Source organism: Marinobacter salicampi (assembly GCF_011074795.1).
In the GTDB taxonomy this organism is placed as follows: Bacteria; Pseudomonadota; Gammaproteobacteria; order Pseudomonadales; family Oleiphilaceae; genus Marinobacter; species Marinobacter salicampi.
On sequence record NZ_JAAMPF010000036.1, the window covers coordinates 284,288 to 399,362 of the forward strand.

Here is a 115,075-nt window from a genome sequence, read left to right on the forward strand (position 1 = left end):
AACCTGGTCTCAATATTGGTATGGCGCTGACTCTGCTGATTCAAGGATATCTATGTGGGTACTTGGCCATCGAAATGCTGGATCGCCAGACCAATCTTCAACGCGGTATTGCGGTCATCGTCGGGTCGGTGCTTGCCTCCCAGGGCGCTGCCTGGGGCCTGGGTGTAGGCCTTGTGCTCTGGTTCTTCCTGGAGAAAAACTGGTTTGCAGACGCTTACGAGGCAACACATCATCAAGATGATGAGCCTATGGACGACACAGTGACTAATCGAAGTTAGGGACGGTAGAACTTGGCGAAAAGAACAACAAGAGGTTAAACACAATGGAAAACATGTTTGAGCTTGGGCTCGACAAGGCAGCTGCAAACTACACGCCGCTGACTCCAATCAGTTTTATTCAGAGAACCGCGCTGGCGCATCCTTCGCGTACCGCCGTTATCCACGGTGATATCCGCAGATCCTGGGCGGAAACCTACCAGCGGTGCCTTAAAATGGCATCGGCTCTGCGCAAACTGGGTGTACGCAAAGGGGATACGGTAGCCGCGTTGCTACCCAATATTCCCGAAATGCTGGAGCTGCATTTTGCGGTGCCGATGATCGGTGCTGTACTGAATGCCCAGAATACCCGGCTTGATTCAAAGACAATGACGTTCATGCTCAACCATGGCCGTGCGAAGGTATTCTTTACCGATAAGGAGTACAGCGATCGCTCTCATGACGCCCTTGCCGGTTGTGACACCAAGCCGATCGTTATCGACGTCGATGATCCCAATTTTGACGGCGGCGAACTGATTGGGAGGATGACCTACGATGATTTGCTGACCACCGGCGATGATAATTTTGTTTGGGACATGCCTGACGATGAATGGCAAGCAATTGCCCTCAATTATACTTCCGGTACCACCGGCAACCCAAAAGGTGTCGTGTATCATCATCGGGGAGCACACCTGAACGCCCTGAGCAACGTCATTGGCTTCGGGCTGCCCTCAGGTGCGGTCTATCTCTGGACATTGCCGATGTTCCACTGCAATGGCTGGTGCTATCCATGGGCGGTCACGGCTGTGGCCGGCACTCATGTCTGTCTGCGCGCTCCTCAACCACAACCGATCTTTGATGCCCTTGCCCAACATGGGGTGACTCACTTCTGTGCGGCACCAGTGGTGCTGAATATGCTCATCAACGCCCCCGAGGAATGTAAGAAGCCGTTCAGTCAGCAGGTAACGGCGGCAACTGGCGGAGCGGCGCCCCCTGCGGCAACAATTGAAGCCATGGAAGACATGGGGGTGAAGGTAGTTCACCTGTATGGGTTGACCGAAACCTATGGCCCCAGCCTGATCTGTGAGTTCCAGGATGACTGGCATTCACTTGATGGCAAGAAAAGAGCGGCGAAAATGGCACGCCAGGGCATCCTGTCGTTGTCCATGGCCGACATGATGGTGGCGGATCCAGTAACTCTTGAACCGGTGCCTAAAAACGGTGCAACGATCGGAGAGCTGTTTGTACGGGGTAACGCGGTGATGAAGGGTTACCTGAACAATTCAGAGGAAACGTCTAAATCCTTAATTGGTGGCTGGTTCCATACCGGCGACCTGGGGGTATGGCACACCGATGGTTATGTGGAAATAAAAGACCGTTCCAAAGACATCATTATTTCCGGTGGAGAGAATATTTCGACCCTTGAAGTAGAAAGCACACTCTATGATCATCCAGCGATAATGGAAGCGGCGGTTGTCGCTGCACCCGATGACTATTGGGGTGAAATACCCTGTGCCTTCATTACTTTGAAGCCCGGCTTTGACGACCTGACAGAAGCCGATATCGTGGCGCATTGTCGGGCCAATCTCGCCGGTTTCAAGGTGCCTAGAAAGATTGTCTTCGCGGATGATTTGCCGAAAACATCCACTGGTAAATTGCAAAAGCATGTCCTAAGAAATCAGCTGACAGCGTAGAGCTAGACTGGTTTTAACGTTGTAGCCATGCCCCCCGGCTAATGCCGGGGTTTTCTTTATGGACGTAAAAAAAGCCCAGTGATAAGCCGGGCTGACGGAAGGACGGGTTAATCAGATGGTGAAGCCACCCAATTTAGTATTGAGATATTCCTCAATGCCCTCCTGAGCACCTTCCCGGCCGATACCGCTATTTTTCATGCCGCCAAAAGGCGCAGCAGCACTGGTGGGGTTGATGTCGTTAATGCCTACGATGCCGAAATCCAGCGCTTCAAAGGCGCGCATGGTGGTGGCCATGTTGTTACTGTAAACGTAAGCGGCCAATCCGTATTCGGTGTCGTTGGCCATGGCAATAACATCGTCTTCAGAGCGATAGGTGATCACCGGGGCCACCGGGCCAAAGGTCTCTTCCCGATAGATCTTCATCGCCGGTGTCACACCGACCAGAACAGTCGGCGCATAGAAATGACCCTCGTTCAAGCCGTTGTCTGTTAACCGGTGGCCACCGGTTTCAACCTTTGCGCCAAGGGCGACGGCATCTTTGACCTGGCTGTCGACTTTCTGGATGGCCAGTTCATTAATCAGCGGGCCGATGCCAGTGCCTTCACTCATGCCGTTACCGGCCACCATGCGACTAGCACGAATGCTGAGTTCTTTGATAAAAGGCTCGGCGTGGTCTTCGTGCACGAAAATCCGGTTAGGGCTGATACAGGCCTGTCCGGTGTTCAGAAATTTGACCAGAGACAGCCCTTTGGCGGCATGAACCGGGTCCGCATCCGGGAAAACAATGGCTGGCGCATGGCCGCCCAATTCCATGGACACCCGTTTCATGTTGGCTGCGGCCAGGCCGTTCAATTCTTTGCCGACAGCTGTGGAGCCGGTGAACGTAAGTTTACGGATTCGCGGGTCGGTGCAGAAGGCCGTGCCCACCGGGGCCGGGTTTTGTACAGTGATCAGGTTAACAACCCCCGGTGGAAAGCCGGCTTCTGCAAAGATTTCCATCATGGCTTTGGCGCACAGAGGTGTGCTTTCGGCCGGCTTGAGAATCACTGTGCAGCCGGCGGCCAGAGCAGGGGCCAGTTTGCGGGTAATCATGGAAATCGGGTAGTTCCAGGGGGTGATGGCGCCCACCACGCCGATTGGAGACTTCTGAACCAGAAAGCGCTGATTTTCCCGAGCGGAGGGGATGATTTGCCCATACATGCGCTTGGCTTCTTCGGCAAACCAAAGCAGAAAGTCCGCACCGTACTGCACTTCGTTGAGGGAGGCTTTCAGCGGTTTGCCTTGTTCGCGGGTCATCAACTCGGCCAGCGTGCGTTTCTGGCGCATCATCAGTTCCCACGCGCGGTATAACAGCTGGGAGCGCTGGTAGGCTGTGGTTTTTTTCCACTCTTTAAAAGCACGATCAGCGGCCGCAATGGCCGCCTCGATATCCTGATCGCTACAGTCGGTCACCCGCCCGATGATTTCGCCCGTGGCGGGGTTGTTAACCGGGAACTCGGGGCGCCCGGTCAACCATTCTCCGTTTATATACATGAGGGTTTATCTCCTGATTGATCTCAGAATTCCGTTTCTGGTAGCGCCATGATGGCTTCGTCACCGGATGTTAGTGCAGTCATGTAGGCTGAACAGCGCGGCAGAATGTGGTCGAAATAGAAGTTAGTGGTCACTAGCTTACTGGATGCAAACGAGCTCTGCTCAGGTTGCAGCTGTGCAGCCGCAGTGGCGGCTTTCAGCATCAGCCAGCCGGCAGTTACCGTGGCGCTCAGCATCAGGTAATTATAGGCAACGGCGCCAGCAAACTGGTCATTATCCCCTTGCTCCAGGACAATCCGGGTGGCGTCTTCAAGAAGGGCCACCGCCTGGTCAAATCGGACCTTCCGCTCGGCGGTGAACAATAAGTTGCTTTGGGCCGGGCTGGTTAACCGACGCATATCTTCGATCAGCTCGGCCATGGCCCTGCCTTGGTTTCGAATAGTTTTCCGACCGATCAGATCCAGTGCCTGAATACCATTGGTGCCCTCGTAAATTGGCAGGATCCTAGCGTCCCGGTAGTGCTGTGCCGCTCCGGTTTCCTCGATAAAGCCCATGCCGCCATAACATTGAATCCCCAGGGAGGTCACTTCCTGGGCGATCTCGGTGCACCAGGCTTTGACCAAGGGGGTCAGCAGATCAGCCCGTCGTTGGTAGCGGACCTGAATGTCATCCGGTAGATCCTGGCTGTTGGCATAATCGACCGCGACACACCCAGTATAGGCAAGTCCTCGGGCGGCTTCAGTCAGGGACTTCATGGTCATTAACATGCGCCGTACATCCGGATGCCGGATGATGGAGGAGGCACTTTCCTCGCCAGGGGCTGTGCCCTGTATTCGCTCGAAGGTATAGCCCCGTGCCTGCTGGTAGGCTCGCTCGGAAATGGACACGCCCTGCAAGCCAACGGTCAGCCGCGCGTTGTTCATCATGGTGAACATGCAGGCTAGGCCGCGGTTTTTTTCGCCCACCAGATAGCCGATCGCACCTTCATTATCGCCATAGCTCATCACGCAGGTGGGGCTGGCGTGAATGCCGAGCTTGTGCTCCAGTGATACTGCGTGGCAGTCGTTGCGTTCCCCAGGTTCACCAGTGGCATTCGGCAGATATTTGGGCACCGCAAACAGCGAGATGCCTTTCACTCCTTCAGGGCCATCAGGCAGACGGGCCAGCACCAGGTGGACGATGTTCTCCGCCATGTCGTGCTCGCCCCAGGTGATGTAGATCTTTGTACCTTTGATCCGGTAGGCGTCACCATCTGGCCAGGCCTGGGTGCGGATGCCAGACAGATCAGAACCGGATTGGGGTTCCGTCAGGTTCATGGTACCGGTCCATTCTCCAGAAATCATTTTCGGCAACAGCATTTGCTTTAACGCGCCACTGGCATTCAGCGAAATCGCTTCAACCGCACCCTGGGACAACAAAGGACAGAGCCCCCATGCCATGTTCGCGGCATGCCACATTTCCTGGACAGGGATAGCCAGGGAAAAAGGAAGACCTTGACCACCAAATTCCGGGTCGAACTGGAGGCCTGCCCAGCCACCCTCAGCGTATTGTTGGTAGACCTCACGAAACCCGCTGGGAGTAGTAACCTTGTGATCACCGTCTAGGCGAACGCCGGTTCTGTCCCCAATAGCATTCGTGGGAGCAATGGCTGAACTGGAGAACTTGGCTGCTTCCTCGAGAATTGCAGCTACAAGATCATCTGACGCATCTTCGTACCCACAAGCCTTTGCCATCTCGGAGAATCCGGCGACGTGTTTGAGGGTGAAGGCCATTTCACGGGTAGGTACTCTATACTCTGCCATGATTTGCTCCCTTAGCTCATGTACTGTCCGCCGTTTATCGACAGGTTAGTGCCAGTCACGAAACCTGCCTCATCGGCAGTCAAGAATGCGACCGCTCTGGCGATATCTTCTGGTTCTCCGAGGCGGCCGACAGGAATACCTTCGACGATGCTGTTGAGCACGTTTTCGGGAACCTTACGTACCATGGGGGTGTCGATATATCCTGGAGATACGGCATTGGCAGTCACGCCCTTACGTGCACCTTCAAGGGCTATTGATTTGGTAAAGCCGTAAATGCCTGCTTTTGTCGCGGCATAATTTGATTGCCCAAACTGTCCTTTCTCACCATTCAGGGAGGATATGTTCACGATCCGCCCAAATCCCCTCTGGCACATGCCTTCGAACACCTGATGACACATATTGAACATTGAAGTCAGGTTGACGTTTACCACCTGGTTCCATTGTTCGGGTTGCATCTTTTTGAGGGGAGCATCGTTAGTGATGCCGGCGTTATTGACGAGAATGTCAACAGGGCCGTGGTTCTCCCTGACTCCTGTTATAAAGGATTCGCAGCTTTCGAAACTCGTTACGTCTAAAGGATAAATCGCTGTTTCATAGCCATCTTCCTGCATGGCCGCCTGCCACTTCTGTGCCTCTTCAGCGGATAATTCATCAGGCAGGTGAGATGCGATAACAGTACGGCCCTGTCTTATCAGGGCTTTACACATACTGCTTCCTAGGCCGCCAATAGCACCAGTCACTACAGCCACTCGAGTAGTCATAGATTTCTCCTTATCTCTTGTCTTTCAGTTATTTAAGTAATTTTTTCAAAGCTGGCGATTTAGAAACCACGCCCTCTGAAGTGTATTGCTGACTGCGATATTCGATCTTTGGGAGCTCGTAGAGGTAGTTCACCATCAATCCCCCCGATTGCTCGAGGCCTTTTTGAGACGTGTCTGCCATCCAGTTCAGTCGAGCAACCTGAGCGCCGTTGCTCAGGTGAAAATGCGCGACAGGGTCCATCGCGCGCTCGTTCCCTTTGCGACAAAGACACAAATAGGATGCAGCAAGCTTTTGCAGAGCCTCCTGTTTCGTTTGAAGCGATTCATTTGCTTCAATGATCGATGGGACACGAGGAGGAGCTAGGCTCAGCCACTGTTCTCCCCCAGGGAGATCACACAACTGGGCGGGAGTGCAGTTCTCCAACCACCTGACGAATCCGGGGAGAGGGGAGAGTGTTGCGAACTGCTTTAGCTGAGGAAACTCCTCACTGAGTTTTTTAACAACTTCCTTAATAAGAAAGTTTCCGAAACTGATGCCGGATAGACCTTTTTGTGCGTTAGATATTGAGTAAAAAATGGCCGTGTCAGCGGTTTCAATATCCTGAGTAGGAGCATCTTCATCCAGCAACTTCTGAACATTGCCGGCCAGACCGTTTACCAGAGCAACTTCAACGAAGATCAGAGGCTCATCTGGCATATTAGGATGGATGAAAGCAAAGCATCGCCTGTCGGAATCCAATCGGTTTTTCAGATCGCTCCAGCTCTGAATCGCGTGAACTGCCTCGTAGGCGATCAGTTTTTCCAATATGGCTGCACTGGAGTGCCAGTTGATTTCCTCCAACTGCAGTAAGCCCACATCAAACCAGGCTCCGAGGAGTTCTTTTAAATCCGTTTCGAGGGGTTTGAGCGTGGGGTACTCTTTGCAGAACGTGAGTAATTCGCTTCGCATGTCGACGAGAAACTTTACGCCTGAGGGTACGCCATTGAATTGTTTTAAAAGCGTTGTGCGGCTGGGCTCAAGAGCTTTTCTCAGTACCCTGGCTGCTGGAGTCTTTTTGCTCGGTCCGGCCGCATGCCATTGTTGGATAGCCTGTTCAACCTCATTCCCGTTTACACCATATTGGTCGGCCAGTAATCCGAGAAACCTGATTTTTCCGGTTCGGGAAAGCTTCAAGTAGGCGCGGCCAAGAAGAGCAGCTCGATGTCGAGCTTCTACTTGGCCACCGTTCTCAGCCAGGCAATTATCGATCCACTCTTTCGCTGTGGCCAGGTCGGCATCGGGCATTTCTTCAGCAATGTTCATTATGTCTGCCCCGCGCCGGCCCACTGTGTCCAATCCGCCCGGTACGAGTTTCTTGAAGGCCCTCTCAAAGATATTGCTTGGTTGAGTCTGCATGCCGCGTTTCCCCTTGATCTAGGCGGTGTCATCGTTGTTATTTGAGGAAAGGCTATCAGAGCAACCCAAAAAAACCAAGTAAAAATACTTGGTTTAGTAAACGTAAACCATTAGTGTATGTGACTCATGTATCAAGTTAAGGAGCATAGATATGCAAGAATTACATGGGTACTATCTGGAGGATCTGGAAGTCGGGATGGAGGCGTCTTACGCTAAAACGATCACCGAAGCAGATGTGATTCTGTTCGCCGGCATCAGTGGCGATGATAACCCGGTCCATATCAACGCCGAATACGCCAAAACGACGGTGTTCAAGGAAAGGATCGTCCATGGCATGTACAGTGCGGCGCTCATTTCTGCCGTTTTGGGTACTCGCCTACCCGGGCCCGGCGCGATCTACATAGACCAACAAATTAGCTTTAAAGCACCTGTACACATTGGTGACACGGTCGTTGCAACGGCTAAGATTAGTGAAATCAACCATGAGCGTCGAAGGGTGAAGCTGGAGACTACCTGTAAGGTTGGAGATACGGTTGTAGCTGAGGGTTTCGCTACGAATAGGGTCGATCGACGTCCAGCCTAACGCGGGGAGCTAGTTATGCTACTGAAAAGAGAACATTCCATTCTGACGCTGATTGATGTTCAGGCTCGGCTTTTATCAGGAGTTCATGAACACGATCAGCTAGTCAAAAACTGTAGTTGGCTGATACGTTTGGCGCATCTTATGGATGTGCCTACAATTGGTTCTGAACAGTATCCAGAAGGCCTGGGGCACACAGAAGATAGCCTGCGTGAGCTGGTTGGCCAAGCCAATATCCATGGCAAGGCCTTCTTTTCCTGTATCGACGACTCTGAATTTTACCAATCGTTCCAGGCTCACGATCGCAAGCAGGTCGTTGTCTGCGGCATGGAGTCCCAGGCCTGTGTAATGCAATCAGGTATGCGAATGCTCGAAGAAGGGTTGGAAGTGTTTGTCGTTGCGGATGCTATTTCTGCTCGAAATCCTTTCGATACCGAGATGTCTTTGCGTCGAATGGAGCAGGCGGGTGTCAGACTGGTAACGCGAGAAATGGTTGGCTTCGAATGGTTGCGTCGTTCCGATGCATCTCAGTTCAAGGTCTTCAGCAAGGAATTTCTGCAGTAATAGGAATTGGCCCTTAGCCGACTTTGGTCGAGGGTCGCGTTCTATAGTTGGATTGATATAGACAAACCATGGGTACAACTGAATATATGAAGAGCCGCACTCTAGAAGAAGGATTTTCCGCATTGACGGACGACGCAGAGCGGAATCGTCTTTTGGCAGAAATGGCAGAACAGTCCACGGATATGATTTCAAGGCACACTCCTGAGGATTGGCTGTTTATCTATGCTTCCCCTGCTGTGACTCATCTGCTGGGCTACAGTGTAGAAGAGATTGTCGGATTGTCGGCTTATGATCTCTACCATCCAGATGATGTAGAAGATTTCAGGTTACGTGCTCCCACCGTTAACTACGATCGTGGGCTGTACACCCACACCTATAGGTTTCGTTGTAAGGATGGTCATTATACCTGGCTTGAAAGCACCAGCCGGACGATCCGAGATCCGACCACGAACGAGATCCGGGAAATTTTGGTGGTTTCGCGGGATGCGACTCACAGAATAAAGGCAGACAAAGCAAATCGGCGGCTCGCAAGAGTTTTGGAGAGTACGCAGGATCTCGTGATTTTTGTCAACCTGGACCTGACAGTTTCCCATCTAAATGATGCCGCCAGAAAAGCGTTGAAACTTGAGAAAACTGACTATACGGCTTTGGCTTTATCGCAAATTGTAGACGACACAGGTATGCGGCAGCTCGTTGACGACGGGATTCCTCTGGCAAAAGTGGCCGGGCACTGGCTCGGAGAGCTTATGATGTTGGGGGGCAAAGGGAATCGTATTCCGGTCATGTTGGAGTTGTTGGTACACCGTTCTCTTCATGGCGATATCGAGTATTTTTCGTTGGTCGCCCACGACCTAACCGAAAAAAAAGCCGCTGAGCAGCAATTAAAAGAGTATCAGGCAGATATCGACCACGCGAGTAGGCTGGTCACGATGGGTGAGTTAGCATCCAGTCTTGCGCACGAGCTGAATCAACCGCTCTCAGCAATAGTTAACTACCTCAGAGGTATCGAGCGACGCTTCTCAGGGTCGGCAAGTGTTTCATGGGCTAATGTAGAGATTCCTATCAGCAGAAGTATAAAGACTGCGTTGAAAGCTGGCGAAATTGTTCACAGGATGATGGACTTTACGCGGAAACAGGAGCCAGTGATCGCCGCGCTTAATTTACCGGAGTTAATTCGCGATGTGATGGATTTGTGTGACGTCATGGGCGTCAGACATGGCGTCCAATTAACATTCGAAGCCGATCCTGACTTGCCCTGCGTGACGGGTGATCGTATCCAGCTGGAACAGGTGCTGATGAACCTCCTTGTGAATGCTATTGAGGCAAGCAAAACAACTGCTGAGGCTTCGGCCACGGTGCATATTGGTGTCACTCAGTATGAGCGCCGACATTTGCTCGTAACGATCAATGATGATGGGCCGGGTATTAACGAAAGTGATATGCCTCGCCTTTTTGACCGTTTCTTTTCTACCAAACAGAGTGGTCTGGGAATGGGGCTGGCGATCAGCCGCTCATTGGTGGAGAATCTCGGTGGCGAGCTTTGGGCTGAGAACCGCCCGGAAGGCGGCGCCCGTTTTTCATTTACGCTGAATATTGCTGATTAATCACCTATGAACTCCACCCACGATAAGCAAACCGTCTTCGTCATCGATGATGATGCAGACGTCCGAGATTCTTTGGAGTGGCTGCTTGAGTCTGTTGGGCTCAGGGTGAAGGCGTTCGAGAACGCTTTGGATTTTTTTGAGGCTTTCGATGAAAACGAAAGTGGTTGCATCGTTATGGATGTTCGAATGCCAGGCCTCAGTGGAATCAATGCGCAGAAAAAGCTCCCTGAGTACAATGTTGAACTTCCAGTGATCATGATCTCTGCTCACGGTAATGTGGATATGGCAGTGAGGGCGCTGACCCAAGGCGCGATGACTTTTATCGAGAAGCCCTTTGACGACCAGGTTCTGATCGACCATGTCCACAATGCGCTTGAAAAGGACCGGGTGAGATTCTCTAAACGTAATTCTCAGGTTCGTGTTCGAGAGCACTATGACACCCTTACGCGAAGAGAGCGTCAAGTTTTGGAGCTTATCGTGAAAGGTTTTTCCAACCAGGAAGCCGCTGATGAGCTGGGAATTAACCGAAAGACGGTGGAAGGTCACCGTGCTCATATGATGGCCAAGATGAAAGTCGACTCGTTCGCGGAGCTGGTACAGGTGGCTATTGGCTTGGGACTTGTTCGCGGTATTGATCAGTAAATCTAGGGCATGTTGTTCGAGACTATCAGCTATGGTGGCAATCCAGGATTTGTATGACGAAAAGTTCAGCCACTGCTATGGCTGCGGGAAGCGCAATCCGCAAGGCAATCAATTAAAGAGCTATATTGTTGATGGACACACTGTCGCCAGGTTTCGTCCCAAACCGGAACAAACTGGGGGCGTGCCTGAACACGCCTATGGAGGGCTGATTGCTTCTCTTTTTGATTGTCACGGTGCAGCATCCGCCGCCGCGTTTGAGTATGAAGCTACAACAGGACATCTCGAAAACAACAGTCGATTAAAACGATACGTTACAGCATCATTGAAAGTGGAGTTTCTACGCCCGACACCGATGGGGCAGGAAATTACGATCAAGGGAAAATGTCGACGTATTGATGGAAGGAAGGTTTGGGTCGATATGGAAATCTCTGTGAAGGACGAGGTCTGCGCGGTGGCGGAAATGTTGGCGATTCAGCTTAAGTAATAAGGAAAAGACGCGGAGAAGTCTGGACTTCTCCCGGTACGCATGACACAACCCCAACCTCAAGCGGAGGCCCTTTCATGCCTAGGGGCTGACCTGGTCCATATGGGTATGACGTCGGACTCGGTTATAAAAATACCTGTAGTAGAACTCGTCCGCTTTGGCTAGGCCACGGTTTGTAAAATCCTTTTCCGATCCGTTCCTTTTTTCAGGCTGTTGAAGAAGGATTCAGCAACAGTATTATCCCAGCAATCGCGACGACTCATACTTGGATCCGGATTGTGGGCCTTACTGATAACCAGGGCATGAAAACAATTATAGCGCCGGAAAACGCTATGATAGCCGTTTAAATTTACTGGTTAGATAACATCATTGAGAATGCTCTTTATAGCCTGTCTGTTGTGTATGAACATGACTGGTCATCCAAAGATTGGAGCGAGCTATATGGCCATTCCAGGACTTTTTTGGGGCGTTAAAAACGTCAGTGGGAGCTGGAAAAACTCCATAAATCGCTTGCCGCATTCGTTTTGATTGCATGCGGGGTTACATGCATAACGGGGCCGACGAAACGCCACTTTCACCGACGAGGCCAGGATGCGATTGCTCAGGTCGAGGCCGAGATTGAAAACTTTGTTTTGAATTTAGTGAGCCTAGCTCTTCCTTGGCGTGTTCGAGAGTCACGCCCCCAGCTGATGTCGGGATCCATCCAGAAACCAGCGATGCGCAGCTACAAGAATTAGCACAAGCAGCTTCAGTTGACTCCATCCCGCACATGCACCCTGGGAGGCGTATCATTTTATGCGCAGTATCCCGGATGCGATTGAGGAGGGCTGGCGTGATCCGCTATAGACGCGCTGGTCGCCGACCAGCGCGTCTATACTCAGTCTCTCGGTTCATCTAATCGAGGTGTTTTCGCTCGATTCAGCGAACGCGGCCTTGCTCAAATTTTAGAACGTTCTTAAACCTTGGAGTAAGTGGTATGACCCATATGCCTGCAATTGTTATAGCGGTGGAAGACTACGACCGTCTGAGTGCCCTACTCGATTCGGCCGATAGCGAGGACGAAACTGTTGAAAGCCTTGAAGAAGAACTAAGCCGTGCCAACCTTGTCAAGCGTGCGGAACTCCCACCGGACGTCGTCACCATGAATTCCCGGGTGCGGTTCAGGAACGAGACAACTGGCGATGAGCACGAGATGGTCTTGGTCTACCCAAATGAATTACAGGGTGGAGCGGGGCGCATTTCAGTACTTGCGCCCGCGGGCGCGGCGCTGCTGGGACTCACGGTCGGCGATGTGATCGACTGGCCTATGCAGGGGCGCAAACCTCTGCAGATCAAAATACTCGGTGTCACTCATTCGCATAGCCTGGCTCCGGGACCCTGAGAGGAATGCTGGCGTAGGGAGTCTAATCCCGTTGATTTGTCTGTGCCGACTGAGCATACGTAAAACCTTGGTGTATCGAAGGGGTAGAGTCGAATTCGATCAATCCCTTTAGCCAAAATGTTTAGGTGAAATACACGTGCCCCGGTTGTGCCTTCGATCACTTTCCTTACATATAGCCCACGGATAGCAAGCGAACTGGCGGGTATTGGTTTTTTATTGCCTGAAGCTAAATGTGCGTAAACCGCTGAAGGTTGCCACCCATTCCATGTGAAGCCTGCCGCCCGGACCGGGGCAAGGCTGCCACCCATCGGAGCGTAGCAACGCGGGTTTTCTCTTCTTACTCCGAAGTCTCAGTGTCCGTCAACTTTGACTGCCGCTTTCGCATGGATTCGCCCCTGAGATTGATCTTGTAGGCGTTGTGAACGAGGCGGTCCAGGATGGCATCGGCCAGAGTGGCGTCACCGATGACGCCATGCCATTCCTCAATGGGCAACTGGCTAGTGGCGATGGTGGAGCGCCTGCCGTGGCGGTCTTCCAGCACCTCCAGCAAGTCTCTTCGGTTCTCCGCACTCAGTTTCATGAGGCCCCAGTCATCGAGGATCAGCACATCCACTTTGGCGAGGTTGGTCAGGAGTTTGGCGTACTGGCCGTCTCCCTTGGCGATGGTCAGTTCCCGCATCAGTCGGGTCAGGCGCACGTACTGTGCGGTGTAGCCTTCGCGGCAGGCCTTGTGCGCCAGGGCGCAGGCCAGCCAGGTCTTGCCAACCCCGGTGGGGCCGGTGATGAGTATGTTCAGATGCTCCTTCACCCATTGGCAGCCAGCCAGGGACTGGATCAGTCCTTTATCCAGGCCGCGTGAGTTCCGGTAGTCAATGTCTTCGAGGATGGCCGTGTGTCGCAGTTTGGCCCGGCGCAACCGGCTGCTCATTCGCCGATTGTCCCGTTCGGTCATTTCCCTATCAACCAGCAGCCCAAGGCGCTCCTCGAAGCTCAGTTCATGGATGTCCGGGGTGGCTGACTGGTCCGCCAGGGCGGCGGCCATGCCAGTCAGCTTGAGGGCGTGGAGCTTGTCCAGGGTAGGATGTTTCAGCATGTCAGGTTCCTTCAGTGGTAGTAGGCGGGGCCGCGGATGTTGTCGTGGGTGTCGGGTAAGGCCAGCTCCTGTTGCTCTTCCAGGGGCTGCTGATCCAGGCGGTGTTTGAGGATGGATTCAATGCTCTTGTAGCGGCAGCTGCCCAGCATCAGGGCACGCTGGCAGGCAGCTTCCAGGCGTGCCTCGCTGTAGCTCTGACCCAGCCTGAGGATGCCCAGGCAAGACCGGTAGGCCTGCTGTGGATGTTGCGGGCCCCGAGAACGGTGCGTATGAGCTTCTCCGTCGCCGGCCCGGTCTTGGCCGCCCAGGTAATCAGCCGTTCCGGCGACCACTCGCCGGCCTGGCGGTGGGATTCGGGCATGTGAGCGGCGACAGTGGTATGTCGGCCTTTCTGATCGGAGCGCCGGTGGCTGGCGATCCGATTGCCCCGGTAAAAGCACTCGATGGTGTTGTGGGTGATCCGGACCTCCACCTCCTTCTTGATCAAGGTGTAGGGGACCGAGTAATAGTGCCCGTCGATGGCCACGTGGTAGTCGATATGAACGCGGGCCTTCTTCCACTCCGCGTAGACCTACGGCTCCGCCGGCAACGGTTGCAGGACCGGCTTGTCCAACTGCTCGAACTGGTCGCGCCGGCACCCGGGCAACTTGCGGAAGGGGCGGTTGTTGAGCTTCTCCAGCAGCTCGCGGATGGTAGCGTTGAGCTGCCCCAGGGAGAAGTGCTGACGGTGGCGCAACGCTGCCAGGATCCAGCGTTCGACGATCAACACGCCGCCTTCCACCTTGGCTTTGTCGCGGGGTTTACGAGCCCGTGTGGGGACAACGCCTACACCGTAATGGGCGGCCATGTCCTGATAGGTCGGGTTGAGATCCGGCTCGTAGCGGTGGGCCTTGGTGACACCGGAGCGGAGGTTGTCGGGCACCACTAATTCCGGAACCCCATTCAGGTACTGGAAGGCACGGATGTGAGAGCCAATCCAGTCTGGCAGTTTCTGGCTCCAGGTGGCTTCGGCGTAGGTGTAGTTTGATGCACCCATCACCGCCACAAAGACCTGCGCCTCGTGGATTTCTCCGGTGGTGCGGTCAATGACAGGAACGGTCTGGCCGGCGTAGTTCACGAACAGCTTTTCTCCGGCCCGGTGGTCCTGGCGCATCACCAGGTCCAGCTTGCCCTGCCAGGCCCGGTAGTGCTCGCAGAACCAGCTGTACTGATACCCCTCCGGATTGGCCTGCCGGTACTCCTGCCAGAGCAGGAACAGGGTGACGTTCTTGCCCCTGAGTTCCTCGTGGATCTGCTGCCAGTCCGGTAGGCCCCGGATCTGGGCCGGCAGGTCCGGTGGCGGCGGGAACAGCAACTGTTCCAGATGGGCCTCATCCAGATCCACTGGCAGTGGCCAGTTCAGGCCAGCCTCAGCGGTACGGCGCAGGTATTCGCTCACGGTGGGACGGCTAACGCCGCAGGCCGCCGCAATCTGGCGATTGCTCAGGCCCCGCTCCCACTTCAGGCGAAGAACTTCTTTGATCTTTCGCATGGATAACCTCTTCGCTGGCATCTGGCCTTCTCCGGATGAAAAGGGTCAGAGTACCGTTAAGTTATCCCGCGTCGGACGATTTCGATGGGGTGGTTCAGGCAGTCTGCCAGGGTGGCAGCTTTGCCGTGGAATCAGTGGCAGCTTTTGCGTGGAATGGGTGGCAGGCTTCGTCTGGAATCAGTGGCAACCTTGGTCTGGAATACGCAAAAGAGCAGGAGCCTGAATCCATTACGGTCTATGCGCCCTATGCTGCAGGCAAAGACACGGTCCTCTACACCGATCCGGACTATAAAAATGCCTCGGGCTACTGTGCCAAGGCGCTAAACACATAACCAGCCGCAGCAGTACGCGGCCGATGGCCGCCGGACGCCCTTGTCAGAGCGCCGCTGTGCTCAGCGTTAAAATTCAATAAGCTCAAGAGTTGAAGTTGGCGCGAGCTTGAGGATTCGAACAAAAAAGGAATAGATTTTTATGAAAAAAATACTGATAGCTCTATCCCTGGTTGCGATTGCAGGGTGTCAGACTTCTGGGAAAGTGCCCCAAACTGCAGCTCCTTCGGTAAGTTCAGGCAACTCACAAGCAGTGAACTCTTCGAGCTACCAACCTGGTGATCGAAAGGAGTACTTGTTCAAAGAAAAATCACTGACTCTCCAAAAGTACCCCATCAGGATGTTCTGTAGTACTCCAGATCAAGATGCCTGTTTTAAAGGGATAGATTACCAAAAGTACGTGGGTAAAAAGTTTTATTACACCTCAGAACAACCTGTGCAATCAGGAGGGTTTGATGGGCGTGGATTTTATAAGCTCAGAATAGAAACGGGCGAAGTGCTTTATCATTACCGCAAGAAAGAGCTGGGCGCCGTCCACGACATGGATATCGTCGCTTTGAAGGAAAAGGAAGCGGCCGACGAATTCAAGCAAGAGCCAGTTGTGGAAGGGGCATCCACAATGCTAACAGGAATCAGAAGATCGTCCGAAAAATACGGGCGTACTTATGACTTGAGCAATGGAGGAACAATATCCGAAACCCAACTAGATGCCCTTCGCAAGTTGAGTAACAAATTTGGGGATAATAAGGCATCGATAGCCGACCAGCTCGTTAATTTCAGAGTCACGTATGACAAGATGGAGGATCGCTTTTTTGTTCAGCCATTCCCTTATGAAATCGAGGATACCTACGTCATAGGATATATCGGCTTTAAAGAAGACCGTGGGCCGTGGCTCAGGGCAAAGTTTCACTATGAAGCGGAAGATTGGCTGTTTGTTGATCAGATATTGCTGGTTGCAGATGACTACAGATTGGAGTCAGAGAATGTTGGATTTCAGCGCGACCACTCCAGCGGAACTATCTGGGAGTGGATGGATGTCTCTGCTACCGATGGCAAATACTACGAAGCTCTTTCGGCAATAGCGAATGCTGATGAGGCGACTATACGTTTTAACGGGCGTCAATATTACAATGACTTCGATATCCCAGAGAAGCAGCAGCAGCTTACAAAAGATATGCTGATTTTGTTTCAGGATATGAAGGGTGGATAAGCGGACAAACTGAGTAGCGTGACCGAGATTTTAACAATCGACTGCACAGCGACCGGCTTTCCGCCGCTTCGCGGCTCCAAACCGGCGCGTGAGCTGGGCGTTTGCACAAAAATAGGACTATCTACTTTGCCGATTGAAATGCCAGTCGAGCTGCGGTTTCCCATGGGGGGCACGGTCCCCTTGACGATGGATGCTGTTCAGGATTTCATCAACCTAGCCCGTCGGACTTCGTCCAGCGCTGTTGGTCGGCAAGACATAATTGAGCGCTTTAAGGAGTACTTTGCGGCAGCGAGTGGCGATCAGTACGCTAGAAGCTCAAGTCTGTCTTGGTCTGAATCAGACCTCGAATATCATGCTGAACTAGCTGCATCGGACGCTCCAGGGTTTATTGCTGCGTTCTGTGATGCGTGCGAGATGCTAGAGTCCGTGGGAGTCGCCGTTCCAGGCCATCAATACGTCAATAATATTCTCGAAAAGCACGGCGTCCCATTTCGAGTAAAAAATAATCAGTTGGCAGAGGCTGAGGATCATTTGTCTCCACCGGTTCCCAGTGATGACTCGGCAGAATCCACAGTTTCAAGAGCTCTAGCTGATGCCAAGGCACTTGTAGGTCACTCTAATGCAGCAAGTGCCATAGATCGTGCACATACCGCATTACATGCCTATTTGATCAAATTATGCGAGGACGCTTCTATACATACTGATAGTGATATTTCGCTATCAAAGGCGTTCAAGTTACTGCGTAGGGAGCATCCCGCCCTGGCTCCTGACGGGCCAAGAGCAGAAGATATCACGAAGATCCTTCAGTCGTTCGCATCAGCTATCGACGCTTTCTCCACCATAAGAAACAAGGCTAGTCTCGCTCATGCAAATGATCTGTTGGAGGAGCCGGAGGCAACGGCCGCGTTAAATTCCATATATACAGTTTTTCGTTATCTGCAAGACTGTATCAAACGGTCGGGCAATGCATAACAATGCCAGGCACGGCGACGCCTTTTTCGTTGCGGCTTCTCCTCCACTGCAAAGCCACGCATGCTTTCGGCGTTAAGGAGTAATCAGTTGCCTTCAGCAACTCTGAAAATGTTTTTGGTTTATGGTGATCCAAAGCGGTTACGCACTGTTGAGCTTTCAAATTGGACCGGGAAAGCTGTTGCTGGGCCGCGTAGTGAATTTGACCGGGTTATAGAACGCGAAGAGTCCCTAAAGACATGGAAGTTTTTCTAGATAAAGTGCATCAGATCCTTCCAGTCTTAGGTATTGAAAGCTTTGTCAAAACTGGCGGCAACGAAGAGCCAGGAGTAGACACTGAAATCCTTACCTGCTCTATCAAGAATGTCACCGCGACAGGCTACCTCACTCCAAATGGAATGGTCGTTGTTGCTGGATCTGAAGCAGTACTAAAAGAGCGAGCGTCTGCCAATAAATGGCCAGCGGTTCTTGTTCAGCGAAACAAACTCATCGACGAGGGCGTCCTGACCGAAAAAGATGGCAAGTGGGTTTTCGCCAAAGATACTGAGTTCTCAAGTCCAAGCGCCGCGGCTGCGGTGATTCACGGAGGGAGTGCAAACGGTCTTACCGCTTGGAAAGACAAAAAAGGCAAGCTGCTCAAAGAGATTGAGAGCCACTAACCCCAGTCAGTTCACTATCTCTATCTATGAAAGTTGTAACCTGGAACTGTAATGGAGCACTCAGACGAAAGCTTGCAGAAGCAGATAGCTTGCAAGCTGATGTCTTAGTGGTTCAGGAGTGTGAAGACCCTGCGCTATCGACCCCCGCGTATAGAGAGTGGGCAGGTTCTTACCTGTGGGTGGGTGAGTCAAAAGATCGTGGCATCGGCATTTTTCCCCGAAACGGTCATCGAGTTGCAAAATTAAATTGGAGTGGCAGCTTTTCCGTTCCTGGGCTGTTCAGCAAAAGTGAAACGCTGAATTGGAGCACGGAACATCTCAGGCTTTTTCTGCCTTTCACTATCAACAGAGATTTCACGGTGCTGGCCGTCTGGACGAAGGGGCGCAATGAAGAAGCCTTTGGCTACATGGGACAATTCTGGAAGTATCTTCAGATCCATCGTGACGATCTTAGAGGGCCAAAGACTGTCATTCTCGGTGATTTTAATAGCAACGTGCGCTGGGATAAGCCGGATCGCTGGTGGAATCACTCAGACGTAGTCGCTGAGCTCGAAGATATGGGTTTCAAGAGCCAGTATCATCTCGTATTTGAGGAAGAACAGGGAAAGGAAACCAGCCCGACATTTTTCTTGCAGCGGAACCGACAAAAGGCCTACCACATTGATTACGTTTTTACCTCGTTAGATCTCACGCAAGACTGTGCCTTGCAGATCGGTCAGCACGACGACTGGATTTCAATTAGTGACCATGTGCCATTGACGTTGAGCATCAACAGTTAACAACCGGCTGCACAGCGACCGATTTTCGGCCGCTTCGCGTCTACGGACCGGTGAGTGAGCGGAGCGTTACGTACAAATTTGAATGTTCGCTTTGCGACCGTCCCGCATCCCACGCGACACCTAAACAGAAGCGGACATTGCGCCGGAGGGTTCTTCGATGGCTTTGGGTGAGTTTGCCTGTCTGACCTGCCCCCAACCACCTAACCACTTACTGCTTAGTAACGTTGGTTAAAATTGAGCGTCTGCCTCCACGGTGGTGAAACCATTAACGCCGACTCCTCCACAGGCACAGATGACCAGTGAACCAGTGAGGTTGCGTCGCCGTTCCGTTACTTCTAATTTGCTGTATCGATGCTCCATCAAACAACTCTATATCGATCAGTGAGTCCTTTTTACAAGGTTTTCTTTGTCTACCAGCGCGGAACCCCAGTAAGCTTTTTGAGCCATGCTGAAGGGCGAGAGGCCCTAGCCAACCACTGAGGAGATAATCGGCTATGAACGTTGCTCGATTTATCCGGACGGAGATAGAGAATCTACTTGAGACCTGGGAAGACGCAGCGCTGCAAATTGCCCCTGAGCTGAAAGGGGCAGACTCTAATGCCCACCGCTAGAGCGATTCAATTAGGCATGCCTCGGAGCAGATTGCGAATTTTCTGGGCTGTATCCTGAACGTCCGACGCTCGATCCGTGTACCAGGCAACGCTATTGTCGTGGCCACGCCGGACAGCCCCCTCAATCATTCTTGACAGCAGATCGGCGCGCTCTTCCAAGGATCGCAGGGTAAGCCAGAGCGATTTTTCTATCTCTTCGTTCTGGGCGGCGAGGAGCGACAGCGCCGTGAACGAGTGCCCCACATGGCAGCGAAAACGCTGCAGTTTCCCATCATCGTGTTGCCAGAGCGCGCCACCGCAATCAGGACAGACAATCGGCACCAGGCTGCCCGTCATCTCCTCGTCTTTCATGGTTGCTGTCCTCTCCGTCATCTTGACCTCCAGCTGAATATCTTCCGGCACAGGCACACGCTCACCGGCAGGCTGGGAGACCAGTTTCTGAAGAATAGGGCCCATCTCGGCGATGGCCAATTGATAGTCCACCGGTTCTGCAGTAGTGAGCGCATGGCTGGGCATCTCCGGACAGAACGCATCCCCGGGTTCCTGGACCAGCGTAAGACCGTTGCAGCGGCGAATAGCCAAGAGGCCTGAACTGCCGTCATCAAGAGCGCCCGTGAGAATAATGCCGATGACCCGCGGGCCATAGCGGGCTGCGGCCGACCGGAAAAGCGGATCGATGGCCGGCCTCGAACAGTTTTCCTTGGGCCCATGGACAACCCGGACGCCGCTCTCACCCAACATCATATGGTGATCCTGGGGCGCTACATAGACTCGACCTTTCTCAATAGCCTGGCCGTCCTGCGCAAGCTCGACTGGCAACGCACAGGCCCGGTTGAGTATTTTCGCCAGCAGGCCCGGCCCCTGGGGCGCCACGTGCTGGACGATAAAAACGGAAGCGGGCAGATCCGCCGGCAGCTGTTCCAGCAGCCGCGGCAAGGTTTCTATACCGCCCAGCGAGGCTCCCACTACGATGATGTCGTGTTTGGCCATAGTTTGGTCCATGCTCTCTCAACGGCTCCTAAGTTCCCCTAGGGTTAAGGATAAAGTTCACCCCAAGCTACCGGTACCGCAGGACAATTGTCGTGCCTCTCAGATGAAATTTTCGACAGAATATCCCTAGGCTAGACCATTCCTAAGCTCGACTGCCAACAGAACCTTAGCCCAAAACGCTGAAAATTCGGTTCTTCTTGACCCAGGACACCAGAAAAGTTTGTATGAATCTGGCCAGGGCGGTCTAATACTCAACCGTACATCTATGACGCCGCGATCAAGTCCTGGCATACGGTTGACCAGAGAACGGTCACCTGACGGACTATCAGCCTGCGCAACATCAGGCCCGTGTTCACCTAATGTAGCCCCGGGCAAAACGGATTAGACCGGCTGCCAGCACGATCAGACGAGTATTGTTATGGACGACCCCAAGCGCACAGATGATGACCTGTCCCAGGAAACCGAACAGTCGCCTGTCCGGATACCCATCGTCGGGATCGGTGCGTCTGCTGGTGGCCTCGAAGCGCTGCAGGAATTTTTCAGGGCCTGCCCCGGAGACAGCGGTTTGGCTTTCGTGGTAGTGATGCACCTGTCGCCCAAGGACGACAGCTCGCTCGCTGAAATCCTCATGAAATCCACTGAGATGGACATCGAGCACATAGTCGACGAGATGGTGGTCGAACCCGACCGGATTTACGTACTCCAGCCCAACCTCACCCTGACGCTCGAAAACGGCCGCTTCCGGACACATCAGTTAGAGCGCGAGCACCCGAACCTGATTATCGACACTTTTTTCCAGTCTCTCGCCAGGCACTCCCGCGACCGAAGCGTGGGAATTGTGCTCTCGGGAACGGGTACAGATGGCACCGAAGGGGCCAAGCTGATCCGCGAAATGGATGGGCTCGTCATGGTGCAGGAGCCTGAGCAGGCGACGTTTTCCGGCATGCCCTATGCGGTAATTAACCGCGGTCTTGAGGATGTGGTTGCCACTGCCGGAGACATGCCCGGACGACTGATAGACTACATTCAGCACGCCTTGCAGTTCGACTATCCCGAGGGCCATGAGACCGAGCCGGGGCCTTCGGAGACCATCCAGAAGATTATCAGCTTCCTGTCCCAAGATCGGCCGAATGATTTTACACGCTACAAAGAAAAGACTCTGATTCGTCGTATTTACCGGCGAATGGGGCTCTGTCATAAAATGAGCGAGGAAGCGTATCTGTCCTTGCTGGAGCAATCGGAAGAAGAAGCCGACCAGTTGTATCGGGACCTGCTGATCTCAGTCACGGCTTTTTTCCGGGACCCAGAAGCTATGACGACCCTTGATGAGCAGGCCCTGGCGCGCCTTGTTGAGCGCACGGATACGAGCCAGGCCATAAGAATCTGGGTACCAGGCTGTGCCACCGGCGAGGAAGCCTATACGATTGCGATGTTGCTTCATGAACGGCTCGCCCCTCATAGCTGCAAGCCCCAGATCCAGATCTTCGCCACGGATATTGACGAGCAGGCGCTTGATATCGCGCGCCAGGGTCTCTACCCGGAAACCATCAAGAAAACCGTTCCGCCAGATCTGCTGGCTCGCTATTTCATACGCGAGGGGGACTACTTTCGCGTTAAGAAAGAAATCCGGGAAGAAATTGTCTTTGCTTTCCAGAACCTCATTACCGGGGCGCCGTTTTCACAGCTGGACTTGGTCAGTTGCCGCAACCTGCTGATCTACCTGAAACTCGACGTTCAGAACCAGGTTATGGGGCTTTTCCATTTTGCATTACGAGACAATGGCATCCTGTTTCTGGGAGCGTCAGAAACGATCGGCCGGAAAGATGACCTGTTCGCGGTGATCGACCGCCGCCATCGGCTGTACCAACGGAAACAGACCCGTCGCCAGGCCCCTGATCTACCCTTTGCCGCAGGCAAGACACCTCCCGCTGCCCGCGGCTCGGTCTCGCGCCAGCTGGCTTCGCGCGGGCCACAGCATAGCCCGCGGGTCAGTCTGGGGGATCGGGTCCAGCGCCACCTCGTCAATCATTTTGCACCGCCCGCGGTACTGGTGACCCGAGATGGCGAGGCACTCTATTTTGTCGGCGAAACAGCCCCCTACCTGAAGCTCCCGACTGGCGAGCCCAGCCGTCATATGTTCGATATGGCCCGAGGCTCCGTGAAGACTAAGTTGAGGACGTACTTTCGTCAGGCCATCGAAACCGGAGCCCCGGCCCGCTCGGACCTGATTCGCGTGGGCGGCGGTGCTTCTGGGCGTACCACGCTGATCACCGTAGCACCGATAGCGTTCGGCGACCTCACTCACTATCTCGTGGTTTTTGAGGAGAGGTCGGGTCAAGCGCAAAAGCCCAGCCAGCAAGACGCGGCCGCATCAATGCCAGAGGGTGACCACGAGCCGGCACTGGTTCGCCAGCTGGAGGATGAGCTGCAGCTGACCCGGGCAGAGCTACATAGCACGATTGAAGAGTTGGAGACCTCGAATCAGGAGCTGAAGGTTTCCCACGAAGAAGCGATTTCCATGAATGAGGAGCTCCAGAGTACGAATGAGGAACTGGAGACCTCAAAGGAGGAGTTGCAGTCCCTCAACGAGGAGATGTCTACAGTCAACAGCGAGCTCCAGACCAAGGTCGTTCAGCTAGACCAGGCCTACGGCGATCTGGACAACCTGCTCAAGAGTATCAGCTCCGCAACACTGTTTATTGACACTAATTCGTGTATCCGTCTGTTCACGCCGAACTGCAAGAATCTGTTTAACCTGGTGCCGACCGATGTCGGTCGGCCCCTGGATGAGATCAAGTTCAAAGTCGACGACCAGGAGCTGCTCAGGGATGCAGCAGCCTCGCTTGAGACCCTGGAAACTCTCGAAAGCGAAGTGCTGACCGACAGCGGACAATGGCATCTGCGCCGCGTCTCACCCTACCGTACCGCGGATAACAAAATTGATGGCGTCGTCATCACCTATACCAACATTGATCGCCTGAAGGCGGCCCAGGGCGAACTCAGCGAACTGACACGGACCCTTGAAGATCGAGTGGAAGAGCGAACCCGGCAGCTTCAGGTCAACATACGAGAGCGGGAACAGGCAGCCCGGGAGCGCGACGTGTTCTTTGAGCTCTCGACACTGCCATTCTTTGTGCTAAGCGAAGATGGCTATTTCCAGCGGGTCAACCCGGCCTGGACCCGGGCGTTCGGCTGGAGCGAGGAAACCCTTCAGCAACGGCCCTACCTCGAATTTATTCACCCGGACGATGCAGCCCAGTTCAAAAGCAGCGTGGAGTATCTTCGCCAGGGAGATGAAAGCTCCAGCATCAGTGCGCGCTTTGGTGTTGCCGATGGCAGCTATAGCTGGCTCGAATGGAACATGGAACCCGCCGGGGATGGTTCCCTGTTGGGTGTGATCCGGGATGTGTCAGAGCAAATGCAGTCCGCACAGGCTGTCCAACGCGCCGAGGAAGAGCTTGAGAAGCAGGTCAATAAACGTACCGAGCAGCTCCAGGCCGAGAAAGAACTGGCCCATGTTACCCTAATGTCTATCGGGGAGGCGGTCATCACAACCGATATTCACGGTCGTGTCACAAACATTAATCCGGTCGCAGAACGCCTTACCGGCTGGGATGCTAGCCAAGCGATCAGCTTTCCGGTTGCGGAGGTGCTCGAACTTCGCAACGAAGCGACAAACGAATCACTGGGTGACCCGGTATCACTGGCGCTGCAGAAGAGTAAAACCGTCGCCGTGCCGGAACCAGCGGTTCTGGTTCGCCGGGATGGCGTAAGCGTGCACGTCGACGCGTCCGTTTCGCCGGTCTATAGCAATCAGGGAAATTTGCTGGGCGCGGTGGCGGTCTTTTTCGATGTCAGCTATGCGCGGGAGCTCACCAAGCGTGTTCGCCACCGTGCGGCCCATGATGACCTGACCGGGCTGATTAACCGCGGCGAGTTTGAAAGCCGCATGCAGACCGTCGTGGCCAGTGCCCGGGATGACGGCAAGGCCCATGCTCTGCTGTTCATGGATCTGGACCGCTTCAAGATCGTCAACGACACCTGTGGCCATGCTGCGGGGGATGAGCTGCTCCGACAAATCTCCATAGAATTGCAAAGCCAAGTTCGCCAGCGCGACACCCTTGCGCGGATCGGCGGTGATGAGTTTGCGCTAATTCTTGAGAACTGCAGAGCAGAACAGGCGCTCCGGATCGCCGACGAAACGCTGGCCTTCATGCGGAACTTCCGCTTTTCCTGGGAAGGGAAGACGTTCCGCCTCGGAATCAGTATAGGCATCGCTTTAATTGATGAGCATGTCGCCTCTGTACGCCAGGTTCTCCACAACGCTGACAGCGCTTGCTATATGGCCAAGGAAGCCGGTCGTGACCGGGTCTATATTTTCGACGAGAATGCGGACGAGGGTGAGAGCCACAGCTCGTACATGTACTGGGCCAGCAAAGTCAGCCAGGCCATGGAATTTGACGATATTGAGCTTATGGCCCAACCCATTGTCGCCCTGAAAACAGGCGAGCAGAGAGGCAGCCATTTCGAAGTGCTTGCACGCCTTCGTGATGAGAACGGCCAGATGATTCCTCCTGCCAACTTTATCAACGCCGCCGAGCGCTACAACCTGATGCCCCGGCTGGATCGTTATGTGGTAACAAAGGTATTCAAGTGGCTGGCCGACAACCCGGACGTGGTCGAGGGACTGGATCTGTGCTCGATCAACCTGTCCGCGAGCACCCTAGGGGACGACCGTTTTCCGGGGTTTCTCAAAGCTCTGCTGAAGCAATACCGGATACCGAGCGAGAAGGTATGCTTCGAGATAACCGAAACCACCGCTATCCGGAACCTGGCGAAGACCATAGAGCTGGCAGAGGAATTCAAGCGGCTGGGTTTCTTGTTCTCCCTGGACGATTTCGGTAGCGGCTTCGCCTCATACCACTACCTCAAACGTTTACCGGTGGATTTTCTGAAAATCGATGGGGAGTTCGTGCGCAATATCCTAGAAGACCCTATGGACGAAGCCATGGTCCGGTCCATGAACGAAATCGGCCATATAATGGGAAAGAAAACTATTGCCGAGTATGTTGAATCGGAGAGCCTGCTAGAGAAACTTAAGGAGATTGGGGTGGATTATGTTCAGGGCTTCACCATAGGTCACCCGAGCCACCTAGACCCTGCCAAACATCAGCCAATAGCTTCCAGTTAAATCTTGGCGGTGGTTGTGACCTGGCTCCAATCACTGAACCACTCACTACTTACTAATGTCGGTTAATTTCGACCCTTTTTCAGTAGTACGGTGCCCAACTGCAAACTCCAGTGGTGTCCGGTAGCTCAACGCTGAATGGGGCGGGTTTTCGTTATAGTCTCGCCGCCAATTACCGACGGTTTCCCTGGCATGGGCCAGGTCCCGAAACCAGTGTTCATTCAGGCACTCATCTCGAAAGCGCCCATTGAAGCTTTCAATGAACCCGTTCTGAGTCGGCTTTCCTGGCTGTATGAGCTTAAGCTCCACCCGGTTGTCATAAGCCCACTGGTCCAGAGCCTTGCTGGTGAACTCGGGGCCCTGCTGTTCTGACAGCCTGAGGATAGCCCCTGAAGGCGGCTATGGCATCCAGAGTGCGGGCAACCTGGTCACCAGAGATTCCGTTTGCCACGGGGATGTCGAGGCACTCCTTGGTGAAGTCATCAACGATAGTAAGACACTTAATCCGCCGACCGCATGCCAATGAATCCATGACAAAATCCGTGGACCACGTCTGGTTCGGAGCTTCTGGCAACACCAAAGGCTGACGCTCCATCGCGATGCCTTTGCGACGTTTGCGCTTCGGCACGGCTAGGCCGGCCTCCCGATACAGCCGGTAAACCTTTTTATTATTCACGTCGATGCCTTCCCGTCGCAACAGTTGATGAACCCTTCGATAGCCAAACCGACGGCGCTCATGTGCCAGTTCCGTAATGCGCTCGCTGAGCGCACTGTCGCCAGCCTCAACGGTGGAGCGTTAGTGAAACGAAGCCCGGGATAACCCGACGAGAAAACAGGCCCTGCGTTGTGAAATCGGCGTTTGCTCCTGCATCGCCCGCACGGCCTCGCGCTTGTTCTCGACGGTCAGTACTTTCGGTTGAGGGCCGCCTTCAGGGCTTCATTATCGAGGAGAGATTCAGCCAATAGCTTCTTGAGCTTGGCATTCTCATCTTCGACGGCCTTCAACCGGCGTGCCTCTGAAACCTCCATGCCACCAAACTTCTTGCGCCAGGTGTAGAAGGTGGCGTCAGAAATGTTGTACTTGCGGCACAACTCCTTCACCGGCAGGCCCGCCTCGGCTTCCTGACCCCGTCACAATTTGTTTCATTTTATAAATTGCAGATTGTTAATATGCTGGTAGATTCCCCCATGTAACAGCAAGTTACACCTCGAAAAGTCACGTCTTAGCAGGCCCGGTCAGGACGCAACGCTCGAAAAAATCAAAGGATGAATTATGGAATATGATGACTTGGAATACGTCGGCTTTTGGCCTCGAACTGGCGCAACGCTGATCGACTCAATCTTGATAGGTATTGTTGTGTTTCCCTTGCTCACGGCGTTCTATGGTGAGTCGTATTGGGGCAGTACAAGTTTGATCGTTGGGCCTATGGATTTTCTCTTGTCCTGGGTATTTCCTGCTATCGCTGTGATCCTATTCTGGATATCGAAGCAGGCGACGCCCGGGAAAATGGCCGTATCAGCGAAAATTGTTGACGCCAAAACTGGAAATGCTGCAAGTACCAGCCAGCTGATCGGACGCTATCTTGCATACTACCTCTCGTTGATTCCTCTTGGCTTGGGGTATTTCTGGGTGGCCTTTGATGCCCGCAAACAGGGGTGGCATGACAAGCTTGCAGGCACAGTGGTCGTGCGGAAGAAGCACCGGGCACCGAAACCTGTTTCGTTTGACACCTGATAAGCGAATAGGGGCCGGTCTGTCGCCAGTCTACTTAGATAACCAGTACTTCAAAGAGCTGTCAGGTGGAATTGCCCCGAAAGGCGTGACACACCCTAGCCTCAAACTGAGTCCTTCGGATTCGGGCCTGAATGTCCGCTTTGCGACCAGGTTGGTCGGCAGAGAACAATATTCTGAGCCATACTTAAAGGCCCTTACCCTCCGAAGAGGGCCACATCATGACATTTCCTATCAGCAAAGCTCCCTGGAACAAGGGAAAGCTCGTTGGCCAAAAACTACCGCTCAAGCTCGAACAAATATGGGCTATCCGCATTCGGTTAGAGATTGCAGAGAACATCCGCGAGCTGGCGATGTTCAACATGGCGATTGATTGCAAACTCCGATCTTGCGACATGGTAAAGCTCTTGGTTCGAGATATTTCGAGAAACGGCGAAGTTTTGGATAGGGCACAAGTCATTCAGCAGAAAACCAGCCAGCCTGTTCAGTTTGAGATAACCAAAAAGACTCGCGAATCAGTCGAAGCGTGGATCAAATTTCGCGGACTATCAGGTATGGATTATTTATGGCCGAGCCGGATGAGAAAATTTGATCACATCACTACTCATCAATATGCCCGTATCGTCAAAAAATGGATTGCCAGCATTGGACTCGATCCTTCCGTCTATGCCACTCACTCAATGAGACGGAGCAAGGCAACATTGATCTACAAAAAGACCAAGAATCTTCGAGCAGTCCAGTTGCTATTGGGGCACACAAATATGTCCAGTACCGTGCGATACCGTGGTGTCGAGGTGGAAGATGCTCTTGAGATTGCTGAGAGCATTGAGATCTGATTGCTGTCGCGAGGCCCCTCAACCCGGATCGCCGGGAATCGAAGCCGCTCTCGAAGCCAGTCGCTGATTATATATCGGGTTTTCCCAGACCTCTCCAATGTCTAAATAAAAACGGACTTTTTGCTTTACCAAAAGTGTCTATTAAAAGTGCGTGAATGTGCTTCAGATAGAGAAGTGTTCGATAAACCGTTCTATTTTTTCGAAAATTACCCTCACCACATTGCGATCACGCCCGGACTAATGGGTGTCGTTGAGGTTTTGATATTGCTCTCCCTTTTCAAATTTAGCTTTCGAAGTCTTTCTCGAGGATCATGTCAGCGGCCTTTTCGGCGATAGCAATCGTGGGTGCGTTCGTGTTGCCGCTAATCAGCCTTGGCATGATGGAAGCGTCCACGACCCGCAAGCCTTCCAGGCCGCGTACCCTTAGCTGCGGGTCGACCACTGCCATCTCGTCAATGCCCATCTTGCAGGTGCCCACTGGGTGGTACACGAGGCCGACCTTTTCCTTCACTTTTTCAATGATTTGCTCGTCGGACTGGCTATGTTGGCCCGGGTGGATTTCCACACCCCCATAGTCTTCAAACGACTTCGCCGCAAGAATGCGGCGCGCCTGCCGGATACCGTCCACCATCACTTTGCAATCGTCAGGGTCGGCAAAAAAGTTGTAGTCGATTTCTGGCGCCATAAAGGGATCGGCCGATGTGATGGTTACGGTGCCTGTGCTTTTAGGCCGCAGCACGCAGACATGCACCGAATAACCCGGGTTGGACATGAGTTTCAAATTTCGACCGCTATCATCAAACAACAACGGCAGCATGTGGAGCTGAACATCTGGGCGATCAACGCCGTCACTGGATCGGATAAAGCCACCGGCCTCGGTGATGGATTTGGCCAGCTTGCCCTCTTTTCTGACGATATACCTTATCGTGTCCGGCAGCATTTTCATCATGCCGCCAAACGAAGTGGTAAAGCCATTGTTCTTCTTGCTCGAGACCAGCACGCAGGCATCCACGTGCTCTTGAAGATTCCTGCCCACGCCCGGCAATTCGTGCAGGCAACAAAGACCCAACTTTTCCAGCGTCGCGCGGTCTCCAATGCCTGACAGTTGAAGCAGCTGTGGTGAATTGATGGCACCACCACTAAGAATGATTTCCCGATTGGCTTTTAATACCAGGTCTTTGTCCTCGTGGCGAAGCTCTACAGCCACGGCCCTGCTGCCTTCGAGGACCACTTTTTTCACCTGTGCTGCCGTGAGCACTGTCAGATTATTGCGATTCATGGCGGGCTTGAGATAGGCGTCGGCTGCACCAAAGCGACGACCATTCTTGATGTTCAGATGGAAATACCCCACACCCTCCTGGGCGGCGCCGTTGAAATCGTTGCTGTAGGGAAAACCAGCCTGCATGGCCGCTTTAACGAACGTTTCAGACATTGAATATTCCGCTGTCTCAGGCGCGCTGATATAGAGATTGCCATCTTTGCCGTGGTAAGGGTCGTCGGCTAGCTTCTCGTGGTGCTCTGATTTTTTGAAATACGGCAACAGATCCTGATAGCCCCAGCCCTCGTTGCCCAGCGCCTCCCACTCGTCGTAGTCCTGTTTCTGGCCGCGCACGTACAGCATGCCGTTGATGGAAGAGCTTCCACCCAGCCCTTTGCCCCTGGGAGTAAATACAGGCTGACCACCACGCAGTCTCTGGTCGGGCTTGGCGTTGAATGCCCAATTGTATTTCTTGAGAAACATATGGGCAGCAAAGGCGCCGGGCGTTCGGACGGTGACCGAATCTCCGCCTGGACCTGCTTCCAATACGCATACCGAATATCGGCCATTTGCCGACAGGCGATTGGCCAGTACGCTTCCGGCTGAGCCGGCGCCAACCACAATGTAGTCGTATTGTTCGTTCATAGTTGCACCTCAAACGGCTCCGCTTATAGAAGGCCTGCCTGCGCTTTAGGACGCAGATTGCGTTAAGCCACAGGCTATCTCGCAAGCCTGATCATGAAATTCAGGATCTTCGATGTTGTCGTAGTGTAGGGAGGCATCAATGGTTTCAAGCCATCAAAAAAACCCTGCTGGAACACCGGCCTGAGCTTGGAGAATGTGGTAAAGCCCTCATAGCCGTGGTAATGGCCCATGCCACTGGCACCGACACCGCCAAATGGCATATCGTGCTGCGCCACATGGAGAATGCAGTTATTCACTGAAACCCCGCCGGAAATGATCCTCTCGATGTAGTAATCCCGTGTCTGCGCACTTTTGGTGAAGGGGTAGAGTGCGAGTGGGCGGTCTCGTCCCTTAATGTACTCAACCACCTCTTCACGCTTGCGGTAGGTCTTAATCGGCAACAATGGTCCAAAGATCTCCCGCTGCATCACCAGCATGTCGTCGGTGACGTTGAGCAGAATATGGGGTGGGAACTTACGCAGTGAGCCATCACCTTCACCGCCCTCAGCCATGTTGATCACCGTTGCTCCCTTTTCTCGCGCATCGTCGACGGTGGCCCAAAGACGCTGGTAGGAACGCTCATCAATGATGGAGGTATAATCACTGCTCTGAAGATCCGGGTACCGCTGATTTACTAAATGTTTTGCCTTGTCGACGAAGGCGCTTACCCGGGCTTCCGGCAGGAATAGGTAGTCGACACTGGTACAGATCTGACCGGCATTCAGCAGCTTCCAGTACATCAGCCGCTCTGCTGCGATTTCGATCGGGTAGTCCTCTGCCACTATAGCCGGCGACTTACCGCCCAGTTCCAGGGTCACCGGCGTCAGATTGGCGGCGGCATTAGCCATAACAGCCCGACCGGTTTGCCCCGACCCGGTGAACAGCAGATGATCAAAGGGTAGTGCCGAAAAGTCCGGCCCGATTTCGTGCTCATCCTCAACGAAAACCAGTTTTTCCGGTGGGAAGTAATCGCCCGCCACCCGTTTGAGCAGTCGAACAAAGTGACCGGATCGGTCGGACAGCTTAACCACGGCCCGATTACCGGCGGCGAAAATGGAGGTTAGGGGCGCAAAGGTCAGGTTGGCCGGAAAGTTCCAGGGCACAATCACGCCAACGACGCCCAGCGGCTGTGGGATGACCTTATTCTTCGACCCGGGATACAGCATCTGTTTGACGTGGCGACGCTGGGGCTTCATCCAGCGTTTGAGATGCTTGATCGTATCCTTGATGCCATCGAGTACCAGAAAGATCTCGCAGAAAAGCGTTTCCGTGGACGACCTGTTACCGAAGTCATCGCTGATGGCCTTGATAATGGCGTCCTGATGGTCCTGCACCAGACGGGACAGAGCCCGCAGGTGCTGAATCCGGGCTGCAAGGCCCGGTACAGGGTCGTTCAGATAGGCGCGACGCTGGCTCTCAAAACTCTGCGTCAACGTATGAACAGTATGCTCGCGCGGGGTCGGTGTTTTCGCGCTCATTCAGTTCACCGGCTCGATAATAGGAAAGTCGGCAGACGGCTCTTCAAACATCTGCAATAGGCCAAAGAAGGCTTCCGTGGATCCGTCGATCTGAATCTGACCTGCCTGCACAGCCGCCGGAAAGGTGGTTGTCTCCAGCAGAATGCTGTCGAGTACTTCGCGGGTCATGCGCACACTGGCGTGGGCCTCGTCGTCCAGCTCTCCGGAGCGATAGGTCAGCGTGGCGTTCTGGAGATTCAAGCGATAGTCCTCTTCCTGGTCCGTCACCGACCAGTTAATCACCAGATGCTTTCCGGCAGCTTTGTCCGGGTTCAGTCTCACCGCCATGGCATCGAAGAACATGCTGGTTTCCAACGCCTGCATCAGATCCGGTTGTAAACCGACATGTTTGGGAGTGTCGACGCCGTTGCGCAATTCATGGGCGCCGACCAGATAGGCGCTCCGCCATGTGCCGGCCTCGGCCTGATAACCCAGCTGCTCAAGGGCGTCCGCTGCCAGTTCCCGGGCCGCCTGGTTGTCGGGACTCGCATAGATCAACTGGCGTGTCACGGAGGCGACCCAGCGATAGTCGCCGGCTTCAAAGTCCTTACGTGCCTTCCGCAGGACTTCTTCCTCTCCACCCATGTAGTCAATCGTCCGTCCGGCTTCTTCCCTTGGTGGCAGTGGATTGAGATTGGCCGGATTCCCGTCGTACCAGCCCATATAACGCTGGTAAACACCACGCGAATTATGGCGCACCGTGCCATAGTAGCCTCGAGCGGACCATTCTTGGTCCAGGCTCTCGGGAAGCCGCAGGTTTTCAGCGATATCGCCGGGCAGCATGCCCTCGTTCATCATGCGCACGGTCTGATCGTGGATGTGCTTGTAAAGGTCTCGCTGCACGGCCAGGAAGTGCTTAATCTCATCTTGTTCCCAGATCGGCCAGTGATGTTGGGCTACCAGGATGTCCGCGCGATCCGCGAAGCGCACCATCGCCTTATCGATAAATTTGGACCATGCGCTGGCATCACGAATGCCGGCACCGCGGATGGTATAGATATTGTGCAAATGCTGGCTGGTGATCTCCGCAGTATTCAGAACCCTGAACTGCGGAAAATACATCATCATCTCCGACTCGGCTTCTGAGCCGTGAGCCATCTGGAATTCGATCTCAATGCCGTCGACGGTCAGCTTAGCGTTATCCGGAACCGTATCCGTCGGCGCAATCAGACTCAGGGGACCACTGCCCAGAGCCTTGCCCAAGCCCGTGTCCACGTGTCCGCGCGCTCCCGGTGGTAGGCCGGCACCAAACTGGTAGGTGGCGCGCCGGGTCATGGCGTTGCCGGCGATGACGTTCTCTGCGATCGCGTGCTCCATAAAACCCTGCGGTGCATAGACCCGCACCTTACCGGCACGCACATCCTCCTCACTGATCACACCTTTTACGCCGCCAAAATGATCGGCGTGATTATGGGTATAGAGCACGGCCACGACCGGTTTCTCGGGCCGGTGCTGGTAGTAAAGTTCGAGACTGGCCCGGGCCGTGGCAGGAGTAAGAAGGGGATCGATGATGATCAGTCCGCTGTCACCCTCGATGATGGTCATGTTGGACAGGTCCATATTGCGGACCTGGTACATGCCTTCGACTACCTCAAACAGCCCGTGCATGTTATTGAGTTGTGCCATGCGCCAGAGGCTTGGATTGACGGAGTGGGGGGCCTCGTCCTTTGTCAGAAAAGCATAGGGCGACATGTCCCAGGCGACATGCCCGTTATGGTCCAGCACTTTGCCGTCCGGCAGGGAGCCCACAAAACCACGCCGAGCGTCGTCAAAGGCCCGGGTATCCGCAAACGGCAGTTCATCCAGCACCACCTGATTGGCTTGCGCTGTCACGTCACTTGCCGGTTTTGGAGTGTCGGCCTGGGCCAAAGCGGGGGAAAGTAGCGCTGCGCTGAAAGCGCTGAACGCAAGTTTCTGAATGGCGGATAGCATACTGGACCTCTGGCATGTCGTTATGTGTTGTTCTGGTGTTCACTACCTGTGAAGGACAGTCTGAGCCGTTGTGAGACAGCGCTCAAATGCATTCTTTATTGACATTCCATGCGTATTGCGCATGAATGGTGAGATGGATACACGACACATCCGACATTTCCTGGCCCTGGTCGACTCCGGCAGCTTTGCTCGCGCCTGCGAGCTAGTGCACCTGTCTCAACCGGCGCTGAGCCGCAGTATCAAGCAGCTTGAACACCAACTCGGCGCCACGCTGTTCGAGAGAGGGCGATTTGGCGCGATCCTGACTGCCCACGGCCGGGCAGCCTTGCCACACGTCCGTGGCCTGCTGGCGGCGGCAGAGTCATTGCGTCAGGAAGTCGAGGCCATTGATGATCTTGAGACCGGGGAACTCAGTATCGGTACCGGTCCATATCCCGCGCTGTCATTATTGGACCGGGTTTCTGCCAGATTCGTGGAACGTTATCCGGGTATTCGTCTGAACATCCGCACCGATAACTGGCAGGGGTTGCGTCTTGCATTGCTGGATCATGAACTGGAGCTGTTCGTGGCCGACACCGGAGCCCTGTCGGGCGATCCCGATCTTGAGATAACCCATCTGCCTCAACCTGAAGTGGTGGTGTTCTGTCAGTACGGTCACCCACTGACACAAAAGGGCGAATTGGAATGGGATGATTTGCTTGACTACCCAATGGCCATGACCCGATTACCTGAAGATATGGAGCGCCAGATCGAGACAATGAGCGCGCCACGAGGAGGGCTTCAAAAGAGAATTGAGTGCGACAACGTCGCCATGCTCGTCGCTATTGTCGCTGGCAGCCAAGCGGTTAGCATTGCACCCAGAGGGGTAGTGGCTGCTTCTTTAGCCAGCAAACAGGTGGCCACGCTTAACGTTAAGGGGGTCGAGGCGTTACGTACCCGTTATGGTGTGGTGCAACGAAATGGACGTCCTCTTTCCCCAGCCGCAACGGCCTTTCGTTCTCTCATTCTCGATGGGGCTTGAACGCTACACGTGGCTGTCGTTGAGCAGACACATCGTCTGCGTAAAGCCAACGTATATGAGCTTCAAAAGTCCTCTGGGTGGTCGATCTGAATGTTCGCTTCGCGACCAGGGCGGCGGAGGTCAGATTGGCAGAGCAAATTCCAACCTCGAAATGATTACATGGCAGAGATGGCCATGCTCGGCTAAGCTATTGTTTTATCGATTTATGTGCAGAGCGATCGGTGGTTCAAAGCCAGTAATAATGACGCAGTCAAATTTCTGCAATGGTAAAGCGCGCTGCCCAACTGCTTTTAAGATAAAAGGAAAGCGACATGTGGGACTGGGTTCAGTCGAATTCGGTTGATCTTTTTGGTCATTTGCTTACGCTGATAGGCATCATTGTAGGTGCGGTTGTTTTGGTAAGGCAGATTGGTCGACAACACAGGAGTTCGCTTGAGCTACAGAAGAGAAATGCGCAAGAAGCGTTGAAGGTCGAAATCTACGAAACGCTTACTTTGCGATTAAGGGATGTTACTCGTACCAATGTCACCGCCATGATTTACGCAGTTAATGTTCCATCGAGAATTGAGGTTTTCCAAAATTCGATCAAAAAGAACATACCACTCCCATTCCCAAGGGAGAGAGCGATTGAGTTTTCACATCTGCACAGTGCCGCTAATGATGCATTAATTGCGTTGATTCAAGAATTTGAAGCTTGGTCGATAGTGTTTCCGGAAATTGAGCTGTTCCAAACGGCCTTGAACTCCGCTAATCATGATGCCCGAAACGCTTCGAATGAACTTTTTAATCGCTTCATCATCCTCCTTCCAACTGATCCTCCACACGATGCACCACCGGAAACTCCTAGACCGATTCCCGCATCCCCTGTCAGTGCTGACCAGTTTTCAGAATTGGAAAGACTTGTAGAAGAATATCGGCGAGCCATGGACGACATCGGATGCTATGTGATCGATTTACAGATTGAAGCCCAGAACAAGCTACTTTCGGGGCTCTTCGAGCACTGGGTTCCGCGAAGAAAACCACTGGACTCCAGGTTTAAAGTGCTATCAACGGAGCCTGTCGAAATGGAGCGTTTGATGTCCTACTTCTTGAATGAAACTAGCTGGGGAAAAGAATACAAGAAGTATGAGGCTATGCATTCAAAGTCTGCATTTTCGGAATAATATCCTAACAAGGCCAGGCACAGCGATGCCTCCATTTTGTAGGCGCGCATGCTGGCAGCGATAGAGAAAATTATGATTTGGGAAAGTTGCTACTGGAAAGAGCCACTCCTCGAAGCGGCTGAACGCTTTAGAAGCCTGAAGGTTGTCGAAGAGCCTTCCGAGGATCAGCTCGTGCAGCTCGAAAAGGATGTGCTCGTCGGCTTCTACTCCGTCAGGAAACTATTTGAAACGCCGACCAAAATTACCGATGAGATCAAGAATAGTAAGCTCGACGTTGCGTGGTATCCCAATGTTGGCAAGCATGTGAATTGGCGCAACAACCACAGACTTGATGAGCTTTATGATTTTTCCAGTGGTGGACGTGAACAACGTGATGCATGGTTCATCTGTAGCAGGATAATGCACAGCTTCATTTTCGCTCCTGTGGTGGGCGATGCGGGCGGCCTAGAAGCTATTTTGTTCACTTCGGACAATGACAAAGATAAGCGCCTGTATGCCCTCCACATCGACCATTTAATAGAGTTCTTCAAGTCTGTGGGTAATGACAATCCGACAGAGATTAGGTGGGAACGAAATCAGGTCACTGGCGAGGAAAGTACAGTTGTCAAATAGCTCTAACAAGGCCAGCAGTCCGTTCCGGGCCTTCAGCCCTCCATCGGGCGCCCTTGTCAGGCCGCCGTTTATGCAGGCGTTGGGCGCTATCGCTAAATGTCAGGCAAAGAGGCAAACATGCTTGAGAGAATAAAAAATGAGCTGATGGGCCAAAAGCTTTCCCGGCTTGAGGAGCTCCCTGAAAAACAAGGTCTTTATCTTTTGTTTAGCCATAAGAAGGATCCGTTGTATTTGAGGATTACTGCGGAATCGGGGTTTCGAAACCGCATCTACAATCGGCATGTGACTGGCACAGGCATAGATGGGAATAGTCATAAGCTAGGGTGGGGGTATAACGTCGGTCCTTTCTATTTAGCTGAATTTGGTGGAAATGCTCCATTCACGGCTCGAGGTGTATCGGTCAGCACCAAGGACAAAAAGTTGATTAGGAAACTGCGCGCCAGATTCGTAAGGGAACATTGCAGGGCGAGTTATGTTGCAATTTCGAAGCCCGCGGAAATCTCAACAGCAGCGGAGTTCACATCTCATCTCGAGAGATTTTATGAAACTCCTTTAAAGCATCAGCTTTCCTTGCCTTGGCAGGATAATAAGATTTCCTCAGTTATTTCCTTTGATCCTGAACTTAAAGAATTGATCTGGAATTTTCTCGGGCAGCAGAATCTAACGGACGAGGAGTTAAAACTCTTTTCTTCGATGGAAAACTCTTCGATACGTCGACACATTTGTAATTCCAGGCAGGCGCCCAACAAGTTGTTGTAGTTCGTTCCGGCCTTCGGCCTACACCGGACGCCCTTGTCAGGGCGAAACTAAACACAAGCGTTGATCATCCAATCTGAATGTTCGCTTCGCGACCAAAGTTAAGATTACTAAGTGAACTTGTTTGCTCTAAATCGTAGAACGGCTGTGCCACAGAGATGGTGGGCTGGAAACCGTGCAAAGGTCACGTTAAGGGGGTAGTGATTCATCGACCGAAATTGACCGGGCACTGTCAGGGCACCATTTGGGCACAGCCATAAAAAAAGGACCTGCGTTTTCACGCAAGTCCTTGATATATATGGCGCGCCCGAGAGGATTCGAACCTCTGACCTCTGCCTCCGGAGGGCAGCGCTCTATCCAGCTGAGCTACGGGCGCTGAAAGTGACGGATGTGCGTCAATTTCGAGTGCGCAATCTTACGTGGGACGTTCAGGTCTGTCCAGTCCCGGGCGCGGATTGGTGCTTGGTCTAAATGTGAATAGAGCTTATTTACCGGTTTGCGCTACTGTAGTCCTCTCTGTTGGCAGTCGGGCTTTGGGAATGGTGGTTCTGCGTGGTTTTCTGATTCTTATCCTGTTCTTCCTGCTCGGGGAGGCGGTTCGGGTGCTGCTGGGGTTGCCGGTGAGTGGCGGTGTGATCGGGATGCTGATGATCACTGCCTGGCTAATGCTTCGGGGCACGATTTCCACACACATTGCCCAGGCCAGTCAGGCGCTGATTTCCGTTCTGGTGCTGCTGATCATGCCCGGGCTTGCCGGGGTGTTCTTTCTGGCGGACCAGTTTAGCGGTCAGTGGCTGGCGTTTGGCGTCGCCCTGGTGCTGGGTACGTTTCTGAGTGTGCTCACCAGTCTGCTGTTGATGCGCCACGCGGCTGACCAGGATAGCGGTCATGAGTGAAATCGCCGGTCCCCTGGGCGAGGCGCTCGCGGCCGTCACGTCTTCACCATTCGCGGCCATAGCGCTCACCCTCTGGGCCTTTCTGGCCGGGGCCTGGTTGTTTGTGCGTATGGGGCGACCGGTCTGGTGTCCTCCGGTCTTGCTGTCAGCGGTGATCCTGGCGGTGGGGCTTGTGCTGTTGCGGTATCCCATTGAGCAATACCGGCTCCAGGCGCACTGGCTCACGGTTCTGCTGGGCCCGGCCACGGTTGCCCTGGGCATTCCTTTATACCAGCAGATGCATCATATCCGGGCTCTCTGGAAGCCGGTGCTGTTGCTGTTGCCTCTGGCGGCGACTCTGGCTGCCTTCTATGCCCTGGCGCTGGCGGCTGTGCTGGGGGCGTCACCGGAAGCCTTGGCATCGCTAGCGCCCAAGTCAGTCACCGCACCCATTGCCATCGGTATCACCGAGCAGTTGGGCGGGTCGGTGCCCCTGATGATGGCGGGCCTGCTTGTCACGGGGGTAGTCGCCACCTGGTGCGTGGATGTTTTCGGTCGCAGGCTCAGGGTCACTGACGAACGTATTATCGGGCTTGTGCTGGGCCTGAATGGCCACGCTATCGGTACGGTTCGGGCCTTCGAGATCAGTCCCCTGGCGGGGGCGTTTGCGTCGCTGGGCATGGGGCTGACCGGCATCTTTACCGCGTTCATGTTGCCGTTCGCTTTCAGGCTGTGGCAGGTATGAGTAGTCTGTCTTGACCCCCTGCTTGCTATTATCTTCCTTTTGACCCAATGGAGACCGGTCGTGCCCCAGAATGAACAGTTCGCAAGCGATAACTATTCCGGTATCTGCCCCGAGGCCTGGGATCACATGGCCCAGGCCAACGCCCGGGACGACAGCGCCTATGGCGATGACGCCTGGACCCAGAAGGCGGCGGACCAGCTCCGGGAGCGCTTCGAATGTGATTGCGAGGTCTTCTTCGTCTTCAACGGCACCGCCGCCAATTCGCTGTCGCTGGCGGCCATGACCCAGTCGTTCCATAGCGTTATCTGCCATGAAATGGCACATGTGGAAACCGATGAGTGTGGCGGTCCCGAATATGCCTCCAACGGGTCAAAACTGCTTACGGGCACTGGGCCCAACGGCAAGCTCACCGCTGAGAGCGTGGAGGAGCTGGTCACCCGGCGTACCGACATCCATTACCCAAAGCCACGGGCGGTTACCCTGACCCAGGCTACGGAAGTGGGCACTCTCTATACAGTGGAGGAATTGCGGAGCATCCGTGAAGTGGCAGACCACCATGGTCTTCGGGTCCACATGGACGGCGCCCGGTTTGCCAATGCGGTGGCGGCCCTAGACCTTCAGCCCGCGGACATCACCTGGCGCGCCGGAGTGGATGTGCTGTGCCTTTCCGGTACCAAGAACGGTATGGCTTCAGGGGAGGCGATCCTGTTCTTCAACCGCGCGCTGGCGGAAGATTTTGAGTGGCGGTGCAAGCAGGCCGGACAGTTGGCCTCCAAGATGCGTTTCATATCCGCGCCCTGGTGTGGCTTGCTGGAAAATGATGTGTGGCTGAAAAATGCCGCTCACGCCAACGCCTGCGCGGCACGGCTTGAGGCCGGGCTTGCAGGGCTCAAGGGCGTCCGTCTGAGCTTTCCGCGTCAGGCCAATGCGGTGTTCGTGGCCTTGCCTGAGCAAGCCCAGGCGAGGCTGCGCGCCATGGGCTGGCACTTCTATACGTTTATTGGCGGCACGGCGCGCTTCGTATGCTCATGGTCGACCACGCCTGCTCGCGTTGACGCCCTGGTGGCGGATATATCCAAAGCCATGGCTGACTGAAGCTAAAACTCATTTATTAAACATTGCACAAAATTACGGCAAAACACTTGCAATAACGCATGCGAATAACAATAATTATCACTAAGTTTAATCGACTAGTGAGAGCTTCTGCATGTACGTATGCCTCTGCACCGGTGTCACCGACCATCAGATCCGCGCTGCTGCTGAAAATGGCTGCAGCTCCATGCGCCAGCTGGGCAAAGAGCTGGGCGTAGGGCGCCAGTGCGGCCGCTGTGCTTGCACAGCCCGGGAGATCCTGCGGGAGTCCCAGTCTGAAAGTTATCTATCCCTCGCCAATATGCTGGCCCAGCCCGCGTAACGCCTTGACTTTGGCCTGAAGCTCCGCTGCCATCCCAATTGGGAATCATTTTCTGGTGCGGTTTTTTATCACACTGTTTAGGTCTATCCTTGCCTGATCAGTCTGATGAATGAGGAGGCCAGAGGCCATGAAAGGCGATAAGAAGGTAATTCAATTCCTGAACAAGGTGCTGGGCAATGAGCTCACCGCCATCAACCAGTACTTCCTGCATTCACGCATGTATAAGGATTGGGGCATCACGGCCCTGGCCGCCAAGGAATACGAAGAATCCATCGATGAGATGAAGCATGCGGATCAGCTGATCGAGCGCATTCTGTTCCTGGAAGGTCTGCCCAACCTTCAGGATCTCAATAAACTGCTGATCGGCGAGAACGTCAAGGAAATGATCGAGCTCGACCTCAAGCTGGAGATGATCGCCCACAAGGATCTCAAGGACGCAATCGTGCATTGCGAAGAGGTCAAGGACTACACCAGCCGTGAAATCTTCCGCAGTATTCTGGACAGTGAAGAAGAGCACATCGACTGGCTGGAAACCCAGCTTGACATGATTGAACGAATGGGGCTTCAGAACTACATCCAGCTCCAGTCTTCATCTGCCGACTGATTGCCTTAGCAGGTCACTTTCACGATTCGCCTGGTCACTGCCGGGGCATTAACAGGCCCCGGTCAGGTTGCTCCCACCCGCCTGATCCTCTATCTTTTGCCGAAGCCTGCAACCGAGTGATGGCGCCAGCCTGATCGGTATGTTTTTCATGGTCCCCAGGGACGACTCAAGGAGATTGCAATGGACCTGTCCTGTTTCAAAGCCTATGACCTGCGCGGCCGAGTGCCGGATCAGCTCAACCCGAAGCTGGCTGAACTGATCGGCCGGGCCTATGTGGCCATTACCGGGGCCCGGAAAGTGATCGTTGGCTACGACATCCGGCTTTCCAGCCCGGAAATCACCGATGCGCTCAGCTCCGGTCTGATGGCTGCAGGTGCTGATGTGTTCAATATCGGGCTGTGTGGTACAGAGCAGGTCTACTTTGCGACAAGCCATTACGACATGGACGGCGGCATCATGGTTACCGCCAGCCACAACCCCCGTGACCATAACGGTATGAAGATGGTTGGCCCCCAGTCGCGGCCGATCAGCTCCGATAACGGCCTCAACGATATCCGCGATCGTGTCCTGGAGCCCTTTGAAAACGCACCGGTGCAGGGACGCCACGAGACCCTGGAGGTTGAGTCAGCCTATATCGATCACCTGCTGGGCTATGTTCAGGCCAAAGATCTGAAGCCCCTGAAGATTGTGGTCAACGCCGGTAATGGTGGGGCTGGGGTGGTTATCGATGCACTGGAGCCGCACTTGCCGTTTGAGTATGTTCGTGTTCATCACGAGCCTGACGGCAATTTTCCCAACGGCGTGCCCAATCCTATCGTTGAGGAAAGCCGCGCTGTCACAGCCGAGGCCGTCATCTCGGAAAAAGCCGCCATGGGCATCGCCTGGGACGGGGATTACGACCGCTGCTTTTTCTTTGACGAGAACGGACGCTTTATCGAGGGCTACTACATCGTAGGGCTGCTTGCCGACCAGTTCCTGCGTAAGGCCGGTGGCGGCAAGATCATCCACGACCCCCGCCTAACGTGGAATACCCTGGACCTGGTCAAGGCCGCAGGGGGCGAAGCCATCGAAAGCAAAACCGGACATGCATTCATCAAGCAGCGCATGCGGGATGAAGATGCCCTCTATGGGGGCGAGATGAGCGCCCATCATTATTTCCGGGACTTCGCCTACTGCGACAGCGGGATGATTCCCTGGCTGCTGGTGGCCGAGCGGCTGTGTCAATCCGGCCAGACCCTGTCGTCACTTATTGACGCGCGTATCGAAGCCTACCCGGCCAGCGGTGAGATCAACCGGACCATTCAGGATCCGCCCAAGGTGATTGCAGCCATTGAGGAGCGTTACGGTGCGGATGCCCTGTCTGTCAGTCATGTGGATGGGGTGAGTATTGAATTTGAATCCTGGCGGTTCAATCTGCGCATGTCGAACACCGAACCCGTGGTTCGCCTGAACGTTGAGGCCCGTGCCGACATTCCCTTGATGAAAGCCAAAACAGAAGAGTTGTTGGCGGAGATGGCGCGACTGGACAAGACCTGACCCGAGCTGCCGCTGGCACCTGTGCCAGCGGTTTACTTGCTGTATGTCACTATTTCTTTAAGCCCGCCTTGCAGACCATTACAGCCAGTCGTTAAGCATCACACCGATACCTATACGCTGGATGCGTTGGTTGTAGTCGATCAGGCTCTCACCGTAACCGTTGTAATACTGGACATAGCCTTTGAGCGCTTCGCCTATGGGGAAGCTGTAGCCAAGTTCGAAGGATGTTTTGTTATCACCGCGCAGGTTATTGCGAAGTTTCAGGGACAGCGTATTCTCCTCGTTCCACTTATACACGGTCCATAAATCGCCGTGACCCAGGTAGCGCTCAATATCCGGATTGTCGTCTTCACTGTCGCTTTCAGGAATACGGTACCAGGGCGCCAGGACGAACAGCCAGCGATTGTAGCTGTAAGTCACCTGGCTGGTGATCCGATTCCAGCTGCGGGACTGGGGTTCAGATTTACCGTTCGACTGGTGGCTGATACCCAGGGCCACGGTATTGAGAGTGCCGGGTCCAATGTCGAAGTTGGTCTCGTAGCGGGCAAACAGCTCCGGCTCATAGTTGGTTTCTCGGAACGGCTTGGAATTGTCCGTGTTGAACAGCTGCCAGAAAGAAAGCTGGGTATAACCGAACCAGAGCGTCGTGCGATCGTCGAATATCCCGGTCAGTAGAGGTACCTTGAAGCTGATCTGGTATTTGGCTTCCGTGTTCTCCAGGTCTGCATCGTAGTCAGTTTCGCCCAGACGCGGCGAGTTTGGGGTCTGGTTGGGCTCATGGGCATAGGTGAGCGGCATGATGTACGTGGGCCGGTGAGTCACAAAGCTCCCGTTAAAAGAGAACAGCGCTTTCTCAGCAGCGACGTAGCGATTGATCAGGGCCTTGACCACGCCGCTGTCCTCATCATCCGCCTCACGACCATCCTCACCAGGGGTGTCGTCCGAAGATTCGGCATCACTCTCGTCGGAGAATCCGAGGGTTTCGGTGGCCTCTTCGGCAGCGTCAACCGATTCATCGGTGGCGTTGTCCTGGGCAGTCTGGGGGTCAATCACGGCGTCATAGCAGCTCAGGCGTTTGACACCATCCGTTATCAAGGCGCAGTCCTCGATTCTGATGGTTTCAAGGTCTGCCTCTGGATTTTCCTGTCCGGTCGCGACCACTGGACTCAGGGCAGTTAACGCCCATACGACAAAAGCTTTGTTCGAGGCCATCTAGCCAAATACTCCGGTAAAAATCGGGGACGGGACAATCAGCTCATGCTAAGCCAGGTGCGTGCGATACCAAAGGCCCAAATACCTAATAGCGTCAAGGTCAAAAGTCCGAAAGTGATCTTGTGGCGAAGCTGCCCCTGACCTCCGGCCTCGGATACCCAGCGCAAGTACATCAGCGCCAGGAAAGACAGAAACACCACGAGGCTTGCAGTGGCGGGTATCAGCAGCCAACCCTGGCTGATGGCATCGCCGCCCTCAGCCACCCGGCTGAGAATCACCATTGAGCTTACGAGAATGGCCAGCGCACTGAATTCGCTTATCAGCAGGGGCTTGCGCCACCGTAGGATGCCGGAATGGCCGTCGGTTTTATGCTCAACCATTTTTTCAACCCTGTGTCGGCCATGGCTTACTAAGTAGAGTTTGGGCATTATGGTAGCGGTTTCGGCCCATCAGCGTTACCCCATGGGTACGAATTAATGCCACAGCAAGATTACGGAAAGCGAAAAAAAAGGCCCAAACCGGTGCTTTGGTTTTTTTGCCCTGTCGCAGCCGCTATAATGCGGCAACAGTTTTTATAACGCTCTGATGCGAGGTGTACTTGTGAACACAATGAAAGCCATGGCAGCACTAGTGCTTGGTTTCAGTTTGACCGCGGGCGTTGCCCTGGCAGCTGTAGAAGACGAGATCCGGGCGCGGATTGCGCCGATTGGCGATGTGTGTGTTGAAGGTGAAGACTGCGGCGATATCGCCACCGCCGATGCACCGGCTGCAGCCAGTGATGAACCTCGCTCCGGTGATGAAGTCTATGCCTCCGCCTGTCAGGCCTGTCACACGACCGGCGCAGCAGGAGCACCGAAAATCGGTGAGCAGTCGGCGTGGGCGGATCGGGTTGAAAAAGGTCGCGATACGCTGGTAACTCATGCGGTCGAAGGCTTTAATGCCATGCCGGCCATGGGCGGCTGCGGCAGCTGTTCCGAGGAAGAGATCGAGAAGGCAGTCGATCACATGCTCAGCCAGCTGGAGTAACTGTACCGGGCCTTCCGACGGTCACCGGTTCATCTGAAGCCGGTCAGGCGCAGGCTCGAATAGGCTGGCTGCGTTGATGAAGAAACCAGCACTTTGCAGTGCTGGTTTTTATTTTGCCTCAACAAAAACAGACCCCAGCCGTAATAAAGCCGGGTCAGCCCCCGAGATCGCCCAGTAGCGCACTGAGAGTGGCCTTGCCCTTTTTCTGGTTTGCTTCCACATCCAGGTCGCCCATGCCTTCCCACTTTACGTCTTCTTCCGGTAGTTCATCCAGAAAGCGGCTGGGAATGGTTTCCAGTTTCTCACCGTACTGTCGGCGCTGGGCCGCGTAAGTCAGGGTCAGGGTTTCCCGTGCCCGGGTGATACCGACGTACATCAGCCGGCGCTCTTCTTCGATGTTGCCTTCTTCAATGCTGCTGCGATGGGGCAGTATTTCCTCTTCAAGGCCCATGATAAATACATGGGGAAACTCCAGGCCTTTTGATGCGTGCAGGGTCAGCAGCTGGACCTTGTCACTGTCGTCCTCTTCCTCGCGCTGCTCCATCAGGTCCCGGAGGATCAGCTTGCTGATGGCGTCTTCAATGCCGATCTCATCTGCCGTGCCCTTGCCGTCGTCAATCATTCGCCGGATCGACTCCACCAGGTACCAGATATTCTCCATGCGACGTTCGGCCTGCTTGGGCGACCCCGCGTGCTGGTGCAGCCATTCCTCATACTCGATGTCGGTGAATAGCTGTTTGATCACCGGTACCGGGTCTTCCTGATGCAGGCGCTGACAGGTACGGTCGACCCAGTCCGAGAACCGGCGCAGGCGATCCAGGCCTTTTTCGGTAACGTGGGTCTCGGCTCCCATGTCTGACAGGGCGCGGAACAGGCTGACGTCTCTGGCGCGGGCATAGTGGCTGAGCTGCTCCAGGGTTCGGGGGCCGATTTCCCGCCGGGGTACGTTCACTACACGAAGGAAGGCAGCGTCGTCGTTGGGGTTCACCAGCAGCCGCAGGTAGCCCATGGCATCCTTGATTTCGTTACGGGCGAAAAATGACTGTCCCCCTGAAATCCGGTAGGGAATCTGGTAGGCCTGGAGCTTCACCTCCAGCAGCCGGGCTTGGTGATTACCCCGGTAAAGTACGGCAAAGTCCCGGAAGGCGAGCCCTTTTTTCAGCTTCTGGTCGAGAATCTCGGTGGCGATGCGCTCGGCTTCGGCGTCTTCGTTGCGACACCGGACAATGCGGATCTCGTCACCAATGGTGTGGTCGCTCCAGAGGGCCTTCTCGAACACATGGGGATTGTTGGCGATGACCGTGTTGGCGCTGCGCAGTATTCGGCCTGTGGAGCGGTAATTCTGCTCCAATTTGGTGATCTTGAGGCTGGGAAAGTCCTCCTTGAGCTGGGCCAGGTTTTCAGGCCGGGCACCGCGCCAGGCGTAGATGGACTGGTCATCATCGCCGACCACCGTAAAGGCAGCCCGGCCTGCCACTAGCAATTTCACGAGTTCGTACTGGCACAGGTTGGTGTCCTGGTATTCGTCCACCAGCAGGTAGCGGATCTTGCGCCGCCACTTTTCCAGCACCTCCGGCTGATTCCTGAACAGTTGCACCGGCAGCAGGATCAGGTCATCAAAATCCACCGCATTGTACGCCTTGAGATACTCCACATAGCGGGCATAGACCAGGGCGATTCTCTGCTCCCGCTCATCCGCGGCCTTGCTGCGAGCCTCCGATGGTCCTCGCATGGCGTTCTTCCAGCTGGAAATGGTCATCTGGATATCAGCGAGTTCGTCGCCAGCATCGGCGCTGGCCTCCCGCATCATCAGGTCCTGAAGAAGCGCTTTGGCGTCATCGGCATCGAAAATGGAAAAGCCGGGATGGTAGCCCACATGGCTGTGTTCCTCGCGGATGATGTTAAGGCCCAGGTTGTGAAATGTCGAAACCGTCAGGCCGCGCGCCAGTTTGCGATCCACCAGATGTCCCACCCGCTCTTTCATCTCTCTGGCGGCTTTGTTCGTAAAGGTGAGGGCAGCTATATGGCGGCCGGGAATGCCGACTTTCTCGATCAGGTACGCCATCTTGCGCGTGATCACGCTGGTCTTGCCGCTGCCCGCTCCGGCAAGAACCAGCAGCGGGCCATCGACGTAGCGAACGGCTTCATGCTGACGGGGATTGAGTTTATTCACAAACGACCTGCTGTTGTATGACCGGGGCTAGGGTATTCTACATCACCTCGGCTTTGCTGTACGTTGCCTGTCGATCGTCTATCCTTGGATGGTGACTTATGTGACTTATGTGACTTATGAGTCAGTCGGAGCCGAGACAGACTGGAACCTGACGTATTTCCTGTAACTTTCCGAAAGGACGCGGACTGGCACACCCATGAACGAAACCCTGGATCCCATGAACCGTAGCAGTGTGCGAGTACTGGTTCTGACACCGGAACATACCGATTATCTCTGGTATGTTGCGATGCTTCGTAATGATCATGAGATACTCCCGGACCTTACCTGGTGTCCGGATCTGATTGACTGCGATGACCTGGTGCGCAACGCCCATTTCGATGTGATTCTCTGGGACTGTTGCCTACACGGCGGCTCCGAGCTGGCCTTCCTGCAATATCTGACAGTCTCCAGCGGCGACAAGCCCATACTGGCACTCGGGGCTGATAGCGAGGCCCTGCGAACGCCAGAGATGCTCATTAACGGTGCCGCTGATTATCTGCGCAAAGGCAGCCTGGAAGCCTGGGGGCTCGGCCGGTCGGTTCGATGCCTCTGGTACCGGCAGCAGGTAGCAGACTCGACCCAGGGCCAGCTGGGTGCCGAGGTGGCCAGTGGCTTCATCAACCGGGACCTGTTTTTCGATCGGCTACAGCAGGCCCTGTTGCGGGCTGAACGAAGCGGCCATCGGCTGGCACTGCTCCATATCAATCTGGACGATTTTCGGGCGATCAATGAGAACCTGGGCTACCAGATGGGCGATCAACTGATCCTCAAGGTGGCGGAACGGCTACGCCAGGTATTGCGACGGGTGGACTCACTGATGCGCATCGGTGGCGACGAGTTCGCCATCATCATTGAAAAGGTGGAGGATTCCCTCGACATCACCCAGATCATCCGCAAGGTGGTCGGTGTGCTCGGTGATCCCATTGTGGTGGACGGACACAGTGTCGTTGTCAGTGCAAGCCTCGGGGTGGCCACTTTTCCGGAAGCGGGAGATACGCCGGAAACTCTTCTGCGCCGGGCCAACCGGGCCATGTTCGAGGCCAAGCGCGACACCGGTACGAGTTACCGTTTCTATAACAAGCAATTGCACATTACCGCAGGCCGTCAGCTCAAGCTGGAGGCGGACCTGCGCAATGCCCTGCGTGGTCGCGAGCTGGAGCTGTACTACCAGCCCCGGATCGACCTGACCACGGAAGAGGTCAGGGGGGTGGAGTGTCTGCTGCGCTGGAATCACCCGGACGGCCACCTGATTCCTCCGGATGAGTTCATACCCGCTGCCGAGCGTAGCGGCCTCATCGTTCCGATCGGCTACTGGGTAATCGAACAGGCCTGTGCGCGGCTGCGCGATGCCGCCAACCTTGGTCATCCCGGCCTTGTGTTCGCGGTCAACCTGTCGTTCCGGCAGTTCCACGACCGCAAGATGACCGAAACCATCTTCCGCATTATCTACAACGCCAACGTTGATACCAGCCTGCTGGAACTGGAGTTGACCGAAAGCGCCATGATGCATGATCCGGAATACGCACAGCGCTGCCTACGGGAGCTGAACCAGCTGGGGATCAGCTTCGCGCTGGATGACTTTGGCACCGGCTACTCTTCCCTGAGCAACCTCCAGCACCTGCCGATATCCCTGGTCAAGATCGACAAGTCCTTTGTCCAGGAGCTGGGCGCCTCCGGTGACGCCGAACATATCATCCGCGCCATCATCAGCCTGGCCCACAGCCTGCAAATGAGCGTTGTGGCAGAGGGTGTCGAGACCGAAGGCCAGCTCGAGTTCCTGCGCCAGCAGCAGTGCGACGAGGTGCAGGGCTATTACTACGCCCGACCCATGCCGTGGGACGACCTGGTGGAATTCCTTGACGCACGCAATCGCCTCGCTTGCCTGCAGCAATAAGCCGCTGTACCTTTGCCCATTGATTTCACAGAGCGGAGGTTTCTTCATGCCCGATCGCTTCCATGACCGCAAGACAGACGAGGTTGCATGAACAGTATTGCCAGGCGAATTGCAGATGAACTGGGGGTCCGTGAGCAGCAGGTGACTGCAACCGTTGAGATGCTGGACGGGGGCGCCACCGTGCCTTTCATCGCCCGCTACCGGAAGGAAGTAACCGGATCCCTTGACGACAGCCAGCTGCGCAACCTAGAAGAGCGGCTACGCTATCTCCGTGAGCTGGAAGACCGTCGGGCTACCGTCCTCAAGAGTATCGACGAGCAGGGCAAGCTGTCTGATGAGCTGCGCAACGATATCCTTACCGCCGACACCAAAAATCGCCTGGAAGATCTGTACCTGCCCTACAAGCCCAAGCGCCGCACCAAGGCCCAGATTGCCCGGGAAGCGGGCCTGGAGCCCCTGACCGATACACTGTACGACGATCCGACCCAGGATCCGGAAACCCTGGCGGCCGGCTATCTCAATGTCGACGCCGGTGTTGCCGATACCAAGGCGGCACTTGAAGGTGCCCGGGCCATTCTCATGGAGCGGTTTGCCGAGAACGCCACGCTGTTGGGAGCCTTGCGCGATTTCATATGGCAGGAAGCGCAGCTGAAAGTCAGCGTTATTGAAGGCAAGGAAACCGAAGGCGCCAAGTTCCGTGATTACTTCGACCATGTCGAACCCCTGAAAAAAGTCCCGTCTCACCGGGCCCTGGCGATTCTCCGTGGTCGCAATGAGGGTGTGCTTTCCTACAGCCTGGTAGTGGGCGATAGCAATGACGACCGCCGTACCCCGCATCCGGCGGAACAGCGGATCGCCGCGCACTGGCGCATTCGCGACCAGGGCCGTGCCGCCGATCGCTGGCTGGGGGAGGTGGTGCGCTGGACCTGGCGGGTCAAACTGTCGACCCAGATTGAAACCGATCTCATGTCCCAGGTCCGTGAAGCGGCCGAGACGGAGGCAATCAATGTGTTTGCGGCCAATCTGAAAGACCTGCTGCTGCTGGCGCCGGCCGGCCCACGGCCAACCCTGGGACTGGATCCGGGCCTGCGAACAGGGGTAAAGGTGGCCATTATTGACGGCACCGGCCAGGTGGCCGGTCACGGAGCCATCTTCCCCCACGCCCCAGCCAACAAATGGGACCAATCCATTGAGCAGCTGGCGCGCTGGTGTCGGGAGTACCGGATTGAGCTCATCGCCATTGGTAACGGAACGGCTTCCAGGGAAACCGAGAAGCTTGCGGCCGACCTTATCAAACGTTATCCCGAACTGAACCTGGCGCGCATTGTGGTCAGTGAGTCCGGTGCCTCAATCTATTCTGCTTCCGAGTTCGCTTCCCGGGAGCTACCGGATCTGGACGTCACCATTCGCGGGGCGGTATCCATCGCGCGCCGGCTCCAGGATCCGCTGGCGGAGATGGTCAAGATCGAGCCCAAATCCATTGGCGTGGGCCAGTATCAGCACGATGTCTCCCAGGTGCAGCTGGCCCGCAGCCTTGATGCGGTGGTCGAAGACTGTGTGAACGGGGTGGGGGTCGACCTCAATACCGCCTCTATTCCATTGCTGGCCCGTGTTTCCGGCCTCAACCAGACCATTGCCGAGAACATCATCGAATTCCGCAACCGAAACGGCATTTTCCGCAGCCGCAAGCAGCTGATGGATGTGGCCCGGCTCGGCGCCCGTACCTTCGAGCAGGCCGCAGGGTTTCTGCGGATTGCCGGCGGCGAAAATCCGCTGGACAGTTCGTCCGTTCACCCGGAAGCCTACGGCGTGGTGGAAGCCATTGCGGCCCGCAGCGGACGCAGGGTGGAACAGATTCTCGGCGACAGCAGTTTCCTGCGTTCCCTGAACCCCAACGACTTTGTTACCGAGCGCTTTGGTGTGCCTACCATAAAGGATATTCTGTCCGAGCTGGAAAAGCCTGGTCGCGATCCCCGGCCTGAGTTCCGTTTTGCCAGCTTCCAGGAGGGTGTCGAAACCCTGAAGGATCTTGAGCCCGGCATGATACTGGAAGGTACGGTCACCAATGTCACCAACTTCGGGGCTTTCGTTGATATCGGGGTCCATCAGGATGGTCTGGTCCATATCTCGGCGCTTTCCCATTCGTTCATCAAGGACCCGCGGGAAGTGGTCAAGGCAGGGGATATTGTCAAGGTCAAGGTGATGGAGGTGGATATCCCGCGCAAGCGCATCGCCCTTACCATGCGGCTGGACGACACCCCGGGGGCCGCTGAGCCAAGGGCAGGCCGGACCGAGACCCGGCCTGCGGGCAAATCATCGGACCGCAAACCTGGCAGTCGCAATGCCGGCCCGGCCAGCAGCGCAGGTTCGCCACCGAGCGCCATGGCAGGTGCGCTGGCACAGGCGCTGGCTTCAGCCGGAAAGAACAAACGTTAGCTTCGAATCAAAAGTTCAATAGCTCAGCCCGTGGTGTTGTAACCAGTACAGCCAGGGTTCTACAGGAGTCGCACATGGGTGTATCCCGTCAGCAGCTGTTCCACCAGTTCTCATCGACCCAGTGGGATGGCTTTCTGAAAGGCGTTGAAAAGGAGGGCCTTAGGGTTGACCAGCAGGGTAATATCGCCCAGACCCCGCACCCGGCCGGCCTGGGCTCAGCTCTGACTAACCCGCGGATAACCACGGACTACTCCGAGGCCCTGCTGGAACTCATCACCCCTGTCTGCGAAAGCACGGAAGAGCTCCTGACCTCCCTGCGGGATATCCATCGCTATGTGCAGTCCCAGTTGGGTGACGAGCTCCTGTGGCCGGCCAGCATGCCTTGTGCACTGGATGGCGACGCCAGTATTCCCATTGCCGAGTACGGCAGTTCCAACATTGGCCAGCTCAAGCACGTCTACCGGCAGGGGCTGGCGGTGAGATACGGGCGGATGATGCAGAGCATTGCCGGAGCACACTATAACCTTTCGTTTCCCGACAGCTTCTGGCAGCTCTGGCAGGAGGCGCTGGAAGATAGCCAGCATCCCCAGGACTTCAAATCCCAGCAGTACTTCTGGCTGATCCGTAATTTCCGTCGCCGAAGCTGGCTGCTGATGCTTTTGTTCGGCGCCTCGCCCGCCCTCGATGCCAGTTTCGTAAAGACGATGCCCCATAATCTGGCGCAGTTTGACGACACCACCTGGTATGGCAAGGCCGCCACGTCCCTGCGCATGGGAGATCTGGGTTATCACAACAATGCCCAGGCCTCCCTGGACATCTGTTTCAACAAACTGAGCACCTACACCGGCACCCTGGCACGGGCCATACACACGCCCTGGCCCCCCTATCAGGCGATCGGTACCAAGCGCGATGGCAAGTTCATCCAGATCAATACCAATATCCTGCAGATCGAGAACGAGTATTACAGCGCGGTCCGACCCAAGCGTAATACCGAGCGGGAAGAGAAACCCATTCAGGCGTTGGAAGCCCGCGGGGTGGAGTATATCGAGGTGCGTTGTCTCGACCTGGACCCGTTTGCGGACGTGGGTATCAGCGAGGCCCAGATCGATTTCCTGGATCTGTTCCTGCTTGACTGCCTGATTTCGGATAGCCCCCTGATCGATGATGAAGAATGTGAGCGCCTGGACCACAACTACAAGGACGTCATTAACCGGGGGCGGGATGCCAGTCTTAACCTCACCATTGCCAGCAGTGACGTACCGGTCCGGGAGGCGGGTCTGGAGTTGGTGGACAGCCTTGAACCCCTGGCGCTCAAGCTCGACCAGTGGCAGGGCCACGAACGCTACCGGAGGGCTCTGGCGGTGCAGCGGTCGAAGCTAATTGACCCCTCGCTGCTGCCGTCAGGGCAGGTGCTCAAGGCCATGGGTGATACTGGCAAGGGCCACCTCCAGTGGACCCTCGAGCAGGCGAGAAAGCATCAGCAGGATCTGCAGAAAGACCATCTGTCCGAGGTTAAACAGCGCGCCTTTGAAGCCATGGCCGAAACCTCCCGCCAGGAACAGCGAGACCTGGAAACCGCTGATACAATGGCGTTTGCGGACTACCTGGCCCATTACCTGGAGAGTTGACATCAGTCTCTGGAGAGTTGACGTCAGGCTCTGCGGACCTGGCGCACAGATCGTGGCACTGCCGCTTGTCACGCTTTGTAACGACTGTTAATTTTTGTTACACGGTGCATCCGGCACCGTCGGCGCGCAACGTGGCGCTGCAGGGTAAGCGGAGGCTGACATGGCCAGGGACATCAAATTGGGCTGGAACGCGGACGCGTTGAACAAGGCTTATCGACAGGGCCTGATGGCGGCCACAATCAATATGTCGCGCGAGCGCTGCCCCTATCGTGGTGACGTGGTAATTGCGGCCTGGGAGGCTGGCTGGGAAGACGGTCGCCAGGTAATAGTGGATAGAGCGGCAGAGGCCGATATTCTCGGGCGCATTGCCTGAATCCGCTACTTACCGCTGCACGACAAAGGATGTGAACAGTACGTCGTCTACTTGCACCTCGAGTTGCTGTTGCGCCAATACCTCATTGATCGCGCTCTTTGCCCTTTCCCGCAGATCCTGCTGCCCGGCAGGTGAGCTGAGCTCATCTACGTCAGTACTGTTACCCATAAGCATGACCAGTTCATGCCTTAACCGGGGCATATGGGCATTCACGGCATCTTCCGCGGCCTCAGAGGAGGTTCGTAGGGTGACATCCGCTTTCAGGTAGGTCAGCTTGTTGTCGGATTTCCCCACATGGGTAATAAAAGCCGGTTTCATATCCACATAAATCGTGGTCTTTGGCGTTGCCTCCCCACCTTCCTCAGCCATTTCCTCATCGGCCTGGGCCAATGCCTGGGGCAGGGTTGCAGGCAGCACCATCAGAGCTGAAGTCAGCACAAAAATGCAAAGGGGGCGTTTCTTCATAGGGTTGCAGTTCTTCAGGGTTTACGGTTAAGTGTGTGCCATTGGAAAACGTGGCAGTGCACAAAGAATAACAGCCCCCGGGTTCTGTTGCAGCTACCATGCCCTGACTGTTCATTCGTAATGAGGAAGCCCTGTTGAGCCGTAGACTTGTCTTTTTCCTGGTGTTTGCCGTGTGTGCAGGATTGCTGGCGGTGGCGTTTTACATGGAGTATGTCATGGGGCTCGAGCCCTGTCCCCTGTGCTGGCTCCAGCGAATAGCCTTCATAGCCGTTGGGGCAGTCAGCCTTTTGGCTGCGTTGCACAATCCACCAGGGTGGGGCGGTCGGGTTTATGGCCTGCTGCTGGCCGTATTCGCCGGTGCTGGCCTGGGAATTGCCGGACGCCAGTTGTGGCTTCAGAGTCTACCCGCCGACCAGGTGCCTGCCTGTGGACCATCCGTTGATTACCTGCTTGAGGTACTGCCCCTGTTTGAAGTTGTGGCGACCGCCCTGCGTGGAACCGGAGACTGCGCCAAAGTTCTCTGGCAGTTCATGGGGCTCAGTATCGCTGGCTGGAGTGCGGTATTTTTTACCCTGATGGTAATAACGGGCCTGGTATTGCTGGCCGGGTACCCGCGCCGCCGTGGCAGTATCAACCGATCCTGATGGCCGGTTCTTTCGAGGTCACATTTTCTTGCCGCCGGGCGGTGGCTTGGGGTAACTTGAGATCACCGTCCAAGAACAATCGTACTGCGCCAGATCGGGAGGCTTCATGTTAGATAATTGCCACAATGCCAAGGAACGTTGGGGTGGCGTAAGTGAATTGATAGACCGCTGGCTCAAAGACCGCCAGCAACTGATTGTCAACTATTGCGAATTGACTGGCGCAGATGCAGGAGCTCCCACTTCGGCCATGCAGGAGAAGTTTATCCAGCTTTGCGAAGTGCTACTTGATTATGTTTCAGCAGGGCACTTTGAGATTTACGAGCAGCTGATCCGGGAAGCAAAAGAATTTGACGACGGTGGCCTGGAGCTGGCTGCACGGATTTACCCGCGTATTGAGCAAACCACCGAAGTGGCGTTGGCGTTTAACGACCAACTGGACGGTTCGCCTTTGACTGAAACCAACGTCAAGGTTCTCTTTGAGAGTCTGTCAAAGCTGGGAGAGAGCCTTGAAACCCGGTTTGAACTGGAAGACTTTCTGATTGAGCACCTGCATAACGTACATGCAGACAAGGTAATGTCCTCAGCCTGATCGGCCTGCCTGTGGGCATTTCACTGCGGATGCCGCACAGGCTGGTTAAAAAGCATCACCCGGAAGTCCGGATGATGCCCGATTGCACTCTTAAGGATTGACTTCGATAAGCTCGACGTCGAACACGAGGGTTTCGTTAGGACCGATTGAGCGGTTGCCGCCGGGTCCGTAAGCAAGATCCGATGGGATGTACAGCTTGTAGCGGCTGCCTTCGTTCATCAGCTGCAGACCTTCAGTCCAGCCAGGAATCACCTGGGACAGCCCGAAGGTTACCGGCTCACCCCGTTCGCGGGAGCTGTCAAACACTTCACCGTCCAGCAATTCACCGGTGTAATGCACCTTGACCTCATCATCCGCCGTAGGTTTCGGTCCGTCGCCTTCCTCAAGAACTTCATACTGAAGCCCGGAAACCGTGGTTTTGACTTCATCCCGTTCAGCATTTTTGCTGAGGAAGGTTTCGCCGGCGGATTTGTTCTCTTCCCCAAGCTTGCTCATCTGTTCCATCTGCTCTGCCTGAAGCTTCTGCTGGTAGCTTTGCAGCGCGGTCTGGATTTCCTCTCTGGTCATACGGGCTTCTTCGCCACCTTCAGTGGCGTGGCGAATGCCTTGCAGAAACTGTTCTACCTCCAGATCAGGCAGATCGCTGAGCATGCGTTCACCCATTACCAGGCCCATGCCGTAGCTGACTTTTTCATCGTCGGTGTCCAGGGCAGGTTCGGCCACCGCCAGTGTGCTTGCAATGCCGCCGCCGATAACAGCGACCACCGCCAGGGCGATCAACGTTTTTTTCATGGATACGTCCTCAACTCGGTTTGCTTTGTCATTGAAGTGCGAAACGTTAACCCGTTTAAAGCCGGGACGCCACTAAAGAAGGCGAAACCGGCCGGCTCGTCGAGCCATAGAGCAGAGGATTTAAGGAGTCAGGAGTCGTTGTGAGACGGACTCTGATCAAGTCGGAAAGGTGCGGTGTACGGGGCCTGCCAGTCGTCGTTGGACTCCCCGGGAATCCTTTGCGAGGGTGTCTCGCCCGCCCAGTCTTCGATTGCCAGGGCATTCCACGGACCTTGGGCCGGCGGCTTGTCCGCATAATGCCAGTTGCCTTCGGTATCCTGCCATTTAAATACGATAGAAGGGCCTTCATCAGTAATAGGCGCAGGAACTTCACCCTCGAACGCGGGTATGGCAGGCTTCTTTTCGGGCTCCAATGGTGTGCTCAGATCAGCATCGGATGTGATGGAGTCGGTATCCGGGTCGTGAATACCGAAGACGATCAGCATCAGCAGCAGACCAAGGGCGGGGAAGGCGAGACGGATCAGCCAGCGCATAATCATAGAAGCTCTCCTTCCATGCTCTTGCGATGCAATTCCAGTCGCCTGCTGAGCGCAAGGATGAGGTGTTCGGTGTGAGGGGTCATGTCTGGGTTTCCCGGCGCCGCATTTCTCAGGTTCTGAGCCAGCAGACGGCTTAAAGTATTGTGATCGGCTAATGCCTTTGACTGCGCAGCAAGTCCATCAAAAGCCAGCGCCAGTTCAACTTGTTCGGCTTCCAGTTCTGCCTGTGCCAGCCTGGATCTCAGGCTGGCACAGGCAGAACTTTTCGGCAGCGCCTGACGCAGGGTCCTGAGTGGCCCTGTCATACCGCTGCGCCAGCGAGCTGAGCCATCGGGCTCCTGCTCGAACCGTTGTCCAAGAGTCGCCAGCCAGCAGGCGCAAAGGATTCTGGTCACGCTCCAGCCATTTTTCTGTAAATTCAGGCAGTGCTCGCGAATACCCTGGTCGCGCCAGATGTCCAGCGCAAAATCCCAGAGAGGAGAATCCAGCACCAGCCCTTGAGCAGAGGGTAGTTCTTGTTCTTCCATGGCGTCCTGACTCCGATCTGTCGTCCGCTCCGTGGCTCCGATCTTTCTGGCAACTTGATGCCCAGCAGGTCGCAGTTATTGATTCAGTATGCCTTCCGACGATAACAGCCGCAGAAGGTTCCCTGTTAGAATGCCTCCATGCTCTCAATAACTGATCTTAGTCTACAACGAGGTGGGGTGTGGTTGCTAGAACGCACCAGCCTGACAATCCAGCCGGGACAGCGGGTGGCGATCGTCGGCGCCAATGGTGCCGGCAAGTCCAGCCTGTTCCAGCTTTTTCTGGGCGGCCTTGCACCGGAACACGGCAATGTTTCGCTGCCAGGCGGCTGCCGTATTGCCCATATGGCCCAGGAAGTAGCGGCGTCCCAGCGCAGTGCCCGGGATTTCGTGCTCGATGGCGATATTGAGTTACGTCGCCTTGAACGGGAACGGGCCCGTTCCGAAGCTGAAGAGGACGATCATACCCTGGCCCGCATCCTCGGCGAACTCGACATCCATGAAGCCTGGTCCGCCTCTCGGCGGGCGGAAGCCCTGATTCGGGGGTTGGGTTTTTCCACCGCCGATGCTGATCGCCCGGTCGCTTCATTTTCCGGCGGTTGGCGTATCCGTCTGAATCTCGCCCAGGCCCTGATGCGCCCTTCTGATCTGCTGTTGCTGGACGAGCCCACCAACCACCTTGATCTGGATGCCTGCCTGTGGCTGGAGAACTGGCTGGCCCGTTATTCCGGCACGCTCCTGTTTATTTCCCACGACCGGGATTTCATGGACCGGGTGGCCACCCAGGTGGTTCATTTCGACCACCGTAAGCTGGTGCCCTATACCGGCAACTACACAGCTTTCGAAAGTCAGCGAAGCGAGCGGCTGGCCCAGCAACAGGCGGGGTACGAGCGACAGCAGGCGCGGGTGGCTGAAATCCAGCGTTTCATTGATCGGTTCAAGGCCCAGGCAACGAAAGCCAGGCAGGCCCAGAGCCGGGTCAAGGCTCTGGAGCGGATGGAGCGTATTGCCCCTGCCCACATTGACTCGCCATTCAGCTTCAGGTTTCCCACTGCAGACAAGGTTTCAAACCCGCTGCTCTCCATCCGCAAAGGTGAGGCCGGCCACGGCGATACGGTCCTGCTGCGGGGCCTCGACCTTACCCTGCTGCCAGGCACACGGGTGGGCCTGCTCGGCCCCAATGGGGCGGGCAAGTCGACGCTTATGGATGCGCTAAGAGATGCCGGCACACTGCTAAATGGCGAAAGAAAAACCGGCGAGCACCTGGCCATCGGCTATTTTGCCCAGCATCAGCTGGAATCGCTGGACCTTGACGCCAGCCCGTTCCTGCATCTGCAGAGGCTGTCCCCCGGGGCTTCCGAGCAGAAGGTGCGAAATTTCCTGGGCGGTTTCAATTTCCATGGCGATGAGGCATTAACCCCCATCCGCCAATTTTCCGGGGGCGAGAAAGCACGGGTAGCGTTGGCCGTCATCGCCTGGCAGAAGCCCAACCTGTTGCTTCTGGATGAGCCCACCAACCACCTGGACCTGGAAATGCGCCAGGCCCTGACCATGGCCCTGCAGGAGTTTGAAGGCGCGATCGTGGTTGTCTCCCACGATCGCCACCTGCTACGTAATACCGTTGACGAGTTCTGGCTGGTCACCGACGGGCGGGTACAGAGCTATGATGGCGATCTGGAAGACTATGAGCGCTGGCTGGCGGAAAGACGCAAGGATGACACGGAGGCGCCTCGTAGAGAGAGCGATGCCAGCGTTTCACGGCACACTGACACCACGGACGTGGCCAGCGAAACCCCGGGAGAGAGCGCCGACGACCGTAAAACGAGAAAGCGGGCGGAAGCAGACCGGCGAAAAAAACTGAGCCCATACCGCAAGCGCCAGAGCAACCTGGAAAGCACCATGGAGGCCCTGCAGAAAGAGGTGGCAGCGGTTGAGGATGCCCTTGCCTTCCCGGACGTCTACGACGACAGCAACCGCGCCCGTCTGCGGGATCTACTGGGCCAGCAGGCCGACCTCAAGCGCAGGCTTTCCGAGGCGGAAGACGAGTGGATGGCTGTGGTAGAGCAGATTGAAGAGCTGGAGTCCGAGGGATTGGTCCAATCCTGATCAGGTATGGACGGTAAGCTTGATGTCCTGCCGGGACAGGTATTCCCGCTCGTTCTCAAGATCTGCCAGAGTCAGTGGGCGGTGATCCAGCCAGTTGTCGGGAAAGTGAATGGCGAGTCTGTTTTCACCGGCCTCCAGCCGGAAGTCGGGAGGACCTTCCTGATTGCGGGGATGCTGCAGCAGGACGGCGAGGCGGACGAGAATGCAAAGATACCTTAATCGGCGCACATCTTCCGGGTCCTGGATGCTCTCGAAAATGACCGGTGAGAACTTCCGTCTGTGGCCCCGCACCAGGGTGGCCAGTTCCTGCTGGAACTGGCGGCTGAAGCCCGGCAGGTCAGAATAGCGGAGCAGGTAGGCCCCGTGTTTGTGGTACTGGCTATGGGAAATGGTCAGGCCGATTTCATGCAGGCGGCAGGCCCAGCGCAGCACATCTTCGTCTGCGGGGGTACGCAGCCTCCAGGCATCGGCTACCTGCTCGTATGCAGCAATTGCAGTTTCCTCAACAGCGTCTGCGTGCCCCTGGTCTACATGGTAGCGTTCCTGCAGGCTCTGGATCGTTCGGTCGCGAACGTCCTCATGCTGGATGCGTCCGGCAATGTCATAGAGCAGGCCCTCCCTGAGGGCGCCGTCGGCGTAGGTCATCTCATCAATGCCCAGAGACTCGAAAGCCGCCATCAGAATCGCAAAGCCGGCCGGGAAAATACTTTGCCGGTCGGCACGGACCCCAAGTTCGCCCAGCCTGTTCACGTTACCCATGTCTGCCAAGCGGCGCCGAAGCTCCCGCATGGCCTGGATGGTAATGCGGCCATCGGTGAGTTTGAGGGCCGTCAGAACACTGGATACAGACTTGATGGAGCCCGATGAGCCAACAGCGCTCTGCCAGCCAAGGGAGCGGAACCGGTGCCGGATATTGAGCAGTTCCTGCGCGCCGTGGGTGACCGCCCTGTCCATCTGCCGGCGACTGATCTTACCATCCGGAAAGTACAGGTTGCGGAAGGACACGCAGCCCATGTGCAGGCTTTCGAGTTCCTGGGCTTCGAACCGTTCCCCGATAATGAACTCAGTGCTGCCTCCACCGATGTCGATGACCAGCCGGCGTCCGATGTCGTCGGAGAGCGTATGTGAAACGCCCAGGTAAATCAGTCGGGCTTCTTCCCGGCCGGCAATAATCTCAACCGGATACCCCAGCACCTCTTCAGCCCGTGCCATAAACTGATGGGCATTTCGGGCAATACGCAGGGCATTGGTACCCACCACCTGAACCGCAGCCGGCGGCATACCGCTCAGTCGCTGGGCAAATCGGCGCAAACAGGCGAGGCCAGATTCCTGGGCTTCTTCCGTAAGGTTGTTGCTGGCATCGAGGCCGGCCCCGAGCTGCACCTTTTCGCCCATTTTTTCCAGGGTACGGATCTCACCGTGGACCAGGCGCGCCACCACCATGTGGAAACTGTTCGAGCCCATATCAATTGCAGCGAGAAATTGCGGCGAGGAGCCATTGGATTCAGCCGTCACGTGTCTTGAAATCCTCTTGTCTGGCCTTATAGTTACCGGAGCGTTCAAGCACGCTATGTCGGTCTATAACCACTGTCAGGCCGATGGGCTGGGTCAGCCGGTCAACAGCTGACGTGGCAGTCACGTACACTGAGCGGTACTATATGCGAAACGGGCTCGCGCGTCAGTATTGTGGAGTTCTCGCTGATCAGTCTTTCGGCGCTGCTATGGCTGGATTGCAGAGGTCGTCGGATCAGCCAGAGTCCCGGCGCCCTAGCTGAACCGGTCCCGAGGTTTCGTGGGCTGCTTCACAGACTGCGCAACAATCGCGTAAAGTGGCGCAAGCGAAAAGCCGCGTGCAGGGTGGCATAGCCTAGTGCAGCTGCCGATAAACGAGTTAGATAAACGAGTTAAATGTGCTCCTCGATCGTGCTTGAATAGGCGACCAAGGATGCCAGAACCAGGAAGAGGCAATGAGCGGAAATATTGTAAACGTAACGGATGCATCGTTTGATCAGGATGTTCTTCAGGCCGATACCCCGGTGCTGGTGGATTACTGGGCCGAATGGTGTGGTCCGTGCAAGATGATCGCGCCGGTGCTGGAAGAAATTGCCGATGAGTACGAAGGCAAACTCAAGGTATGCAAGCTCAATATTGATGAAAATGAGCAGACGCCGCCCAAGTTCAACATCCGCGGGATTCCTACCTTGATGCTGTTCAAGAACGGTAACGTGGATGCCACTAAAGTAGGTGCGCTGTCCAAATCCCAACTCGCGGCCTTCCTCGACAGTAATCTCTGATCCCGTCGCCGGGCTCAACAAACCGGTCGTGGACCTAAGCCACGGGCGGTTTTTTTATGGCTGTATTGGGGGAAGTGGAGTGAGGGTTATCCGGGTGGCGCGGTGCACAGCTCTGCGCTTCGGTGCCCGCTCAATGGGCGGGAAAACCTAATGGTTGTCAGGCGTTTGCCATTGGGCTGTTCTGGCCTGGTCTGAGTCCTTTTGCTCCACCCAGCGTCCGCCGTCAGCGTTCAGTTCTTTTTTCCAGAAAGGTGCGGATGTTTTGAGTGCGTCCATGATGAACTCGCAGGCCGCAAAAGCGTCACTGCGATGACTGCTGGCGATGCCGACGAAAACGATCTGTTCCCCCAGCGCCAGATGTCCAACCCGATGTATCACGCGAGCAGCCTGAATGGACCAGCGCCGGCCTGCCTCGTCGACCAGCCCTTCAATGACCTTTTCGGTCATGCCCGGATAATGTTCTAGAAACAGCCCCTCGACACCGGTCTGGTCACCATAATCCCTTACCAGGCCGACAAAAGTGGCAATGGCGCCCGTGCCGTTCTGCCGCAATGCCTGATACTCTGCCGCCATGTCGAAGTCCGCTTCCTGGATCAGTACCATGTCAGCCTCCTGTGACTGGCGGGAAAAGCGCCACTTCATCCTGGTCCCGAAGTGCCGTGCTGGGCTGGGCCATGGTCTGGTTAACCGCGATCATAACCGGCCGCTCGCCGTTCAGCGCCGACCAGGCCTGATGGGGATCTTGTTCTGCTCTGGCTGCCAGGTGTCGCAGCAGGTCCCCGGCACTGCTACCGTCTGGGAGTATCACGGCCAGTGAGTCGACGCCCAGGTTCTCCCTCAGGCTGGCAAAAAAACGGACGTTAATGGTAAGGGTCGGTGCGCTCATTTCGGTCAGTGTTACCCCAGCAGATCAGAAAAAGAATAGAAATCGACGGTGTCACCCGGGTTCAGACAGCTGTGTTCGGGTACTACCGCGAGGCCGTCGGCCCAGCAGGCGGAGCTTAACATGCCAGAACTCTGGTTGGGGTAAGCAGACACCACCAGTTGGTTCTCAACAATTTCCCTGCGAGCGCGCATGTACTCACGGCGTACTGAGGCTTTGTCTACCTTAAAGCCAACAGGTAGCTTCGTTGCCGGGGGCACCGTCTGGCTGTCGCCCTGACTGCGGCGTATGAACGGGGCGCAAAGCATCAGGCTGCTCACCAGCACGGACGCCGGATTTCCCGGAAGACCGATCACCGGTACGTCGTCAATCGAGCCGAAAGCCAGGGGTTTGCCCGGTTTGATGGCGAGTCGCCAGAGAGACAGCTGGCCCTTGTCCTCAAGCACAGCACGAACATGATCCTCCTCGCCCACTGAAACGCCGCCGCTGGTAATAATCAGATCGGCCTGGCGGGCGGCCCTCGTAAGGGCAGCGACGGTGGCCTCATGAGTGTCCGGTACGGTCTGGGCGGCAACCACCTCGCACCCCAGGCGCTGAAGGATAGCCATCAGGGTGATTCTGTTGGTATTAAAAATGCACCCCGGCTTGTGAGGCTGGCCGGGATCAATAAGCTCGTCACCCGTTGTCAGAATGGCAACTCGCAGACGCCGCCAGACCGGGGTCTGTGCGATTCCCAGTGAGGCAATCAGACCGAGCTCCTGAGGGCGCAGACGACTGCCCTGCTTTAGGGCGATGGTGCCTTTTTGCAGGTCCTGGCCACGGCGGCGTATGTTCTGGCCCGGGAGCACGGGCGTTGTAAAAATAGCCTGGCCTTCTTCTTCAGACACGGTCTCTTGCATGATGACCGCGTCAGCACCCTCGGGTACGGAGGCGCCGGTAAAAATGCGGGCTGCAGTCCCTGGCTGAAGCGGCTCTGGTGCGTGGCCTGCAGGGATACGCGCCGAGATGGGCAGGCGGTCGCCATTTTCAAGGTCAGCGCAGCGAACGGCATAGCCGTCTACAGCACTGTTGTCGGCGTGAGGAATATCGTAACTGGCCTTCAGGTCCTCCGCCAAAATACGTCCGAGGGCCTCATGCAGGTCAGCGGATTCGGCTTCAGCAACAGGGTTTGCCCGCTCCAGCAGATGTTGAAGGGCAGTATCAACGGAGGTGAGCGTGGTCGCAGCCATCAGCGTTTTGCCCGTGTGCCTATGACTTCATCAAGGCGGGCTACGGGGCTGTCGGGCTTACGGAGTAGCAGCCCGCTGAAATTGCAGGGCTTCTGATCGCTGCTCAGCTGATGCTTGAGTATGCCTTCCCAGCCAGTGCGACAAGCCCCGGTTGAGCCAGGTAAACAAAAAATAACGGTATGGTTAGCCATGCCGCCAAAGGCCCGCGACTGCACGGTCGAAGAGCCTATCTCTTCTGCCGAGAGGCGACGGAACTCTTCGCCAAAGCCTTCAATAACCTTGTCCAGCAGCGGGGCGACCGCTTCCGGGGTACTGTCACGTTCAAGCAAGCCGGTGCCGCCCGTAATTAATACCGTGTGCACATCAGGCTCAGCTATCCAGCGCGAAAGAAGTGCACGAATGAGGTAAACATCATCCGGTAGCAGTCGACGTGCGATCAACTTGTGACCAGCGGCCAAAAGGCTGTCTTCCAGGTATTGGCCCGATGAATCCTCTTCCGGCCCGCGGCTGTCGGACACGGTTAGAAGCGCAATGTTCAAAGCTATGGGGGAAGGGCTGGTGGGCATCTGGTCTGAGTACTCCGCATGGTTGAGTTTCCAGCTGATGAGCCGTTGCCCAGTATCCTGTTTGGGGCAAGGGATTGGAAGAGCTGGTATTAACAGGTTTTGTTGCTATAATGATCGGCGATCGGCTCTTCCAAGTACTTGACATTTACCAATGTCTTGATGAAAGATCGATATGTTCTTTAAAGGCTGCCATTCCTCCAGCCTCTGGCATATGCAGTCATTATCCAGATTGTACATGCCGGCAGAGGACCAATCGGTCTTGAGGAATATCAGTGCCCGGCCGGTTTCACCCTTAACCGTACCTCTTGATTCGAGTGTTCGTTATTCTCGTCATATAGGGTAAGGTTACGGCCAGAGACTGATCAAGCGTTCTGTCGGCGCCCGCCCGGCAGTACCTGTCCCAACGTAAGACAAGCACCTTTTGCAAGACACGCTCAGGGATCGCCCCTGTCTACTCAAACCCTGTTTACTTCCATTCTTGATTATCCAATAACTTATGAATCTTACTGAACTTAAGCAGAAGACCGTCCCCGAACTGCTAGATATCGCGCAGGAAATGGGTCTTGATAACCTGGCCCGCTCGCGCAAACAGGATGTGATATTCGCCATCCTGAAGAAGCACGCCAAGAGCGGCGAAGATATTTACGGAGACGGGGTGCTGGAAATTCTGCAGGATGGCTTCGGCTTTCTGCGTTCCGCCGACGCCTCCTACCTGGCAGGACCTGACGACATTTACGTGTCGCCCAGTCAGATCCGCCGGTTTAACCTGCGGACCGGCGATACGGTCTCCGGTAAGATTCGGCCGCCGAAAGACGGCGAACGTTATTTTGCCCTGTTGAAGGTCAATGAAATCAACTTCGACAAGCCCGATAACGCCCGTAACAAGATTCTGTTTGAAAACCTCACCCCGCTGTTTCCCGACGAGCGTCTAGGCCTCGAAGCTGGCAATGGCAGTACCGAGGACCTGTCTTCCCGGGTGCTGGACCTGGTGGCTCCCATTGGCAAGGGCCAGCGCGGCCTGATCGTCTCACCACCAAAGGCCGGTAAGACGCTTTTGATGCAGACCATTGCCCAAGCGATCACCCGTAACAGCCCGGAATGTCATGTCATGGTGCTGCTGATCGACGAGCGTCCGGAAGAAGTGACCGAAATGCAGCGTACGGTTCGCGGCGAAGTCATCGCCTCCACCTTCGACGAGCCGCCGGCACGCCATGTCCAGGTTGCCGAGATGGTGATCGAGAAAGCCAAGCGCCTGGTCGAGCACAAGAAAGACGTGGTCATTCTGCTGGATTCCATTACTCGTCTGGCCCGTGCCTACAACACCGTGATCCCATCCTCGGGTAAAGTACTCACAGGTGGTGTTGATGCCCACGCTCTGGAAAAACCCAAGCGTTTCTTCGGCGCAGCCCGTAACGTCGAGGAAGGCGGCAGCCTGACCATCCTGGCAACCGCTCTGGTAGACACCGGCTCCAAGATGGACGAAGTGATTTACGAGGAGTTCAAGGGCACCGGTAACATGGAGATCCACCTGGATCGCCGCATTGCCGAGAAACGTGTTTACCCGGCTATCAACATTCGCCGGTCGGGCACCCGCAGGGAAGACCTGCTGATGGCTGAAGCGGATATCCAGAGAGTGTGGATTCTGCGCAAGCTGCTGCATTCCATGGACGACGATACCGCGGCACTCGAGTTCCTGCTCGACAAGCTCCGCGAAACCAAGACCAATGATGAGTTCTTCCTGTCCATGAAGCGCCGTTGATGGCTGCGCCGGTCCGATGACCGCTTTCGGCGGGGCATGAATGTGCCCCGCTGGCATCCGCTTTACTATTTTCCCCGTAAACGTCTCCCTGACACGCCAACACAGGGCACGCCATGAACTACAGCGACTTGCGCGATTTCATCGACCAGCTTGAAAAGCAGGGCGAACTGAAACGTATCCGTGTGGAAGTAGACCCCTACCTGGAAATGACCGAAATCTGTGACCGGACGCTTCGTGCCGGCGGTCCAGCGCTGCTGTTCGAAAACCCCAAGGGCTACGACATGCCTGTGCTGGCGAACCTGTTCGGAACACCAAAACGCGTGGCCATGGGCATGGGGCAGGACGATGTCGCCAGCCTGAGGGACGTGGGCAAGTTGCTGGCTTTTCTGAAGGAGCCGGATCCGCCGAAAGGCTTCCGCGATGCCCTGGAAAAGTTTCCGGTATTTCGCAAAGTTATGAAGATGAGCCCCAAGGTTCTGCGTTCGGCTCCCTGTCAGGACGTCGTGATCGAAAAGGCAGACGTTGATCTCGGGCGGATTCCTGTACAGCACTGCTGGCCGGGTGATGCGGGTCCCCTTGTGACCTGGCCCCTGGTGATTACCCGTGGGCCCCATAAGGAGCGTCAGAATCTGGGCATATACCGCCAGCAGGTTATCGGGCCCAATCGCCTCATCATGCGTTGGCTGAGCCATCGTGGCGGTGCTCTGGATTACCTTGAGTGGCAAAAGGCACATCCTGGCGAGCCCTTTCCCATTGCGGTGGCCCTGGGCGCAGACCCTGCCACTATATTGGGTGCCGTCACACCGGTGCCGGATTCCCTGTCGGAATATGCATTTGCCGGACTGCTCAGGGGCGCCCGTACAGAACTGGTCAAGGCCGGCCTAAGCGATCTGCAGGTGCCGGCAAGCGCCGAAATTGTTCTGGAAGGCTTCATATATCCGGACGACACGGCACCGGAAGGGCCATTCGGGGACCACACCGGCTACTACAATGAAGTTGAGCAGTTTCCGGTGTTTACCGTGGAGCGTATGACTCACCGACGCAATCCTATCTATCACAGTACCTATACCGGTCGGCCACCGGATGAGCCGGCGATTCTTGGGGTGGCGCTCAACGAGGTGTTCATTCCCATTCTTCAGAAACAGTTTCCGGAGATTGTAGATTTTTACCTGCCGCCGGAAGGCTGCTCGTATCGGCTGGCCATTGTCACCATGAAAAAACAGTACCCCGGCCACGCCAAGCGGGTGATGATGGGAGTGTGGTCTTTTCTGCGCCAGTTCATGTACACCAAATTCGTGATTGTAACCGATGACGACGTCAATGCCCGGGACTGGAAAGACGTGATCTGGGCGATGACGACCCGCATGGACCCTGCCAGGGACACAGTTCTGGTGGAAAACACCCCGATCGATTACCTGGATTTCGCGTCGCCAGTAGCCGGGCTTGGTTCTAAAATGGGACTTGATGCCACCAACAAGTGGCCCGGCGAAACAACCCGGGAATGGGGAACGCCCATCACCATGACGGCTGACGTGAAACAGAGGGTGGATGAGATCTGGGACCAGTTGGGCCTTGAACTTCCGCCCGCGCACCCCGATTAATAGGGCTCATGGGCCATGGCTAAGTCTGCGGAGAAGGACGTCGCTTTTCGGGTCCGGTTGCAGCCGTCCGGGCTCGCCTTCCTGGCAGACCCTGAGGCCGACCTGCTGACTGCTGCCGGCAAAGCGGGGATTGCGGTGCCGTCGGCCTGCCGGAATGGCGTTTGTGAGCTTTGCGAGGCCAACCTGAGCAAGGGCTCGGCCCTGAATACCCGTAACCAGAAGACAATAACCGATACTGGCCGCCTGATGCTTTGCCGTACCCGGGCCGTTAGTGACCTTGAACTGGAGATTGAGGCCGTTATGGCAGCTGGAGAGAACAAGCCCCGGAAGTTTCAGGCCCATGTGGCCGACCTGCGGTCCATTAGCCATGACGTATACCGGGTGGAGCTTCAACTGCCGCGCCGTCGCGAGCTGGATTTTCACGCCGGCCAGTATCTATCTGTGGTACTGCCGGACGCCGAGCCCTGTTATTTTTCCATCGCCAGCAGTCCCCGGGCCGAGCGCCTTGAGCTCCACATACAGGCTACGCCGGACTGGGTCTCCGCCCAGCGTGTGATTGATGCGCTCAAGTCGGGGGAACAGGTGACCCTGGAGCTGCCCAACGGCCGGGCATGTCTGGCGTCAGCGCCGGAAAAGCCCCTTCTGATGGTGGCGGCCGGCACCGGGTTTGCTCAGATGAAAAGCGTTGTGGATTATCTTCAGGAGCTCGATCACCGCCACCCCGTCACCCTGTTCTGGGGGGTACGGCGGCACGAGGATATGTACCTGCGATCCCTGGCCCAGCAGTGGCATGAGGAGTGGGTTCCGTTTACCTTCGTGCCGGTGGTGGCGGATGATGAAGACAGCGACTGGTCAGGACACCATGATCGGCTGGTACGGACCGTACTGGCGTCTACTGAGAACTGGCGGAACGTGGAGGTCATGGCCAGCGGCTCGCCGACCATGGTTTACACTCTTCTGGACGCACTGGTCGAAGCCGGACTTCCACCCCGGGCATTCCATTCCGACGTGCTGGAATACGCCCCGAGGCACTGACCCGCGTTCAGGCCTTGGGCATGGGTAGATCAGGCAGGCCGCTGTCTTTCACCAGACCCTGCATCAGAAGCTTCACGCTGGTCTGGTCTTCGCCCATGTGGGCATTCAGCCGGCTCAGTTCCGCTATAGTTTCACGGCTTCGTTTCAGTCTCAGGCTGGTTTCGAAATACTCCCGCGCCTTGCCCCAGAGTTCATTACGCAGACTCAGCCTGCCCAGTGCGAGCAAAAGCTCTGGGTTGTTGGGCCGGTCCTGGAGCCAGCGCTCCGCAACGAGTAGTTGCTCATCCGGCTTCAGGCCTCTAAGGCGTCCGTACAGATTCACCAGTTCATCACTCCAGTGATTTCGCAGGACTTTGCGAACCAGGGTTTCGGCCTGGGCTTCGTCACCCAGAGCCGCCAGCAGGCGGGCGTATTCGTGAATGGTGTGGTTGTCTTTGCGCATGGCGCCTGGAAGCTCGTCCCATAAACGGGTAAGCGGTTCCAGACTGATGCCTCCCTCTGACTGACGGCGACATTCTTCCGCTGCCTGATGCAGGAGGTGATGCCAGGTTGTCCTTTCGAGTTGCTGAAGCTCATCCTTGTCAATCAGTTCCCGCTTGCGCATCTCGGGCAGCAGTTTCGACAGTTCGCGCCAGTCTTCCAGGCGCACGTAGGTATTTTTCAACAGCTTCAACACGAACGGATGCTGGGGTGCCTGCTTGCGGAGACGGATCAGTGTGGCCAGGGCCTGTTCTAGGCGATTGCCCGCCAGTTGCAGTTGTGCCTGGGTAATACCGACCGCCATATCAGAACCGGGGGTGCTCTCGAATGCCTTGCGCAGGAGTTCGTCCACAGCTTTATGATCGCCGGCCTCAAACGCCGCCTGGGCAGCGGCCAGGTAGTTGATCAAAGGCGTGTCGGCCTGGTTTGCAGAAGCTTCCAAAAGTTTGCGGGCACGGGGCCAGTTACCCTCGGCCAGGGCAAGAAGACCCTGGGTGGTACGACGCCTTGCCCGTCGTTCGTTGCCACGGGATAGCCAGCCGGTGAGGGCGCCTGCACCGTGGCTGAAACGCCGTACCAGGCCAAACACAAGCAGGATCAGGCCGATCAGCAGAAGCAGGGCCCCGAGCCCAACCCAGAAATTGGTCTCGATCAGGTAATGGCCGAGACTGATGCGGATATACCCGAGATCGTATTGCAGGCCAAGGCTCAGGCCAGCGCCAATCAGAAGTGCGATCAGAATAATAAGGAGCAGTCGAATCATGAGTCTGCGTCCTGGTCAGTGGCACCGGAGTCCTGGCTCCCATTCTGTTGTTCTGCAGATTCACCCTGGTTCTCATCCTGGTTCCCGCTGTCTGAGCCGCCGGCGTCGTTCAGCCTGCCTTCAAGTCTGGCTTTGAGCAGATTGAGGGACTTGCTGATATCCGGTAGTTCCGGCGAGATGTTCTTTTCGCTCAACTCACTGAGGGTGGACTGTAAAGCACGGACACGTTCGTCGCTTTCGTCATACCAGGTCCCCAGACTCTCCCGGGCCTTGGCCAGGGCACGTTCGTAAAGCATCTGGTCGCCGCCCAGAAGAGCCAGTTCGGCTTCCTCCAGCATCAACTGGATATTGAGTCTGGCGTAGGCGCTTTGCTCCGGTGATAGCATGGGACGTGCGGGCTCATCCAGCCTTCGGATGACCACCATGCTGGCCAGGGTTTCCCGGGTTTGGTGCCAGGCCCGTTTCAGCATGTTGTCGTCGGTTTCTTTGGCATCCGCCGCTTCCGGCTCAGGGGCCTCTCTGTCACCAGGAAGCGCGCTGTCTGTCAGGTTCTGAACGGTCTCTATCGCAGCTTCCAGTTGCAGGTACAGGCCGGTCCGGTCGACGTCGGCTATGGACTTGAGCGCCATGATTTCCCGGGCCAGTTGCTGACGGACAGGGTAGACGCCCACATCGTCCGTTTCGGCCAATACCTCGTCGGCGGATTTCAGCACCGCCAGGGCACCCTCGTAGTCTTTTTCTATCAACAGGCGCTGGTTGGCGATGCGCAGAAGATATTCCGCTTCCGCCAGCAACCAGTCGGTCCGGGTCCGGTCGCCGGTTTCCAGCAGTTCACGCGCATTGTGATCAATCTGGCGCTGCTGGGTGGCGAGCATTTCCCGCTGTTCCGCCAGTCTGTTCTCCAGGGACTGCAGGCGCTGGGACTGCTGGTTACCGCTCTGACTGTAGTTGTTCTCCAGGCGTTCGGTGGTTTCGGTCACATCAGTCAGTTTCTGCTCCAGGGACTGCTGCTCTTGCCATTGCAGCCAGCCCCAGAACGCGACCGCCACACTCAGCGCCAGCGCAATGATAACCAGTAGCCATAGGGGCCAGGTACGAACGGGTTTGGGATTGGGCTGAGCAACCTTGGCAGGCAGTTGCGAATTGGTGTCAGTCACAGGCGTCCTTATCTGGATTTTTTAGTCAGACTGTTGAGCACGGTCAGTGTTGGTCAGATGGCGGGCAATGCATTCGGCAATCGCCTCATCCGCCAGGTGCTCAGGTGTGCACACTCTTTGAAAGCCGGCGGCGCGGGCCTGTTGTGCTATGCGCTCGACGGGCACCACCAGCAATCGCTTTTTTAGATTATGGTCGCTATTCTCACCTAGCGCGATGAGATTGTTCAATGTTTCCCCCGACAGCGCAACGATAGCGTGGGGAGAAAAGCCGCCAAGGTGGCCAAAAAGTTCGCTGGCCGACAAGGCTGGGCAGTGGCGCTCATACAGGGGGAGTTCAGCAACACTGGCGCCGCGCTGATTCAATGTGTCCCGAATCAGTTCCCGCCCGTGAGCACCACGGGCCAGCAATACCCGTTGTTGCTCGACCTGCTGCAAGGCAGGCAGTGCCAGCAGGTCTTCACTGGTAAACCCCCGGGCCGGCTTGAGCGGAGAGAGCCCCGCGGCTTCAAGGACGGCACTGGTACCGGAGCCGACCCCGTACCAGTTTAGACCAACCGGAAACTGTGGCCACCACGGGTCGATCCGGGCGAGCAGCAGCCGTGCAGCATGGGGGCTGACAGCAATCACATGCTGGAATTGATCCAGGTTCTGTACAAGCCCTCTCTGGGCTGCCGTTTCGGACAGATCACGGCGCTCGATCAGGGACATTACCCGAGCCGTAGCGCCAGCCCTGGCCAGCGATTGTTGTAACCGCTGGGCTTCTGGCCGGGGCCGACAGACCAGGACCCGGCAGCCTGCAAGCGGGCCTTCAGGTAGGGGTGTGGCCATAGATCTCAGCCAGTACCCGGTCTGCTCCCATGGCCAGAAGTTCTTCCGCCAGTTTGCGGCCGAGTTCTTCACCTTCAGCCCGGGACGCGCGGCCTTCCACCCGGAACACCTCAGTGCCGTCGACTGCGCCCACCAGGCCCCTGAGCCAGAGCGTGTCGTCGTCTTCGAGCAGGGCATAGGCGGCGATAGGAACCTGGCAGCCGCCCTGTAGCCGCTTGTTCAAGGCGCGTTCGGCCTTGACTCGATCGGAAGAGTCCCGATGATCCAGAGAGCCCAGCATGTCGATGAGCTCCTGATCGTCGAGACGACACTCGATGCCCAGGGCGCCCTGGCCAACAGCGGGCAGGGAGATGGTGTCGGGCATGGCGTAGCGAATGCGTTCGTCGAATCCCAGCCGTTTCAGGCCCGAGCTTGCCAGCACAATAGCATCGAATTCGCCCGCATCGAGCTTGCCCAGGCGGGTATTAACATTGCCGCGCAGTGTTCGGATCCGGAGGTCCGGCCGGTAGGCCCGCAGCTGGCATTCGCGGCGCAGGCTGGCCGTGCCGACGACGGCACCCTGTGGCAGGGCATCGACGTTGGCGTAGTGGTTGCTGACGAAGGCATCGGTAGGGTCTTCTCGCTCACAGATGGCCACCAGGCCTAGCCCTTCCGGAAAGGTCATCGGAACGTCTTTCATCGAATGCACCGCCAGATCAGCGCGACCGTCGAGCATGGCTTCCTCAAGCTCCTTGACGAACAGCGCTTTACCGCCGATCTTGGCCAGAGGTACATCAAGGATCTTGTCGCCCTGGGTCTTGATGCCCACAAGCTCAACCGTAATGTCGCTGTCCATGCGCTCAAGTTCGGATTTAATGTGTTCTGCCTGCCAGAGGGCAAGAGCGCTTCTTCGGGTGGCTATACGCAGGGTTCGTTTTGACATGGTTTACTAGCTGGCCAGATTGAAAATGTAAGGCCCCAAGCCTAACCCCTGGCGAACAAAAAGTCCCGTTTCACCGGCAGCCACAGCGCTAACTCTGACTCAATTTGTTGCGAACGTCGGTCGTATGCCGGCGGCTCACGGGAAGCTCAATGTGGCCTGGACGCAGACGCAAGGAATAGGTCCCGTCGGGTCCCCGGGCAAGGGCCTGAATATGGCGGATGCCGGCCAGGGTCTGCCGGTGAATGCGCAGCAGGTGCTCCGGGTAGGCGCTTTCCAGTTCTTTTAGGGTGAAGTCGGTGACGGTTTCGCCGTGTGCGTGATGGATGGTGACGCATTTCTGATCGGCCTGGCAGTAGCGGATGCTGGCCATTTCGATCAGTTCCGTGCCGCGGTGGGTGCGGACAGCCAGTTGCGAGGCAGAGCCCGCCTCCCGCGCCTGAAGCGCCAGTAATTGCACCCGATTTATGCGACCGGCCCGAGCCAGGCCTTCCGCCAATGCTTCCTTGCGCACTGGCTTGAGAAGGTAGGCCACCGCCTGGACCTCAAAGGCCGTTATGGCGTAGTGGTCGTAGGCCGTGCAGAAAATGACCGCGGGAGGGTGGGTAAGCCGGTTGAGCTTTTCTGCCACCTCCATGCCGTCCATGCCAGGCATGCGTATATCGAGCAGCACGATGTCCGGCTCAAGTTCAGCGACCTGGTGCAGGGCCTGGTCGCCATCACTGGCTTCGCCACAGGTCTGGTAGCCGGGAATCTGATCCACCAGGCGACGGATACGGTCCCGGGCCAGGGGCTCATCATCGGCAATCAGGATTCGCTGGGTCTCGGCCTGAATCATGGCTGTCTGGCTCCACTACCCACTGTACCCACTGTCTGGCGCGGCAGGCGCAGAGTCACGGTATAAATATCGTTGTGCTGGCTGTTCTTCAGCACGGCTGTGTCCCCAAACAGCGCCCACAAACGGGCCTGAATGTTGTCAAGCGCCATACGGTTGCCCTCGTGGTGGATCTGGTCCTCCTTGGGGCGGGGGTTCTGAACCATCAGGTAGACAAACGCACCCTTCTGATAACCCTCAATCCGTACCCTACCGCCTTCGGGTCTTGGCTGAATACCATGATAGATTGCATTCTCCACCAGGGGTTGCAGGGTCAGCGGCGGAATCGCCTGTCTTGCCAGCGCAGGGTCAACCTGCCACTCAACGGTCAGCCGTTTCTCAAGACGCAGCCCCTCGATGACCAGATACCGTTCGCACAGGGACAACTCTTCACTCAGCGGCACCAGCCGGTCCTGGGTCCGGAGACTGGCGCGGAAAAGTTCGGACAGGTCCAGCACAGCCTCCTCTGCCTGCTCGGGCCGGGTTGCGATGAGGCTGGCGATGGTGTTCATGCTATTGAACAGGAAATGAGGGTGGATCCTCGCCTGCAACGCCGTCAGCCGCGCCTGCATTTCAGCCTGACGCTGCTGCTGCCACTGGTGCTGGAGAAAGAAGTAGCGCAGCACCATCAGTGTAATGATCAGCGCCAGCAACACGTTGCGCCCCACCGCCTGCCATTGGACGGTGCTGGTCTGCGGGTTCAGCACCTGGTCGGCAAAGAGGCTGAACACCAGTACATCCAGCAGCACAACGACAGTAACCAGCGCCGTGACGCGAACCACGCTCAGGTGCTGGATGCGTCGACGCAGGGCGCAGATGATGGCCGCGCTGGTCAGCACGGTCCACTGGGTGAACAGCGACAGCAGACCGAAGTAATGCCAGTCTATCCAGCCGGACTGGGCCCGGATAACCGCAAGCACCAGCACCATCAGCTCACTGGTGACCAGCAGCATAAAAACGGCGCGGACGCGACACAGGTCGGGTACGAAAAACTCTTCGCCGGACATTTCGCGGCGGATTTTACGACTGCCCGTGCTCATGCGGGTGAGAGTCTCCCAGAGAGTGTTATAATCCCGGCACATTTTCATTCAGGTCCGGCAGGCTGCTCAAGATAATGCCGGGCTGCTAGCAGGAAAGATAGACCATGACTGATCAGAACAAGAGCGCCGAGAAACCATGGGGTGGCCGGTTCAGCGAACCGACCGATGCATTTGTGGAACGGTTCACAGCGTCGGTCGGATTTGATCAGCGCCTGTATCACCACGACATTACAGGGTCTATCGCCCACGCCACCATGCTGGCAGAGGTCGGGGTGCTGACCGCTGACGAGAAAGACCAGATCATCGCTGGTCTCGACGAGGTACGGGCTGAGATAGAAAGCGGTGCCTTTGAGTGGTCCGTCAGTCTGGAAGATGTGCACATGAACATCGAGGCAAGCCTCACCAGGCGCATCGGTATAACAGGCAAAAAACTGCATACAGGTCGCAGCCGTAACGACCAGGTGGCCACCGATATCCGGCTCTACCTGCGGGACGAGATCGACGTGATTGCCGAAGAGCTGACTCGCCTGCAGGCCGGCCTGCTGGACCTGGCCGAGCGCGAAGCCGAAACCATCATGCCCGGTTTCACCCATCTGCAGACGGCACAGCCGGTCACTTTTGGCCACCACCTGCTGGCCTGGTACGAGATGCTGGTCCGGGACGCCGAGCGTTTGCGGGATTGCCGCAAGCGGGTCAATGTCATGCCATTGGGCGCCGCCGCGCTGGCTGGCACCACCTACCCCATTGACCGGGCCATGACCGCAAGGCTACTGGGCTTTGATCGCGCCAGCGAGAACTCCCTGGACTCGGTCAGTGACCGGGACTTTGCTATCGAATTCTGTGGCTTTGCGGCACTTCTGATGACCCACCTGTCCCGCTTCAGTGAGGAACTGGTGCTCTGGACCTCCGCCCAGTTCGATTTCGTTGATCTGCCGGATCGGTTCTGTACCGGCTCGTCAATCATGCCCCAGAAAAAGAACCCGGACGTGCCGGAGTTGGTGCGGGGCAAGACCGGGCGGGTCAACGGGCATCTGATCAGTCTGCTGACCCTGATGAAGGGCCAGCCCCTGGCCTATAACAAGGACAATCAGGAAGACAAGGAACCCCTGTTCGACACCGTCGATACGGTGAAGGGCTGCCTGAAGGCCTACGCCGACATGGTGCCCGCTATCCGTGCCCGTGCCGACAACATGCGCACCGCGGCCAAGAAGGGTTTCTCAACCGCCACCGACCTGGCGGATTACCTGGTCAAACAGGGGGTGGCCTTCCGGGATGCCCACGAAATTGTTGGCAAGGCCGTGGCGTTCGGGGTTGCGCAGAAACGTGATCTCTCTGACATGACGTTGGCGGAACTGCAGCAGTTCTCCGATGTCATCGGCGACGATGTATTCGATGTCCTGACCCTCGAAGGCTCGGTGCAGGCCAGGGATCATCTGGGCGGCACCGCGCCAAAGCAGGTGCGGGCAGCGATTGCCCGGGCCCGGGCCGGACTGGGCGACTAGTCTGGCCGGCCGCCGATACGGCCGGTATCCAGCTCCACTGCCACCGGCGTCAACTCCGCCAGCGGCCGGGGCCGGGACAGCCGGAAGCCCTGGCCGTAGTGGATGCCAAGACCACGAACCTTGCGCATGGCCTCGTCGTTCTCGATAAAAGTAGCGATGGTGAGCTTGCCGGCGGCCTCCGCAATCCGGTGCAGTGCTTCCACCATCACCTGCTGCACCGGATCATCGTGAAGGTGCGACATCATGCCCTGGTCCAGCTTGATGATATCGACGGGCAGGCGCGCCGCCAGACTGTAGCTTTCCACCGAAGCACCGGCGCCATCCAGCGCTATCCGGCAGCCGATTTTGTGCAGGGCATCGCACAGCACGGCGACTTCGTCCGGGTACTGGGTGGCGCTCGATTCCCGCACTTCAAAACAGAAGCACGAGGGTGCAAAGGGTGAGTCCTGCAACAGGGTTTCCACGAATTCCGGAAAACTGTCATCCATAACGCTGGCCAGCGACAGGTTAAAGCCGCAATATTTCAGCCTTGGCTCCATCAGGCTGTGTTCTCCCAGCCAGGCAAGTGTCTTGCGAATGACCGCGCGGTCGACGTCCCGGGTCAGGTCGAAACGTTCGGCAATGGGCATGAAGTCGGCGGGGTGTAGAAGGGTTCCGTCGTCATCGGGCTGCAACCGCGCAAGGATCTCGATGTGATCGCCCCAGGTAACGCTGGCGACGGGCCGCAGGCTCTGGAATTGGAGACTGAGCCGGTCGTTGTCGAGGCATTCCTGCAGTACCTCCAGCCGCTCCCGTGCCACGCTTTCCTGCATCTCCTGGGCCACTGCATCGGCAGCATGGACCCGCCCGCGCCCGGCGATCTTGGCGGTATGGCACAAATCGCCAGCCTGGTAGAGCAGGCGTTCCGGGTCACCCGGCGTGGTCCCGGCCAGTCGCAACAATCCGGCGCTGGCGGAGGTCTGCAAGGTCTTGCCCTGCCATTCGAACGCAAATCCCGAGACAAACTCGAGCAGGCCCTCTGCGACCTTCAGAGCCTCATGCCGATTGCAGTTCTCGATCAGCACCGCAAAGGTATCGCCGGAAAGCCGGGCCAGGGAATCGCGCTGACGAATTTTAACGGTGAGTTCGCCGGCCAGCGCCCGCAGATAGCGATCGCTTGCGCCGCTGCCGGCCTGTTCCCGGAACACAGCGAAATGATCCAGGTTAAGGTAGAGCAGAGCATGGTTGCCCGGCGTTGTCCGGGTATTGCGATGCAGCCTTTCCAGCCGGACCATGAATTCACGACGGTTCAGCAGCCCGGTCACCGGGTCGTGACGGTTCATGTAGTAGCGGTTGCCGGAGTTTTTCACGCGACTGGTAATGTCCCGGGCAACATGGACGGCACCCGTCACTTCACCATAGTCATTCAGCAGACGTTGGTAGTGAATCTCGTAAACCGGCAGTTCGCGCTCCTGTTGGGCGAGGGGCATCTCTACCACATAGCTGTCCCGCTCAAAGGCCCGCTGCCACAAGCGCGCAACAAGACGGCGCTCATTGGGGAAATCGGCCAGCAACTGATTGAGGTTGGCGCCCTCGGTAACGTTCAGATCAAAGGTCACCCTGGCCTGGCGACGGAAGGCTTCGTTGAAGCAGATCAGGTTGAGATCCCGGTCAACGGCTACCACCAGGTCTTCCGTCGCCGCCATCAGCCCTTGCATCAGGTGAACAGCCTGGCGTCGGGATTGCTCAAGCTGCTGATTGGCGGTCTGGTCGATCAATACGCCCCCGAGCCCGACTACCTGCAGGCCGTTCCTGAGGGCCTTGCCGTGGAGCTCCACCTGGCGCAGGCGTTGACGGGAGGTGAGTAGTTCCAGCCGTATGCTGAACGGCTGGCCGGTGCGTGCACAACGCCGGAAAAGCGCTCTTAACCGGTTCTGGCCCCGCTGGCAGTAGAACAGTGCCTGTTCAGGGGTGATCTCGATGCCCGGTTTGAGCTCCAGCACCTGGTAGAGCCCTTCGGTCCAGGTCATGCGGTTGTCCTGGATGTCCAGCTCCCAGAAGCCGAGCTCTCCTGCATCTTCAGCCAGCCGGGTCAGGCGGGGGTCCAGAGCGGTTGAGTCCCTGAGGGCAATGAAGGCACTGGCTGCCTGATCCGCATCCCGGATTGCCAGTCGCAAGCTGAGATGGGCGGTAAAGAAAAAGCCCTCCCGGTGTTTCAGGGTCAGCAGCACGGCCTTGCCCTGCTCGAACTGGTGGCGGTGACTCGGGCTGAGGGGGTCATCCTGTCGATCAGCAATGATACAGGCGAGGGGGCGGCCAGACAGATCTGCCGAGCTGTAGCCGAGAACCGCCTCGGCCTGACTGTCGGCATAGATAATGCGTCCACCATCGTCTACCCGAACCAGGGTTCGACGGGTATCAGCCTGGCCGGTGTCGGCCCGGTAACGGCGTATGAAGAATTCTCTCAAGGGAATCGAGCCTGCTATTATTTTTTTGCACGGTTTGCCACGTTGCCCTCATCATACTGATAATTGTTTGTCAGGGAACCTCTCCTCAGGAACCTTCTCAGTGGAGCCATTGTGACAGTCCAGGCCCGTCCCGTTACTGCCCCGATCACCCTTGATTTTGACGAGGGTATTGACCGCAAGACCCTGCGTCGCTTGCGGGACCGGTTCTGGCAGGTCAACGAGGCCCGCTGGCAGCGGGCACGGTCAGCGCTGGCCTACCGTCAACAGATGGTGCTGGAGATCCTGCCGCTGATGTTTCACGTTAACCATCCGGCTCTGCCGGGCTACCTCCACCATGACTGTCCGTTCGGCGTTGCGCACTATCAGCCGTCGGCGGACGCCCTCAGCGCTGCCCAGCGCCTGGCCCGTTCGTTCGCCATGAAAGTCATCGGCAAACGACGTCCGGACATCGAGGCCCTGTTCCTCATGGGTAGTCCGGGATCTCTCGGTCATTCGGTCGCCAGCGACCTGGACGTGTGGCTTTGCCACCGACCGGAGCTTGATGAGGCGGGGGTTGAGCGTCTGGAATGCAAAGCTGAAAAGATATCGGGTTGGGCCGCGGGCCTGGGGCTGGAACTTCATGTCTTTGTTTTTTCCGCGCAGGACTGGCGGGCAGGGCGACAGCGGGTGGAGGTTAACGGCGAGAACTGCGGCAGTGCCCAGCATTACCTTCTGCTCGATGAATTCTACCGTACCGGCATCCACCTGGGTGGCTGCTTCCCACTCTGGTGGCTGGTGCCGCCGGGTGATGAAGCCCAGTACGATGTCCGGGCAAAGCAGCTGATTGACCATCGGTTCATACGGAGCAGTGACTACATAGATTTCGGTGCGGTGCCCGAGATTCCAGTTGAGGAGTTTCTCGGCGCCGGCGTCTGGCAGCTTTATAAGGGCATAGACGCGCCCTGGAAGTCTCTGCTCAAGTTGCTGCTCATTGAGTGTTACGCCCGGGATGACGACAGCGGCCCGTTGTCGCTGGCCTTCAAATCGGCCGTATTTGCCGGCCAGACCGATCCGGACCTGCTCGACCCCTACGTGCTGCTTTACCAGCGCCTGGAGCGCTGGCTGATCGCTGCCGGCACGCCGGAGCGACTGGATCTGGTCCGTCGCAGTCTCTACTTCAAGGCCGGACTGCCCCTGAGCCGTGCAGAGGTCACGGGGGAGCAATGGCGGGGGCAGTTGTTACACAGGTTGGTAGAAAACTGGGGCTGGGACAGTGCAAAGCTTCAGAAGCTGGACAATCGCCAGCGGTGGCGGGCAGAGGAGGTCATGGTCGTCCGGCGCGCGGTGGTGGCAGAATTTACCCACAGCTACCGGTTGTTGTCTCGCCTGGCCCGCAGTCATGGTTCAGCGGCGGCCATCAGCCCCGCCGACATGAGCCTGCTTGGCCGCAAGCTGTACGCGGCCTTTCAGCGTAAAGCCGGCAAAATCGAGCTGATTAATCCGAACATTGCGCCCAGTCTGGCTGAGGAGAATCTGTCGTTCTACCACCAGTCGACCCAGGGTTTAAGCGAACAGGGTGAGGGCTGGCTTCTGTTCCGGGACCTTGAAACCCCGTCGGACGCCTTCTGGCAGCCTGTGATCCGGCGGTCCGGCAACGTGACGGACATGCTGGTGTGGTGTTTCTGCAACGGCCTGCTGACCCGTTCAACCCGGCTGAACGTGCGTGCTGGCCCCAGCGTGCTGAGTATTGCCGAGCTGCGGGAAATGATGGATGTGCTCGGCCAAACCCTGCCGGCGCCTCTGGGCGCAGCGGGCCGGGAGGCACTCATGGCGCCAGCACGACCCCTAAAAACCCTGCTGTTCATCAACGTTGGCGTTGATCCACAGGCCCGACTCACCGAGCTGGGGCTGCACAAGCTCAGTGCCCGTCACGATTCCCTGGGTTTCAGCGGTGCCCGTGACAATCTGGTTCATACCATCGATCAGGCAACTCTGAACAGCTGGCACGAGGTCAGCCTGCAGCACTATGCAGCGGGGGATACACTGATCCAGTGCCTGAAGAATTACCTGGCGGCCATAGCGGCCTCGCCCGCCTGTGCGCCAGCTCTTGCGGTCTATAGTTTTGGCAGTCACGGCGGCGCCATCGCCCGACGCGTAAAGGAGCTTTTCCGTGATGTGGAGGAGCGTTTCTTCAGCGGTGCCGGAAGCCCTCGTCCGCTACGTTATGTCATTGAAATGGATCGCCGCATCTTTATTGTTCACTTTCAGGACCGGGAGCCCGGCTTTATCGCTTTGGATAGCCGCAGCGCTCTGGATGACTACCTGGCGACGCCCCAGACTTACTATGCGCCAATCGTCTTCGATCGATACGCACTGCTGGACGACGCCGTTCTCAGAGTGGTTTGCCATGCCAGTGAGGCGGGTTCGGTACAGGTCTTCTATCAGATCCAGGGCCAGCGCGTACGGCTGTGGGTCGTGGATGAGCTGGGGTCGGTGCTGAGCTGGCAGCAGGCGTATGCCGGTCGCCGGCATCTGCTGGCACCGTTGCTTCGGTTTTTTGAAAACCTTCTGGAGCGCCGCCAGTTGCGCCAGAGCGCGGGGGCCAGCACCAGCTCAGGCCAACCGTTCGCTGAGTTTGTCTGTTATGAAATGGTCACCAAAGCAGGGGAATGGCAGGCCCAGCGCCGTCTTGTCCGGGGCGAGGAGTCACCGCTGGGCGGTCTCGAAGTGCAGGCGGTGGGCGCCCGGCACGGCGGCAGTCAGCTAAGGTTTGATATCTACTGTGGTGACCAGGAATTTACGGCGATGGAGTACGGTGACCAGCTGATTGACGCCGTGGCACATTATATATGCTCCCGCCGACGCAGCGGTGAGCCCTATCCCATCTACCTGACGGACCTGCATCTTCCCCATGATCTTGACCCCCGCGGATATCAGCAGGACCTTCAGACGACCCAGTACCTGTACTACCGCAACCAGTTGGAAAACGCGCTGAACACTGCGGTATCCCGGACTCCCTAGGGTAGCCGGAGTCAGGTATACTGCCGGCAAACGAATCGGGAAGGCCGTGTATGCAAAAAACCGGACTCATGCTTGTGCTGGCGGGTGCCATGGTCGCGCTGCTGGGCTGCGGCCAGAAAGGGCCGCTTTATCTGGAGCCGCGGGCGTCCGGGCCTGAGCCACAGGCCAGCGAGGATGCGCCCACGGCCGGAGCACCCAAGGAGCTGGACCGTACCTTGCCTGAAACGCCAGAGCCACCGGCTGCCGGAGAGGCGACTGAGTCTTCTGTCGAGGCTGATGATGAGATCCCGGAACGGGTAGACTGAAAGCACGGCGGCACGCCACAGAAACAGGAAAACGGATGGACTACTTTAACTACCGCGACGGCCAGCTTTTCGCCGAAGATGTACCTGTGGCTGATATCGCCGCCCAGTTCGGCACGCCTGCCTATGTCTATTCCAGGGCAACCCTGGAACGTCACTACCGGGCCTATGACGAGGCTCTGTCAGGCCGGCCCCATCTGGTCTGCTATGCGGTCAAGGCCAACAGCAATCTCGCGGTTCTCAACGTATTGGCCCGCCTTGGGGCCGGCTTCGATATCGTGTCAGCCGGTGAACTCGAACGCGTTCTCAGGGCTGGCGGCGACCCGGCCCGGGTGGTGTTTTCGGGGGTTGGCAAGCAGCCCTGGGAAATGCGCAGGGCACTTGCGGTCGGCGTGCGGTGTTTCAACGTTGAGTCGGACACCGAGCTTGACCGACTCAACGAAGTGGCCGGCGATATGGGTGTCAGGGCCCGCATTTCATTGCGAGTCAATCCGGACGTCGATGCCGGTACCCACCCGTATATTTCAACCGGTCTCAAGGAAAACAAGTTCGGCATCGATATCAACGAAGCGCCGGCAGTCTATGCTCGCGCTGCCGGCCTGCCAAATCTGGAGATTATCGGCGTGGATTGCCACATAGGCTCCCAACTGACTTCTGTCTCGCCTTTTCTGGATGCCCTGGAGCGGGTACTGGCGTTGATTGACCAGCTGGCATCTGAAGGCATTACCATTCGCCATCTTGATATGGGGGGTGGCCTGGGGGTGACTTACGATCAGGAAACCCCGCCCCAGCCCTCAGATTACGTAGCAAAGCTGGCAGAGCGCCTGGGCGACCGGGACATTGAGCTGATCCTGGAGCCGGGGCGCTCCATTGCAGCCAATGCTGGTATCCTTCTGACCCGGGTAGAGTTTCTCAAGTGTACCGAACACCGCAATTTTGCTGTCATTGATGCGGCCATGAACGACCTGATCCGACCTGCCCTCTACAGCGCTTGGCAAGCGATTATTCCAGCAATGCCCCGCCAGGATGTAGCGGCAAAAGCCTGGGACCTGGTTGGCCCGGTTTGCGAGACCGGCGACTTCCTGGGCAAGGACCGCAAGCTCAGCCTGGCCCCGGGGGACCTGCTGGCGGTGCGCTCTGCCGGTGCTTACGGATTCGTTATGAGTTCAAACTACAATACCCGGAACCGGCCCTGTGAGCTGATGGTCGATGGCAGCCAGGTGCATGTGGTGCGTCAGCGCGAAACTCTAGAGGACCAACTGCGGCTGGAATCCTGCCTGCCTGCTGAACCGGCTTCACCATGAGTGATTCGCGCCGCTCCCAGGGACCCACGCTGACGTTCACCAAGATGCACGGCCTGGGCAACGATTTCATGGTGATCGATGCGATCAGCCAGCCTTTTCGCCTGCGTCCCGAGATGATCCGGCAGCTGGCGGACCGTCACTTTGGCGTCGGCTTTGACCAGCTTCTTGTGGTCGAGCCCCCGGGACGTCCGGATGTGGACTTCCGTTATCGCATCTTCAATGCCGACGGCAGTGAAGTCGAACAGTGCGGCAACGGCGCCCGCTGCTTCGCCCGTTTTGTGCGGGATCAGCGCCTGACCAACAAGAAAGTGATCCGGGTCCAGACTGCCGGTGGTGTGCTCGAGCTCAGGGTCGGCAAAGACGGTCAGGTTACCGTCAACATGGGTGTACCGGAACTCGACCCAGCTGCTATCCCGTTCATTGCTGATTCACGGAATATTACCTACTCGCTGGACGTAGCCGGCGTGCAGGTTGAGCTCAGCGCCATTTCCATGGGCAACCCCCACGGCGTTCTGCTGGTTGATGACGTAGACACCGCGCCGGTTGCCGAACTGGGCCCCATCCTCGAACGTCATCCGCGGTTCCCTGCCCGTGCGAATATCGGCTTTCTTCAGGTGCTGGACCGGGAGCACGCCCGACTGAGGGTTTTTGAGCGTGGCTCTGGCGAAACCCTGGCCTGCGGTTCCGGCGCCTGTGCTGCTGTTGTGGCAGGTCAGCTAAGAGGCCTGTTGGAGCCCAAAGTGGTGATTGCACTGTCCGGTGGTCATCTGGTGATCGAATGGCAGGGTGAGGGTACCCCTGTTATGATGGAAGGCCCGACAGCCCGGATATTTGAAGGTCAGCTTCGTCTTCCGCCGGACCCGTCACTCAGGCGCGCGCCGGGGCGAACCCAGCGCGCCGGAGCGAACCCGGAGCGAACCTAGTTCCGCTGGCTCACGCTGAAGCCGGGTGATGCGCATAATCAGGTTGCCGGTGGTGACCGAAGGAGAACGTCATGAAAGATCAAGCGGCCCGAAAGAAGGCCGGGGAACTGACCCAGGAGCAGGTGGCGGATTATCTGCGTGCCAATCCTGATTTTTTCGTTGACCAGGACGAGCTTCTGCGGAGCCTTACCCTGCCTCACGATAGTGGTCGCGCCATTTCCCTGGTTGAGAGGCAGGTGCATCTGTACCGGGAACAACGCGACACCCTGCGCCATGAGTTGGTTGAACTTGTCTCCATTGCTCGCCATAACGACGGCCTGTTCCAGAAGAGCAAGCGTCTGCTGATGCAGGTCATTGAAGCTGGCAGCCTGAACGAAATGGCAGCGGCCGTGGATGACAGCATCCGCGGAGACTTTGGTCTGGATGCCGCCTCGGTAATTCTGTTCACTGACCGTCCCCTGCCTGCCAGTCCTGAAGGCGCCCTGCATGTGGTTTCTCCTGCAGAGGCGCGGCAGCGACTTGGCAGTCTGCTTGAGGGCGAGCGGGCCGTCTGTGGCCAGTTTCGGGAAAGCGAGCGGAGGTTCCTCTTCCCTGACCGGGACGAACCCGTGGCATCGGTGGCATTGGTGCCCCTGCGCCATAATGAGCTTATCGGCGTTTTTGCCGTGGGCAGCAATGAGCCTGGCTACTTCGACCAGAGCATGGGCGCTCTTTTCCTGACCTATATCAGCGACACCTTGAGCCGGCTTTTGCCCCCCATGCTTCACCGCCACTCGGCGCTTGAGCCTGTGCCAGACGTTTTGGCTGAGTCCCGCTAGCAGTGACTGATCCCGTGGTGATAAAAACCAGCGCGGGGCAGCCAACGGCGGCACTTCCTGCGGAGTTTGACTCCGCCCTTGAGAGATTCATTGAACACCTGGCCTCCGAGCGCCGTCAGGCCAGGGAAACCTGTCGCCACTATCAGCGGGACGTTGCCCGCCTCGGGCATTACCTGGCCCGCAACGGCCATAACGACTGGAGCCGCCTGATCAGCAGTGATCTGCGGCGGTATGTTGCTGAATTGAGCCGGGCCGGTTTGGGGGGGCGAAGTATTGCCCGGCACCTGTCTGCCATCCGGCGTTTTTATGATTATCTGGTGAGGGAGCGTCAGGTCCGGGATAATCCCGCCCTGGATGTGCGTGCGCCCAAGGCGAAAAGACGTCTCCCCGGTGTAGCGGACGTTGACCAGATGCAGCATCTGCTCGATGCCAGCGCCGATGACCCCTTGGAAGTCCGTGACCGTGCCATGTTCGAACTGCTTTATTCGTCCGGTTTGCGGCTGTCCGAGTTGGTGGGGCTGAATCTGAGCTCGGTTGACCAGCAGGCGGGAGAGGTTCGGGTGTTGGGTAAAGGCAGCAAGGAGCGAGTGGTGCCGGTGGGGCGCAAGGCCCTGATGGCGCTGCAGGACTGGCTGGGTGTGCGTCAGAGCCTTGGCCCCCGGGACGAGTTTGCGTTGTTTCTCAGCCGCCGTGGCGACCGTCTCAGTCCCCGCAGTGTCCAGCTCAGGTTGAGCCGCTGGGGCGTGATCAAGGGAGCTGATCAGCGACTTTACCCGCACCTGCTAAGACACTCGTTTGCCAGCCACCTGCTGGAGTCCAGCGGCGACCTGAGAGCGGTGCAGGAATTGCTCGGGCATGCCGATATAGCCACCACCCAGATCTACACTCACCTGGACTTCCAGCACCTGGCAAAAGTATACGACCAGAGCCATCCCAGGGCGCGGCGTCGCTCACCCGGCAACACCAGCCGGATTGCGGATGAGTAACCAGCCGGCTTGGCCGGCAAAGGACCTGATTAGCCGGGTCCACGCGATATGCAGCAACCGCGGCAGGCCTGCCTGGCGCTATCTTCAGCAGTAGTAGGAGAAGTCCGCATGGCATCGGAAGAGTCCTGGAAGCAGCAATATCTTCAGGAGCTTGAATCCGCCAAGGCCCGTGAAGAGAGCTGGAAGGCAGAACGTCATACCCTTGAGCGTCTGCTGGTTCGCACCAGCTTCGCATCCGAAGGTCAGGATCGGGCTCTTGATGAGCTGCTGTCCCGGTTGCGGGACCAGCTCCGGACAGGCACCGCAGGCGCTGGCCAGATTAAGAGCCTGCAGGATGCTCTGGACCGTCGCATAGCCGAGCTGGACGGCCTCAAGGGGCAGGCTGACCAACAGCTTAAAACCAGCCTCGATCGTCTGATATCGGTGGTGCTCCAGCACAGCCTTTTTGTACCCCAGAAATCGGCCTTGCGGGCCTTGGCCAAGTCCCTGGCAAGTCCTGATACTCGGCGCGAAGGCCTGCCGTCCTGGCTGGACCAACTGGCCGAGCTTGAAGCACTGGCCCTGTCCCAGAATCCGGCACAGCAAAAGCCCCAGGGAGCCTTTGGACGCCTGTTCGGCCGTGACAAGACTCCTGATGCCCAGACGCTCCAGGAAAGCGGGTTATCACCAGAGTATGTACTTTCGCCAGAAGCTCCGGACGACTCTGGCGTCGTCGATCACAGGGCGAATCTTGCCAGAAAGGTCTCGGAACTGCTGGAGCAGATGCTGACTCAGGTCACTCTGGATTCCGCTGCCCGGGCCCGGGCTGAGGGTATCAGGACATTGCTGGAGCAGAGAACTGACTGGGATGGGCTGCGCGACGCCCTGAATGAAGTCTCGGAACTGGTGGTCTCAGCGGTGAGCCGGGAGCAGCGGGAGTTTGAGGCCTTCCTCAAGCGGCTCGACGAGCGTCTGCTGGCGCTTCAGTCGCATTTGCATGAACAGGCTGAAGTCAGCGCCAGCCGGCAGAGCGCCTCTGAGTCTCTGGAGCTTGATCTGAACCGCGACCTGCAGGCCCTGAGCCAGAACCTTGACCAGGCGCAGGATGTAACTGAGCTAAAACACTCCGTCAATGCTCACCTGGAGTCCATCGGCCGAACACTCAAGCAGTTCCGTGAATCAGAAAGCCAGCGCGAGCAGAGTGCCCATCAGCAAATGGAAGTGATGCGGGAAAAGCTTGCAGCCATGGAGGCTCAGTCCGAGCATACCCATGAGCAGTTAAAGCGTGAGCGTGCCCGTGCCCTGACCGATGTTCTGACCCAGTTGCCCAACCGGGAGGCCTGGCAGGAAAGGTTACGATTCGAGCATGTGCGATGGCAACGCTACGGCCATCCGGTAGTGCTGTGTGTGCTGGACATCGATCTCTTCAAGAGGGTCAATGACAGCTTCGGCCATAAGGCGGGGGACCGGGTTATCCAACTGATAGCCAAGGCCCTGCGAGACCGGCTTCGCACCACGGATTTTGTGGCCCGTTATGGCGGCGAGGAATTTGTGGCGCTGCTTCCGGAAACTGAGGTGACCGCCGCAGGCCACGTGATGGATGCCCTGCGGGCCCACGTCAGTTCGCTGCCTTTCCATTTTCAGGGCCAGCCGGTTGCTATCACCTTCTCGGCTGGGCTGGCCCCCTTCCGTGAGGGCCTGGATATGGATGCGGTCTTCGATCAGGCGGATCGGGCGCTCTACCGTGCAAAAGAGGCCGGACGCAACCGCATCGAAGTGGCAGGCTAGAGCCTCAATTGGGCGTCCAGTTCGTCAATGACCTCAGCCCAGTCAGCGTTCTCTTCCAGGCCTTCCTGAAGAAAGTGAGCCTGGCTTTCGTTCCAGAAGGGTGCATCGTAAATATGCGTCTCCGCGGGTATCGGGCTGTGGTCGCTGATAAACTTTTTTATTGATGCTTCGTCTGAGGGCAAGCCCAGCTGCTCAAAGAGCCGGGGGAAGGTATGTTCGCTGGTGTCCATAGGTCTGCATCTCCATTTAATATTGCATCGGGTATTTGTGTTCATGTGTTCCTACTGCCACTTTAACGAAACCGGACCTGTTGTCCAATGAGACCGTGGACCTGGCCTTCTGTTCTGGCGCTGCTGTTGAGCCTTTCCTGTGTCGCCTGGGTGCGGGCTGATCCGCCGCTGGAGTCGCCACACCCGGTGCTGGATACCGCCGAGCTTGAGTGGCTGGCCGACAAAGCCAGCTTACTGATCGGTGTCCAGGCAGGCCAGATCCCCCTGGCTTTCGTCACCGGGGACGGGAACCTGGCTGGTACTTACGTGGACTACCTGGAGCGGGTTGGCGAAAAACTCGGGGTTGCAGTTGAGCTTGTGCCCGCCAGCGGTGCCGAAGCCGGCGTTATGCTGGACACTGGACAGCTGGACGCTATTCTCACAACCCACGAACCGGGCAGTCCGCCGCCTGCTGGCATGCGGATAACCTCACCCCTTATGAGTCTGACCTACGGCCTGTTCGTGGACGCCGGTGATGCCAGCATCCGTTCCCTGGCGGATCTGGAAGGCCGCCGCGTGGCACTGGTAGCGGAGGATGGCAACCAGTTCCGTATGCTGGAGCCTGTCGACACCTTCACCCCGGTTCCGGTGATGAATGTGAGCGAAGCGGTGGGTGCGGTGCTTGCGGGCAAGGCCGATGGGTTTGTCGCGCCCGTGCCGGTGGTGGCTGACTACCTGCAGGCCGCGCTCATTAATGGTATCGGTCTTGCGTGGCTGCTGAGCGGGCAGACCACAAGCGTGGTTCTGGCAGTGCCGGAAGACAGGGGGCGCCTGTTCGAAGTGCTTGCCAGGGCGGCAGAGGCGTTCAGCCATAATGAGCACCGCGCCATCCGTGAAGCCTGGGTCCCGTTTTCGGTGCCCCGGGCGGGGTCCGAAACCAGCACACGGCTGACCGAGGCAGAGCTACAATGGCTCAAGCGCAACCCCAATCTGCGGGTCATGTTCCGTTCTGACTGGCCACCGTTCGAGTTCGTCCAGGATGGTGAGATCAAGGGGCTGGTGCCCGACCTGGTGGCCCGTCTGGAAGCCAATCTCGGGGTCAACTTCAGTGAGGCCAGCTCGGACACCTGGGCTGCTGCCGAGCAGGATCTGGCGGAAGGCAGGGTTGATATTCTACCGGCGCTGCCGCGAACCCCGCGCCGGGAAGACAAATTCCTGTTCAGCCGACCTTATCTGACCTTGCCCATTGCCCTGGCCATCCGAGATGACGGCCGCTTTATTGGAGAATTGCGGGAGCTTCGGGATGAGCGCGTGGGGGTGGTCCGACAGCAGGCCAGCCATGATTACCTGCTGATCAACCATCCGGACCTGAACATCTACCCTGTCGCATCAATAGAAGAAGGCTTGCTGGCACTGTCCAATGGCGATCTGGAAGTCATGGTGACCCATATTCCCGGGGTGAGCTACACGGTGGCTCGACTGGGTCTTTCCAACCTTAGAATTACCAGTATTACGCCTTACCAGTACGAACTCAGGCTGGCGGTGCGTAAGGACAGGCCGGAGTTGCTGCGGATTATCAACAAGGCGATGGCCAATCTTGAGGCCGGTGATACCGATAACATCTACAACCGCTGGATTCATCTGGATATCGAACAGGAAAGGGACTATACCGCCGTCAAACGGGTCGTGCTGGTGGCCATCGTCGTTGTCCTGATCTTCCTGTACTGGAACCGCAAACTTTCACGGGAAGTGGATGAGCGCATTCGGTCGGTCAATGCGTTACGCCGCAGTGAGGATGATCTGCGGGCCGCCAAGATGGAAGCCGAAAGGCTCGCTCGGGAGGCAGAAAGCGCGAACCGGGCGAAAAGCGAATTTCTTGCCAATATGTCCCATGAAATCCGCACCCCGATGAATGCCGTGATCGGATACAGCGACCTGCTCAGCAGCCGTGTCACGGATCCTCAGCACAGGGAGTATCTTGATGCTATCCGGGCGGGCAGTCGCAGCCTGCTGATGCTGATCAATGACATCCTCGACCTGTCCCGGATCGAAGCGGGCAAGATGCGCCTTGAATTTGCCCCCCTGGCGATTCAGCGGCTGCTGGATGACGTGCGCCATATTTTCGATCTCAGGGCCAGGGAGCAGGGCATCGCCTTGCGAGTGACTGTCGACGACTCGGTGCCGGTGGCTATGGTGCTGGATGAGTCACGACTCCGGCAGGTGCTGTTCAACCTGGTGGGCAACGCCATCAAGTTTACCGAGGAGGGCGAGGTTCGGGTAGAGGCCCGCGCCCGGGCCCAGCCCCGGCAGCCCGGTCAGGCCGAACGCTACGAGCTGGTGATTATTGTCAGTGACACCGGTATCGGCATTGCTGAAGATCAGCACCAGCGCATATTCGACGCTTTTGAACAGCAGGAAGGCCAGAGCAATCGCAAGTACGGCGGCACTGGACTGGGGCTGGCCATCAGCCGCAAGCTGGCGCGAATGATGGGGGGCGATTTATCGGTGCGGAGTGAGCCCGGTAAAGGCTCGGTATTTACCCTGCGACTGCCCGATGTGGAGATCAGTACCGCTGGGCGATCGCCGGAAAAGCTGCCGGAACCCCATGAGCGCCCGCTCAGCGAAAGCCTGGATCGCCAGGAGCGAAGCTGGCTTCGCCAACAGCTGGCCGATGATTTTGGTGACGAGTGGCGCACGGTCCGGGAAAGCGGAGATCCGGAGCAGATGCGGGACTTTGCCGAACGGGTGCTGGCCTGGGGCCGGCGCCATAGAGCCGAGCGGGTCATCCATTACGGTGGCCAGCTGCTCGAAGAAGTCGAGACGTTCAACCTGGATGCGGTCAATGCCTCTCTGGAGGCTTTCCCTTCGCTGTTTATTGATCAGGTGGGCAGTGAAGACTGAGGGTTGGCGTTAAAGGCAGTCGTACTGCGATGCGCGGTCGAACGCCACCGAAACCATATCATAGCCACTGTCAGACAGCGTGCGGATCAGCTCCCGGTCCCGGATCAGGGTCATGCAGATCTTGTGCACGCTGGCCTGCAGCTGTTCATTGGCGGGCGGCGACGTGAAGCGGAAATCCACGATGAGGTACTTTCTGTCTACCGGTGCTGAGACCGGAATATCTTCTCTTTCTATGCTGTCGTAGCCGATGTAGGTCGGCTGGTTCTTGGTGAACAGGCCATTCATCAGCAGGTCGAGGTCTTCTGCATGAGCCGGGGCAGTCGCTACTAAGGAAGTGGCGAGCAGGAACCAGGCAGAAGAGCGAAAGGGAACACCCATGTAGTCTTCTCGCGTAACAGTCTGTTAATTTCCGTTACTAACTATTATCGCAGAGTCCCCGGGTCAGTGCGCTAGGACGAACCAATATTTTTCAATGTTTTGCAGCAGATCAAACTTTTCCGGTTTATCCGCTTATGGTTTTTCCCCGTCGGCGGAATCATCTATGATTAAGCCAATGGCATTCGATGCCGTGGTCATTGCGGGAGAACGTTCATGTATCAGCTTGTGTTCAAGGGCGAAAGCACGCCGGGGACTGAACTCGCCGAGGCTCGCGCCAATGCGCGCACGCTGTTCAAGGCCAGTCTTGACCAGATCGAGCGCATGTTCAGCGGACAGCCGGTGGTTATCCGGAACAAGCTTGACGAAACCCAGGCAGAGAAGTATCGCCTTGTATTGCACAAACACGGCATGGTTGCCTATGTGGAGCCGATGGCTGGAGCTGGCACCCAAGCAGTGCCCCGACCGGCACCATCGTCTTACTCTTCTCCCGAACGGAATCAGCCGGACCCTGTCACTGAGCCCAGGCCTGAATCCCGGCCAGCACCCCGGCAGGTCAGCCCACCCTCGCTGGAGCCGGGGGATCGCCTGGCCTTGGCGGGTGGGAAAGCAGATGACATTCTGGCGGGCTCTGCCCTTTCCCTTGACCCCGTGGGCGTTACCCTGGCAGAGCATAAGGAGGTGCCGCCGCCCATGTTTCAGAATCTGGACAGCTGGTCACTGGCACCCCCGGGTAGTGATCTGGCGGAAAAGCGCGATCAACCGCCGCCAATAGTGCCGGATGTCTCGCATCTGTCGCTGATCGACGATGAGGACAGGACCTGACAGCGGGCGAGGCCTGTGGGTAGCCTGGCCAGACTATACGGGACCAAACAGTACCAGTCTGGTGTCGTCGCAAGGGCCACTCATGGGGGTCTGCAGTAACGCCTTGAATTCATCCCCCGGACTTGCTTCATCCGGCACGGCGTGGAACACCACCTTATCACCGGGGAAAAACTGCCAGGTTCCCCGGGGTGGCTCGGTTTTTACAGCCAGCAGAGTGGCAATCCCCCGGGTTTTGCTCCAGGCACAAACACCAGGCGGCTGTTCTTTTTCGGGAGCGGCCTTGGGCGGTTGGGGCTCAGGTTCGGGTTGGGTCTGCTTTGGAATAACGATGTGGGGTATGGGCTGCAGTACCGGCTCAGGCTCCGGATCGGGCTCGACCGACGGTTCAGGACGGCTGGCGCAGGCGGTGATCGCCAGGCTTATAGCCAGTGTTACTGAAACCCGGAAGGCTGGCATGGGGCGGGGCCTCAGGCGGTCGCTAGGGTGCTGCATGATGCTCCCGGGGCTGCTGTTCCAGGCTTGCCAATACCTGGCGGCACTGCTGGTCCGCGTAACGCCTGAGTATGCTAACCAGATGCTCTTCATCCCGGGCCCTTATGGCGTCAATGGACTCCCTCATGTGGGTGAGGTTGTCCTCGAGTACCTGGTGGCTGGCGTGCCGGAACGCGACAAAGGCACAGCGTTTGGCCGAGGGCCAGAGGTCGTCAATGGCCGACATGATGAAGTAGTTATCAGCATAGGCCAGGGAGGCCTGGGTGTATTCAATGCCCAGCTCGAGGAACACAAGCAGGTCCTGTTTTTCGTAGCAGATACTCATTCGCTCATACAGTGACTCGAGCTTTTCCATGTCCTTCTGCTGCCATTGCCGTGCCAATTTGCGACCGGTATGGCACAGGTAAAGCTCCAGTACCTCATAAAGGCTTTTGACAAAGAAATCGTCGAGTTCGGTGACAAACGCACCACGTCGAGGCACGTTCTTTACCAGATGCCGTTTTTCCAGTAACAGAAGGCCTTCCCGTATCGAGCCGTGACTGACGTCCAGCTGCTTGGCCATGGCGCTCTCATAGATACGCTGCCCGGACGCCAGCTGGCCGAAAGCAATCAGGTTTTCAATATGGCGGGCGACCTGTTCGGTCAGGGTCTCTCTGGGCTTAAACGTCGTCATGGGCCGTTCCGGTCGCTACTACTGCTAAAAAGTTTGCTAATCCTCTCACATTCCGGGGCAGCGGAAAACGGCCATAAACTACCCGCGTGCCGATACCGGGGCACTCAGAGCAGGGGTGCCAGCAGGCGGGTAGCGCGGCAGCTTAGCCTGAACAGCACGGAACGGTCACGGTAGTCCCATTCGGTCATTTTGCGACAGGACTTGAGGTCTTCCTCAAGCATGTTGTCGACCTGGCTTATGAATTCGGATCCGGTGGACAGGGCGGTTATTTCGAAGTTCAGTCGCATGGACCGGTTATCAAGGTTGGCGGTACCGATCGCAGCATAGCGGTGGTCGACCAGGACCATCTTCTGATGCATGAAACCGGGCTGGTATTGATAGATGCCGATGCCTGCCTTACTGGCCTGAACAAGATAGGAGTAGGCTGCCAACCGGATGAGGGGGTGGTCCGATTTCTCAGGGATGATGATACGTACGTCGACGCCCCTCAGGGCTGCCAGTTGCAGGGCATTGATAACCTGCACGTCCGGCACGAAGTAAGGTGACGTTATCCAGATGCGCTGACGGGCGTTGTTGATACAGTTGAGGAAAAACAGGGCGCAGGTTTCAAAGGCATCCGCCGGGCCCGAGGGCAAAATGAGCATTTCCTGGTTGCCGGGAGCCTTCCCTGCTGTATGCCAGTTCAGCACGGGCAATGGACTGCTCGCCCAGTTCCAGTCCTCCAGCCAGGCCAGCTGTAAAGCCAGCACCGCCGGACCCTGGATGCGACAGTGGGTGTCCCGCCACGACCCCTGGTCGATGGCCGTACCGAGGTACTCGTCACCCAGGTTGATACCGCCGACAAAACCCACCCGACCATCACAGACCAGTAGCTTGCGGTGGTTGCGGAAGTTCATCTGGAACCGCCGACGGCGGACATTGCCATCGCCGAACGAGGCTATCCTGGCCCCGGCCTGGCGCAGTTCCGTGAGGTAGCGTTTGGGCAGGGAGACACTGCCAATATCGTCATACAGGAAGTAGACCTGGACACCTTCCGCCAGTTTGCGCTTGAGGATTTTCTTGATGCGCTGACCCACGCGGTCCGAGCGGACGATGTAGAACTCCATGAGGATATATTCCCGGGCGTCTTCCATAGCGTCGAACAGGGCTTCAAATATGACGGCCCCGTCCTTGAGCAGGTCGCACTGATTACCGGACGTAAACGGCTGTTTCGCCAAATGACTAAGCACCTGCAGTTCATCGCTGAAGTGCTCATGTCCCGGGCGGGGCTGGGTGGGAGTCCGGCGCTCAAGCTGCGTTAGAAGGTGGTTAAGGGAGCGGTCTCCCAGGCGACGGGCACGAACATAACCGGAGAATCGGTTGCGGCCGAAAAGCACGAACAGCGGCAGCGCCAGAAACGGGAAACCGAGCAGGCCAATGATCCAGGCGAGGGCGCCCTGGGCGGTACGATAACTGAGCAATACCCGGTAGACACACACCAGCGCCAGCCCGTAGACCACGACCAGCACTGGCGCGAGCACAGATATATCAGCCATTCAACATCCCCCGGCATACGTTTCCGAGGCAAACAATAGCATTTGGCGACCAAAAAAGGGCCGGGGGCTCTAATCTGCCGGCTCAGTTTCGGCGAAGGGCGTCAATATCCTTCAGAGGCTGGATCCGAAGCTGAAGTTTTTCGCTGCGTTTGAGGATGCCTTCCATGCGGCCCAGTTGAGCCCTAGTGTGGTCCGACTTCATCGACCGGTTGGCTGTGAAGTCAAACTCAAGCCCATACAGTGGCTGGCCATCAGCAGTTTCACGGATATTACGGACCACCGCTGCGGCTTTCTCCAGGCTTAGCGCTCCGGCTTCCATGATCAGTTCGACCTTCAGTTCGACGGCATCACCCATGTTCAGTGAGTCGCTGCTGTCGAGCACAACGGAAACACCGTTACGGGTGAAATCCCGACCTTCAGCGGGGCGGAAACGGCTGAAGAGCCCCTTGCGCAAGCGCCATTCAAGATTGAGTTCTGCAGCAGGCAGTCGCCGGAGCTTACGACGCTCCTGAGGCTTTTTTTCAGACATAGAAGGCGGAGATCCTTGATTTTATACGTGGTGGCCAGGAAAGTACTTGGTTCGTTTCGATGTTAATGTACCCTGACCGGGTCGTGGGTTGCATGACTTACAGTGAAATATGTGCACTGCATCAGAGGAAAACTATCGTGTCGTCGAGCTCCAGGGTTTTTGATATTGATGCCGGCCTGCTTGATGACGAGCTTCTGTCAGGCCAGTTACGTTTGCTGGTGGGCCTGGTAGGCGGGGGGCGGCCCCGAAATGCCCAGACTCCGGCTCCAAGGGGCTGGCAGGGTCATGAAGATGCCCTGGCCTTGCGCCTGAACCAGGTTCTGGAAGAAGTGATATTACGCGGTGGAGCGACTCCGGGCCGGGTATCGGTGACCGAGGAGTCGGTGATCTGGCCTGTGCCCGATCCCGCGGATCTGAAGGATCAGCTGGATAAAGTCCGTGAGCGCGCTCAGGGTGGCCTGACCGGCAGGATACGCATGCCCCGCAACGACCACGAACTCTGGGCCACATATAAGTACAGTGTGCTGGCCCGTAACTATCGGGCTTATCAGAGCTTTGGCCAGCGCGTCGCCGCCCGGTCGATAGCAGTGGATGAACTCTGGTTGAGCATGGTGAGCGCCAGTCGGGTGGCGCCCCTGCCTGGCGGCATGCGCAATGCCCTTCAGCACATGTGGGGCTATGTTTCCGGCTTTTCCACCATGAGCCCGCAAACCGAAGACCTGGTAGGTCTGGCGGGAGAAATACAACGCCTGGCTGTGGCACACGAGGTATCGTATCTGCTGAACTCGACTGCGTTGGGTGAACTGAGAGCCTGGCTATAAACGGAGGAAGGTCTGTATGAGCGTCAAACTGAACCACCGGATCACCGGCGAAGGTCCGCCACTGATCCTTCTGCACGGATTGTTCGGTTCCCTGGAGAATCTGGGAAGCATCGCCCAGCGGCTGCAGGACCAGTGGCAGATTCATGCCCTGGACCAGCGTAACCATGGACGGTCTCCCCATTCAGACACCATGGACTACGAGGCCATGGCCGGTGACGTGATTGCCTACATGGATAAACAGGGCTTGGATAAAGCCGCGTTTCTCGGGCATTCCATGGGCGGCAAGACCGCGATGCAGGTGGCCCTGGCGTTTCCGGAGCGGGTGAGTCATCTGATTGTGGCCGATATTGCACCGGTCAGCTATAAGCCGCGACACGACGCTATCCTGGAAGGGCTGATGTCCGTTGACCTGTCCCAGGTAAAGAACCGGCAGCAGGCAGACGAGGCCCTGCAGAACTACGTGGAGATGCCGGCAGTGCGGCAGTTCCTGTTAAAAAACCTGGATCGGATAACCGATGAAGAGAGGGAGCAGGAAGGCGAAAAGAACGAGTCCGTTTTCCGGTGGCGCCTCAATCTCCCTGTGATCAATGACGCCTATGCCCGGCTTGCGGAAGCTCCATCTGCCGAGGGCCCGTTTGAGGGGCCCACCCTTTTCATCAAGGGTGCCGACTCTGCCTACATACAGGATAAGCACCGGGACGAGGTTGCCCGCCTGTTTCCCTCGGCGACCCTACGGATCATCGAGGGCACGGGCCACTGGCTGCACGCGGAAAAACCGGATACGTTCGCCACCCTCTGCCGGCGGTTCCTTGAGGGTGAAGAGCAGGCCTGAGTTCCGTGGCCGGACCTGTTGCCGGCCAGACAATTAAAATCCTAACTGGAAACATGGACGGTTAAGCCCGATGAAATGGCTGGTCAGCGCTTTATTGATTCTCGCCCTTGCGGCTGCAGCTTTCGCTATGCTGCCATCTCCGGTAGACAGCGTAGCCTGGACGCCACCGGAAGCCCCCGCGATGACGGGCCCCCTGGCGGCGAATCAGCTGCTTCAGAAGGCTGACCTGCTGGCCAGGGGCGAGGTTTACGGACCTGAAGACACGGCGGTCGATGCCCAGGGCCGGCTTTACGCAGGTACCCAGGATGGCAAGGTCGTCCGCCTGTGGCCGGATAGCAGGTTGGAGACCTGGGTGGAGACGGGCGGGCGCCCGCTGGGGATGGTATTCGATGAAGCCGGACGTCTCATCGTTGCAGACTCGTACAAGGGTCTGCTGGCCATCAGTCCAGATGCCAGGGTTGAGGTGTTGGCAACAAGTGCCGGCGGGGTCGATTTCGGGTTCACCGACGATGTGGCTATTGCGCCTGATGGCCGGATCTATTTCAGCGATGCCAGCTCGCGCTTTCACCAGCCAGACTACCTGCTTGACCTCTTCGAGACCCGGCCCCATGGCAGGCTTTTGCGGCACGACCCCGTCACCGGCGAAACCGAGGTTCTCCTTGATGATCTTTACTTTGCTAACGGCGTGGCAGTAGCTCCGCAAGGCGACTATGTTCTGGTCAATGAAACCTGGAAATACCGCATTACCCGATACTGGATCGAAGGCGAACGGAAAGGTGAAGCTGAGGTTTTCATCGAGAACCTGCCGGGCTTCCCCGATAACCTGGCAGTAGACGAGGAAGGCCGTTACTGGGTTGCTCTCCCCACCCTGCGCAACCCGCAGATCGATGCAGCTCACCCGAAACCCTGGCTGAAGGAAATGATCGCAAAACTGCCTGACTTCCTGCAGCCACCGATCGAGGAGTATGGCCTGGTCATTGCCCTGAATCCAAATGGAGAGATCGTGACCAGTCTGCATGACCCCTCGGGCCAGCATTTGCAGGAAATCACATCGGTGAACCCCCACAAGGGCGTCTTATACTTTGGTTCACTTCACAACGACAGAATCGGACGTCTACCGTTTGAACGGATCCCGGGAATTGGAGACTGAACCTATGAGCACGGACGAATTATTCCCCGAACTTGAATGGGACCTTCCAGAGCCGTTCACCATGCCCATTGAGGTGAAGGACGAAGATACCGACCGGCTGGGCCACGCCAACAATGTGGTTTACGTTCGCTGGCTCGAGGAGATCAGCTGGGCCCATATCGAAACCCTGGGGATGACCTGGGAGCTCCATCTGGCCACCGGCAAGGCCATGGCTATAACCCGCACCGAGATTGATTACCTTGCCGCTGCCAACGCTGGTGACCGGCTGGTGCTGGCAACCTGGCTGACCGGTTTCGACGGCCGTCTGCGTTCGTCCCGCCAGTTCCAATTGCAGCGACCAGAAGACGGTAAGACTCTGGTCCGTGCGGTTTCCACCCATGCCTGCGTCAGCCTTGATACACAGCGACCCACCCGGGCGCCCAGGGAGTATGCAGATATTCTGGGAGGGGCCTCAGTAAAGGGCGGTATCCCCATGCTCTAGCTTCGACCCGGAGCAGGGTTTATCTGCTAGTCTCAATGAACACATGCCAGTGATCGGAGAAAACATGGACAACAGCATGCGCCACATCGTTTATGACCAGTTCGGAGATGCCAGCGTGCTGCGCCTGGAAACCTCTCCACGGCCCCGGCCAGAAGCTGGTGAGATCCTCATAAGGGTAGCCGGTGCCGGCGTGAACCCCATCGACTGGAAAACCCGAAAGGGATTGGGTTTTGCCGCGCGCCAGATTGAAGACCACCTGCCGTGGACTCCGGGCTACGATGTGTCCGGCAAGGTTGTCGCCGTCGGAGAAGGAGTGGAGACCCTGGCGGAAGGTGACCGGGTAATGGGTATGATCGGCTTTCCCAGGCTGGGCGGCGCCTACGCTGAATACGCAGTCGCTCGGGCGGACGAGTTGGCCATAGTGCCGGCAGAGCTGGATCTGGTCACCGCGGCAGGTTTACCGCTGGCCGCACTGACGGCATGGCAGGCTCTGTTCGAGGTAGCCCAGGTGGCGCCGGGTCAGAAAGTACTGATTCATGCCGGGGCCGGTGGCGTCGGGCACTTCGCGGTGCAGTTCGCGCTGGTGCGTGGTGCCCACGTGATCGCGACTGCCTCGTCCGCCAACCGGGATTTCCTGGCCGGCCTGGGGGTTCATGAAGTCATCGATTATCACATTACTGATGTGGTCGATGAATGTTACGGCCTGGATGCGGTGATCGATCTGATAGGCGGTGAAACCGGCCTACGTTCCCTTCATACCCTGGCTGAAGGCGGCGTTTTGGTCACCATTCCCACTGCTACTGCCGACGAGATCATTACCGCGGCAGAGAAGCTGGGCCTGAAGGCCCATGGCATGACGGTGCGTCCTGATGTTTTCCACCTTGAGGAAATCGCCGAACTGATTGAGGACGGCGACGTCCAGGTACACGTGGAGCATCGGTTTACACTGGCCGAAGCCAGCGAAGCTCACGAATTGCTGGAACAGGGGCATGTACGGGGCAAGCTTATCCTCAATTGCACCAGCGACGAATCGCTCTGATGCCCAAAGCCTCCAGCAGTTGCATGGCTTAAGGTCTCTACCGGCCAGGTTATTAGACGGTTGCAACCTCGGAATTTGTGCCAGGTCCTTCTAACGCTTTCTCCTGTCTTTCTTTGGGCGGTTGAGGCGGTACCAGGCTGACCAGTCCCCATCCCTTGTCGAGTTTGGCCTGGGGTTCGCTCTTGACTGCATGGATGCGACCGCGTGGGTCAAGCGTAAACAGGGGCAAGGCGTCGTTGCCATAGCGTTGCTGGAAGTCCTCATAGCTGAAGGCCTCACTGAGCTGCGTGGTTTTGACGGTATAGCCCTTGCTGATCATGCTCGCGAGCTTGGCATAGCTGATGTTGCCGAACAGCCCCCGGGTCTGCTGGATTTTTTCCGCCGTTTGATGTCTTGCCTTCTGATCCTGGTCGCCCTCGGACAGGCTGAATACCCGGCCATCCCCGAGCAGGTCCAGAAAGTGATAGGTGGCCAGGGAGTTCAGCTGCTTGTAGGGTGAGATCACCAGCAGGTTGCCGATGCCTGTCAGGTCCAGGTGGGTGGCGGCGTGTTCCGAAACCGGATTGCCAAAATACACCTGCAGGTTGTCCATACGCGCCAGCCGCACGTTCTCCCAGTTGGTATCAATCAGCACCACCGGCACGTCCAGCTTCTTCAGGGCCAGACCGATCTGGCGGGCGACCTGGTTGGCCCCCAGAATGACAAAACCATAGTCCGCCGGCTCGGCCACCTTCAGGAGGCGTGCGATGGGCCTGGCGGTCAGGCTCTGCAGGGTCACGGTGGTTATGATAACCATGAACACCAGCGGCACCAGGGCGTCAGCACCCTCGTAACCGACTCTCTCAAGCTGGAACGCAAACAGGGCTGAGACCGCCGCCGCGACAATGCCTCGGGGGGCTACCCAACTGAGAAACAGTTTGTCGCGCCAGTCCAGGCTGGTGCCAATGGCTGACAGAAAAATGCTGAGCGGCCGGGCGACCACGATCAGAGCGGCGAGCACCACCACCAGTCCCCACCCCAGCTGTGCAATGGCTGCAAACTCAACCCGGGCTGCAAGAATGATAAACAGGGCGGAAATCAGCAGCACGCTCAGGGATTCCTTGAACTCCAGAATGCTTTCGGTGGGTACCTGCTTCATATTGGCCATCCAGATGCCCATAACCGTCACCGTGAGCAGACCGGATTCATGGGCCAGTTCGTTGGAAACCGCGTAGACGCCGAGCATGAAGGTCAGGGTGCCAGCATTGTGCAGGTACTGGGGAACAAGATGTTTGCGCAAGGCCATGCCGTTGAGCCAGCCTGCAGCGGCCCCCAGGGTCAGGCCGGTCAATATGGTGGTGGCGAAGATATAGAGCGAATGCCCGAACACGTTGCCCTGTCCCCAGGACACAATGCCCTCGAACACCAGTACCGCGAGCAGGGCCCCCACCGGGTCAATGATAATGCCTTCCCAGCGTAAGATGTTGGCCAGCCGGGCGGCGGGTCGCACTGACCTCAGCAGTGGCGCTATGACTGTCGGCCCGGTGACCACAGCGATGGCGCCGAACAGCAGGGCGATCTCCCAGGCCACCCCCAGTGCCCAGTGGGCGGCTAGGGTTCCAATGGTACAGGTGACGATGGAGCCGATCGGAATCAGGTTTCGAACCATGGTGCCGTGGCCCTTGATCTCCTGGAACCTCAGGGTCAGGCTGCCCTCGAAGAGAATGATTGCCACCGACAGCGAGATCAGCGGAAACAGCAGGTCGCCAAAAATGGCTTCAGGATCAAGCAGGCCGAACAGCGGCCCCGCCGCAATACCGCCGGCAAGCAGAAACAGGATGGCGGGAACCCGCAGGCGCCACGCAAGCCACTGACAGAAAAGCGAGATAAGACCGATGCTGGCTAGCAGCAGGACAGTACTGGCAGTCATGTTAAAGACAGAATCCCTTGGTGGTGGTCATGGGTCAGGTAAACTCATCCGAGTCTGCAAAACCGCAATGGTGGCTTCCGTGCTCAGGGCTGGCCTGCCTTGGCCTTGCCCGCAATCCGGTTGATCAGTCGCGACGCTGCGACAAGACCGAAACTGGCAGTGACGGGGCTGGAGGCGCCAAACCCCGAGGCGCAATCAAGGCGTACCGGCCCGTCGGTGATGGGCTTTTGCAGGCAGACCTCGCCGTCTCCGGAAGGATACGTGAGCTGCTCCAGCGAGTACACGGCTTCAATGCCGAACCGCCGCTTGGGGTTACGGGAAAAACCGTACTCCCGTCGCAGCATGTTGCGCACCTTGGCCAATAACGGGTCCTGGATGGTTCGGCTCAGGTCGCCAACCTGAATCTGGGTGGGGTCGGTCTGGCCACCGGCGCCACCGGCACAGACCAGAGGTATCTTGCGGCGCTGGCAGTGGGAGATGAGGGCAGCCTTGGGTTTTACGCTATCGATGGCGTCAATCACGGCGGTCAGATCCTGGGTTATCAATTCGGTCACATTGCGCGGCGTCAGAAAGCCGAAGTGCACCCGGATATCAGCCTCGGGGTTGATAGCCCGCAGCCGGTCCGCCATGGCATCGGTTTTGGTTCGCCCATACTGACCGGCAAGCGCATGGAGCTGGCGGTTGGTGTTGGAGACGCAGACGTCATCCATATCAATGAGCGTTATGGTGCCGATGCCGGTTCTTGCCAGGGCCTCGGCCGCCCACGAACCAACCCCACCGAGGCCCACAACGGCGATGTGGCTGGCCCGAAAAGCAGCCAGGGCCTTGCGTCCGTAAAGTCGTTCTATGCCTCCAAAGCGCAAGGCAAAGTCGTCGGAAGAAGTCGTCATAGACCCTTGGTACACCCCTGGCGGTCATGATCAGGAGCAGCTCCTGATTGTGTCTGATGCCGGCCATTGTAACCCAAGGCCCTGCCGGCTGCAGGCATCGGGTTGTGGGTGAGCCATAAAAAAAGCCACGCAAAAGCGTGGCTTGTAAGCAAGGCACTCAACCCTACGGGGAGCTGAGCTGGACTAGTTCAGAGACACTAATCAACAAGACCAAGTATAGGCTCCCCAAGTCGTCAATGACTGGTCATATTCTGCCAATCATTAGTCATATCCGGCCATGGCTGCCCAGCCCTGGTCACATTGGGGCAACCGGATGGCTAGGCCGCCCAGTGGTCATCTTCAAAGGCCATGAGTGAGTCCTTGCCGCTGGTGATGTCGGCCAGCAGACTCTGAACTTCCGGGATCACCTTTTCGAAGTAAAACCGAGCAGATACCTTTTTGCTTTCCAGCAGGGCCTGGTTGCCATCACCTTCTTCAAGCTTTGTCTGGGCCACATCAGCCATACGCGACCAGAGGTAGCCGATCACCGTCAGTGCCATTAGGCGGAGATAAGGCGTTGCCGCGGCCCCGGCTTGCTCGGGATCTTTTGGCGCATGGGTCGCAAGCCACAGGGTGGCTTCTTCCAGGGACTTAATGCTGGCCTTGAGCTCTTCCCGATGGGGGGCCTCCGGGTGTTCTTCCAGAAAACCGGTCAGCACCCCGAACAGTTGCCGGACAAGCTGGCCGCCCTTCAGGCCCAGCTTGCGTCCGACCAGGTCCATGGCCTGGATACCGTTGGTTCCCTCGTAAATGCGCGCAATGCGGCCATCGCGGACCAGCTGTTCCAGCGGCCAGTCGGTGGTGAATCCAGATCCGCCAAGTACCTGCAGACCAATGTTGGTATTGGCTGCGCCTTCGTCCGTCAGGAATGACTTCACAACCGGGGTCAGAAGCTGCACCAGGTCATCGGCCTTTTCCCGCACCGCTTCGTCGGGATGGGCGACGGACAGGTCAAGCTGCTGGCCGGTGAATAAAGCCAGTGCCCGCATGCCCTCGTTCAGCACTTTCTGGCGCATCAGCATCCGCCGCACATCCGGGTGCACAATGATCGGATCAGCCGGGCCGTCGGGGTTTTTGGGGCCACTCAGGGAGCGACTCTGGAGACGCTCACGGGCAAAGCCCAGACTTTCCTGGTAGGCCATTTCCGCCAGGCCCAGGCCTTGCATGCCGACCATCAGCCGTGCTTCGTTCATCATGGTGAACATGGCACGCATGCCGTCGTTGGGTTTGCCGACCAGCCAGCCTTTGGCGCCTTCGAAGTTCATCACGCAAGTGGCAGAGCCCTTGATGCCCATCTTGTGTTCAAGGCCGCCACAGAACGCGGGATTTCGCTCGCCGCTGTCCGGTAGAACTTTGGGTACCACGAACAGGGAGATTCCTTTGGTGGTATCCGGTGCGCCTGGCAGTTTTGCCAGTACCAGATGGATAATGTTGTCTACCAGATCGTGCTCGCCACCGGTAATCCAGATCTTGGTACCTTCAATTGCATAGGAGCCATCCTCGTTGGGCGTGGCTCTCGTGCGGATCAGACCCAGGTCGGTGCCGCACTGGGGCTCGGTAAGACACATGGTGCCGGTCCACTGGCCGCTGATTAGCTTTTCCAGGTAAGTATCCTTCAGCTCTTCCGACCCATGATCGTAAAGGGCACTGATAGCCCCGTGGGTCAGGCCAGGATACATACCGAGAGAAAGGTTGGTGGAACACACCATCTCGTCGACGATGAACTTGAGGGTATGGGGCAGGCCCTGCCCCCCGTAGGCAAGCGGCGCATCCAGGGCGGTCCAGCCACCGTCGACAAATTGCTTGTAGGCCGCCTGGAAACCCTCTGGGGTCCGGACCTCATGGGTTTGAGGGTCATAGGCACAACCCTGGCGGTCCCCAGTGACATTGGTAGGCTGAATGACCTCGGCCGCCAGCCGCCCGGCTTCCTGCAACACAGCATCGATCAGGTCCGGCGTGGCATCGGCATACTTTTCGAGTTCATGAAGCCTGTCTACGCCAAGGACATCATTCAGAAGGAACCGGATATCATTCAGGGGCGCTTTGTATTGCATGTTGGCTCTCGCTTTTGCTCATCGTTGGGTTCGAAATTCTCAGCCTGGGAGCTGACCTGATTTCACCGACTGCTAACACCTGTTTCATACGTCTGTTTGAATGACCTGGTTCACCCACGACAGTCCATTACGGCCAATATTTCGTATTTTTAGCGCTACCGCCTACTTCGGTAACGCGTCACGTTTCAGAGGAGAAGGAGATGAGCAACATCCTGTTGGCCGGAGCTACCGGGGGCATAGGCCGGGCCATTGCCAACCATCTACTGGAGAAGTCTGAGGTTAAGGTCTGGGGACTGTGCCGCGCGCCAGCCCAAGAGGCTGACTGGCTGGCCCGGCACGAGGGTCGCCTCGCACTTGGAAGCTGGGACGCCAGCCGGCCTGAGCGCTTCCAAGGCAACCTGAAGGCGCTGCTGCCCGAAGGACTCGAGGTGACCGGACTGATCTACGCCGCCGGTGTGCTCCACGGGCAGGGCCTCAAGCCGGAGAAGCGTCTTGAGGATCTGGACCCGGCCAACCTGGTTCACAGCTACGGGGTCAATGCCGCGGCTTTTCCCATGCTGACCCAAGCTTTGCTGCCCTGGCTCAGGCACAGCGAGCTGGTCAGACTGATGGCACTTTCTGCCAAAGTGGGGTCGCTTACGGATAACCGGATGGGTGGTTGGTACGCCTACCGCGCCTCCAAGGCTGCCCTGAACATGTTTGTGCGCAACCTGGCTGTGGAGATGCCGAGGCGGATAAGGCGTATCTGCTGCGTTGCGGTGCATCCGGGTACGACCCATACCCGTTTAAGCGCGCCTTTCACCCAGTCCCTGGCGCAATTGAACGTTCATGAGCCTGACTCTACTGGGAGCAATATGGTGCGGATTTTCGATAGCCTGACGGAAAGGGACAACGGCCGGTTCATTAACTGGGATGGCAGCGACTTGCCCTGGTGAAGGGGAGTCTGAAACGAAAAAACCCACCGGGCAGGTGGGTTCTTCAGTCCCTTGGCCAGGCGGTTTTACCTGATAAAGGGGTTCAGCAGACGGGTGAACGTGCCTGTGAGTTTGACCGGTGCGCTCAATACTGAAAGCGTAATGCAGTCGTCCCCCTCGAGGGCTATGGGCTTGTGTTCGTCCTGCTGGTTCAGCACCACAAAATCCCATTGGTTGAAAATGCCCTTGTTGTCGGCGAACGCTCCCTGAAGCACGATAGTGGTCTCTTCGCCGCGATGGGTATGAGTCGGTGCCTTGCCCCCTGCGGTCAGTTTCTGTAGCACCACCTGTTCGGTCTGGCCCGGGAACCGGTCACTGATGTCCAGCACACTGACGTCCCCCAGTTGGCGCTTCCACGGCAGGCTGTCGAGGTCATTGCCAAGCAGTTTCTGTAACGGGCCGACCGATCGGCGCTGCTGGGCTTCGACTTGATCCGGTCCGGGCCCTTCATCGATGCGTGCCAGGATGCTATCGAAGGTTGTATCGGCGACGCTGACCTGGGGTTGCTGCTCCATCATGATGGCGCCGAGGCTGTCCAGCATGTCGACCCGGCTACGGCAATGACTGCATTGGTCAAGGTGCAGTCTTATGCACAAGGCATGGGGTTCTGTCAGGTTCCCTGCACTGTATTCCATCAGGCTGAAGCTGTCAGGATGATGCTGTGTCATGGGTTTTGGTCCTGCAGAATCACTTTCAGTTTGTTAAGCGCAAGCCTGACACGGCTCTTGACTGTACCGAGCGGAATATTAAGTTCATTTGCGACCATCTGGTGAGACTTGTTTTCCATGTAGACTTTTGCAATCACCGTGGTCTGCTCTTCCGGCAAATGTTTGAGGGACTCACGGATACGGCGCTCTGACATCAACCGGTGCAGGGAGGTAACAGGCTCGTTTTCGTTGTCACCGGGAATCTGCCAGAGGTCTTCGGTCTCTATCGGCATTTCCGCACTTGTGCGCTGCATCTTGCGCAGCATATCGATGCGCTGGTTCCGGGCTATGGTGAAGATCCAGGTGGAGGCTGCTGCCTTGCGCCAGTCGTATAGACAGGAGCGGCGCCATATGGAGACGAACACTTCCTGCACCAGCTCTTCGGCATGGCTGGCCAACCCATTGGCCATGGCGTAGTACTTCAGCTGCGGGGCGAAGTGCTGAAACAGGGCATGGTAAGCCTGACGATCTTGGCTTTTGCCAACTTTGACGAGCATCTGGCTCCATTGGTCCTTGCGGCCCTCAGATCTCGCTGATGTGTGCTCCAGTGTGGACACCGGACGCTCCTTGGCGGTGGCTTGCATCGAGTTAGTTTGCATCATCTTAAGCACTCATCCCGGATTTGTCAGTGCTAGTTGTACGCACGGTGGATGAGGCCAGATCATTTGCAATTATATAATTGCGCCGGAAGGCGGACTACTCTTCAAGGTAGGTATAACCATTCAGGCCACCTTCCAGTTCCCCCAGAAGCCCGGCCTGCTCAGAGTCGTCCAGACCGCTGGCGGCGAATTTTTCCCGATAGGCCTGTACCAGGTCATCGGGTTCGAAGTTTACATAGCGTAGGACCTTGGCCACGGTATCGCCGAAGATCGGGTCGCTGACGCGGTAGCCTCCCTCCGCCGTGCGCTGCACATCCACGGAGTGGGTGTCGCCAAACAGGTTGTGCATATCCCCGAGAATTTCCTGATAGGCACCGGTCATGAAAAAGCCCACCAGCTGCGGATCGTTCGGGTCGTCCTCGGGTAACGGAAGCGTGGTTTCCATGCCCTGGCCCTCGACGTAGCGGTCGATTCGACCGTCGGAATCGCAGGTTATGTCCTGGATAACGGCCCGGCGGGTGAGGGGACGGTTGAGTCCGGAAATGGGCATAACCGGGAAAATCTGGTCAATCCCCCACACATCCGGCAACGACTGAAACAGGGAGAAGTTCACAAACAGTTTTTCAGCCAGCTTTTCATTCAGCTCATCGATTACCTCCCGGTGGGCCCGGTTGGTGGTGGTGAGCTGGCTTTTCAGGAGCCGGCAGCAGGCGGTATACAAGCCCTCGGCTTTGGCCCGGTGGGACAGCGACAGCAACCCATGGGCGAACTGGGCGTGGACATCACTCATGGCGTGCAGCACATCATGATAGATTTCGATCTGGGAGCGTTTGGAGTTTTCATCCGCAAGGCTCATGAAATCCCGCCAGAGATCGTGCAGCGGGCCAGGGGCCTCCTGGCCGGGCGCCGCAGGGGTTGTATTGTCCGGCGCCTCGCGGTCGGTGATGTTGGTCACCAGCACGGCGTGGTGGGCGGTCAGGGCCCGGCCGGACTCACTGATCAGGTTGGGATGGGGTATGCCCACCCGGTCGCATTCAGCCTGCAGGGTATGGATCACGTTATAGGCGTATTCGCCCATGCTGTAGTTGATGGAACAGCTGCTGCGGGAGCGGGTGCCCTCGTAATCCACGCCCAGGCCGCCGCCAATGTCCACCGTGTCGATAGGTGCCCCAAGCTGGCGCAGTTCGGTATAGAAGCGGGCGCACTCCCGCAAGCCGGTCTGGATGTCCCGGATGTTGGCAATCTGGGAGCCCAGGTGGAAATGCAGCAGCTGCAGCGAATCCAGCGCGTCAGCTGACTTGAGATGGGCCAGTACGTCAAGGATCTGGGCGGCAGACAGCCCGAACTTGGATTTCTCGCCCCCGGTGTTCTGCCAGTTGCCCTTGCCGATGGTGGCCAGGCGCGCCCGGATCCCGATCAGCGGCTTCACCCCGAGCTTCTCGGCTTCCTGCAGAATCAGCGGCAGCTCCGACCGCTTCTCGACGACGATAAACACCTTGTGCCCAAGCTTCTGGCCAATCAAAGCCAGCCGAACATACTCCCGGTCCTTGTAGCCGTTGCATACGATCACCGAGCCCTGGCCCCGGGACAGCGCCAGTACCGCCATCAGTTCCGGCTTGCTGCCCGCCTCCAGGCCAATCTGCTGGCGGCTGGCGGCGGGCTCTGAACGGATCAGTTCCTCTACGACCCGGCGCTGCTGGTTCACCTTGATGGGGTATACAGCGGTATAGCGGCCCTGGTAGTCCTGCTCCCGGGCGACGGTATTGAAAGCGTCACACAGGGTGTTGACCCGATCGTGCAGAATATCGGTGAAACGTACCAGCACCGGCAGCTGGATACCGCTGGCGACCAGCGAGCGGGTCAGTTCCGGCAGATTGATGTCGTCCCCGCTGCGCCCCCGGTCAGGCCGGATCAGCACGTCACCCTGGGCATTGACGCTGATATAGCCGTCACTCCAGTGAGCAATGTTATACACCTTCTGGGCGTTGGCGCCGGGAAGCTCAATCATGGGCTTGGGTCCTGTTCTCATGCCGGATATCGACCGGGTGTCGACACGCAGCCCGTCATTGTATGAGTTCGGGTGCCCGGCTAAAAGTCTTGGCGGACGAAAGAGTCGGAGCTCCGTTGTCGGCAGTGCTTTAGCTCCGGCGCCGGGGACCCTACAATAGCGCTCAGATCACAGGTTCGTAATAACGGACCGCTCCAACGTTTTGACAGGTGGGAGACTCAGACATGGCCGAACTCAACGACGGTTGGTTCACAGAGGTTTTTCAGGATCAGGGAACGGCTTTTTCCCTGAAGATAAAACGCAAGTTGCATGAAGAGAAAAGCGAATTCCAGACCCTGGAGATTTACGAGACCGAGACTTTCGGCAACCTGATGGTGCTCGATGGCTGCGTGATGCTCACCAGTCGCGACAACTTCCTCTACCACGAGATGATGACCCATCCGGCGCTCTTTACCCACAGGGACCCGAAGAAGGTGGTGATCGTCGGTGGCGGTGACTGCGGCACTTTGAGGGAAGTGCTGCGCCACCCTGGGGTGGAAGAGGCCTGGCAGGTGGAAATTGACGAACGTGTCACTCGTCTGTCCGAAAAATACTTCCCCGAACTGTGTGAATCCAATGAGGACCCGCGGGCCAACTTCTTTTTTGGTGACGGTATCCAGTGGATGCGGGATATCGAGCCCAACAGTGTCGATGTGATTATTGTCGACAGCACCGACCCGGTCGGACCGGCCGAAGGCCTGTTCGCGGTAGATTTTTACCGGGACTGCATGATGGCCCTTCGCAAGGGCGGCATCGTGGTACAGCAGAGCGAATCACCGCTGCTGCACACCGAAACCATTATTGCCGATGTGCACAAGGACATGAAAAAAGCAGGGTTCGATCATGTGCACACCCTGCCGTTCCCGCAGCCGGTGTACCCGACCGGCTGGTGGAGCTGCACCATGGCCGGAAAGGAAAAGCCCCTGAAGTACTTCCGCGAGGCCGACGCAGCTGAGCGCCCCTTTGTGACGCGCTATTACAATGAAAGCATCCACAAGGCCGCCCTGGCGCAGCCGCAGTTCATGGTCGACATCCTCGGCAAGTAGGCCGGGTTCGGGTTATCCGTTGACCCAGAGAACCTAAAAAAAGGGGCGCCTGTGAGGCGCCCCTTTTCATGCCAGCAGTGGCTCTTCAGGTCAGCAATGGCTCGCTGACCCGAGTCCGTCCTACTTGCTGCTGACAAACTCCGGGTAGGCTTCCATGCCGCACTCGGACAGATCCACACCCTCGTACTCTTCTTCTTCTGTGACCCGCAGACCCATGATCATCTTGAGAATGCCCCAGACAATCATGCTGGCTACGAATACCCAGACGAAGATGGTGAGGGCGCCGACAATCTGGCCAAAGAAGCTGGCATCACTGTTGGTAACCGGAACCAGCAGCAGACCCAGCAGGCCGGCAACGCCGTGTACTGAAATGGCGCCGACCGGATCATCAATGCGCATCTTGTCCAGAGCCACAATGCTGAAGACCACCAGTACGCCACCTAAGGCACCGAACAGGGTGGCTGTCAGGGCGCTGGGAGTTGATGGCTCGGCGGTAATTGTGACCAGGCCAGCCAGGGCACCGTTCAACAGCATGGTGAGGTCAGCCTTGCCGAACAGCAGGCGAGCGGTGATGAGTGCTGCAATGCCGCCGCCGGCTGCCGCAGCGTTGGTGTTCAGGAACACCATGGCGACCGAGTGAGCGCTGTTGATATCGCCCAGCTTGAGCACGGAGCCACCGTTAAACCCGAACCAGCCCATCCACAGGATAAAGGTACCCAGCGTGGCCAGAGGCAGGTTGGCGCCTGGGAAGGCACGAATTTCGCCTTTGGGACCGTACTTGCCTTTACGGGCACCCAGCAGGATGACGCCGGCAAGCGCCGCTGAGGCACCAGCCATGTGGACAATGCCGGAGCCGGCAAAGTCGCTGAAGCCGATGTCGCCCAGTGAGTACATGCCAAAGACAGAAGCGCCGCCCCAGGTCCATGCGCCTTCCATGGGGTAGATAAAGCCGGTCATGACGACTGCAAAAACAAGGAAGGCCCACAGCTTCATACGCTCTGCCACGGCACCGGATACGATGGACATGGCGGTGGCAACAAAGACCACCTGGAAGAAGAAGTCGGAAGCGCCGGAGTAGATGGAGCCACCTTCAAAGCCGTCTTCGCGGCCGGCGAAGTCATTCAGAATGGCTGCTGAATCCACGCTGCCCATGCCGGTCAGGAAGAAGGTGCCGTTATACATGATGGCGTAGCCGCAGATCAGATACATGGTGCACGAGACTGCGTACAGGGAGACGTTCTTGGTTAGGATTTCAGTGGTGTTCTTGGCACGTACAAGGCCGGCTTCGAGCATGGCAAAGCCTGCCGCCATCCACATGACCAAAGCACCGCAAACGAGGAAGTAAAACGTATCCATTGCGTACTGCAACTGAAAGATATTGCTTTCCATACAAAGCCCTCCGCACGAGGCCTGTCAGGGGTTACTGTTTTTTTGCGCTGGCTGTTATTCGACTCGGGGAGCGATCAGACCGCTTCTTCTCCGGTTTCACCGGTACGAATCCGGATGGCCTGCTCCAGTTCTGTCACGAAAATCTTGCCATCGCCGATCTTGCCGGTGTTGGCAGCCTTGGTAATGGACTCAATCACTTGGTCAAGCAGGCTGTCGCCAATAGCGACCTCGACCTTGACCTTGGGAAGGAAGTCCACAACGTATTCAGCGCCCCGATACAGCTCGGTATGCCCTTTTTGCCGCCCGAAGCCTTTTACTTCGGTGACGGTTACGCCCTGAACGCCGATCTCTGACAATGCTTCACGTACATCGTCCAGCTTGAAAGGCTTAATGATCGCTGTCACAAGTTTCATTGGTTTCTCCTTGGTATGGCCGCCCAATACATCTGATCCTTGGATGCCGGTATCGGGTTCGGGATGCTGCTACCTCGCACACAGTGCGTGCGGATTGCGTACGAGGGTTGAAGCATCGGGTGTGCCAACGCAAAAAACAGTATTTAAAACAGTTTAGTACCTGGTCAAAATACCAGAATGGACCATCCGGACGCGCCATTATAGAGCATTGGCTGGTCATGCGATCCATATTGGTGCATGGCAGCCGCAATGCACTGCGGGCGTCCATAGGGGCCATCGTGGACAGTATGGCAGGAGCGCGGTTGTGTTACACTCCGGCTTATAAATTGTCTCCCCAAGCGGTGCTCCTGGGAATGAGATGATGGTCAAATCAGCCCCAAGTTCAGCCCGAGAGGTAAAGGATGAAAGGACCCCAGGATTTCTTAAGTCAGCTTCAGGGTCAGTTTGGCCAGTTTGTGCCTGACATGGCGCGTGCAGCCAAGGATGACTTCGAAAACCATGCCCGCGCTACCGTGATGTCTGTCATGGCGCGGCTTGATCTTGTGACGCGGGAAGAGTTTGACGCCCAGCAGGCGGTGCTGATGCGAACCCGTGAGAAAGTCGAAGCCCTTGAGAAACAAGTGGCTGAGCTCGAACGTAAAGCTGGCTGAACCCAGCACACGAAGGCTGCAGGAAGCGGCCATCTGCTTAAACCCGTAACCATGGAAGGTTGCCATGCTCGCTACCGTACACACCCGCGCCCGCCTGGGCGTGGGAGCCCCCGCTGTAACCGTTGAAATACACCTGTCCAATGGCCTGCCAGCCCTCTCCATTGTCGGATTGCCAGAAACCGCCGTACGGGAAAGCAAGGACAGGGTCCGCAGTGCTCTGCTCAACGCCGGCTTCGAGTTTCCCGCAAAACGCATAACCATCAATCTGGCGCCTGCGGACCTGCCCAAGGAGGGCGGTCGTTTTGATCTGCCCATAGCCCTTGGCATCCTGGCCGCGTCAGGCCAGTTGCCATCCGAAAGGCTGACCCGGTTCGAATGCCTGGGGGAGCTCTCCCTCGATGGCGCTCTGCGTCCGGTTCGTGGCGTACTGCCGGCAGTGATCGCGGCCCGTGAGGCACAGAGGCAGATCCTGATTCCGGACAGTAATGCAGCCGAAGCTTCCCTGGCTGCGGGGGATGACGTCTTTGCTGCCGGGCACCTGCTGGCGGTATGTGCCCATCTTACCGATACAGAGCGCCTCTGCCCCTTGCGCCCCGAGGCGCTGACACACGTTGATCCACAGGCGCCGGACCTGGCCGATGTCCGGGGCCAGCATGTGCCCAAGCGCGCTCTAGAAATCGCCGCGGCCGGCGGCCACAACCTGTTAATGTTCGGCCCACCGGGCACTGGTAAAAGCATGCTGGCCAGCCGGCTACCGGGCATTTTGCCGCCTCTGACCGATGAGGATGCCCTCGAGGTGGCCAGTGTCCATTCAGTGGCGGGGCTGCCTGTCCGCAATGGCCACTGGCGCCGGCCGCCATACCGCGCACCTCACCACACCGCGTCTGCAGTCGCTCTGGTCGGTGGTGGCAGCAGCCCGCGGCCCGGGGAAATTTCCCTGGCGCACCGGGGTGTCCTGTTTCTGGATGAGCTACCGGAATTCGATCGCAAGGTGCTTGAGGTGTTGCGCGAACCCATGGAATCCGGGGAAATCGTCATCTCCAGGGCGGCCAGACAACTGACATTTCCGGCCCGCTTCCAGGTTATTGCTGCGATGAATCCCTGCCCCTGTGGCTACCGGGGCCACCCCACGATCGAGTGTCAGTGCACGCCCCAGCAGGTGATGCGCTACCAGGCCAAGCTTTCCGGCCCGTTGCTGGACCGGTTCGACCTCCACGTCGAGGTACCTGTCCAGTCCAGCGACGTCTTGATGAAGCGTACCGCCGAACCGGTTGGCAGTGATGAGGTCCGAGCCCGGGTAGAAGCGGCGCGGGCCGTTCAGGTAGCCCGGGGCAGCATCAATGCGCAGCTCTGCGGCACGGACCTGCATCATTATTGCCAACCCGGGGACGAAGGCGAAGCCTTGCTGTCCCGGGCAATGGAGCGTTTGGGTCTGTCAGCCCGGGCACTGCACCGGATCTTGCGGGTGGCGCGAACCCTGGCAGATCTCGCCGGTGCCGAAGCCATTGACCGGACCCACCTGGTGGAGGCCCTTGGCTATCGCAAGCTGGATCGACTCCAGAGCCGGATACCAGGTGCTACCGCCTGATCCTGTTTCTGAAGCACCCAAGTGCAGTATCGTTTGGTAGACTGTGCTCACTATCCATGGCAACGAGGCCGGTGACAGACGTCGCCGTGAGGGAAACTATGACAGACCAGCAGGACCCGTCCGACAAATCACCGGTCACCACGCGCCGGGGTATCCGCAGCTTTGTGCTTCGCCAGGGCCGCATGACCGAAGGCCAGAAAAAGGCCTATGAGCGCTGTTGGCCCAGGTATGGCCTTACCCGTGAGCACGGCATGATCGACCCCCGGGAGGTTTTCGGGCGCGAGGCCTGGCTCAATCTGGAGATCGGGTTTGGCATGGGCGGGTCGCTGGCGGATATGGCAGAGGCTGCTCCTGAGCAGGATTTCATCGGGGTGGAAGTACACCTGGCGGGCGTCGGGGCCTTGCTCAAAGAAGTGGAGGACCGTGGCCTTGAGAATGTCCGTGTCTACGCCATTGACGCCAACGATGTCATCGATCTCTGCCTGCCGGACGCCTGCCTGGATCGTGTCATGCTGTTCTTCCCCGACCCCTGGCACAAGAAACGCCACCACAAGCGGCGCCTGGTGCAACCGGAATTTGTCCAGCGCATACGCCACAAGTTGCGGGTGGGCGGTATCTTTCATCTGGCCACAGACTGGCAAAATTACGCCGACCACATGATGGAAGTGCTCAGTGACTCAGAGGGCTTCGCCAACGCCGAGGGTGACGGACAGTTCGCAGCGCGGCCGGAGCATCGGCCGGTGACAAAGTTCGAGCAGAGGGGCTCCCGGCTGGGCCACGAGGTCTGGGATCTGCTTTTCCGTCGCACGAACTAGCCTGGATCCGGGGCTGGTCTGGACTCAGGTCTTCGGATCTGGTCCAGCTTTGCCAGCAATTGCAGACTACGAATTAAACGGGTGTCTACGAGCAGCCCTGATGAGCACCAGCCCGGCGCTTCCCATGAGCAGGCCGGTAAACTTGATCATTGCCAGGATGGCCGCAGCTTGGCTGATTCCATCCGTAGGGACGGTGAGATTATTGAGCAGCAACACGTTCTCCCCCAAATCACTGACACCGGCCGTGACGAACAGGGCCCTGACCCAATGGCCGGTTTTGCGCTCTCGCACCCCGGGGCGGTCAACCAGAAGATAGCTTGTGAGCAACAGCAGGGTCACGGTGTATAGGATAGCGAAGGGGAAGTCGAGCCATAGCGAGGTCATCGCCCACACCAGCCCTTCCTGTCCCCAGCTGTGCAGTATCGCCATGGTCTGAT

Annotated in this window: 101 protein-coding genes, 1 tRNA gene and 3 pseudogenes (2 of these 105 cut by a window edge); 58 read left to right on the top strand and 47 right to left on the bottom strand. The window is 57.2% G+C overall.

Going from position 1 to position 115,075, the window contains the following annotated elements; all coding sequences use genetic code 11:
* Positions 1-278, top strand: the end of a protein-coding gene (locus tag G7W63_RS19175; protein WP_166262148.1) for a hypothetical protein. The gene continues 1,123 nt to the left of window position 1, outside the view; only the last 278 of its 1,401 coding nucleotides appear in the window; its start codon lies beyond the left edge, outside the window; the stop codon is at positions 276-278.
* A 44-nt stretch (positions 279-322) separates the two neighbouring features.
* Entirely contained in the window at positions 323-1,948 is a 1,626-nt protein-coding gene (locus tag G7W63_RS19180) for an AMP-binding protein (RefSeq protein WP_166262150.1), read from the top strand.
* 111 nt (positions 1,949-2,059) lie between these two features.
* Here G7W63_RS19180 and G7W63_RS19185 read toward each other — a convergent pair whose 3' ends face one another.
* From G7W63_RS19185 to G7W63_RS19200, 4 genes are read right to left on the bottom strand one after another with little or no spacing between them, the layout of a single operon-like run.
* Positions 2,060-3,481 (bottom strand): NAD-dependent succinate-semialdehyde dehydrogenase, encoded by a 1,422-nt coding sequence (locus tag G7W63_RS19185; RefSeq protein WP_166262152.1) that lies wholly within the window; start codon positions 3,479-3,481, stop codon positions 2,060-2,062.
* Between the two features lie 23 nt (positions 3,482-3,504).
* Entirely contained in the window at positions 3,505-5,283 is a 1,779-nt protein-coding gene (locus G7W63_RS19190) for an acyl-CoA dehydrogenase (RefSeq protein ID WP_166262154.1), read from the bottom strand.
* An 11-nt stretch (positions 5,284-5,294) separates the two neighbouring features.
* Positions 5,295-6,044: an acetoacetyl-CoA reductase gene (gene phbB, locus G7W63_RS19195; RefSeq protein ID WP_166262156.1), complete on the bottom strand. Its 750-nt coding sequence runs from the start codon at positions 6,042-6,044 to the stop codon at positions 5,295-5,297.
* 28 nt (positions 6,045-6,072) lie between these two features.
* The gene (locus tag G7W63_RS19200) at positions 6,073-7,440 is read right to left on the bottom strand and encodes a malonyl-CoA decarboxylase (protein ID WP_166262158.1); all 1,368 of its coding nucleotides are present in this window, start codon (positions 7,438-7,440) and stop codon (positions 6,073-6,075) included.
* Between the two features lie 151 nt (positions 7,441-7,591).
* Between G7W63_RS19200 and G7W63_RS19205 the strand changes: the two genes are divergently transcribed.
* From G7W63_RS19205 to G7W63_RS19225, 5 genes are all read left to right on the top strand, one after another.
* Positions 7,592-8,023 carry a MaoC family dehydratase gene (locus G7W63_RS19205; protein ID WP_166262160.1) on the top strand — a complete coding sequence of 144 codons (432 nt, stop codon included), beginning with the start codon at positions 7,592-7,594 and terminating at the stop codon, positions 8,021-8,023.
* Between the two features lie 15 nt (positions 8,024-8,038).
* Positions 8,039-8,584, top strand: coding sequence for a hydrolase (locus G7W63_RS19210; protein WP_166262162.1), 546 nt, complete (start codon positions 8,039-8,041; stop codon positions 8,582-8,584).
* A gap of 68 nt (positions 8,585-8,652) precedes the next feature.
* Entirely contained in the window at positions 8,653-10,188 is a 1,536-nt protein-coding gene (locus tag G7W63_RS19215) for a PAS domain-containing sensor histidine kinase (RefSeq protein ID WP_207309006.1), read from the top strand.
* A 6-nt stretch (positions 10,189-10,194) separates the two neighbouring features.
* Positions 10,195-10,830: a response regulator transcription factor gene (locus G7W63_RS19220; protein ID WP_166262164.1), complete on the top strand. Its 636-nt coding sequence runs from the start codon at positions 10,195-10,197 to the stop codon at positions 10,828-10,830.
* Positions 10,831-10,861: 31 nt separating this feature from the next.
* Positions 10,862-11,314, top strand: coding sequence for a PaaI family thioesterase (locus G7W63_RS19225; protein ID WP_166262166.1), 453 nt, complete (start codon positions 10,862-10,864; stop codon positions 11,312-11,314).
* Between the two features lie 81 nt (positions 11,315-11,395).
* Here the strand turns inward: G7W63_RS19225 and G7W63_RS20095 are convergent.
* Positions 11,396-11,601, bottom strand: a pseudogene (locus G7W63_RS20095) (IS3 family transposase); the annotation flags it as partial.
* Between the two features lie 698 nt (positions 11,602-12,299).
* Between G7W63_RS20095 and rnk the strand changes: the two are divergent.
* A complete protein-coding gene (rnk, locus tag G7W63_RS19230) occupies positions 12,300-12,695 on the top strand; it encodes a nucleoside diphosphate kinase regulator (protein WP_242634495.1) in 396 nt (131 codons plus the stop codon).
* 337 nt (positions 12,696-13,032) lie between these two features.
* On the opposite strand, the gene istB is transcribed toward rnk, so the two are convergent.
* Together istB and istA are read right to left on the bottom strand one after the other, a co-directional pair.
* Positions 13,033-13,788, bottom strand: coding sequence for an IS21-like element ISSpu5 family helper ATPase IstB (gene istB, locus G7W63_RS19235; protein ID WP_166262170.1), 756 nt, complete (start codon positions 13,786-13,788; stop codon positions 13,033-13,035).
* A gap of 11 nt (positions 13,789-13,799) precedes the next feature.
* A pseudogene (istA, locus tag G7W63_RS19240) lies at positions 13,800-15,340 on the bottom strand (IS21 family transposase).
* Positions 15,341-15,354: 14 nt separating this feature from the next.
* Here istA and G7W63_RS19245 point away from each other — a divergent pair.
* From G7W63_RS19245 to G7W63_RS19265, 5 genes are all read left to right on the top strand, one after another.
* Complete coding sequence (locus G7W63_RS19245; protein ID WP_166262172.1) at positions 15,355-15,651, top strand: hypothetical protein; 297 nt, start codon at positions 15,355-15,357, stop codon at positions 15,649-15,651.
* Positions 15,652-15,790: 139 nt separating this feature from the next.
* Positions 15,791-16,858, top strand: coding sequence for a hypothetical protein (locus tag G7W63_RS19250; RefSeq protein WP_166262174.1), 1,068 nt, complete (start codon positions 15,791-15,793; stop codon positions 16,856-16,858).
* Between the two features lie 18 nt (positions 16,859-16,876).
* Positions 16,877-17,830: an abortive infection family protein gene (locus G7W63_RS19255; RefSeq protein WP_166262176.1), complete on the top strand. Its 954-nt coding sequence runs from the start codon at positions 16,877-16,879 to the stop codon at positions 17,828-17,830.
* 236 nt (positions 17,831-18,066) lie between these two features.
* Positions 18,067-18,486 (top strand): DUF4357 domain-containing protein, encoded by a 420-nt coding sequence (locus tag G7W63_RS19260; protein ID WP_207309007.1) that lies wholly within the window; start codon positions 18,067-18,069, stop codon positions 18,484-18,486.
* 26 nt (positions 18,487-18,512) lie between these two features.
* Positions 18,513-19,265, top strand: a complete 753-nt coding sequence (locus G7W63_RS19265) for an endonuclease/exonuclease/phosphatase family protein (protein ID WP_166262178.1) — start codon at positions 18,513-18,515, stop codon at positions 19,263-19,265.
* 617 nt (positions 19,266-19,882) lie between these two features.
* Here G7W63_RS19265 and G7W63_RS19270 read toward each other — a convergent pair.
* Complete coding sequence (locus tag G7W63_RS19270) at positions 19,883-20,866, bottom strand: chemotaxis protein CheB (RefSeq protein ID WP_166262180.1); 984 nt, start codon at positions 20,864-20,866, stop codon at positions 19,883-19,885.
* A 418-nt stretch (positions 20,867-21,284) separates the two neighbouring features.
* On the opposite strand from G7W63_RS19270, the gene G7W63_RS19275 reads away from it, so the two are divergent.
* Complete coding sequence (locus G7W63_RS19275) at positions 21,285-26,057, top strand: EAL domain-containing protein (protein ID WP_166262182.1); 4,773 nt, start codon at positions 21,285-21,287, stop codon at positions 26,055-26,057.
* 45 nt (positions 26,058-26,102) lie between these two features.
* Here G7W63_RS19275 and G7W63_RS19280 read toward each other — a convergent pair.
* Positions 26,103-27,161, bottom strand: a pseudogene (locus G7W63_RS19280) (IS3 family transposase).
* A gap of 166 nt (positions 27,162-27,327) precedes the next feature.
* Here G7W63_RS19280 and G7W63_RS19285 point away from each other — a divergent pair.
* Positions 27,328-27,789, top strand: coding sequence for an RDD family protein (locus G7W63_RS19285; RefSeq protein ID WP_166262184.1), 462 nt, complete (start codon positions 27,328-27,330; stop codon positions 27,787-27,789).
* 218 nt (positions 27,790-28,007) lie between these two features.
* Complete coding sequence (locus G7W63_RS19290; protein ID WP_166262186.1) at positions 28,008-28,622, top strand: tyrosine-type recombinase/integrase; 615 nt, start codon at positions 28,008-28,010, stop codon at positions 28,620-28,622.
* Between the two features lie 283 nt (positions 28,623-28,905).
* On the opposite strand, the gene G7W63_RS19295 is transcribed toward G7W63_RS19290, so the two are convergent.
* From G7W63_RS19295 to G7W63_RS19305, 3 genes are all read right to left on the bottom strand, one after another.
* Positions 28,906-30,525 carry a GMC family oxidoreductase gene (locus G7W63_RS19295; RefSeq protein ID WP_166262188.1) on the bottom strand — a complete coding sequence of 540 codons (1,620 nt, stop codon included), beginning with the start codon at positions 30,523-30,525 and terminating at the stop codon, positions 28,906-28,908.
* Between the two features lie 74 nt (positions 30,526-30,599).
* The gene (locus G7W63_RS19300; protein WP_166262190.1) at positions 30,600-32,042 is read right to left on the bottom strand and encodes a coniferyl aldehyde dehydrogenase; all 1,443 of its coding nucleotides are present in this window, start codon (positions 32,040-32,042) and stop codon (positions 30,600-30,602) included.
* Positions 32,043-34,013 carry an alkyl/aryl-sulfatase gene (locus G7W63_RS19305; protein WP_166262192.1) on the bottom strand — a complete coding sequence of 657 codons (1,971 nt, stop codon included), beginning with the start codon at positions 34,011-34,013 and terminating at the stop codon, positions 32,043-32,045.
* Positions 34,014-34,146: 133 nt separating this feature from the next.
* On the opposite strand from G7W63_RS19305, the gene G7W63_RS19310 reads away from it, so the two are divergent.
* From G7W63_RS19310 to G7W63_RS19325, 4 genes are all read left to right on the top strand, one after another.
* Complete coding sequence (locus G7W63_RS19310; RefSeq protein ID WP_166262194.1) at positions 34,147-35,034, top strand: LysR family transcriptional regulator; 888 nt, start codon at positions 34,147-34,149, stop codon at positions 35,032-35,034.
* Positions 35,035-35,345: 311 nt separating this feature from the next.
* Positions 35,346-36,197, top strand: coding sequence for a hypothetical protein (locus tag G7W63_RS19315; RefSeq protein ID WP_166262196.1), 852 nt, complete (start codon positions 35,346-35,348; stop codon positions 36,195-36,197).
* Between the two features lie 72 nt (positions 36,198-36,269).
* Positions 36,270-36,809: a hypothetical protein gene (locus G7W63_RS19320; protein WP_166262198.1), complete on the top strand. Its 540-nt coding sequence runs from the start codon at positions 36,270-36,272 to the stop codon at positions 36,807-36,809.
* A gap of 117 nt (positions 36,810-36,926) precedes the next feature.
* Positions 36,927-37,568, top strand: coding sequence for a hypothetical protein (locus tag G7W63_RS19325; RefSeq protein ID WP_166262200.1), 642 nt, complete (start codon positions 36,927-36,929; stop codon positions 37,566-37,568).
* A gap of 296 nt (positions 37,569-37,864) precedes the next feature.
* On the opposite strand, the gene G7W63_RS19330 is transcribed toward G7W63_RS19325, so the two are convergent.
* Positions 37,865-37,941 (bottom strand) — tRNA-Arg (locus G7W63_RS19330).
* A 163-nt stretch (positions 37,942-38,104) separates the two neighbouring features.
* Between G7W63_RS19330 and G7W63_RS19335 the strand changes: the two genes are divergently transcribed.
* The 6 genes from G7W63_RS19335 to G7W63_RS19360 all read left to right on the top strand — a co-directional run bounded on the left by G7W63_RS19335 (position 38,105) and on the right by G7W63_RS19360 (position 42,739).
* Complete coding sequence (locus G7W63_RS19335) at positions 38,105-38,461, top strand: CidA/LrgA family protein (protein WP_166262202.1); 357 nt, start codon at positions 38,105-38,107, stop codon at positions 38,459-38,461.
* Positions 38,454-39,185 carry an LrgB family protein gene (locus G7W63_RS19340; RefSeq protein ID WP_166262204.1) on the top strand — a complete coding sequence of 244 codons (732 nt, stop codon included), beginning with the start codon at positions 38,454-38,456 and terminating at the stop codon, positions 39,183-39,185. The genes G7W63_RS19335 and G7W63_RS19340 overlap by 8 nt, the downstream gene beginning before the upstream one ends.
* Before the next feature lie 60 nt (positions 39,186-39,245).
* A complete protein-coding gene (locus G7W63_RS19345) occupies positions 39,246-40,280 on the top strand; it encodes a threonine aldolase family protein (RefSeq protein WP_166262206.1) in 1,035 nt (344 codons plus the stop codon).
* A gap of 112 nt (positions 40,281-40,392) precedes the next feature.
* Positions 40,393-40,599 (top strand): bacterioferritin-associated ferredoxin, encoded by a 207-nt coding sequence (locus G7W63_RS19350; RefSeq protein WP_166262208.1) that lies wholly within the window; start codon positions 40,393-40,395, stop codon positions 40,597-40,599.
* 127 nt (positions 40,600-40,726) lie between these two features.
* Complete coding sequence (gene bfr / locus G7W63_RS19355) at positions 40,727-41,203, top strand: bacterioferritin (protein ID WP_166262209.1); 477 nt, start codon at positions 40,727-40,729, stop codon at positions 41,201-41,203.
* Positions 41,204-41,383: 180 nt separating this feature from the next.
* Positions 41,384-42,739 carry a phosphohexomutase domain-containing protein gene (locus tag G7W63_RS19360; protein ID WP_166262211.1) on the top strand — a complete coding sequence of 452 codons (1,356 nt, stop codon included), beginning with the start codon at positions 41,384-41,386 and terminating at the stop codon, positions 42,737-42,739.
* Positions 42,740-42,817: 78 nt separating this feature from the next.
* On the opposite strand, the gene G7W63_RS19365 is transcribed toward G7W63_RS19360, so the two are convergent.
* Together G7W63_RS19365 and G7W63_RS19370 are read right to left on the bottom strand one after the other, a co-directional pair.
* Positions 42,818-43,951, bottom strand: coding sequence for a phospholipase A (locus G7W63_RS19365; protein WP_166262213.1), 1,134 nt, complete (start codon positions 43,949-43,951; stop codon positions 42,818-42,820).
* 38 nt (positions 43,952-43,989) lie between these two features.
* The gene (locus tag G7W63_RS19370) at positions 43,990-44,331 is read right to left on the bottom strand and encodes a hypothetical protein (protein WP_166262215.1); all 342 of its coding nucleotides are present in this window, start codon (positions 44,329-44,331) and stop codon (positions 43,990-43,992) included.
* A gap of 229 nt (positions 44,332-44,560) precedes the next feature.
* On the opposite strand from G7W63_RS19370, the gene G7W63_RS19375 reads away from it, so the two are divergent.
* Positions 44,561-44,977, top strand: a complete 417-nt coding sequence (locus G7W63_RS19375; protein ID WP_166262421.1) for a c-type cytochrome — start codon at positions 44,561-44,563, stop codon at positions 44,975-44,977.
* A gap of 154 nt (positions 44,978-45,131) precedes the next feature.
* On the opposite strand, the gene rep is transcribed toward G7W63_RS19375, so the two are convergent.
* The gene (gene rep / locus G7W63_RS19380; protein ID WP_166262217.1) at positions 45,132-47,150 is read right to left on the bottom strand and encodes a DNA helicase Rep; all 2,019 of its coding nucleotides are present in this window, start codon (positions 47,148-47,150) and stop codon (positions 45,132-45,134) included.
* Between the two features lie 196 nt (positions 47,151-47,346).
* Here rep and G7W63_RS19385 point away from each other — a divergent pair, with 196 nt between their 5' ends.
* From G7W63_RS19385 to rmf, 4 genes are all read left to right on the top strand, one after another.
* Positions 47,347-49,083: an EAL domain-containing protein gene (locus tag G7W63_RS19385; protein ID WP_166262219.1), complete on the top strand. Its 1,737-nt coding sequence runs from the start codon at positions 47,347-47,349 to the stop codon at positions 49,081-49,083.
* A gap of 87 nt (positions 49,084-49,170) precedes the next feature.
* Positions 49,171-51,519, top strand: a complete 2,349-nt coding sequence (locus G7W63_RS19390) for a Tex family protein (protein ID WP_166262221.1) — start codon at positions 49,171-49,173, stop codon at positions 51,517-51,519.
* A 74-nt stretch (positions 51,520-51,593) separates the two neighbouring features.
* Entirely contained in the window at positions 51,594-53,147 is a 1,554-nt protein-coding gene (gshA, locus tag G7W63_RS19395; protein ID WP_166262223.1) for a glutamate--cysteine ligase, read from the top strand.
* 160 nt (positions 53,148-53,307) lie between these two features.
* Positions 53,308-53,520 (top strand): ribosome modulation factor, encoded by a 213-nt coding sequence (gene rmf / locus G7W63_RS19400; RefSeq protein WP_166262225.1) that lies wholly within the window; start codon positions 53,308-53,310, stop codon positions 53,518-53,520.
* A gap of 9 nt (positions 53,521-53,529) precedes the next feature.
* On the opposite strand, the gene G7W63_RS19405 is transcribed toward rmf, so the two are convergent.
* Entirely contained in the window at positions 53,530-53,985 is a 456-nt protein-coding gene (locus tag G7W63_RS19405) for a flagellar basal body-associated FliL family protein (protein WP_166262227.1), read from the bottom strand.
* Between the two features lie 134 nt (positions 53,986-54,119).
* On the opposite strand from G7W63_RS19405, the gene G7W63_RS19410 reads away from it, so the two are divergent.
* Positions 54,120-54,629, top strand: coding sequence for a disulfide bond formation protein B (locus G7W63_RS19410; RefSeq protein WP_166262229.1), 510 nt, complete (start codon positions 54,120-54,122; stop codon positions 54,627-54,629).
* Between the two features lie 106 nt (positions 54,630-54,735).
* The gene (rsd, locus tag G7W63_RS19415; RefSeq protein ID WP_166262231.1) at positions 54,736-55,218 is read left to right on the top strand and encodes a sigma D regulator; all 483 of its coding nucleotides are present in this window, start codon (positions 54,736-54,738) and stop codon (positions 55,216-55,218) included.
* Positions 55,219-55,308: 90 nt separating this feature from the next.
* Here rsd and bamJ read toward each other — a convergent pair whose 3' ends face one another.
* The 3 genes from bamJ to G7W63_RS19430 form a co-directional block, all read right to left on the bottom strand.
* On the bottom strand, positions 55,309-56,010 hold the full coding sequence (bamJ, locus tag G7W63_RS19420; RefSeq protein ID WP_166262233.1) for a BamJ family beta-barrel-assembly machinery protein: 702 nt from the start codon (positions 56,008-56,010) through the stop codon (positions 55,309-55,311).
* Between the two features lie 128 nt (positions 56,011-56,138).
* Entirely contained in the window at positions 56,139-56,549 is a 411-nt protein-coding gene (locus tag G7W63_RS19425) for a DUF4124 domain-containing protein (protein WP_166262235.1), read from the bottom strand.
* Positions 56,546-57,076, bottom strand: a complete 531-nt coding sequence (locus G7W63_RS19430; RefSeq protein ID WP_166262237.1) for a TIGR02444 family protein — start codon at positions 57,074-57,076, stop codon at positions 56,546-56,548. Before G7W63_RS19430 ends, G7W63_RS19425 begins: the two co-directional genes overlap by 4 nt.
* A 138-nt stretch (positions 57,077-57,214) precedes the next feature.
* Between G7W63_RS19430 and G7W63_RS19435 the strand changes: the two genes are divergently transcribed.
* Complete coding sequence (locus G7W63_RS19435; RefSeq protein ID WP_166262239.1) at positions 57,215-59,179, top strand: ATP-binding cassette domain-containing protein; 1,965 nt, start codon at positions 57,215-57,217, stop codon at positions 59,177-59,179.
* Here G7W63_RS19435 and ppx read toward each other — a convergent pair whose 3' ends face one another.
* A complete protein-coding gene (gene ppx / locus G7W63_RS19440) occupies positions 59,180-60,694 on the bottom strand; it encodes an exopolyphosphatase (protein WP_278185435.1) in 1,515 nt (504 codons plus the stop codon).
* Between the two features lie 452 nt (positions 60,695-61,146).
* Between ppx and trxA the strand changes: the two genes are divergently transcribed.
* Complete coding sequence (trxA, locus tag G7W63_RS19445; RefSeq protein WP_166262241.1) at positions 61,147-61,473, top strand: thioredoxin TrxA; 327 nt, start codon at positions 61,147-61,149, stop codon at positions 61,471-61,473.
* Between the two features lie 147 nt (positions 61,474-61,620).
* Here trxA and G7W63_RS19450 read toward each other — a convergent pair whose 3' ends face one another.
* Genes G7W63_RS19450 through moaB form a run of 4 tightly spaced genes read right to left on the bottom strand, consistent with a single transcriptional unit; the run spans position 61,621 to position 64,151 of the window.
* Positions 61,621-62,076 carry a molybdenum cofactor biosynthesis protein MoaE gene (locus G7W63_RS19450; protein ID WP_166262243.1) on the bottom strand — a complete coding sequence of 152 codons (456 nt, stop codon included), beginning with the start codon at positions 62,074-62,076 and terminating at the stop codon, positions 61,621-61,623.
* A gap of 1 nt (position 62,077) precedes the next feature.
* The gene (gene moaD / locus G7W63_RS19455; protein WP_166262245.1) at positions 62,078-62,359 is read right to left on the bottom strand and encodes a molybdopterin converting factor subunit 1; all 282 of its coding nucleotides are present in this window, start codon (positions 62,357-62,359) and stop codon (positions 62,078-62,080) included.
* Positions 62,360-62,370: 11 nt separating this feature from the next.
* Complete coding sequence (locus tag G7W63_RS19460; RefSeq protein ID WP_166262247.1) at positions 62,371-63,585, bottom strand: molybdopterin molybdotransferase MoeA; 1,215 nt, start codon at positions 63,583-63,585, stop codon at positions 62,371-62,373.
* The gene (gene moaB, locus G7W63_RS19465) at positions 63,585-64,151 is read right to left on the bottom strand and encodes a molybdenum cofactor biosynthesis protein B (protein ID WP_166262249.1); all 567 of its coding nucleotides are present in this window, start codon (positions 64,149-64,151) and stop codon (positions 63,585-63,587) included. Before moaB ends, G7W63_RS19460 begins: the two co-directional genes overlap by 1 nt.
* A gap of 496 nt (positions 64,152-64,647) precedes the next feature.
* Here moaB and rho point away from each other — a divergent pair, with 496 nt between their 5' ends.
* The 3 genes from rho to G7W63_RS19480 all read left to right on the top strand — a co-directional run bounded on the left by rho (position 64,648) and on the right by G7W63_RS19480 (position 68,546).
* Positions 64,648-65,910 (top strand): transcription termination factor Rho, encoded by a 1,263-nt coding sequence (rho, locus tag G7W63_RS19470; protein WP_166262251.1) that lies wholly within the window; start codon positions 64,648-64,650, stop codon positions 65,908-65,910.
* Between the two features lie 113 nt (positions 65,911-66,023).
* Positions 66,024-67,511: a 4-hydroxy-3-polyprenylbenzoate decarboxylase gene (ubiD, locus tag G7W63_RS19475; RefSeq protein ID WP_166262253.1), complete on the top strand. Its 1,488-nt coding sequence runs from the start codon at positions 66,024-66,026 to the stop codon at positions 67,509-67,511.
* 15 nt (positions 67,512-67,526) lie between these two features.
* Complete coding sequence (locus G7W63_RS19480; RefSeq protein ID WP_166262255.1) at positions 67,527-68,546, top strand: 2Fe-2S iron-sulfur cluster-binding protein; 1,020 nt, start codon at positions 67,527-67,529, stop codon at positions 68,544-68,546.
* Between the two features lie 7 nt (positions 68,547-68,553).
* Here G7W63_RS19480 and G7W63_RS19485 read toward each other — a convergent pair whose 3' ends face one another.
* The 6 genes from G7W63_RS19485 to G7W63_RS19510 all read right to left on the bottom strand — a co-directional run bounded on the left by G7W63_RS19485 (position 68,554) and on the right by G7W63_RS19510 (position 74,607).
* Positions 68,554-69,789: a heme biosynthesis HemY N-terminal domain-containing protein gene (locus G7W63_RS19485; RefSeq protein ID WP_166262257.1), complete on the bottom strand. Its 1,236-nt coding sequence runs from the start codon at positions 69,787-69,789 to the stop codon at positions 68,554-68,556.
* On the bottom strand, positions 69,786-70,946 hold the full coding sequence (locus G7W63_RS19490; RefSeq protein ID WP_166262259.1) for a uroporphyrinogen-III C-methyltransferase: 1,161 nt from the start codon (positions 70,944-70,946) through the stop codon (positions 69,786-69,788). Before G7W63_RS19490 ends, G7W63_RS19485 begins: the two co-directional genes overlap by 4 nt.
* A gap of 21 nt (positions 70,947-70,967) precedes the next feature.
* Positions 70,968-71,774, bottom strand: a complete 807-nt coding sequence (locus G7W63_RS19495) for a uroporphyrinogen-III synthase (protein ID WP_166262261.1) — start codon at positions 71,772-71,774, stop codon at positions 70,968-70,970.
* A complete protein-coding gene (gene hemC, locus G7W63_RS19500) occupies positions 71,755-72,696 on the bottom strand; it encodes a hydroxymethylbilane synthase (protein ID WP_166262263.1) in 942 nt (313 codons plus the stop codon). Before hemC ends, G7W63_RS19495 begins: the two co-directional genes overlap by 20 nt.
* An 88-nt stretch (positions 72,697-72,784) precedes the next feature.
* On the bottom strand, positions 72,785-73,531 hold the full coding sequence (locus G7W63_RS19505; RefSeq protein ID WP_166262265.1) for a LytR/AlgR family response regulator transcription factor: 747 nt from the start codon (positions 73,529-73,531) through the stop codon (positions 72,785-72,787).
* A complete protein-coding gene (locus G7W63_RS19510) occupies positions 73,528-74,607 on the bottom strand; it encodes a sensor histidine kinase (protein WP_242634497.1) in 1,080 nt (359 codons plus the stop codon). Before G7W63_RS19510 ends, G7W63_RS19505 begins: the two co-directional genes overlap by 4 nt.
* Positions 74,608-74,711: 104 nt before the next feature.
* On the opposite strand from G7W63_RS19510, the gene argH reads away from it, so the two are divergent.
* On the top strand, positions 74,712-76,109 hold the full coding sequence (argH, locus tag G7W63_RS19515; protein WP_166262267.1) for an argininosuccinate lyase: 1,398 nt from the start codon (positions 74,712-74,714) through the stop codon (positions 76,107-76,109).
* Here argH and G7W63_RS19520 read toward each other — a convergent pair.
* Positions 76,106-78,556 carry an EAL domain-containing protein gene (locus G7W63_RS19520; protein WP_166262269.1) on the bottom strand — a complete coding sequence of 817 codons (2,451 nt, stop codon included), beginning with the start codon at positions 78,554-78,556 and terminating at the stop codon, positions 76,106-76,108. The two genes, argH and G7W63_RS19520, sit on opposite strands and share 4 nt — an antisense overlap.
* Positions 78,557-78,667: 111 nt before the next feature.
* Between G7W63_RS19520 and G7W63_RS19525 the strand changes: the two genes are divergently transcribed.
* The 7 genes from G7W63_RS19525 (at position 78,668) to G7W63_RS19555 (ending at position 87,656) form a co-directional block, all read left to right on the top strand.
* Positions 78,668-81,556 carry a class I adenylate cyclase gene (locus tag G7W63_RS19525; protein ID WP_166262271.1) on the top strand — a complete coding sequence of 963 codons (2,889 nt, stop codon included), beginning with the start codon at positions 78,668-78,670 and terminating at the stop codon, positions 81,554-81,556.
* A 50-nt stretch (positions 81,557-81,606) separates the two neighbouring features.
* Complete coding sequence (gene lptM, locus G7W63_RS19530) at positions 81,607-81,861, top strand: LPS translocon maturation chaperone LptM (protein ID WP_166262273.1); 255 nt, start codon at positions 81,607-81,609, stop codon at positions 81,859-81,861.
* 35 nt (positions 81,862-81,896) lie between these two features.
* Entirely contained in the window at positions 81,897-83,162 is a 1,266-nt protein-coding gene (lysA, locus tag G7W63_RS19535) for a diaminopimelate decarboxylase (RefSeq protein WP_166262275.1), read from the top strand.
* Positions 83,159-84,085 (top strand): diaminopimelate epimerase, encoded by a 927-nt coding sequence (gene dapF, locus G7W63_RS19540; RefSeq protein WP_166262277.1) that lies wholly within the window; start codon positions 83,159-83,161, stop codon positions 84,083-84,085. The genes lysA and dapF overlap by 4 nt, the downstream gene beginning before the upstream one ends.
* 71 nt (positions 84,086-84,156) lie before the next feature.
* Positions 84,157-84,903, top strand: coding sequence for a DUF484 family protein (locus G7W63_RS19545; RefSeq protein ID WP_166262279.1), 747 nt, complete (start codon positions 84,157-84,159; stop codon positions 84,901-84,903).
* Positions 84,904-84,923: 20 nt separating this feature from the next.
* Positions 84,924-85,889, top strand: coding sequence for a tyrosine recombinase XerC (gene xerC, locus G7W63_RS19550; RefSeq protein ID WP_166262427.1), 966 nt, complete (start codon positions 84,924-84,926; stop codon positions 85,887-85,889).
* 108 nt (positions 85,890-85,997) lie between these two features.
* A complete protein-coding gene (locus G7W63_RS19555) occupies positions 85,998-87,656 on the top strand; it encodes a GGDEF domain-containing protein (RefSeq protein ID WP_166262281.1) in 1,659 nt (552 codons plus the stop codon).
* Here G7W63_RS19555 and G7W63_RS19560 read toward each other — a convergent pair.
* On the bottom strand, positions 87,653-87,886 hold the full coding sequence (locus tag G7W63_RS19560) for a DUF2789 domain-containing protein (protein ID WP_166262283.1): 234 nt from the start codon (positions 87,884-87,886) through the stop codon (positions 87,653-87,655). The genes G7W63_RS19555 and G7W63_RS19560 overlap by 4 nt on opposite strands.
* Before the next feature lie 87 nt (positions 87,887-87,973).
* Here G7W63_RS19560 and G7W63_RS19565 point away from each other — a divergent pair, with 87 nt between their 5' ends.
* Positions 87,974-90,766: a transporter substrate-binding domain-containing protein gene (locus tag G7W63_RS19565; RefSeq protein ID WP_166262285.1), complete on the top strand. Its 2,793-nt coding sequence runs from the start codon at positions 87,974-87,976 to the stop codon at positions 90,764-90,766.
* Between the two features lie 9 nt (positions 90,767-90,775).
* Here the strand turns inward: G7W63_RS19565 and G7W63_RS19570 are convergent, their stop codons facing one another.
* Positions 90,776-91,144: a hypothetical protein gene (locus tag G7W63_RS19570; protein WP_166262287.1), complete on the bottom strand. Its 369-nt coding sequence runs from the start codon at positions 91,142-91,144 to the stop codon at positions 90,776-90,778.
* A gap of 213 nt (positions 91,145-91,357) precedes the next feature.
* Here G7W63_RS19570 and G7W63_RS19575 point away from each other — a divergent pair, with 213 nt between their 5' ends.
* Positions 91,358-91,966 (top strand): hypothetical protein, encoded by a 609-nt coding sequence (locus G7W63_RS19575; RefSeq protein ID WP_166262289.1) that lies wholly within the window; start codon positions 91,358-91,360, stop codon positions 91,964-91,966.
* 33 nt (positions 91,967-91,999) lie between these two features.
* Here G7W63_RS19575 and G7W63_RS19580 read toward each other — a convergent pair whose 3' ends face one another.
* The 4 genes from G7W63_RS19580 to G7W63_RS19595 form a co-directional block, all read right to left on the bottom strand.
* Positions 92,000-92,458 carry a hypothetical protein gene (locus G7W63_RS19580; RefSeq protein WP_166262291.1) on the bottom strand — a complete coding sequence of 153 codons (459 nt, stop codon included), beginning with the start codon at positions 92,456-92,458 and terminating at the stop codon, positions 92,000-92,002.
* Positions 92,445-93,131 (bottom strand): GntR family transcriptional regulator, encoded by a 687-nt coding sequence (locus G7W63_RS19585; protein ID WP_166262293.1) that lies wholly within the window; start codon positions 93,129-93,131, stop codon positions 92,445-92,447. Before G7W63_RS19585 ends, G7W63_RS19580 begins: the two co-directional genes overlap by 14 nt.
* A gap of 104 nt (positions 93,132-93,235) precedes the next feature.
* Positions 93,236-94,666 (bottom strand): cardiolipin synthase, encoded by a 1,431-nt coding sequence (gene cls / locus G7W63_RS19590; RefSeq protein WP_166262295.1) that lies wholly within the window; start codon positions 94,664-94,666, stop codon positions 93,236-93,238.
* 82 nt (positions 94,667-94,748) lie between these two features.
* Complete coding sequence (locus G7W63_RS19595; protein WP_166262297.1) at positions 94,749-95,195, bottom strand: hypothetical protein; 447 nt, start codon at positions 95,193-95,195, stop codon at positions 94,749-94,751.
* Between the two features lie 137 nt (positions 95,196-95,332).
* Here G7W63_RS19595 and G7W63_RS19600 point away from each other — a divergent pair, with 137 nt between their 5' ends.
* The 5 genes from G7W63_RS19600 (at position 95,333) to G7W63_RS19620 (ending at position 99,518) form a co-directional block, all read left to right on the top strand.
* Positions 95,333-96,016: a YbgA family protein gene (locus G7W63_RS19600; RefSeq protein WP_166262299.1), complete on the top strand. Its 684-nt coding sequence runs from the start codon at positions 95,333-95,335 to the stop codon at positions 96,014-96,016.
* A gap of 16 nt (positions 96,017-96,032) precedes the next feature.
* A complete protein-coding gene (locus tag G7W63_RS19605) occupies positions 96,033-96,848 on the top strand; it encodes an alpha/beta fold hydrolase (RefSeq protein WP_166262301.1) in 816 nt (271 codons plus the stop codon).
* 70 nt (positions 96,849-96,918) lie between these two features.
* Complete coding sequence (locus tag G7W63_RS19610; protein WP_166262303.1) at positions 96,919-97,998, top strand: SMP-30/gluconolactonase/LRE family protein; 1,080 nt, start codon at positions 96,919-96,921, stop codon at positions 97,996-97,998.
* 4 nt (positions 97,999-98,002) lie between these two features.
* Positions 98,003-98,479 (top strand): acyl-CoA thioesterase, encoded by a 477-nt coding sequence (locus G7W63_RS19615; protein ID WP_166262305.1) that lies wholly within the window; start codon positions 98,003-98,005, stop codon positions 98,477-98,479.
* Positions 98,480-98,543: 64 nt separating this feature from the next.
* On the top strand, positions 98,544-99,518 hold the full coding sequence (locus tag G7W63_RS19620; protein WP_242634498.1) for an NADP-dependent oxidoreductase: 975 nt from the start codon (positions 98,544-98,546) through the stop codon (positions 99,516-99,518).
* Between the two features lie 52 nt (positions 99,519-99,570).
* On the opposite strand, the gene G7W63_RS19625 is transcribed toward G7W63_RS19620, so the two are convergent.
* The 3 genes from G7W63_RS19625 to G7W63_RS19635 all read right to left on the bottom strand — a co-directional run bounded on the left by G7W63_RS19625 (position 99,571) and on the right by G7W63_RS19635 (position 104,410).
* The gene (locus G7W63_RS19625) at positions 99,571-101,427 is read right to left on the bottom strand and encodes a cation:proton antiporter (RefSeq protein ID WP_166262307.1); all 1,857 of its coding nucleotides are present in this window, start codon (positions 101,425-101,427) and stop codon (positions 99,571-99,573) included.
* Between the two features lie 83 nt (positions 101,428-101,510).
* Complete coding sequence (gene tcdA / locus G7W63_RS19630) at positions 101,511-102,317, bottom strand: tRNA cyclic N6-threonylcarbamoyladenosine(37) synthase TcdA (RefSeq protein ID WP_166262309.1); 807 nt, start codon at positions 102,315-102,317, stop codon at positions 101,511-101,513.
* Positions 102,318-102,634: 317 nt separating this feature from the next.
* On the bottom strand, positions 102,635-104,410 hold the full coding sequence (locus G7W63_RS19635; protein ID WP_166262311.1) for an acyl-CoA dehydrogenase C-terminal domain-containing protein: 1,776 nt from the start codon (positions 104,408-104,410) through the stop codon (positions 102,635-102,637).
* Between the two features lie 200 nt (positions 104,411-104,610).
* Here G7W63_RS19635 and G7W63_RS19640 point away from each other — a divergent pair, with 200 nt between their 5' ends.
* Positions 104,611-105,345 carry an SDR family NAD(P)-dependent oxidoreductase gene (locus G7W63_RS19640; protein ID WP_166262313.1) on the top strand — a complete coding sequence of 245 codons (735 nt, stop codon included), beginning with the start codon at positions 104,611-104,613 and terminating at the stop codon, positions 105,343-105,345.
* A gap of 65 nt (positions 105,346-105,410) precedes the next feature.
* Here the strand turns inward: G7W63_RS19640 and G7W63_RS19645 are convergent, their stop codons facing one another.
* The 3 genes from G7W63_RS19645 to speA all read right to left on the bottom strand — a co-directional run bounded on the left by G7W63_RS19645 (position 105,411) and on the right by speA (position 108,698).
* Positions 105,411-106,052: a ChrR family anti-sigma-E factor gene (locus G7W63_RS19645; protein WP_166262315.1), complete on the bottom strand. Its 642-nt coding sequence runs from the start codon at positions 106,050-106,052 to the stop codon at positions 105,411-105,413.
* Positions 106,049-106,675 (bottom strand): sigma-70 family RNA polymerase sigma factor, encoded by a 627-nt coding sequence (locus G7W63_RS19650; protein WP_423202305.1) that lies wholly within the window; start codon positions 106,673-106,675, stop codon positions 106,049-106,051. Before G7W63_RS19650 ends, G7W63_RS19645 begins: the two co-directional genes overlap by 4 nt.
* 112 nt (positions 106,676-106,787) lie before the next feature.
* Entirely contained in the window at positions 106,788-108,698 is a 1,911-nt protein-coding gene (speA, locus tag G7W63_RS19655) for a biosynthetic arginine decarboxylase (RefSeq protein ID WP_166262317.1), read from the bottom strand.
* A 224-nt stretch (positions 108,699-108,922) separates the two neighbouring features.
* Here speA and speE point away from each other — a divergent pair, with 224 nt between their 5' ends.
* Positions 108,923-109,783 (top strand): polyamine aminopropyltransferase, encoded by an 861-nt coding sequence (gene speE / locus G7W63_RS19660; RefSeq protein ID WP_166262319.1) that lies wholly within the window; start codon positions 108,923-108,925, stop codon positions 109,781-109,783.
* A 120-nt stretch (positions 109,784-109,903) separates the two neighbouring features.
* Here the strand turns inward: speE and G7W63_RS19665 are convergent, their stop codons facing one another.
* Together G7W63_RS19665 and glnK are read right to left on the bottom strand one after the other, a co-directional pair.
* Positions 109,904-111,172, bottom strand: coding sequence for an ammonium transporter (locus tag G7W63_RS19665; RefSeq protein ID WP_166262321.1), 1,269 nt, complete (start codon positions 111,170-111,172; stop codon positions 109,904-109,906).
* A 74-nt stretch (positions 111,173-111,246) separates the two neighbouring features.
* Complete coding sequence (gene glnK, locus G7W63_RS19670) at positions 111,247-111,585, bottom strand: P-II family nitrogen regulator (protein ID WP_092020784.1); 339 nt, start codon at positions 111,583-111,585, stop codon at positions 111,247-111,249.
* Positions 111,586-111,986: 401 nt separating this feature from the next.
* On the opposite strand from glnK, the gene G7W63_RS19675 reads away from it, so the two are divergent.
* From G7W63_RS19675 to trmB, 3 genes are all read left to right on the top strand, one after another.
* Positions 111,987-112,235 carry an accessory factor UbiK family protein gene (locus G7W63_RS19675; RefSeq protein ID WP_166262323.1) on the top strand — a complete coding sequence of 83 codons (249 nt, stop codon included), beginning with the start codon at positions 111,987-111,989 and terminating at the stop codon, positions 112,233-112,235.
* Between the two features lie 64 nt (positions 112,236-112,299).
* Positions 112,300-113,823, top strand: a complete 1,524-nt coding sequence (locus tag G7W63_RS19680; RefSeq protein ID WP_166262325.1) for a YifB family Mg chelatase-like AAA ATPase — start codon at positions 112,300-112,302, stop codon at positions 113,821-113,823.
* Between the two features lie 98 nt (positions 113,824-113,921).
* The gene (gene trmB / locus G7W63_RS19685; protein ID WP_166262327.1) at positions 113,922-114,638 is read left to right on the top strand and encodes a tRNA (guanosine(46)-N7)-methyltransferase TrmB; all 717 of its coding nucleotides are present in this window, start codon (positions 113,922-113,924) and stop codon (positions 114,636-114,638) included.
* 66 nt (positions 114,639-114,704) lie between these two features.
* Here the strand turns inward: trmB and G7W63_RS19690 are convergent, their stop codons facing one another.
* A protein-coding gene (locus G7W63_RS19690) for a hypothetical protein (protein WP_166262329.1) crosses the window boundary here: on the bottom strand, positions 114,705-115,075 show its 3' portion. 157 nt of this gene lie beyond the right edge of the window; 371 of the gene's 528 nt are visible here — the last part of the coding sequence; the start codon falls outside the window, past its right edge; the stop codon is at positions 114,705-114,707.

Bases quoted from the DNA above. Each gene is read 5' to 3' on its own strand.
- G7W63_RS19325 (WP_166262200.1), top strand. From the start codon at position 36,927: ATGCTTGAGAGAATAAAAAATGAGCTGATGGGCCAAAAGCTTTCCCGG.
- G7W63_RS19250 (WP_166262174.1), top strand. From the start codon at position 15,791: ATGAAAAAAATACTGATAGCTCTATCCCTGGTTGCGATTGCAGGGTGT.
- G7W63_RS19595 (WP_166262297.1), bottom strand. From the start codon at position 95,195: ATGTCTGAAAAAAAGCCTCAGGAGCGTCGTAAGCTCCGGCGACTGCCT.
- G7W63_RS19335 (WP_166262202.1), top strand. From the start codon at position 38,105: ATGGTGGTTCTGCGTGGTTTTCTGATTCTTATCCTGTTCTTCCTGCTC.
- rho (WP_166262251.1), top strand. From the start codon at position 64,648: ATGAATCTTACTGAACTTAAGCAGAAGACCGTCCCCGAACTGCTAGAT.
- hemC (WP_166262263.1), bottom strand. From the start codon at position 72,696: ATGTCAAAACGAACCCTGCGTATAGCCACCCGAAGAAGCGCTCTTGCC.
- rsd (WP_166262231.1), top strand. From the start codon at position 54,736: ATGTTAGATAATTGCCACAATGCCAAGGAACGTTGGGGTGGCGTAAGT.
- G7W63_RS19275 (WP_166262182.1), top strand. From the start codon at position 21,285: ATGGACGACCCCAAGCGCACAGATGATGACCTGTCCCAGGAAACCGAA.
- G7W63_RS19545 (WP_166262279.1), top strand. From the start codon at position 84,157: ATGAAAGATCAAGCGGCCCGAAAGAAGGCCGGGGAACTGACCCAGGAG.
- G7W63_RS19460 (WP_166262247.1), bottom strand. From the start codon at position 63,585: ATGGCTGCGACCACGCTCACCTCCGTTGATACTGCCCTTCAACATCTG.
- G7W63_RS19505 (WP_166262265.1), bottom strand. From the start codon at position 73,531: ATGATTCAGGCCGAGACCCAGCGAATCCTGATTGCCGATGATGAGCCC.
- G7W63_RS19665 (WP_166262321.1), bottom strand. From the start codon at position 111,172: ATGGAAAGCAATATCTTTCAGTTGCAGTACGCAATGGATACGTTTTAC.
- G7W63_RS19285 (WP_166262184.1), top strand. From the start codon at position 27,328: ATGGAATATGATGACTTGGAATACGTCGGCTTTTGGCCTCGAACTGGC.
- rnk (WP_242634495.1), top strand. From the start codon at position 12,300: ATGCCTGCAATTGTTATAGCGGTGGAAGACTACGACCGTCTGAGTGCC.
- G7W63_RS19185 (WP_166262152.1), bottom strand. From the start codon at position 3,481: ATGTATATAAACGGAGAATGGTTGACCGGGCGCCCCGAGTTCCCGGTT.
- G7W63_RS19425 (WP_166262235.1), bottom strand. From the start codon at position 56,549: ATGATTATGCGCTGGCTGATCCGTCTCGCCTTCCCCGCCCTTGGTCTG.
- G7W63_RS19480 (WP_166262255.1), top strand. From the start codon at position 67,527: ATGGCTAAGTCTGCGGAGAAGGACGTCGCTTTTCGGGTCCGGTTGCAG.
- G7W63_RS19565 (WP_166262285.1), top strand. From the start codon at position 87,974: ATGAGACCGTGGACCTGGCCTTCTGTTCTGGCGCTGCTGTTGAGCCTT.
- G7W63_RS19645 (WP_166262315.1), bottom strand. From the start codon at position 106,052: ATGACACAGCATCATCCTGACAGCTTCAGCCTGATGGAATACAGTGCA.
- G7W63_RS19340 (WP_166262204.1), top strand. From the start codon at position 38,454: ATGAGTGAAATCGCCGGTCCCCTGGGCGAGGCGCTCGCGGCCGTCACG.
- G7W63_RS19350 (WP_166262208.1), top strand. From the start codon at position 40,393: ATGTACGTATGCCTCTGCACCGGTGTCACCGACCATCAGATCCGCGCT.
- G7W63_RS19300 (WP_166262190.1), bottom strand. From the start codon at position 32,042: ATGAGCGCGAAAACACCGACCCCGCGCGAGCATACTGTTCATACGTTG.
- G7W63_RS19430 (WP_166262237.1), bottom strand. From the start codon at position 57,076: ATGGAAGAACAAGAACTACCCTCTGCTCAAGGGCTGGTGCTGGATTCT.
- G7W63_RS19295 (WP_166262188.1), bottom strand. From the start codon at position 30,525: ATGAACGAACAATACGACTACATTGTGGTTGGCGCCGGCTCAGCCGGA.
- phbB (WP_166262156.1), bottom strand. From the start codon at position 6,044: ATGACTACTCGAGTGGCTGTAGTGACTGGTGCTATTGGCGGCCTAGGA.
- G7W63_RS19405 (WP_166262227.1), bottom strand. From the start codon at position 53,985: ATGAAGAAACGCCCCCTTTGCATTTTTGTGCTGACTTCAGCTCTGATG.
- G7W63_RS19190 (WP_166262154.1), bottom strand. From the start codon at position 5,283: ATGGCAGAGTATAGAGTACCTACCCGTGAAATGGCCTTCACCCTCAAA.
- speE (WP_166262319.1), top strand. From the start codon at position 108,923: ATGGCCGAACTCAACGACGGTTGGTTCACAGAGGTTTTTCAGGATCAG.
- G7W63_RS19560 (WP_166262283.1), bottom strand. From the start codon at position 87,886: ATGGACACCAGCGAACATACCTTCCCCCGGCTCTTTGAGCAGCTGGGC.
- G7W63_RS19640 (WP_166262313.1), top strand. From the start codon at position 104,611: ATGAGCAACATCCTGTTGGCCGGAGCTACCGGGGGCATAGGCCGGGCC.
- G7W63_RS19615 (WP_166262305.1), top strand. From the start codon at position 98,003: ATGAGCACGGACGAATTATTCCCCGAACTTGAATGGGACCTTCCAGAG.
- G7W63_RS19265 (WP_166262178.1), top strand. From the start codon at position 18,513: ATGAAAGTTGTAACCTGGAACTGTAATGGAGCACTCAGACGAAAGCTT.
- G7W63_RS19510 (WP_242634497.1), bottom strand. From the start codon at position 74,607: ATGAGCACGGGCAGTCGTAAAATCCGCCGCGAAATGTCCGGCGAAGAG.
- G7W63_RS19305 (WP_166262192.1), bottom strand. From the start codon at position 34,013: ATGCTATCCGCCATTCAGAAACTTGCGTTCAGCGCTTTCAGCGCAGCG.
- G7W63_RS19450 (WP_166262243.1), bottom strand. From the start codon at position 62,076: ATGGTACTGATCCAGGAAGCGGACTTCGACATGGCGGCAGAGTATCAG.
- cls (WP_166262295.1), bottom strand. From the start codon at position 94,666: ATGGCTGATATATCTGTGCTCGCGCCAGTGCTGGTCGTGGTCTACGGG.
- G7W63_RS19385 (WP_166262219.1), top strand. From the start codon at position 47,347: ATGAACGAAACCCTGGATCCCATGAACCGTAGCAGTGTGCGAGTACTG.
- G7W63_RS19315 (WP_166262196.1), top strand. From the start codon at position 35,346: ATGTGGGACTGGGTTCAGTCGAATTCGGTTGATCTTTTTGGTCATTTG.
- G7W63_RS19370 (WP_166262215.1), bottom strand. From the start codon at position 44,331: ATGGTTGAGCATAAAACCGACGGCCATTCCGGCATCCTACGGTGGCGC.
- dapF (WP_166262277.1), top strand. From the start codon at position 83,159: ATGAGTGATTCGCGCCGCTCCCAGGGACCCACGCTGACGTTCACCAAG.
- G7W63_RS19245 (WP_166262172.1), top strand. From the start codon at position 15,355: ATGAAAAGGGTCAGAGTACCGTTAAGTTATCCCGCGTCGGACGATTTC.
- moaD (WP_166262245.1), bottom strand. From the start codon at position 62,359: ATGAGCGCACCGACCCTTACCATTAACGTCCGTTTTTTTGCCAGCCTG.
- G7W63_RS19650 (WP_423202305.1), bottom strand. From the start codon at position 106,675: ATGCAAGCCACCGCCAAGGAGCGTCCGGTGTCCACACTGGAGCACACA.
- G7W63_RS19360 (WP_166262211.1), top strand. From the start codon at position 41,384: ATGGACCTGTCCTGTTTCAAAGCCTATGACCTGCGCGGCCGAGTGCCG.
- G7W63_RS19270 (WP_166262180.1), bottom strand. From the start codon at position 20,866: ATGGCCAAACACGACATCATCGTAGTGGGAGCCTCGCTGGGCGGTATA.
- G7W63_RS19310 (WP_166262194.1), top strand. From the start codon at position 34,147: ATGGATACACGACACATCCGACATTTCCTGGCCCTGGTCGACTCCGGC.
- speA (WP_166262317.1), bottom strand. From the start codon at position 108,698: ATGATTGAGCTTCCCGGCGCCAACGCCCAGAAGGTGTATAACATTGCT.
- G7W63_RS19620 (WP_242634498.1), top strand. From the start codon at position 98,544: ATGGACAACAGCATGCGCCACATCGTTTATGACCAGTTCGGAGATGCC.
- G7W63_RS19435 (WP_166262239.1), top strand. From the start codon at position 57,215: ATGCTCTCAATAACTGATCTTAGTCTACAACGAGGTGGGGTGTGGTTG.
- tcdA (WP_166262309.1), bottom strand. From the start codon at position 102,317: ATGACGACTTCTTCCGACGACTTTGCCTTGCGCTTTGGAGGCATAGAA.
- ubiD (WP_166262253.1), top strand. From the start codon at position 66,024: ATGAACTACAGCGACTTGCGCGATTTCATCGACCAGCTTGAAAAGCAG.
- lysA (WP_166262275.1), top strand. From the start codon at position 81,897: ATGGACTACTTTAACTACCGCGACGGCCAGCTTTTCGCCGAAGATGTA.
- G7W63_RS19495 (WP_166262261.1), bottom strand. From the start codon at position 71,774: ATGGCCACACCCCTACCTGAAGGCCCGCTTGCAGGCTGCCGGGTCCTG.
- G7W63_RS19570 (WP_166262287.1), bottom strand. From the start codon at position 91,144: ATGGGTGTTCCCTTTCGCTCTTCTGCCTGGTTCCTGCTCGCCACTTCC.
- G7W63_RS19220 (WP_166262164.1), top strand. From the start codon at position 10,195: ATGAACTCCACCCACGATAAGCAAACCGTCTTCGTCATCGATGATGAT.
- trmB (WP_166262327.1), top strand. From the start codon at position 113,922: ATGACAGACCAGCAGGACCCGTCCGACAAATCACCGGTCACCACGCGC.
- G7W63_RS19575 (WP_166262289.1), top strand. From the start codon at position 91,358: ATGTATCAGCTTGTGTTCAAGGGCGAAAGCACGCCGGGGACTGAACTC.
- G7W63_RS19610 (WP_166262303.1), top strand. From the start codon at position 96,919: ATGAAATGGCTGGTCAGCGCTTTATTGATTCTCGCCCTTGCGGCTGCA.
- argH (WP_166262267.1), top strand. From the start codon at position 74,712: ATGACTGATCAGAACAAGAGCGCCGAGAAACCATGGGGTGGCCGGTTC.
- rmf (WP_166262225.1), top strand. From the start codon at position 53,308: ATGGCCAGGGACATCAAATTGGGCTGGAACGCGGACGCGTTGAACAAG.
- moaB (WP_166262249.1), bottom strand. From the start codon at position 64,151: ATGCCCACCAGCCCTTCCCCCATAGCTTTGAACATTGCGCTTCTAACC.
- G7W63_RS19200 (WP_166262158.1), bottom strand. From the start codon at position 7,440: ATGCAGACTCAACCAAGCAATATCTTTGAGAGGGCCTTCAAGAAACTC.
- G7W63_RS19375 (WP_166262421.1), top strand. From the start codon at position 44,561: ATGAAAGCCATGGCAGCACTAGTGCTTGGTTTCAGTTTGACCGCGGGC.
- G7W63_RS19625 (WP_166262307.1), bottom strand. From the start codon at position 101,427: ATGACTGCCAGTACTGTCCTGCTGCTAGCCAGCATCGGTCTTATCTCG.
- G7W63_RS19580 (WP_166262291.1), bottom strand. From the start codon at position 92,458: ATGCAGCACCCTAGCGACCGCCTGAGGCCCCGCCCCATGCCAGCCTTC.
- G7W63_RS19485 (WP_166262257.1), bottom strand. From the start codon at position 69,789: ATGATTCGACTGCTCCTTATTATTCTGATCGCACTTCTGATTGGCGCT.
- G7W63_RS19210 (WP_166262162.1), top strand. From the start codon at position 8,039: ATGCTACTGAAAAGAGAACATTCCATTCTGACGCTGATTGATGTTCAG.
- G7W63_RS19225 (WP_166262166.1), top strand. From the start codon at position 10,862: ATGGTGGCAATCCAGGATTTGTATGACGAAAAGTTCAGCCACTGCTAT.
- G7W63_RS19365 (WP_166262213.1), bottom strand. From the start codon at position 43,951: ATGGCCTCGAACAAAGCTTTTGTCGTATGGGCGTTAACTGCCCTGAGT.
- G7W63_RS19680 (WP_166262325.1), top strand. From the start codon at position 112,300: ATGCTCGCTACCGTACACACCCGCGCCCGCCTGGGCGTGGGAGCCCCC.
- G7W63_RS19675 (WP_166262323.1), top strand. From the start codon at position 111,987: ATGAAAGGACCCCAGGATTTCTTAAGTCAGCTTCAGGGTCAGTTTGGC.
- bamJ (WP_166262233.1), bottom strand. From the start codon at position 56,010: ATGAAAAAAACGTTGATCGCCCTGGCGGTGGTCGCTGTTATCGGCGGC.
- G7W63_RS19320 (WP_166262198.1), top strand. From the start codon at position 36,270: ATGATTTGGGAAAGTTGCTACTGGAAAGAGCCACTCCTCGAAGCGGCT.
- G7W63_RS19205 (WP_166262160.1), top strand. From the start codon at position 7,592: ATGCAAGAATTACATGGGTACTATCTGGAGGATCTGGAAGTCGGGATG.
- G7W63_RS19290 (WP_166262186.1), top strand. From the start codon at position 28,008: ATGACATTTCCTATCAGCAAAGCTCCCTGGAACAAGGGAAAGCTCGTT.
- lptM (WP_166262273.1), top strand. From the start codon at position 81,607: ATGCAAAAAACCGGACTCATGCTTGTGCTGGCGGGTGCCATGGTCGCG.
- istB (WP_166262170.1), bottom strand. From the start codon at position 13,788: ATGCTGAAACATCCTACCCTGGACAAGCTCCACGCCCTCAAGCTGACT.
- bfr (WP_166262209.1), top strand. From the start codon at position 40,727: ATGAAAGGCGATAAGAAGGTAATTCAATTCCTGAACAAGGTGCTGGGC.
- glnK (WP_092020784.1), bottom strand. From the start codon at position 111,585: ATGAAACTTGTGACAGCGATCATTAAGCCTTTCAAGCTGGACGATGTA.
- G7W63_RS19215 (WP_207309006.1), top strand. From the start codon at position 8,653: ATGGGTACAACTGAATATATGAAGAGCCGCACTCTAGAAGAAGGATTT.
- G7W63_RS19605 (WP_166262301.1), top strand. From the start codon at position 96,033: ATGAGCGTCAAACTGAACCACCGGATCACCGGCGAAGGTCCGCCACTG.
- trxA (WP_166262241.1), top strand. From the start codon at position 61,147: ATGAGCGGAAATATTGTAAACGTAACGGATGCATCGTTTGATCAGGAT.
- G7W63_RS19555 (WP_166262281.1), top strand. From the start codon at position 85,998: ATGGCATCGGAAGAGTCCTGGAAGCAGCAATATCTTCAGGAGCTTGAA.
- gshA (WP_166262223.1), top strand. From the start codon at position 51,594: ATGGGTGTATCCCGTCAGCAGCTGTTCCACCAGTTCTCATCGACCCAG.
- G7W63_RS19585 (WP_166262293.1), bottom strand. From the start codon at position 93,131: ATGACGACGTTTAAGCCCAGAGAGACCCTGACCGAACAGGTCGCCCGC.
- G7W63_RS19260 (WP_207309007.1), top strand. From the start codon at position 18,067: ATGGAAGTTTTTCTAGATAAAGTGCATCAGATCCTTCCAGTCTTAGGT.
- G7W63_RS19635 (WP_166262311.1), bottom strand. From the start codon at position 104,410: ATGCAATACAAAGCGCCCCTGAATGATATCCGGTTCCTTCTGAATGAT.
- G7W63_RS19180 (WP_166262150.1), top strand. From the start codon at position 323: ATGGAAAACATGTTTGAGCTTGGGCTCGACAAGGCAGCTGCAAACTAC.
- G7W63_RS19390 (WP_166262221.1), top strand. From the start codon at position 49,171: ATGAACAGTATTGCCAGGCGAATTGCAGATGAACTGGGGGTCCGTGAG.